The 113,353-nt window shown below is 62.9% G+C and carries 110 protein-coding genes and 2 pseudogenes (1 of these 112 cut by a window edge); 53 read left to right on the top strand and 59 right to left on the bottom strand.

The window, feature by feature from the left end:
* Both M727_RS0108490 and M727_RS0108485 read right to left on the bottom strand, forming a co-directional pair.
* On the bottom strand, positions 1–579 hold the beginning of the coding sequence (locus tag M727_RS0108490) for an FAD-binding oxidoreductase (protein WP_027152325.1). The gene continues 852 nt to the left of window position 1, outside the view; the window shows 579 of its 1,431 coding nt (coding positions 1–579); the start codon lies at positions 577–579; the stop codon falls past the left edge of the window.
* Positions 580–598: 19 nt separating this feature from the next.
* Entirely contained in the window at positions 599–1,561 is a 963-nt protein-coding gene (locus M727_RS0108485; RefSeq protein WP_027152324.1) for an L-threonylcarbamoyladenylate synthase, read from the bottom strand.
* Between the two features lie 159 nt (positions 1,562–1,720).
* Between M727_RS0108485 and M727_RS0108480 the strand changes: the two genes are divergently transcribed.
* Positions 1,721–2,179, top strand: a complete 459-nt coding sequence (locus tag M727_RS0108480) for a hypothetical protein (protein ID WP_027152323.1) — start codon at positions 1,721–1,723, stop codon at positions 2,177–2,179.
* 41 nt (positions 2,180–2,220) lie between these two features.
* On the opposite strand, the gene glyS is transcribed toward M727_RS0108480, so the two are convergent.
* Positions 2,221–4,581: a glycine--tRNA ligase subunit beta gene (glyS, locus tag M727_RS0108475; protein ID WP_027152322.1), complete on the bottom strand. Its 2,361-nt coding sequence runs from the start codon at positions 4,579–4,581 to the stop codon at positions 2,221–2,223.
* Positions 4,582–5,013: 432 nt separating this feature from the next.
* A complete protein-coding gene (locus tag M727_RS0108470) occupies positions 5,014–6,066 on the bottom strand; it encodes a glycine--tRNA ligase subunit alpha (protein ID WP_084646678.1) in 1,053 nt (350 codons plus the stop codon).
* 171 nt (positions 6,067–6,237) lie between these two features.
* Here M727_RS0108470 and M727_RS0108465 point away from each other — a divergent pair.
* Positions 6,238–6,393 (top strand): annotated as a pseudogene (locus M727_RS0108465) (transposase family protein); the annotation flags it as partial.
* A gap of 310 nt (positions 6,394–6,703) precedes the next feature.
* Positions 6,704–8,530, top strand: a complete 1,827-nt coding sequence (locus M727_RS0108455; protein ID WP_198032615.1) for a patatin-like phospholipase family protein — start codon at positions 6,704–6,706, stop codon at positions 8,528–8,530.
* A 67-nt stretch (positions 8,531–8,597) separates the two neighbouring features.
* Here M727_RS0108455 and M727_RS0108450 read toward each other — a convergent pair whose 3' ends face one another.
* Complete coding sequence (locus M727_RS0108450; RefSeq protein WP_027152318.1) at positions 8,598–10,373, bottom strand: tetratricopeptide repeat protein; 1,776 nt, start codon at positions 10,371–10,373, stop codon at positions 8,598–8,600.
* 298 nt (positions 10,374–10,671) lie between these two features.
* Here M727_RS0108450 and M727_RS0108445 point away from each other — a divergent pair, with 298 nt between their 5' ends.
* A complete protein-coding gene (locus M727_RS0108445; protein ID WP_245268506.1) occupies positions 10,672–11,805 on the top strand; it encodes a helix-turn-helix transcriptional regulator in 1,134 nt (377 codons plus the stop codon).
* Positions 11,806–11,957: 152 nt separating this feature from the next.
* On the opposite strand, the gene M727_RS0108440 is transcribed toward M727_RS0108445, so the two are convergent.
* Positions 11,958–12,974, bottom strand: coding sequence for a polyprenyl synthetase family protein (locus M727_RS0108440; RefSeq protein ID WP_027152316.1), 1,017 nt, complete (start codon positions 12,972–12,974; stop codon positions 11,958–11,960).
* A gap of 162 nt (positions 12,975–13,136) precedes the next feature.
* Here M727_RS0108440 and M727_RS0108435 point away from each other — a divergent pair, with 162 nt between their 5' ends.
* The 6 genes from M727_RS0108435 to moaB all read left to right on the top strand — a co-directional run bounded on the left by M727_RS0108435 (position 13,137) and on the right by moaB (position 16,851).
* Complete coding sequence (locus M727_RS0108435; RefSeq protein ID WP_027152315.1) at positions 13,137–13,361, top strand: DUF2007 domain-containing protein; 225 nt, start codon at positions 13,137–13,139, stop codon at positions 13,359–13,361.
* Positions 13,361–14,161 (top strand): methyltransferase, encoded by an 801-nt coding sequence (locus M727_RS0108430; RefSeq protein ID WP_027152314.1) that lies wholly within the window; start codon positions 13,361–13,363, stop codon positions 14,159–14,161. The genes M727_RS0108435 and M727_RS0108430 overlap by 1 nt, the downstream gene beginning before the upstream one ends.
* A gap of 84 nt (positions 14,162–14,245) precedes the next feature.
* Positions 14,246–15,112: a S49 family peptidase gene (locus M727_RS0108425; protein ID WP_027152313.1), complete on the top strand. Its 867-nt coding sequence runs from the start codon at positions 14,246–14,248 to the stop codon at positions 15,110–15,112.
* 81 nt (positions 15,113–15,193) lie between these two features.
* Complete coding sequence (locus M727_RS0108420; protein ID WP_027152312.1) at positions 15,194–15,379, top strand: membrane protein; 186 nt, start codon at positions 15,194–15,196, stop codon at positions 15,377–15,379.
* Positions 15,380–15,431: 52 nt separating this feature from the next.
* Entirely contained in the window at positions 15,432–16,307 is an 876-nt protein-coding gene (locus M727_RS0108415) for a 4-(cytidine 5'-diphospho)-2-C-methyl-D-erythritol kinase (RefSeq protein ID WP_245268505.1), read from the top strand.
* Positions 16,294–16,851: a molybdenum cofactor biosynthesis protein B gene (moaB, locus tag M727_RS0108410; protein WP_027152310.1), complete on the top strand. Its 558-nt coding sequence runs from the start codon at positions 16,294–16,296 to the stop codon at positions 16,849–16,851. Before M727_RS0108415 ends, moaB begins: the two co-directional genes overlap by 14 nt.
* Before the next feature lie 40 nt (positions 16,852–16,891).
* On the opposite strand, the gene M727_RS0108405 is transcribed toward moaB, so the two are convergent.
* Together M727_RS0108405 and M727_RS0108400 are read right to left on the bottom strand one after the other, a co-directional pair.
* Positions 16,892–17,719 (bottom strand): MBL fold metallo-hydrolase, encoded by an 828-nt coding sequence (locus M727_RS0108405; protein WP_245268504.1) that lies wholly within the window; start codon positions 17,717–17,719, stop codon positions 16,892–16,894.
* A 192-nt stretch (positions 17,720–17,911) separates the two neighbouring features.
* Positions 17,912–18,847: a cyclase family protein gene (locus tag M727_RS0108400; RefSeq protein ID WP_027152308.1), complete on the bottom strand. Its 936-nt coding sequence runs from the start codon at positions 18,845–18,847 to the stop codon at positions 17,912–17,914.
* A gap of 299 nt (positions 18,848–19,146) precedes the next feature.
* Here M727_RS0108400 and M727_RS0108395 point away from each other — a divergent pair, with 299 nt between their 5' ends.
* Positions 19,147–19,389, top strand: a complete 243-nt coding sequence (locus tag M727_RS0108395) for a type II toxin-antitoxin system prevent-host-death family antitoxin (RefSeq protein ID WP_027152307.1) — start codon at positions 19,147–19,149, stop codon at positions 19,387–19,389.
* Positions 19,390–19,408: 19 nt separating this feature from the next.
* Here the strand turns inward: M727_RS0108395 and M727_RS0108390 are convergent, their stop codons facing one another.
* The 3 genes from M727_RS0108390 to M727_RS0108380 all read right to left on the bottom strand — a co-directional run bounded on the left by M727_RS0108390 (position 19,409) and on the right by M727_RS0108380 (position 20,828).
* A complete protein-coding gene (locus M727_RS0108390) occupies positions 19,409–19,840 on the bottom strand; it encodes an mRNA interferase PemK (protein WP_027152306.1) in 432 nt (143 codons plus the stop codon).
* Positions 19,827–20,120, bottom strand: a complete 294-nt coding sequence (locus tag M727_RS0108385; RefSeq protein ID WP_027152305.1) for a type II toxin-antitoxin system Phd/YefM family antitoxin — start codon at positions 20,118–20,120, stop codon at positions 19,827–19,829. Before M727_RS0108385 ends, M727_RS0108390 begins: the two co-directional genes overlap by 14 nt.
* A 201-nt stretch (positions 20,121–20,321) precedes the next feature.
* Positions 20,322–20,828: a glycosyltransferase gene (locus tag M727_RS0108380; RefSeq protein ID WP_027152304.1), complete on the bottom strand. Its 507-nt coding sequence runs from the start codon at positions 20,826–20,828 to the stop codon at positions 20,322–20,324.
* Positions 20,829–20,979: 151 nt separating this feature from the next.
* Here M727_RS0108380 and M727_RS0108375 point away from each other — a divergent pair, with 151 nt between their 5' ends.
* Positions 20,980–22,134 carry a PA0069 family radical SAM protein gene (locus M727_RS0108375; protein ID WP_027152303.1) on the top strand — a complete coding sequence of 385 codons (1,155 nt, stop codon included), beginning with the start codon at positions 20,980–20,982 and terminating at the stop codon, positions 22,132–22,134.
* Positions 22,135–22,290: 156 nt separating this feature from the next.
* Entirely contained in the window at positions 22,291–22,986 is a 696-nt protein-coding gene (locus M727_RS0108370; protein WP_027152302.1) for a ribonuclease HII, read from the top strand.
* Positions 22,987–23,219: 233 nt separating this feature from the next.
* Here the strand turns inward: M727_RS0108370 and M727_RS0108365 are convergent, their stop codons facing one another.
* The 12 genes from M727_RS0108365 to M727_RS0108315 all read right to left on the bottom strand — a co-directional run bounded on the left by M727_RS0108365 (position 23,220) and on the right by M727_RS0108315 (position 31,723).
* Positions 23,220–23,711: a F0F1 ATP synthase subunit B gene (locus M727_RS0108365; protein WP_027152301.1), complete on the bottom strand. Its 492-nt coding sequence runs from the start codon at positions 23,709–23,711 to the stop codon at positions 23,220–23,222.
* A gap of 10 nt (positions 23,712–23,721) precedes the next feature.
* Positions 23,722–24,321 carry a F0F1 ATP synthase subunit B gene (locus M727_RS0108360; RefSeq protein WP_027152300.1) on the bottom strand — a complete coding sequence of 200 codons (600 nt, stop codon included), beginning with the start codon at positions 24,319–24,321 and terminating at the stop codon, positions 23,722–23,724.
* A 77-nt stretch (positions 24,322–24,398) separates the two neighbouring features.
* Entirely contained in the window at positions 24,399–24,623 is a 225-nt protein-coding gene (locus M727_RS0108355; RefSeq protein WP_023799397.1) for a F0F1 ATP synthase subunit C, read from the bottom strand.
* 82 nt (positions 24,624–24,705) lie between these two features.
* Positions 24,706–25,464: a F0F1 ATP synthase subunit A gene (locus M727_RS0108350; RefSeq protein WP_027152299.1), complete on the bottom strand. Its 759-nt coding sequence runs from the start codon at positions 25,462–25,464 to the stop codon at positions 24,706–24,708.
* Positions 25,465–25,534: 70 nt separating this feature from the next.
* Positions 25,535–25,933 carry an AtpZ/AtpI family protein gene (locus tag M727_RS0108345; protein WP_027152298.1) on the bottom strand — a complete coding sequence of 133 codons (399 nt, stop codon included), beginning with the start codon at positions 25,931–25,933 and terminating at the stop codon, positions 25,535–25,537.
* 242 nt (positions 25,934–26,175) lie between these two features.
* Positions 26,176–27,360, bottom strand: a complete 1,185-nt coding sequence (locus M727_RS0108340) for a cell wall hydrolase (RefSeq protein ID WP_027152297.1) — start codon at positions 27,358–27,360, stop codon at positions 26,176–26,178.
* A gap of 284 nt (positions 27,361–27,644) precedes the next feature.
* Entirely contained in the window at positions 27,645–28,535 is an 891-nt protein-coding gene (locus M727_RS0108335) for an SDR family NAD(P)-dependent oxidoreductase (RefSeq protein ID WP_027152296.1), read from the bottom strand.
* On the bottom strand, positions 28,532–29,311 hold the full coding sequence (locus M727_RS0108330) for a hypothetical protein (RefSeq protein WP_027152295.1): 780 nt from the start codon (positions 29,309–29,311) through the stop codon (positions 28,532–28,534). Before M727_RS0108330 ends, M727_RS0108335 begins: the two co-directional genes overlap by 4 nt.
* Before the next feature lie 10 nt (positions 29,312–29,321).
* Positions 29,322–29,909: a protein-S-isoprenylcysteine O-methyltransferase gene (locus M727_RS0108325; protein WP_027152294.1), complete on the bottom strand. Its 588-nt coding sequence runs from the start codon at positions 29,907–29,909 to the stop codon at positions 29,322–29,324.
* 157 nt (positions 29,910–30,066) lie between these two features.
* Positions 30,067–30,651: a hypothetical protein gene (locus M727_RS0108320; RefSeq protein WP_027152293.1), complete on the bottom strand. Its 585-nt coding sequence runs from the start codon at positions 30,649–30,651 to the stop codon at positions 30,067–30,069.
* Between the two features lie 138 nt (positions 30,652–30,789).
* Positions 30,790–30,927 (bottom strand): ABC transporter, encoded by a 138-nt coding sequence (locus M727_RS42965; protein ID WP_084646669.1) that lies wholly within the window; start codon positions 30,925–30,927, stop codon positions 30,790–30,792.
* Between the two features lie 199 nt (positions 30,928–31,126).
* On the bottom strand, positions 31,127–31,723 hold the full coding sequence (locus tag M727_RS0108315; RefSeq protein ID WP_027152292.1) for a L,D-transpeptidase: 597 nt from the start codon (positions 31,721–31,723) through the stop codon (positions 31,127–31,129).
* 189 nt (positions 31,724–31,912) lie between these two features.
* Here M727_RS0108315 and M727_RS0108310 point away from each other — a divergent pair, with 189 nt between their 5' ends.
* A complete protein-coding gene (locus M727_RS0108310; protein WP_027152291.1) occupies positions 31,913–32,668 on the top strand; it encodes a glucose 1-dehydrogenase in 756 nt (251 codons plus the stop codon).
* Between the two features lie 64 nt (positions 32,669–32,732).
* Here M727_RS0108310 and der read toward each other — a convergent pair whose 3' ends face one another.
* Together der and M727_RS0108300 are read right to left on the bottom strand one after the other, a co-directional pair.
* Complete coding sequence (der, locus tag M727_RS0108305; RefSeq protein WP_027152290.1) at positions 32,733–34,163, bottom strand: ribosome biogenesis GTPase Der; 1,431 nt, start codon at positions 34,161–34,163, stop codon at positions 32,733–32,735.
* 3 nt (positions 34,164–34,166) lie between these two features.
* Positions 34,167–34,832: a tetratricopeptide repeat protein gene (locus M727_RS0108300; RefSeq protein ID WP_027152289.1), complete on the bottom strand. Its 666-nt coding sequence runs from the start codon at positions 34,830–34,832 to the stop codon at positions 34,167–34,169.
* A 298-nt stretch (positions 34,833–35,130) separates the two neighbouring features.
* Between M727_RS0108300 and M727_RS0108295 the strand changes: the two genes are divergently transcribed.
* Positions 35,131–36,126 carry a polysaccharide deacetylase gene (locus M727_RS0108295; protein ID WP_027152288.1) on the top strand — a complete coding sequence of 332 codons (996 nt, stop codon included), beginning with the start codon at positions 35,131–35,133 and terminating at the stop codon, positions 36,124–36,126.
* A gap of 28 nt (positions 36,127–36,154) precedes the next feature.
* Here the strand turns inward: M727_RS0108295 and sbmA are convergent, their stop codons facing one another.
* From sbmA to M727_RS0108280, 3 genes are all read right to left on the bottom strand, one after another.
* Positions 36,155–37,432, bottom strand: a complete 1,278-nt coding sequence (gene sbmA / locus M727_RS0108290; RefSeq protein WP_027152287.1) for a peptide antibiotic transporter SbmA — start codon at positions 37,430–37,432, stop codon at positions 36,155–36,157.
* A 122-nt stretch (positions 37,433–37,554) separates the two neighbouring features.
* Entirely contained in the window at positions 37,555–38,715 is a 1,161-nt protein-coding gene (locus M727_RS0108285) for a YbfB/YjiJ family MFS transporter (RefSeq protein WP_027152286.1), read from the bottom strand.
* A gap of 438 nt (positions 38,716–39,153) precedes the next feature.
* On the bottom strand, positions 39,154–39,366 hold the full coding sequence (locus tag M727_RS0108280; protein WP_027152285.1) for a hypothetical protein: 213 nt from the start codon (positions 39,364–39,366) through the stop codon (positions 39,154–39,156).
* 97 nt (positions 39,367–39,463) lie between these two features.
* Here M727_RS0108280 and M727_RS0108275 point away from each other — a divergent pair, with 97 nt between their 5' ends.
* The 3 genes from M727_RS0108275 to M727_RS0108265 all read left to right on the top strand — a co-directional run bounded on the left by M727_RS0108275 (position 39,464) and on the right by M727_RS0108265 (position 42,173).
* Positions 39,464–40,378 carry a LysR substrate-binding domain-containing protein gene (locus M727_RS0108275; protein ID WP_027152284.1) on the top strand — a complete coding sequence of 305 codons (915 nt, stop codon included), beginning with the start codon at positions 39,464–39,466 and terminating at the stop codon, positions 40,376–40,378.
* 83 nt (positions 40,379–40,461) lie between these two features.
* Positions 40,462–41,718, top strand: coding sequence for an aminopeptidase (locus M727_RS0108270; protein WP_027152283.1), 1,257 nt, complete (start codon positions 40,462–40,464; stop codon positions 41,716–41,718).
* 98 nt (positions 41,719–41,816) lie between these two features.
* The gene (locus M727_RS0108265) at positions 41,817–42,173 is read left to right on the top strand and encodes a DUF488 domain-containing protein (RefSeq protein WP_027152282.1); all 357 of its coding nucleotides are present in this window, start codon (positions 41,817–41,819) and stop codon (positions 42,171–42,173) included.
* A gap of 32 nt (positions 42,174–42,205) precedes the next feature.
* Here the strand turns inward: M727_RS0108265 and ugpC are convergent, their stop codons facing one another.
* From ugpC to M727_RS0108240, 5 genes are all read right to left on the bottom strand, one after another.
* Positions 42,206–43,273 carry a sn-glycerol-3-phosphate ABC transporter ATP-binding protein UgpC gene (ugpC, locus tag M727_RS0108260; RefSeq protein WP_027152281.1) on the bottom strand — a complete coding sequence of 356 codons (1,068 nt, stop codon included), beginning with the start codon at positions 43,271–43,273 and terminating at the stop codon, positions 42,206–42,208.
* Positions 43,274–43,304: 31 nt separating this feature from the next.
* On the bottom strand, positions 43,305–44,030 hold the full coding sequence (locus tag M727_RS0108255; protein ID WP_036261818.1) for an SDR family oxidoreductase: 726 nt from the start codon (positions 44,028–44,030) through the stop codon (positions 43,305–43,307).
* A gap of 70 nt (positions 44,031–44,100) precedes the next feature.
* The gene (locus M727_RS0108250) at positions 44,101–45,606 is read right to left on the bottom strand and encodes an extracellular solute-binding protein (RefSeq protein WP_027152279.1); all 1,506 of its coding nucleotides are present in this window, start codon (positions 45,604–45,606) and stop codon (positions 44,101–44,103) included.
* Between the two features lie 59 nt (positions 45,607–45,665).
* Complete coding sequence (locus tag M727_RS0108245) at positions 45,666–46,538, bottom strand: carbohydrate ABC transporter permease (protein WP_023799420.1); 873 nt, start codon at positions 46,536–46,538, stop codon at positions 45,666–45,668.
* A gap of 1 nt (position 46,539) precedes the next feature.
* On the bottom strand, positions 46,540–47,427 hold the full coding sequence (locus M727_RS0108240) for a sugar ABC transporter permease (protein WP_027152278.1): 888 nt from the start codon (positions 47,425–47,427) through the stop codon (positions 46,540–46,542).
* Positions 47,428–47,582: 155 nt separating this feature from the next.
* Between M727_RS0108240 and M727_RS0108235 the strand changes: the two genes are divergently transcribed.
* Positions 47,583–48,503: a sugar-binding transcriptional regulator gene (locus tag M727_RS0108235; protein ID WP_023799422.1), complete on the top strand. Its 921-nt coding sequence runs from the start codon at positions 47,583–47,585 to the stop codon at positions 48,501–48,503.
* A 151-nt stretch (positions 48,504–48,654) separates the two neighbouring features.
* On the opposite strand, the gene M727_RS0108230 is transcribed toward M727_RS0108235, so the two are convergent.
* Both M727_RS0108230 and M727_RS0108225 read right to left on the bottom strand, forming a co-directional pair.
* Positions 48,655–49,464: an HAD-IIB family hydrolase gene (locus tag M727_RS0108230; RefSeq protein WP_027152277.1), complete on the bottom strand. Its 810-nt coding sequence runs from the start codon at positions 49,462–49,464 to the stop codon at positions 48,655–48,657.
* Between the two features lie 4 nt (positions 49,465–49,468).
* Positions 49,469–50,797 (bottom strand): sn-glycerol-1-phosphate dehydrogenase, encoded by a 1,329-nt coding sequence (locus tag M727_RS0108225; protein WP_027152276.1) that lies wholly within the window; start codon positions 50,795–50,797, stop codon positions 49,469–49,471.
* A 138-nt stretch (positions 50,798–50,935) separates the two neighbouring features.
* Between M727_RS0108225 and M727_RS0108220 the strand changes: the two genes are divergently transcribed.
* Both M727_RS0108220 and M727_RS0108215 read left to right on the top strand, forming a co-directional pair.
* The gene (locus M727_RS0108220; RefSeq protein WP_051505561.1) at positions 50,936–51,919 is read left to right on the top strand and encodes a sugar-binding transcriptional regulator; all 984 of its coding nucleotides are present in this window, start codon (positions 50,936–50,938) and stop codon (positions 51,917–51,919) included.
* 45 nt (positions 51,920–51,964) lie between these two features.
* Positions 51,965–53,467, top strand: a complete 1,503-nt coding sequence (locus tag M727_RS0108215; protein ID WP_027152274.1) for an FGGY-family carbohydrate kinase — start codon at positions 51,965–51,967, stop codon at positions 53,465–53,467.
* Positions 53,468–53,482: 15 nt separating this feature from the next.
* Here M727_RS0108215 and M727_RS0108210 read toward each other — a convergent pair whose 3' ends face one another.
* Positions 53,483–53,839: an ArsC family reductase gene (locus tag M727_RS0108210; protein ID WP_027152273.1), complete on the bottom strand. Its 357-nt coding sequence runs from the start codon at positions 53,837–53,839 to the stop codon at positions 53,483–53,485.
* A 188-nt stretch (positions 53,840–54,027) separates the two neighbouring features.
* Positions 54,028–54,381, bottom strand: a complete 354-nt coding sequence (locus tag M727_RS0108205) for a nuclear transport factor 2 family protein (protein ID WP_027152272.1) — start codon at positions 54,379–54,381, stop codon at positions 54,028–54,030.
* Positions 54,382–54,637: 256 nt separating this feature from the next.
* Between M727_RS0108205 and M727_RS0108200 the strand changes: the two genes are divergently transcribed.
* Complete coding sequence (locus M727_RS0108200) at positions 54,638–54,910, top strand: AbrB/MazE/SpoVT family DNA-binding domain-containing protein (RefSeq protein WP_027152271.1); 273 nt, start codon at positions 54,638–54,640, stop codon at positions 54,908–54,910.
* Positions 54,901–55,308: pseudogene (locus M727_RS39785) on the top strand (type II toxin-antitoxin system VapC family toxin). Before M727_RS0108200 ends, M727_RS39785 begins: the two are co-directional and overlap by 10 nt.
* 9 nt (positions 55,309–55,317) lie before the next feature.
* Here the strand turns inward: M727_RS39785 and M727_RS0108195 are convergent.
* The 7 genes from M727_RS0108195 to M727_RS0108165 are packed head-to-tail and all read right to left on the bottom strand — an operon-like array spanning position 55,318 to position 61,932.
* Positions 55,318–56,301, bottom strand: coding sequence for a 2-dehydropantoate 2-reductase (locus M727_RS0108195; protein ID WP_027152270.1), 984 nt, complete (start codon positions 56,299–56,301; stop codon positions 55,318–55,320).
* The gene (locus M727_RS0108190; RefSeq protein WP_027152269.1) at positions 56,301–57,836 is read right to left on the bottom strand and encodes an acyl--CoA ligase; all 1,536 of its coding nucleotides are present in this window, start codon (positions 57,834–57,836) and stop codon (positions 56,301–56,303) included. The genes M727_RS0108195 and M727_RS0108190 overlap by 1 nt, the downstream gene beginning before the upstream one ends.
* Positions 57,829–58,527 carry a fumarylacetoacetate hydrolase family protein gene (locus tag M727_RS0108185; protein ID WP_027152268.1) on the bottom strand — a complete coding sequence of 233 codons (699 nt, stop codon included), beginning with the start codon at positions 58,525–58,527 and terminating at the stop codon, positions 57,829–57,831. Before M727_RS0108185 ends, M727_RS0108190 begins: the two co-directional genes overlap by 8 nt.
* 2 nt (positions 58,528–58,529) lie before the next feature.
* A complete protein-coding gene (locus tag M727_RS0108180) occupies positions 58,530–59,285 on the bottom strand; it encodes an ABC transporter permease subunit (RefSeq protein WP_027152267.1) in 756 nt (251 codons plus the stop codon).
* A 6-nt stretch (positions 59,286–59,291) separates the two neighbouring features.
* Positions 59,292–60,095 (bottom strand): ABC transporter ATP-binding protein, encoded by an 804-nt coding sequence (locus tag M727_RS0108175; protein ID WP_027152266.1) that lies wholly within the window; start codon positions 60,093–60,095, stop codon positions 59,292–59,294.
* A gap of 1 nt (position 60,096) precedes the next feature.
* Positions 60,097–60,924, bottom strand: coding sequence for an ABC transporter permease (locus tag M727_RS0108170; RefSeq protein ID WP_023799435.1), 828 nt, complete (start codon positions 60,922–60,924; stop codon positions 60,097–60,099).
* 12 nt (positions 60,925–60,936) lie between these two features.
* Positions 60,937–61,932, bottom strand: a complete 996-nt coding sequence (locus M727_RS0108165) for an ABC transporter substrate-binding protein (RefSeq protein ID WP_027152265.1) — start codon at positions 61,930–61,932, stop codon at positions 60,937–60,939.
* 178 nt (positions 61,933–62,110) lie between these two features.
* Between M727_RS0108165 and M727_RS0108160 the strand changes: the two genes are divergently transcribed.
* Positions 62,111–62,803: an FCD domain-containing protein gene (locus M727_RS0108160; RefSeq protein WP_027152264.1), complete on the top strand. Its 693-nt coding sequence runs from the start codon at positions 62,111–62,113 to the stop codon at positions 62,801–62,803.
* 57 nt (positions 62,804–62,860) lie between these two features.
* On the opposite strand, the gene M727_RS0108155 is transcribed toward M727_RS0108160, so the two are convergent.
* The 8 genes from M727_RS0108155 to M727_RS36040 all read right to left on the bottom strand — a co-directional run bounded on the left by M727_RS0108155 (position 62,861) and on the right by M727_RS36040 (position 70,250).
* Positions 62,861–64,288 carry an aldehyde dehydrogenase family protein gene (locus tag M727_RS0108155; protein ID WP_027152263.1) on the bottom strand — a complete coding sequence of 476 codons (1,428 nt, stop codon included), beginning with the start codon at positions 64,286–64,288 and terminating at the stop codon, positions 62,861–62,863.
* Positions 64,289–64,320: 32 nt separating this feature from the next.
* Entirely contained in the window at positions 64,321–65,406 is a 1,086-nt protein-coding gene (locus M727_RS0108150; RefSeq protein ID WP_027152262.1) for an ABC transporter ATP-binding protein, read from the bottom strand.
* Complete coding sequence (locus M727_RS0108145; RefSeq protein WP_027152261.1) at positions 65,396–66,004, bottom strand: cupin domain-containing protein; 609 nt, start codon at positions 66,002–66,004, stop codon at positions 65,396–65,398. Before M727_RS0108145 ends, M727_RS0108150 begins: the two co-directional genes overlap by 11 nt.
* Positions 66,005–66,065: 61 nt before the next feature.
* Positions 66,066–67,136, bottom strand: coding sequence for an ABC transporter substrate-binding protein (locus M727_RS0108140; protein ID WP_027152260.1), 1,071 nt, complete (start codon positions 67,134–67,136; stop codon positions 66,066–66,068).
* A complete protein-coding gene (locus tag M727_RS0108135; RefSeq protein WP_027152259.1) occupies positions 67,121–67,999 on the bottom strand; it encodes an ABC transporter permease in 879 nt (292 codons plus the stop codon). The genes M727_RS0108140 and M727_RS0108135 overlap by 16 nt, the downstream gene beginning before the upstream one ends.
* Positions 67,996–68,883, bottom strand: a complete 888-nt coding sequence (locus M727_RS0108130; protein ID WP_027152258.1) for an ABC transporter permease — start codon at positions 68,881–68,883, stop codon at positions 67,996–67,998. Before M727_RS0108130 ends, M727_RS0108135 begins: the two co-directional genes overlap by 4 nt.
* Before the next feature lie 85 nt (positions 68,884–68,968).
* On the bottom strand, positions 68,969–69,136 hold the full coding sequence (locus M727_RS42960) for a hypothetical protein (RefSeq protein WP_245268503.1): 168 nt from the start codon (positions 69,134–69,136) through the stop codon (positions 68,969–68,971).
* Between the two features lie 82 nt (positions 69,137–69,218).
* The gene (locus tag M727_RS36040; protein WP_245268502.1) at positions 69,219–70,250 is read right to left on the bottom strand and encodes an FAD-dependent oxidoreductase; all 1,032 of its coding nucleotides are present in this window, start codon (positions 70,248–70,250) and stop codon (positions 69,219–69,221) included.
* Positions 70,251–70,508: 258 nt separating this feature from the next.
* Here M727_RS36040 and M727_RS0108120 point away from each other — a divergent pair, with 258 nt between their 5' ends.
* From M727_RS0108120 to M727_RS0108100, 5 genes are all read left to right on the top strand, one after another.
* Positions 70,509–71,666 (top strand): fumarylacetoacetate hydrolase family protein, encoded by a 1,158-nt coding sequence (locus M727_RS0108120; RefSeq protein ID WP_027152257.1) that lies wholly within the window; start codon positions 70,509–70,511, stop codon positions 71,664–71,666.
* A 257-nt stretch (positions 71,667–71,923) separates the two neighbouring features.
* Positions 71,924–72,856, top strand: a complete 933-nt coding sequence (locus M727_RS0108115) for a substrate-binding domain-containing protein (RefSeq protein ID WP_027152256.1) — start codon at positions 71,924–71,926, stop codon at positions 72,854–72,856.
* Between the two features lie 119 nt (positions 72,857–72,975).
* Entirely contained in the window at positions 72,976–73,962 is a 987-nt protein-coding gene (locus tag M727_RS0108110; RefSeq protein WP_027152255.1) for an ABC transporter permease, read from the top strand.
* 3 nt (positions 73,963–73,965) lie between these two features.
* Positions 73,966–74,760 (top strand): ATP-binding cassette domain-containing protein, encoded by a 795-nt coding sequence (locus tag M727_RS0108105; RefSeq protein WP_027152254.1) that lies wholly within the window; start codon positions 73,966–73,968, stop codon positions 74,758–74,760.
* Positions 74,761–74,829: 69 nt separating this feature from the next.
* Entirely contained in the window at positions 74,830–75,852 is a 1,023-nt protein-coding gene (locus M727_RS0108100; protein ID WP_027152253.1) for a LacI family DNA-binding transcriptional regulator, read from the top strand.
* A gap of 507 nt (positions 75,853–76,359) precedes the next feature.
* On the opposite strand, the gene M727_RS0108095 is transcribed toward M727_RS0108100, so the two are convergent.
* A complete protein-coding gene (locus tag M727_RS0108095; RefSeq protein WP_023799451.1) occupies positions 76,360–76,941 on the bottom strand; it encodes a TetR/AcrR family transcriptional regulator in 582 nt (193 codons plus the stop codon).
* A gap of 262 nt (positions 76,942–77,203) precedes the next feature.
* Here M727_RS0108095 and M727_RS0108090 point away from each other — a divergent pair, with 262 nt between their 5' ends.
* The 6 genes from M727_RS0108090 to M727_RS0108060 all read left to right on the top strand — a co-directional run bounded on the left by M727_RS0108090 (position 77,204) and on the right by M727_RS0108060 (position 86,417).
* Positions 77,204–77,461 (top strand): hypothetical protein, encoded by a 258-nt coding sequence (locus M727_RS0108090; RefSeq protein ID WP_027152252.1) that lies wholly within the window; start codon positions 77,204–77,206, stop codon positions 77,459–77,461.
* Complete coding sequence (locus M727_RS0108085; protein WP_027152251.1) at positions 77,455–80,631, top strand: multidrug efflux RND transporter permease subunit; 3,177 nt, start codon at positions 77,455–77,457, stop codon at positions 80,629–80,631. Before M727_RS0108090 ends, M727_RS0108085 begins: the two co-directional genes overlap by 7 nt.
* A gap of 15 nt (positions 80,632–80,646) precedes the next feature.
* Positions 80,647–81,816, top strand: coding sequence for an efflux RND transporter periplasmic adaptor subunit (locus M727_RS0108080; RefSeq protein ID WP_027152250.1), 1,170 nt, complete (start codon positions 80,647–80,649; stop codon positions 81,814–81,816).
* A gap of 260 nt (positions 81,817–82,076) precedes the next feature.
* Positions 82,077–83,183 (top strand): mandelate racemase/muconate lactonizing enzyme family protein, encoded by a 1,107-nt coding sequence (locus M727_RS0108070; RefSeq protein WP_027152249.1) that lies wholly within the window; start codon positions 82,077–82,079, stop codon positions 83,181–83,183.
* 350 nt (positions 83,184–83,533) lie between these two features.
* Positions 83,534–84,856: a homoserine dehydrogenase gene (locus tag M727_RS0108065; protein ID WP_027152248.1), complete on the top strand. Its 1,323-nt coding sequence runs from the start codon at positions 83,534–83,536 to the stop codon at positions 84,854–84,856.
* Between the two features lie 19 nt (positions 84,857–84,875).
* Positions 84,876–86,417 carry an FGGY family carbohydrate kinase gene (locus tag M727_RS0108060; RefSeq protein ID WP_027152247.1) on the top strand — a complete coding sequence of 514 codons (1,542 nt, stop codon included), beginning with the start codon at positions 84,876–84,878 and terminating at the stop codon, positions 86,415–86,417.
* Here M727_RS0108060 and M727_RS0108055 read toward each other — a convergent pair.
* On the bottom strand, positions 86,414–87,376 hold the full coding sequence (locus M727_RS0108055) for a sugar-binding transcriptional regulator (RefSeq protein ID WP_027152246.1): 963 nt from the start codon (positions 87,374–87,376) through the stop codon (positions 86,414–86,416). The two genes, M727_RS0108060 and M727_RS0108055, sit on opposite strands and share 4 nt — an antisense overlap.
* Before the next feature lie 433 nt (positions 87,377–87,809).
* Between M727_RS0108055 and M727_RS0108045 the strand changes: the two genes are divergently transcribed.
* The 9 genes from M727_RS0108045 to M727_RS0108005 all read left to right on the top strand — a co-directional run bounded on the left by M727_RS0108045 (position 87,810) and on the right by M727_RS0108005 (position 98,837).
* Positions 87,810–88,820, top strand: a complete 1,011-nt coding sequence (locus tag M727_RS0108045) for an ABC transporter permease (RefSeq protein WP_027152245.1) — start codon at positions 87,810–87,812, stop codon at positions 88,818–88,820.
* A 180-nt stretch (positions 88,821–89,000) separates the two neighbouring features.
* Positions 89,001–89,939 carry a sugar ABC transporter substrate-binding protein gene (locus tag M727_RS0108040; protein ID WP_027152244.1) on the top strand — a complete coding sequence of 313 codons (939 nt, stop codon included), beginning with the start codon at positions 89,001–89,003 and terminating at the stop codon, positions 89,937–89,939.
* Positions 89,940–89,989: 50 nt separating this feature from the next.
* Positions 89,990–91,498, top strand: a complete 1,509-nt coding sequence (locus tag M727_RS0108035; protein ID WP_027152243.1) for a sugar ABC transporter ATP-binding protein — start codon at positions 89,990–89,992, stop codon at positions 91,496–91,498.
* Positions 91,499–91,637: 139 nt separating this feature from the next.
* On the top strand, positions 91,638–92,402 hold the full coding sequence (locus tag M727_RS0108030; protein WP_027152242.1) for an SDR family oxidoreductase: 765 nt from the start codon (positions 91,638–91,640) through the stop codon (positions 92,400–92,402).
* Between the two features lie 8 nt (positions 92,403–92,410).
* Positions 92,411–93,196 carry an SDR family oxidoreductase gene (locus M727_RS0108025; protein ID WP_027152241.1) on the top strand — a complete coding sequence of 262 codons (786 nt, stop codon included), beginning with the start codon at positions 92,411–92,413 and terminating at the stop codon, positions 93,194–93,196.
* Positions 93,197–93,634: 438 nt separating this feature from the next.
* Positions 93,635–94,609, top strand: a complete 975-nt coding sequence (locus tag M727_RS0108020) for an ABC transporter substrate-binding protein (RefSeq protein ID WP_027152240.1) — start codon at positions 93,635–93,637, stop codon at positions 94,607–94,609.
* Positions 94,610–94,684: 75 nt separating this feature from the next.
* Positions 94,685–95,770 carry a glycine betaine/L-proline ABC transporter ATP-binding protein gene (locus M727_RS0108015; protein ID WP_027152239.1) on the top strand — a complete coding sequence of 362 codons (1,086 nt, stop codon included), beginning with the start codon at positions 94,685–94,687 and terminating at the stop codon, positions 95,768–95,770.
* On the top strand, positions 95,767–97,749 hold the full coding sequence (locus M727_RS0108010) for an ABC transporter permease subunit (protein ID WP_027152238.1): 1,983 nt from the start codon (positions 95,767–95,769) through the stop codon (positions 97,747–97,749). Before M727_RS0108015 ends, M727_RS0108010 begins: the two co-directional genes overlap by 4 nt.
* A gap of 62 nt (positions 97,750–97,811) precedes the next feature.
* Positions 97,812–98,837, top strand: a complete 1,026-nt coding sequence (locus M727_RS0108005; protein WP_156941499.1) for a serine hydrolase — start codon at positions 97,812–97,814, stop codon at positions 98,835–98,837.
* A gap of 35 nt (positions 98,838–98,872) precedes the next feature.
* On the opposite strand, the gene M727_RS0108000 is transcribed toward M727_RS0108005, so the two are convergent.
* Positions 98,873–100,231: an NAD(P)/FAD-dependent oxidoreductase gene (locus tag M727_RS0108000; RefSeq protein WP_027152236.1), complete on the bottom strand. Its 1,359-nt coding sequence runs from the start codon at positions 100,229–100,231 to the stop codon at positions 98,873–98,875.
* 251 nt (positions 100,232–100,482) lie between these two features.
* Between M727_RS0108000 and M727_RS0107995 the strand changes: the two genes are divergently transcribed.
* Positions 100,483–101,190, top strand: coding sequence for an XRE family transcriptional regulator (locus tag M727_RS0107995; protein ID WP_027152235.1), 708 nt, complete (start codon positions 100,483–100,485; stop codon positions 101,188–101,190).
* Positions 101,191–101,411: 221 nt separating this feature from the next.
* Here the strand turns inward: M727_RS0107995 and M727_RS0107990 are convergent, their stop codons facing one another.
* From M727_RS0107990 to M727_RS0107975, 4 genes are read right to left on the bottom strand one after another with little or no spacing between them, the layout of a single operon-like run.
* Positions 101,412–102,452, bottom strand: a complete 1,041-nt coding sequence (locus M727_RS0107990; RefSeq protein WP_027152234.1) for a DUF3445 domain-containing protein — start codon at positions 102,450–102,452, stop codon at positions 101,412–101,414.
* 9 nt (positions 102,453–102,461) lie between these two features.
* Positions 102,462–103,427, bottom strand: coding sequence for a PDR/VanB family oxidoreductase (locus M727_RS0107985; RefSeq protein WP_027152233.1), 966 nt, complete (start codon positions 103,425–103,427; stop codon positions 102,462–102,464).
* Positions 103,424–104,020 carry a dimethylamine monooxygenase subunit DmmA family protein gene (locus tag M727_RS0107980; RefSeq protein ID WP_027152232.1) on the bottom strand — a complete coding sequence of 199 codons (597 nt, stop codon included), beginning with the start codon at positions 104,018–104,020 and terminating at the stop codon, positions 103,424–103,426. Before M727_RS0107980 ends, M727_RS0107985 begins: the two co-directional genes overlap by 4 nt.
* Before the next feature lie 14 nt (positions 104,021–104,034).
* A complete protein-coding gene (locus M727_RS0107975) occupies positions 104,035–105,168 on the bottom strand; it encodes an aminomethyltransferase family protein (protein ID WP_027152231.1) in 1,134 nt (377 codons plus the stop codon).
* A 165-nt stretch (positions 105,169–105,333) separates the two neighbouring features.
* Between M727_RS0107975 and M727_RS0107970 the strand changes: the two genes are divergently transcribed.
* From M727_RS0107970 to M727_RS0107935, 8 genes are all read left to right on the top strand, one after another.
* Positions 105,334–106,731 carry an ammonium transporter gene (locus M727_RS0107970; RefSeq protein ID WP_027152230.1) on the top strand — a complete coding sequence of 466 codons (1,398 nt, stop codon included), beginning with the start codon at positions 105,334–105,336 and terminating at the stop codon, positions 106,729–106,731.
* Positions 106,732–106,754: 23 nt separating this feature from the next.
* Complete coding sequence (locus M727_RS0107965; RefSeq protein ID WP_027152229.1) at positions 106,755–106,973, top strand: hypothetical protein; 219 nt, start codon at positions 106,755–106,757, stop codon at positions 106,971–106,973.
* Between the two features lie 132 nt (positions 106,974–107,105).
* Positions 107,106–108,002 carry a glutamine amidotransferase family protein gene (locus M727_RS0107960; protein WP_027152228.1) on the top strand — a complete coding sequence of 299 codons (897 nt, stop codon included), beginning with the start codon at positions 107,106–107,108 and terminating at the stop codon, positions 108,000–108,002.
* Between the two features lie 4 nt (positions 108,003–108,006).
* Positions 108,007–108,753 carry a GXGXG domain-containing protein gene (locus M727_RS0107955; protein ID WP_027152227.1) on the top strand — a complete coding sequence of 249 codons (747 nt, stop codon included), beginning with the start codon at positions 108,007–108,009 and terminating at the stop codon, positions 108,751–108,753.
* Between the two features lie 6 nt (positions 108,754–108,759).
* Positions 108,760–110,088, top strand: a complete 1,329-nt coding sequence (locus tag M727_RS0107950) for an FMN-binding glutamate synthase family protein (RefSeq protein ID WP_027152226.1) — start codon at positions 108,760–108,762, stop codon at positions 110,086–110,088.
* A gap of 37 nt (positions 110,089–110,125) precedes the next feature.
* Positions 110,126–111,433 (top strand): type III glutamate--ammonia ligase, encoded by a 1,308-nt coding sequence (gene glnT / locus M727_RS0107945; RefSeq protein WP_027152225.1) that lies wholly within the window; start codon positions 110,126–110,128, stop codon positions 111,431–111,433.
* Between the two features lie 92 nt (positions 111,434–111,525).
* Positions 111,526–112,779: a sarcosine oxidase subunit beta family protein gene (locus M727_RS0107940; protein WP_027152224.1), complete on the top strand. Its 1,254-nt coding sequence runs from the start codon at positions 111,526–111,528 to the stop codon at positions 112,777–112,779.
* A 16-nt stretch (positions 112,780–112,795) separates the two neighbouring features.
* Positions 112,796–113,071, top strand: coding sequence for a sarcosine oxidase subunit delta (locus M727_RS0107935; protein WP_027152223.1), 276 nt, complete (start codon positions 112,796–112,798; stop codon positions 113,069–113,071).
* Positions 113,072–113,353 lie beyond the last annotated feature (282 nt).

Below are 113,353 nucleotides of genomic sequence, written 5' to 3'. Positions count from 1 at the left end.
CTTCTTCAGCTTGCGCAGATCGTCGAACACCTCGCCGGTCGGCAGCACCACTTCGACGCCGAGGCACAGCTCACGCGCATTGCCATAAGCGAGAACGCCGGTGCCGCCGGCATTGGAAGAGAGATTGCCGCCGATCTGGCAGGAGCCTTGCGCGGCAAGCGACAGCGGAAACAGCCGGTCGGCGGCATCGGCCGCTTCCTGCAGCGTCTGCAGGATGACTCCGGCCTCGACGGTGACCGTGTTGGACAGGACGTCGATCTCGCGGATGCGGTTCAGCCGCGACAGCGACAGCACGATCTGGCAGCCGGACGTGTCCGGCACCTGCGCGCCGACTAGCCCGGTGTTGCCGCTTTGCGGCACGACCGGCGTTCCCGTCTCGGTTGCCAGCTGCATGATGCGGCTGACCTCGTCGACGCTGCCGGGCCTCAGCACCAGCGCCGTCCGGCCATGCCACAGACCGCGTCTCTCCGTGAGGTAAGGCGCGATATCCTGCTGGTCGCGAAGCGCATATTTGTCGCCGACGATTGCCGCAAAGCGGTCGATGAGGGCTGGGTCGATATGCCTTGAGATATCGTTCATGGATGGGAAACTATGGTGCTCAATCGATCTTGTCACGAGGGGCGGCGGCGCGCGAAAGCCGGTCGTTGATCGCCTCGCCCAGCCCATCGGAGGGGATCGGCTCGACGGCGATTGTCTTGGCGCCGCTGCGATCGAGATCCTGCATATGGGCAAAGAGGTTGGCCGCGGCCTCGCGCAGGTCGCCGGTCTCTGACAGGTTGCGCAAGGCGGCTGCGCCTTGCCAGCCTTCGGCGCGGCGCGGGCCGAACGCCAGCAAGGCTTCGCCGTTTGCGACTTTTGCGGCGTTGATCCGCACTGCAGCACCCGGCGCGTAATGCGAGGCGAGCATGCCCGGCGCCTCGATGCCCGCCGCGCCGCGCAGCAGCTTCATGCCGGCGGCCGCTTCGATCTCTTCGGCGGCAATGCCGCCCGGCCGCAGCAGCCGCAGTGTTCCGTCCTCTATCTTCACGATTGTCGATTCGACCCCGACCGACGTCGCGCCGCCATCGATCACCAGCTTGATTTTTGGACCGAGATCGGCGGCCACTGCCTCGGCCGTCGTCGCGCTGATCCTGCCTGAGGAATTGGCGCTGGGCGCTGCAAGCGGGCGTCCGAGCCTGGCGATCAGCTGGCCGCCAAAGCCTTTCGGCATGCGCAGCGCGATCGTATCGAGCCCGGCGCTGACCAGCGGATGAATGCCGTTGCCGGGCCGTTGCGGCAGCACCAGCGTCAGTGGTCCCGGCCAGAATGTCTGCGCCAGCCTTTTCGACACGGGATCGAACAGCGCGATGCGCTCAGCCATCGCCAGATCGGCGACATGGGCGATCAGCGGATTAAAGCGCGGCCGGCCCTTGACCTCGAAGATGCGCGCCACGCCAACGCCATTGGTGGCATCGGCGGCCAGCCCGTAGACGGTTTCGGTCGGAATGGCGACGACATCGCCGCCTTCGAGCAGCGCCAGCGCCCGCTCCATCGCCTCGCCGGCGGCAAGTATCTCAGCCACTCTCATCACCTCACAGATGTGGGTGCGTAATACGGTGACGTTCACGGGGCAAGTCCGGGCGGAAGCGAATTGCCAATCGCTAAAATGCTGGCTTTCCTGGCAAGCCCGCATCAATTCCCGGACGATATGGTGCCAGCTTGTTGGGCAAGGGGAACTATCATGGTCTGGGTGCGTATCCTGGGGGCGCTTGGCCTCACTCTGGCGGCGGGCACAGCACAGGCTTCGTCCTTCGTTGTTCCCGGTGCACCACCCTCGACGCCGTCCATCATCAGGCTCGACGCGCCTGAACCGGTGAAGGGCGCTGGGAGTTCCTCGACGCCATCGATCGTGGCGCTCGGCGAGCCAGTCCCCGATGTCACCTATGAAAAAGTTTCTGCGATCCCGAGCCAGCCCGAGCCCAAGCATGATTTCACGCAAAGCCCGATGATCATTCGCGGCGGCATCGTCGGCGACGCCTTTGCAACACCGGCGCCCAGCGCCGCACCTGCCGCGACAACCGCTGCCGCAGCGCCCGGGGCGGCTACAAAATCCGACAAAAAAACAACGGCAACGAACAGCCCGCCTGAGCCCGCAGCGCCGCAACCAACGCCCATCCCCGAGATCGACCAGGCCAGATAGCCGTTCGCGGCCAGGACGACGCTCGCCTAATTTGCCAAGCCTCAGCCGGCGATTTTCGAGAAATCCGCAACCTGGCCGGTCGCTGCCCGGATGCGCGCCAGCAACGCCAGGCGGTTGGCGCGCACGGCCTGGTCCTCATCATTCACAAGAACGCGTTCGAAGAATGAATCAACCGGTTCACGCAACGCGCTAAGCGCCAGCATGGCGGCGGAAAAGTCTTCGTTGTGAATCCCTTGGCCGGCTTCCTTCTCGGCCTGATTCACCGCGGCAAACAGCGATTTCTCGCCATCTTCGCGGAATAGAGCCGGCTCAACATTTTCGGCGATCGTCGTTTTCTTCTTCTCTTCGGCGGCCAGAATGTTGGCCGCGCGCTTGGTGCCGGCTAGCAGGTTCTTGCCGTCCTCGGTGTCGAGGAAAGAGCCCAGGGCTTTGACACGACGGACGATTTGCAGGAGATCGTCGGACCGCGGCGTGATGACCGCATCGATCAGATCATGCCGCGCGCCCTGGTCGCGCAGATAAACTTTCAGGCGATCGTGGAAGAAAGCGAGGAGGTCGGAGCGGTAGATTTGCTCGGCCTTCCCTTCCAGCGTTGTAACGGTATTCTTGTCGAGATAGTTCGCCCACTCATAGGCGCTGCCGAAGATCGGTGTAAGTGCCAGTCGGATCCTGTTCTCGACCAGAATCCTCACCACCCCCAGCGCCGCGCGGCGGAGAGCATAGGGGTCCTTCGACCCGGTCGGCTTTTCGTCAATCGCCCAAAAGCCGACCAGCATGTCGAGCTTGTCGGCGAGCGCTACGGCCACCGATACCGGATCGGTCGGCACGCGGTCGGACGGGCCCTGCGGCTTATAGTGCTCCTCGATGGCGGCGGCGACCGAGGGATGCTCGCCCTGCAGCAGCGCGTATTTGCGGCCCATGGCGCCCTGCAATTCCGGGAACTCGCCGACCACCTCGGTGGTGAGATCGGCCTTGGCCAGGACGGCGGCGCGGCGTGCAAGCGCGGTAATCTCCCCCCTTGAGGGGGAGATGTCGCCGAAGGCGACAGAGGGGGTCGGCGCGTCCTGGCGCGACGCCCTATTATGGACAGAGGATGCCGGCGCTTCACGCGCAACGACCCCCTCTGGCCTGCCCTCCTTGCCACCACTTGGCATCTCCTCCTCAAGGGGGGAGATTCCGCTCGCCATTATCGGCGCCAATTCTTCAGCCAGTTGGGCAATCCGCTCCACCCGCTCACCCTGCGTGCCGAGCTTGGCGTGGAAGGTGACGCCGAGATGGTCGAGGCGGGCCATGCGCTGGTCGAGCGGCTTTTTGAGATCGAGCCCGAACTTTTCCGCCGATGCCTGCAACTGGTCGAGGTCGGGCAAATCGCCCTGGTCGGTCTTCCAGAAATAGAGCGCGTCGGAAAGGCGGGCGCGTACCACCTTGCCGTTGCCGTGGGCGATCTCCTTGCCGCCGTCACTGGCCTCGATATTGGCGGTCAAGATGAAGCGATTGGAAAGCTCCTCACCGACGGCGTGCGGCCGCGTGACAAAACACTTCTGGTTGGCGCGGATGGTCAGCCGGATCACCTCGGCCGGAATGGCGAGAAAGTCCTGCTCGAATTCGCCCATCAGCACGACCGGCCATTCGACTAGGCCTGACACTTCCTCAAGCAGCCCCTCGTCCTCGACAAGGTTGAGCCCGTTGGCGAAAGCGAGATTCCTGGCGTCGGAAAGGATGATCTGCTTGCGCCGGTCGGCGTCGAGCACGACCTTGGCCGCCTCCAGCTTGGCGACATAGTCGTCGAAGCGGCGCACGCTGATGGCGCCCGGCGCATGAAAACGATGGCCGTAGGTGATGTTGCCCGAGCGGATGCCGTCGATCTCGAAATCGACGACCACCGGCTCCTCGGTCTCCGGGCCGAAGGTGCAGAGGATGGACTGCAGCGGCCGCACCCAGCGCAACGATCCCGGTTTCGCCGAGGCCGGCCCCCAGCGCATCGATTTCGGCCATGGAAAGTCGCGGATGATGCCCGGCACCAGTTCAGCGATTATCGTCTCGGCCGCCCGGCCCGGCTTGGAGATATGGGCGACATAGAAGTCACCCTTCTTCGGATCGGCGTGGACATGCGCCTCGGCGATCGAGGAAAGACCGGCCTTGCGCAGAAAACCCTGGACCGCCTGTTCGGGGGCTTTGGTCGAGGGTCCCTTGATCTCCTCGCTTATGTCCTTCGAGCGCGCGGTCACGCCGCGAATGTCGAGCGCCAGCCGGCGCGGCGTCCAATATTCGCGCGCCGCCTCATAGGTCAGCCCGGCCTCGACCAAACCGTCCGTCATCATCTTCTTCAGGTCGCCCGCCGCCTTGCGCTGCATGCGCGCGGGAATCTCTTCCGAACGAAGTTCTAAAAGCAGGTCGGGCATAAATTGTGCTCACGCGGCGAAATGGTCCAGGCGGCATAGCAACTCGGCTGGTCCCATGCAATCGGCGCATCCACGGACGATTGCCAAAAATATGCCGCTGCCTGTCGGACCAGAGCGGGACCATCCGTCCTTGGGTCAAAGATCTCCATGAACCGAACTCAGCGCTGAAGCGACCAACGCTCAGGCAGAGAACTATTGGCTGAACGACTATGAAGACGGCATCGACATTCCTGCAGATCCTCGCGCTCAGCGCCTGTTTTGCGGCGCAGGCTCATGGCACGTTCACGATGCCTGGCGTTAGACAAGCGCTGCGGACAATGGCTGGTTCCAGCGGTCAAGGCGTATTGCCAATCAGCGCTTCAGTCGAAATCGCAAACAGCCTCTGGAGCTAGAGCATCGGACCCGGCGGCACGTTCGACTTGAAAGTCGCCGCTAAGCCGCCAGTCCACCTGCCTGCGTCAGCAAAAACGCCTCGCCGCAGGCTTTCGCCAGATTGCGCACCCGCAAGATGTAGCTCTGCCGCTCGGTGACCGAAATCACGCCGCGCGCGTCGAGCAGGTTGAAGACGTGGCTGGCCTTGATGCACTGGTCGTAGGCGGGAAATACCAGACGGTGGTTCCCCTCCCCCTTGAGAAGGTGGCCGGACGAAGTCTGGCCGGGAGGAGTCGCTGGGGCCTTACTTGCGGTGCCTTCTGTGGCAACCCCCTCTGCCCGCTTCGCGGGCATCTCCCCCTCGAGGGGGGAGAAGGGCGCGCCGGCATCGAGCAGCGCCTTGCACTCGGCTTCGGCGTCCTCGAAGTGCCGAAGCAGCATCGCGGTGTTGGCGAATTCGAAATTGTGCCGCGAATACTCCTGTTCGGCCTGCAGGAAGACCTCGCCATAGGTCACCTTATCGGCGCCGTCGCGGCCGTTGAAGTTGAGGTCGTAGACATTGTCGACGCCCTGCACATACATGGCCAGCCGCTCCAGCCCGTAGGTGAGCTCGCCCGCCACCGGCGCGCATTCGATGCCACAGACCTGCTGGAAATAGGTGAACTGCGACACTTCCATGCCGTCGCACCAGCACTCCCAGCCCAGCCCCCAGGCGCCGAGCGTCGGGCTTTCCCAGTCGTCCTCGACGAAGCGGATGTCATGCAGAAGCGGATCGACGCCGATGGCCGCCAGCGAGCCAAGATACAGTTCCTGTAGATTAGGCGGGTTCGGCTTCAGGATCACCTGGTACTGGTAATAGTGCTGCAGCCGGTTCGGGTTCTCGCCGTAGCGCCCGTCCTTGGGCCGGCGCGAAGGCTGCACATAGGCCGCGTTCCAGCGCTTTGGCCCCAGCGCGCGCAGCGTCGTCGCCGGGTGGAACGTGCCGGCGCCGACTTCCATGTCATAGGGCTGGAGAACGACGCAGCCATAGTCCGCCCAGTAGTTATGCAAAGTCAGGATCAGCCCCTGGAACGAGCGGCTGGGATGCATATGGGCTGGGATATCAACTGTCACGGCGGCCTCGACGGGAAAGGCGGGGATGCGGCCCTCCCTAGAGCGCCCGCCGGCAAGCGTCAAGGCAAGGGGCCGGCCGCAGCCAGGGCAATCGGGTGAGTTAACGCATGACATACGGCGCAAGTGCTGAATCTGTGGGTCCCCAATTGATTCGGTTGGGAGATTCGGGGAATGGCTGCGGCGGACGAGGCGATACTAGAGGGCGTTGTTTTTCTGGATCGTTTTGCTGATTTGCCGGATCCACGGCAATGTCGCAAGGTCATTTATCCGCTGGACGAAATCCTGCTGCTCTCCTTGCTTGCGGTTGTGGCCGGGGCCGAAACCTTCACGGCAAACCTGGGCTGGGCTCTTCATTGATCTGGACGCACGACGCATTCGGACCCCCGGATGAGGCTGGAAACGGCGAGCATCTGCCTTTGGTCAGTGATTTCATGAGCTTCAATGAAATCGTCGACACGCCGAAACGGCAGGGACGTGGCGGCCTGATCGTGGCCCTTCCTGAGAGCCAGAGATGAGAGCGCCCAGCGGTCAGTCCCGCGCCTCAGCCGTTCGGCGGCTCTCATGTGTGGTATCATTCGGCAGGGCGTCCAGCACCCTCGAGGAGACATAAGTCATGGAATCCCAAGGGATGGCTCAGATGTCCTCCGTCGATTCTCTTGCAGCGAGTTTATTGTCGGCGACATTGATGTTCGATCGGGCGTCATTGCTGGCGCTCGAGGCTTTAGCTGCCGAATCCGACCGTCGGGTGCTGAGACGCGGTGAGGTTCTGGTTCGCGAAGGCGATGCGTCGGACAGGTTTTTCATCGTGCTGTCTGGACGCTTTACGGTATACAAAGGAGATTCGACTGGCTCGGTCGCCGAGATCGCACAGGGTGAACTCATCGGTGAAATCGGTTTCTTCGCGGGACTACCCCGCACGGCCACTGTCCTTGCAGCGCGCGATTCGATCGTCCTAGAAATCGGTCGCAATCATTTCGAGAAGGCGGCCGAGACTTTGCCGAGCCTGAGAGAGGCGGTCACGGTATTTCTGGCGCGCCGGTTTGCCACCCAATCTCCCAGTTCGTCGCGTCTCAAGGAACCTGCCAAGATCCGAACGCTTGCGATCATTGCAGCCGGCGGAAGTCGCATCTCACCGGTGTTCATCCAGCACCTGCGGCAAGCGTTCGGCGCGGCCACGCGCGCTCGGTTCGTTTCCCGGCTTGACATCCAAGCGAAGTTCCCAGGTCATCCGATCGACGACCAGCCGATCCTTAACTGGTTGAACGAACTGGAGGCGGAAGCCCAATTCATCGTCTATGTTGCCGATGAGGAACCTAATGAATGGACCCAAGTCTGCATTCGCCAGGCCGATACCGTCCTGTTGCTGGCCAACGCGTCCTGCTCGCCTCGCCTGAACCCGTCTGAGGAGCTGACGCTATCGGTCCATCCGCCATCGACCAGTCGGCTTGTCCTAATTCACGACACTCGCTCGGCTGCGGTCTCCGGCACCTCTGCATGGCTCGATGAGCGACCCTATGTTGACCAGCATCATCATGTAGCGCTGGACGACGGGTCCGATTTCCAGCGCCTGGTCCGATTTATTTCGGGCAAGGCACTGGGCTTCGTGGCGGCAGGGGGTGGGTCCCTCGGCAGCGCTCATTTAGGCGTCTACAAGGCTTTCGTTGAGGCGGGCGCTTGCTTCGACTATCTCGGCGGGACAAGTTCCGGCGCGGCGATGATGGCCGGCTTCGCTAGAGGCTTGGATGCCGACCAGATCGACCGAGGCACCCACAGCATATTTATCAAGAGCCGGGCGTTTCGCCGTCCCACCTTGCCGCATTTCGCGCTTCTGGATCACAAAGCGTTTGATCGGGCCCTTCGGCTGGAATACGGCGACGTTCTGATCGAGGATCTTTGGCTTCCGTTCTTTGCGCTTTCGACCAATCTGAGCAGCCGTCAGCCCCATGTCCACCGTCGTGGAAAGCTCTGGCACGCCGTTCGGGCGTCCGGCTCCATCCCGGGCGTCCTGCCGCCGTTCTTTACGGATGACGGCGATATGCTGGTGGACGGCGCTATCATGAACAATTTGCCGCTGGAGCAGATGAAGGAGCTCAAGACCGGACCCAATGTCATCGTTACCTTCGGGTCGAGTGCACCGCAGAAATACGACATAGACTATGACCGTATCCCCGGAGCTTCCGAACTGGCATTGGCCTTGCTGAACCCTTTCGGTCGTGCCCGCTTGCCTCGGGTTCCCAGCATGCTTCAGGTCATTGCCTCGAGCATGCTGGCACACCGGCCGCAGGACATTGCCGTCGGCGAAGAGGATATCCTGATCTGTCCGGAGGTTTCCAACACGATCAGCTTCATGGATTGGAGTCGGCATTCCGAGTTGTTTTCGGATGCCTACGACCGTACGACCCGATGGATCGAGGAACAGAACGACTCAGGGCTCCGAGCGGTGCTCGGCACCGCGCACGATTAGCATGGCTTATAGTCCAGACCCTAAGCGACAGCGGCGACGAGCCCCGCATAATCGAATTCAGAAGTATTCAGCCCTTTGGCGCAGTCATCGGTTCGGGCTTGACCTTCGGGGTTTCCTGCGCCGTGTTGGATTCGATCGGCGGCAGGCCCTTCAGCAGTTTCTGCTGCAAGGCGGCGAGCACGCCGGGATCCGGCTTGAGGTCGCGAGCCTGGTTCCACTGGAAGGTGGCTTCCAATTTGCGGCCGACGCGCCAATAGGCATCGCCAAGGTGATCGTTGAGCACCGGATCTTCCGGCTTCAACGAAACGGCACGTTCCAATTCGCGCACCGCATCGTCGAACCGGCCAAGGCGGAAATAGGCCCAGCCCAGCGAATCGACGATGTAGCCGTCGCTCGGCCTGAGCTCGACGGCCTTCTGGATCATCTGAAGGCCTTCCTCGAGGTTGGTGTTCATGTCCACCCAGGAATAGCCAAGATAGTTCAGAACCTGCGGCTGGTCGGGGAACAATTCCAGCGCCTTGCGGAAATTCGGCTCGGCCTTCGGCCACTCCTTCAGTCGCTCATAGGCGATGCCGCGCTGGTAGAAAATGTTCCAGTCGGCGCGGGTCGGGGCCTTCAGCATCGCCACCGCCTTGTCATAGAGACCGGCCGCGGAGCGGAAATCCTCCTTCGAGGCATAGACGCCACCGAGCGCCTGATAGGCGCGCATGTCGTCGGGGCGCGCTTCGACGAGGGCCTTGAGATGGGCGATGGCCTCGTCATAGCGGTCGAGATCTGCAAGGTTGAGGCCGAGCTGCAGTTCCGACAGCGTCTTCAGCGGCGAACTGGCCGGGATGCGGCGATAGAAGGCGATGGCGCCCTCGCCGTCCTTCAACTGCTCGGAGACGGCGGCGAGCTGGACGAGGGCCGCGTCGCTGTCGGGCCTCAGTGCCAGGGCATATTGCAGATAGAGGCGGACGAACGGCTCACCGCCGCCGCGATTGAGCGCGGTGGCGAGATCGAGCAGGATTTCCGAGGCGCCGTCGGACGGGCCGGCAACGAAGGGTTCGATCTTCTCGCCCTTGGTGATCCTGCCGCGAAGCGCCGATATCTCGACCTTGCCGGGTGCAAATGCCTCGGCCTGATCGAGCACGGACAGGGCCTTGTCCTTGTCGCCCTTGCGGGCAAGGAAGGAGGCATAGGCCTGCGCGTTGCGCATCCAGGTTTCGGGCGCAGCGGCGCCGGTCGCGGTGTCCTGCAAGGTGGCGGCGTAGATCGCATCCGCCTTTTCGGGCAGGCCCGAGGCATCGGCGACAAGCGCGCGATGGAAGGATTTGAACAGGCCGAACCAGTCCGGGCCCTGCAGCTTTTCGATGGAGGCCATGGCCTCGCCGGGGTCGCCGGCGCCCTGCTTGGCCCAGCCGGTCATGACGCCGGAGATCAGCCGGTCGAGATCGGATTCGAGCGAAAGCTTGAGCCAATATTCGGCTTTGGAAAAGTCCTTCTTGTGAAAGGAACCGACGGCCAGCGCTAGGCGCGAGAACCGCTCGACGTCGGGAACCGTTTTGAGCTTGTCGGCATAGACCAGGGATTCTTCGAAGCGCCCCTCCGCGATCAGCGACAGCATCAGGCTTTGCTGCAACGAGGTGTCACCGGGAGCGAAGGCGAGCGCCTGCTTGTAGTAGGCGATGGCGCTGTCGAGATCATTGTCGCCTTCGGCGACCCGTGCGGCAAGATAGGCCCCCGAGAACGACGTGATATTGACCGGCTCGGTGGTCTCTTTGGCCAGGGCGGGCAGACCGGAGACCGCCATGCCCGTCACAATTGCCAGCCCTGTCAGCCAGCGCGCACATCCTTGCCGCATCGTATCCCTTTCAGTCGAAGCCATGCCCGCCTCAGCGGGATCGCCGTTGACTCGATCTTTTCCAAGCAAAGCATGGCCTTTTTGGGGTGAGGCTTCAACCCGGCCCGAATTCACAATCGGGTAATGCTATCAAAAACAACGCGGAAAGGCGCCAAATTGCGACCGTCGACCGCGCTTTGCCGGCCTGACGCGCTGCCGGCCTGTCCTGCTGCAGCATCGGCGCCGCGATGCCGTAAGCGATCCGTAAGCGGCGGGCATCGATAGTTTCCGCAACGGAATGACGCGTGGAACCGTGCAGATGGATGCCGTTGCTTCGCCCAGGAAGATGCCGATGCTGGAAATGCCGCAGGGCCAGCAGGCCTTCGCCATTGTCGATCGAATCTACGAAGCGTCGTTCGCGGCCGAGCTGTGGCCGGAGGTATTGGCGGCGGCAAGCGCGATCTCCCGCTCGGCAAACGGCGCGATCTTTGTAGTCAGCGATCATTCGCCGGTCCGCGCCATCACCGAAACGCATCTCCAGCCCTTGCTCGACGAATTCACGAAGGGGGATACTTGGCGGTTTTCCGAGAGCGTGAAGCGCATGTGCGCCGCGCAGCCGGCAAGCTTTGTGCGGGTCGATAATTTCATCACCTGCGAGGAGATCGAGCGCGATCCCGTTCGCAAAAGTACCACCGCGTTTGGCATCGGGCCGCATCTATGCACAGCCATCCCCATGCCTGGCGGCGAGCTTGTCCTTTTTGTCTTCCAGCGCTGGCTGAAGGACGGGAGTTATGACCAGGCCGCAATCGATCTGTTGAACGGACTGCGTCCGCACCTCGCACGGGCCGGCCTCGTCGCCGGGCGCCTGGGTCTGGAACGGGCCAGGACCGCCGTATCCATTCTCCGGGAAATCGGGCTGCCGGCCGCAATCATGAGTGGATCGGGCCGTGTGCTGACGGCCAATCCGCTTTTCGAAGGCATGGCGGACGTCTTCCTTTCCACAGCCTATGGCGGCATGGCGATTGCCGATCAAACTGCAAACGCGCTTTTCCAGCAGGCCATCGCGCAGAACCGGGATAACCGCGTCGTGCGGTCCATCCCGGTTGCGGCCATCAAGGGGCGGCCCGCGCTGGTCGTTCAGCTGTTGCCGCTGCGCCGCGCCGCGCACGATATTTTTTCGGGTGCGGATATTCTGGTTGTCGCAACCACGGTCGGTACCGGCGCCACTGTTCCGTCGCCCAATGTCCTTTCAGGCCTGTTCGACCTGACGCCGGCGGAAGCCCGGCTCGCCGTCGAGCTGGCCTCCGGCCATTCGGTGCAGGAGGCGGCCATGGAAATCGGCATCGCCGTCAAATCGGCCCGCACCTATCTCGAGCGAATCTTCCGGAAAACCGAAACCAGCCGTCAGAGCGAGCTCGTGGCGCTGCTGAAGAGCGCGTGGTCATTTTCATGACCTCGACAGTTTGCCGGGCGCGCTGACCGTCACAGAGCCCTGCCCTGCTGCTAACCATGCTGCTGCGGAACGTGCATGATTTCACCGCCGCAATTCCGGCAAGACCAAAATCACGGGCCGGCGCCGTGCCGGCCAAATGGCGGCGATGTCTCTCAGTTCACCCGGCTGATGCAGAAATCGATGACGTCGAGCAGTGCCGATTTCTGCGGCGTCGCTTCGAGCGGCGCCAGCGCGTCGCGGGCGATCTCGCCGAAATGGCCGGCGCGCCCGATGGTGTCGGCGATAGCGCCGTGGCGGGTCATCAATCCGATTGCCTTTTCCAGCCCGGCGTCATCGGTGACATTGTCCTCGATGGCGCGCTTCCAGAAGCTGCGTTCGGCCTTGGTGCCGCGCCGGTAGGCGAGGATCACCGGCAGCGTCACCTTGCCTTCGCGAAAGTCGTCGCCGACATTCTTGCCCAGATCCGTGCTGGTGCCGCCATAATCCAGCGCATCGTCGATCAGCTGGAAGGCAAGGCCGAGATTCATGCCATAGGAGCGCAGCGCCGCGCGATCGTTTCGCGTCGCCTGGGCGATGACCGGGCCGACCTCGGCGGCGGCCGAGAACAGGGCAGCGGTCTTGGCCTTGATCACCGCGAAATGCTCATCCTCCGTGGTTTCGAGGTTCTTGGCGGCGGCGAGCTGCATCACCTCGCCCTCGGCGATGATCGAGGCGGCGCTGGACAGGATGTCGAGCGCTTCCAGCGAACCGACATCGACCATCATGCGAAACGCCTGGCCAAGCAGGAAATCGCCGACCAGCACGCTCGCCTGGTTGCCCCAGATCATGCGGGCGGTCTTCTTGCCGCGCCGCATGCCGCTCTCGTCGACGACATCGTCGTGGAGGAGCGTGGCGGTGTGCATGAACTCGACTGATGTGGCGAGCTTGACATGGCCCTCGCCGGAATAGCCGAACATCTGGGCTGAGGCGAGCGTCAGCATCGGCCTCAGCCGCTTGCCACCCGAAGAGATCAGGTGGTTGGCAATCTCCGGGATCATCTCGACGTCGGAACCGGCCTTCGACAGGATCAATTTGTTGACGCGCCCCATATCGGCCGAAGTCAGGTCGATGAGATCCTTAATGGAGGCGGCTTCCCGCTTCCCGTTTTCGATGTTGAGAACGACACCCACGACAAACTCCCGTCTTATGTCACGCGCACGACGGCACCCCGATACCGCCGCAGACTCTAGGGCGCTACCCACAGGCACGGCAAGAGGCGATTTGGCGCGGTCGAGGTGGCGACGGAAGCCAGCCACGTTTACATAGACGCTGCAACCTGCGAGTTTCGTCCTATGATAGAGCTTATCCGCACCAACGACGCCGTGATCATCTCCTTTGTCGAATCGCTGATGCGCGATGCCGGCATCGGCTGTTTCGTCGCCGACCAGAACATGAGCGTGCTCGACGGTTCGATCGGCATCTTGCCCAGGCGCATCATGGTCGACGCCGACCAGGCCGATGCGGCGCGGCGCATCCTGACGGATGCCGGCATCGCCAACGAGATGCGCCAGAAGTAATGCCCGCGGTGCGCGTCACCCTTGTCCAGGATACGCCGGCCCATACGGTCGATGCTTTCCATCGCGGGCGGTTCTGGCTGGTGCAGCCGAAACAGGCAGGCCATCGCGCCGGCATGGACGCCATGATGTTGGCGGCTGCGGTGCCGTCCTCCTTCGCCGGGCGCCTTGCCGATTTCGGCGCGGGTGCTGGCGCCGCAGGCCTGGCCGTGCTGTCGCGCTGTCCTGATGCCGAGGCCGTGCTCATCGAACGGTCTCCGGAAATGGCGGCCTTCGCCGCAACGACGCTTGCCCACCCCGGCAATGCGCATCTCAACGACCGCGCCTCGGTGCTCGCCGCCGACGTCGCGCTGTCGGGCCAGGCGCGAACCGCCACTGGGCTTGCCGACAACTCCTTCGATTTCGTCATCATGAACCCGCCCTTCAACGCCGCCGAGGATCGCGCCACGCCCGACCCGCTCAGGAAGGCGGCGCATGTGATGGAGGACGGGCTGTTCGACAGCTGGATCCGAAGCGCGGCTGCTGTGGTCAGGCCGCGCGGCGGTCTTGCCGCGATTGCCAGGCCCGATCAGCTCGGCGCCATCCTCGATGCGATATCAGGCCGCTTCGGCGACGCCGAGATGCTGGCCGTCCACCCCCGCCCCGAGGCAGCGGCGATCCGCATCGTCGTCAGGGCAATCCTCGGCGCACGCGGAAAACTGTCGATCCGCCCGCCGCTGATGCTGCACGCACAATCCGGTGACGGCCCCACGGAGCGGACCGAGATGATCAACAACGGGATGGCTTCGCTGTTCGGCGACTGATCCTTTTGGCCGGCCGGCGTCGCGGCATTGCCGTTGGCCGGCGAATCCCTACATGCCTTCAAGCCAATTTTGACCGGAGACCCCGTGAAACGCTTCCTGAACCGCCTGCTGCCGAAATCCTGGCGCTCCGACATCGTCACCATTCCCGTCATCCGGCTGCACGGCACCATCATGCCCGGCGGCGGCCCGTTCCGGCCGAGCCTGTCGCTGGCATCCACCGCCGGCCCCATCGAGAAGGCGTTTTCCTTCGACGCGCCCGCCGTCGCCATTTCGATCAATTCGCCGGGCGGCTCGCCGGTGCAGTCGCGGCTGATCTTCAGACGCATCCGTGACCTGGCGAGCGAGAAGAACAAAAAGGTCCTGGTCTTCGTCGAGGACGTGGCGGCGTCGGGCGGGTACATGATCGCGGTCGCCGGCGACGAGATCTTTGCCGATCCGTCGTCCATCGTCGGTTCGATCGGCGTTGTGTCGGCCTCGTTCGGCTTTCCCGAGCTGTTGAAGAAGATCGGCGTCGAGCGCCGCGTCCACACGGCCGGCCAGAACAAGGCGGTGCTCGATCCGTTCAAGCCAGAGAAGAAGGAAGATATCGAGCGGCTGAAGGCGCTGCAGCTCGAGGTCCACGAGACCTTCATCGACCTCGTCAAGGACCGGCGCGGGGCCAAGCTCAAGGACGACCCGGACCTGTTCACCGGCCTGTTCTGGACCGGCAAGAAGGGACTGGAACTCGGCCTTGTCGATGCGCTCGGCGATATGCGCAGCGTGCTGAGGGCCCGTTTCGGGCCAAAAACCCAGCTCAAGCTGATCACGGCGCCGCGCGGCCTGTTCGGCCGCTTCGGCTGGTTCGGCTCAAGCAGAGGCGGCTTTTCGGCGCCCGAGATCGCCGCTGCTGCCGCAAGCGGCGTGATCGATGCGGCGGAAGAGCGCGCGCTGTGGGCGCGCTTCGGGCTTTGAAAAACCGGCGAAAGCGTTTAACTTGAAAGCTTGACCGGCCCGACCGGCGCCGCAGTCGGCCTTGCGAGGGAGGAGTTTGACATGCCACAAATCATTTTCTTTATCGCAGTCGGCCTGCTCGCCTATTTCGGCTATCGCTCCTTCGTCAGGGAAGCCGAGCGCGTGACGGCCAAGATACGGCGCACCGAAAAGCAGGCTAGCAACGGCACAATGGGCACGCTGGTCAGGGACCCGAAGACCGGCGAATACCGCCTGGCCAAGGACTGACATCATCCCCCTCGTGACTGAGACAGTGGCTTCCGGCAATAGGGTCCGGGCATTGCATGCGCATGCCAAGTTAAATCTCGCGCTGCACGTCACCGGCAGGCGCGCTGACGGCTATCACACGATCGAGAGCCTGGCGGTGTTCACACGTTTCGGCGACCGGGTTGACATCGAGCTCGCCGACAGCGACGGGTTTTTCGTGTCGGGCCGATATGCCTCCGCAGTCCCGCTCGAAGGCAGCAATCTGGTCGTTAAAGCGCGCGATGCGCTGCGAAAGCAGGCTGGTCCGCGGCATACGCCGCCGGTCGCAATCAAGCTCGAAAAGAACCTGCCGATCGCATCCGGGGTCGGCGGCGGGTCGAGCGACGCCGCAACGGCGCTGCGCGGGCTGGTTGAGATATGGAGGCTGGACCTCGACGATGCCGACCTGGCGCGGCTCGGCCTCTCGCTGGGCGCCGACCTTCCCATGTGCCTTATGGCAAAACCGCTGATCGCGCGCGGCGTCGGTGACGAACTGTCGGCCGTGCCGGGCTTTCCCGCACTTGGGCTGGTTCTCGTCAATCCCGGCACTGCCATCTCCACGGCCGAGGTGTTCAATGCGCTTCCCCATCGCGACAATGAGGGACTGCCGCCGCTGCCGCGCAGCCTCGACTTCCACAGCATCCGCAATTGGCTGGAGATCACGCGCAACGATCTCGAGCCTGCGGCACGGGCGATCCAACCGGTTATCGGCAAGGCGCTTTCGGTGCTCAACAAGGCCGGAGCGGGGTTCGCGCGAATGTCGGGTTCCGGTGCAACCTGCTTCGGGCTGTTCGAGACCGGCAATGTTGCCAAGCGCGCCGCCGTCGATATCCGCAGCCGCCATCCCGACTGGTTCGTCGCCGCGACGCGAAGCATGACATCGGAGCCTGACGCATATGGCCAGGATTGACGAAAGCCGTTCCTTCATTCCCGTGCGCATCGCGGTGCTGACCGTTTCCGATACGCGCAGCCCTGCCGACGACAAATCCGGCCAGGTGCTGGCCGACCGCATCGTCGAGGCCGGCCATATTCTCGCCGGCCGCGACATCGTCACCGACGACCGCGAGAAAATCCGCGACAAGGTTCAGAACTGGTCGAAGGACGAAGCGATCGATGTCGTCATCACCACCGGCGGCACCGGCTTTACCGGCCGCGACGTAACGCCGGAGGCGCTGGAGCCGATCTTCGAAAAGCGCATGGACGGCTTTTCCGAAGTGTTCCACCGCATTTCCTACGACAAGATCGGCACTTCGACGATCCAGAGCCGGGCGACCGGCGGCGTCGTCAACGCGACCTTCGTCTTCGTGCTGCCGGGTTCGCCCGGCGCCTGCAAGGACGCCTGGGACGGCATTTTGAAGCCGCAGCTCGACTACCGGCACATGCCCTGCAACTTCGTCGAGATCATGCCGCGCCTGGACGAGCATCTGCGGCGCGGCGGCACCAAGACAAGTTAGCAAGAGGCCACGCATGGCGGATTGGATCGAGCCGAAGCGATCAGACCCCTTCGAGGATGATGATCGTGGGCCGGTCGGGCAGCGTCTTCAGTGAGACCGTCAACGATCGGCCGGAGAGGAATTCCACCGCGAAATCATCGCCCATCCTGCCTGTGAATTCACTGATCGGGGTCGAATGGCGATGCATCGGCAGGATCATCGAGGAATAGAGCCGCGCGGTGATTTCAGTCATCCGGTCGAGCGACAGCGTCATGCCGCCGTCGATAGGCACCATGAGGATATCGAGCCGGCCGATGGCGCCGTAATGCGTGTCCTCCAGCCGGTGATGCAGATGGCCGAGATGGCCGATGCAGAGTCCAGCCACTTCGAAAATGAAGATGGAATTGCCGTCCTTGCCGAGATCGCCGCCATTGCGGATATCCGTCGGCACGTTGCGGATATAGACATCGTCTACGACAACGGCGTGACGCGCCGGACCGCCGTCCGGATTCCAGCCGCGCAGCACATATTCGATGCCGGGATCGACATGGTCCGAATAGTGGGTGCGGTGGGCCTTGTTCATAGTCACGACGCGCGGCAGCGGGTCGGCGCCATAGACGCCAGAAAAGTCAGTGGCGATCCTGACGCCGGCGGGTGTCTCGATGACATAGGTCGAATGGCCGGCATAGGTGATCGTAACGTCGCCGTCGACGAAAGCCTGGGCCAGCCGAGACGTCTGCGCGTTTGGCGCTGTGAAGCTGGCAAAGGTGGCCGACGGCAGCGCTTCAGCGATCGCAACGCATCTCGACGGCGGCGGCTCTTCCTGGGCCGAAGCGGCGAACGGCCAGAAAGCCACAGTCAGCAGAACAACGGCGGACAGGCGGAGCAAGGCTGTCTCCCGTGGCAGGATTGGCGCACGTGCCACGATAGCGCCAGCAATTGTGATGGCTATCATCGGGACAGTCACGTTTTCGCGAGCGCCGGAGGGGCTGGTCGTCTGAACCTTTTGTCCCGACTTGCGCCACAAATCGCGTGGATGGGACGCGCCACGGCCCTGCCGCCCCGATGATATCGTCTACTATCAGGGCGTCGGACGGAAGACGCCGTTCTCGTCGCGCTTGAGCGGCGCGGTTTGCCGGGAAAGCGGCGCACCAGGCGCTTCGGTGACCGAGACGCCCTCCGTCCAGTCGGCGGGTGCAATAGCGATGTAACGCGCGTATCCGCCTGACCCGCCGAGCGGCTTGGCGAAGCCGATTGTGACCAACGCACCGGCCTCTGGCACCTTGTCGAGATTTGCAACGCCTTCTGCCTGGGTGAAATCGTTGTGAAGCAGCCAGTGTTCGCCTTCGAGATTGGGCGTGGTGTCGGTGTCGAGCGGCTCATGACCATGAAACAAGATCTTCCGCTCCAGATGCAGGAATTTCAGTGCGTCCAAACTGACGCCTGGAAACGGTTTTTGGTTGAAGCGGGCGGCATCGGACCATTTCTTGTACCAATCCGAACGCACGAAGACGACTGAACCTTCCGGAATGCGGCCGTGCTGCTTTTCCCACTCCTCTACGTCGGCGACCTGAAGGTGATAGCCTTCGTCAGTCCGCACCTTGCCGCTGATGTCGATGACGACGAGCGGCCGCACGGCATAGGTGGCCGGCAGGTCGCTGATCGTTGCGCCGAGCGGGTTCCAGTGGGAGGGCGGATCGAGCTGCGTGCCATATTGGTCCGTCGCCAACTCGTAGGCAGTCGCGACAAACCCGTGCTTGCCGTAAGTGAACTCTTCGCCGGCCTTGACGTAGCCCTCGATGTCCTTCCCGGCGACAGCCGGCTTGAACCTGGCATTGGCGAAGCCCGGCCATACCGGCTGCACCGGCTCGAAGGCGTGGGTCAGATCGATGTACTTGGCCGATTTGAGTGTGTTCTCATAAACCGACCAAAGCGACGATTCCTGCGCCACCGCGATCGCCGGCACTGACCAGGCGGCTGCCAGCAAGGCGATACGAACGAATTTGGATATATTCATCGGCAATCTCCCCGAAATCTCGCCGAGTATCGCGAGTTTCCCGCAGGACGACAAGCATATGCATTCCTCCGACGAATCGCGCCAATGCGGATTCCATCATGTCCGGCCATCACCGCATGCAGGAGTTCGTCGGCTGATCCAATTTGCTTCAATCGCTCCGGATAATTGTCGTAAGATCAAGCCTTGACCAACACGGACCAACACGGAAAATCGCGCTACCGTCGTCTAAAATTCCCGATTGCCGTTCTGCCCACACGCCGCTCGACGACGGCTCTGACGCGCGACCTCAGGAGAGAACCATGACCATCACTGTCAAGGTCGGAGAGGCCAAGACACACCTGTCAAATCTGCTGGCCAAGGTCGAAGCCGGCGAAGAAGTCATCATTTCGCGCGGCAACGAACCGATCGCGAAACTGAGCCGAATTCCCAAAATCAACGACCTGGGCGCCCTGATCGAAGAAGTCCGCGCCGCGCGGTCCAGGGCCAAGCCCGTCACCGCCGAGGAGGTTCTGGCCTGGAAGCATGACAGCCCTCGCTACTGATAGCCTCGTCCTTGATGCGTCACGCAGTGCGCGGCGTGCTCTTGTGCGCCTGGCCTGTCGCGATGACGATGAACCGGCGCTTGACGGCGGCAAACAACGCCGGCGGCAGCGGTCCATAATAGCCGCTCTCCGTCTGCAGCGGCCGGATGTCGGGGCCGGGCCAAGCGAACCGGTTGCTTTCCGTCAAAACGACCCACGACCGCTCGCCGTCAAGCCGCAAGCGCAGCTTGACGGGGGCCGGGATCTCAATGGCATCATCAGGATCGGACGGCGGTGTGTGGGTGATCGGCAGGACCCGGACGACCGGTGAGCCGTCCTCCTGCATGGCAACCAGCGCCAGCACGAGGCAGGGCCGATCCTTGTCGCCTTCCTCGCGCCCCTCGCGGTGTTGCCAATGCCAGAGATAAGAATAACGAAAGACGTGGCCGACTTTGATTTCAGCCGGCAGCATTTTTTGCTGTCAGGCTTTTTGTCCCGTTGAGTTCCTCATTGAGATGGTCGAGACCCGGATCCATTTCGGAGGCTTCGACCGCGGCGATTTCGTCCGCGCTGAGTTCTGCTGTCAACTCGACCCGCCGATCGCGCTTCGACAGCCGGACAAAATCTTCGTAAGCCAGCAACACGGTGCGCGGGCGGCCGTTCTTGGTGATGATGACCGGATCGCGGACCGCGGCATCTTGGTAGGCGCCGAAGTTTTTCGAGACGGCGGCGGCGGTGACGGTGGTGGTCATCGGCGAGGCTCCTTTGTTCCGGAATATACGGGCTTTACGGGCTTTACGCAATACACAGAGGTCGGCAACCCGATACAAGCGTCACATCACCCCGCCTAACCCCGGATAAACTGCGGTCTCGTAGAAGACGACCTCGGCGGAGAATTACCGCAGCAAACGACGCGACCGTCCCTCGCCCGCTTGCCGGCAAAGAGACGACCATCACTTCACCGGCGCCACCCAGATTTCGGCGTCGAGCCTCTTGGTCGCAAGGCCGCGGGCGATGGCCTCGGCGCTGCGGGCGTTTTTCGATAAGGCCGCGGCCTGACGCTTGCTGATCACCAGCCCTTCGGCCAGTGCCCGGCTTCCCGAAAACACCCGCGACAGGAACGGGACGCGGCTACCGCGGGCCCGCGAGAATCGCGCCGGCATGGTTTGCCTGGCGGTGTGGGCGACGACCTCGTCGATCCAGCCCTCGCCCAACCGCGCGCCCGGCTCCAGCAGCAGCAGCCAGTCGCCCTTGGCCTGCCTGATGCCGGCAGCGATGCCGCCGCTCGCCACATAAAGGCAGCCAGCATGTTCGGCAACGCGGTGCGTCTGGTCGGTCGAGCCGGTGTCGCAGATGATGACGTCGCGCACCACGCCCTCGACCGCGCCGCCGATCAGCGAAGCGAGCGTGCGGGCAAGTCTTTCCTCGTCATTCAGGGTCTGGATGAGAACGCTGAGCATCGTTAGCCGAATAGCGGAAAGCCGGGCGCAGCGCCAGTTTTTGCGTCGCCCCATAAAAATGTTCTTGCTTTGTTCCGACGGATAAAATAGGATTATTTTCATGAACAGAGCGATTCGACAGCCAGCCGACAGTCCCTGGGAGAGGGCGAAAATGGAACAGATCGTGCGTGCCGACATTGCTGCCTTCGGGGCTGGAAGAGCCGAGATGGCCAATGCAATGATCGAGCAGAGTGGCGTCCGTATCCGTCCGGAGCGCAATCGCGGCCGGTCCGCCGGCATCAACCCATCCGGCCGGTTCGAACCGGTCAGCAGGCATGTGTTCGACGATGGCTGGAATTCGCTTGAGGAGCTGCCGCCGTTCAAGACCGAGGTGCAGGTCGAGAAGCCGCGCACCATCGTCACCCGCAACGAATCGCCCGACATTTCCTTCGACCGCTCGATCAACCCGTATCGCGGCTGTGAACATGGCTGCGTCTATTGCTTCGCGCGGCCGACGCACAGCTTCATGGGCCTGTCGCCGGGACTGGATTTCGAATCGAAGCTGTTCGCCAAGCCGGATGCGGCGCGGCTGCTCGACAAGGAATTGTCGAAGGACGGCTACCAGCCGCGCACCATCGCCATCGGCACCAACACCGATCCCTATCAGCCGATCGAGAAGCAGTACCGGATCATGCGCGAGATCCTCGAAGTGCTGGAGGCGCGCGGCCACCCGGTCGGCATCGTCACCAAATCCGCGCTGGTGACGCGCGACATCGACATTCTGTCGCGCATGGCCGAACGCGGGCTGGCCAAGGTGGCGCTGTCGGTGACGACGCTCGACCGCATGCTGGCCAGAACGATGGAGCCGCGCGCGTCGACGCCGACCAAGCGACTGGAGGCGATCAGGCAGCTTTCGGATGCCGGCATTCCGGCCTCGGTCATGGTCGCTCCGATCATCCCCGGCCTGACCGATCAGGAGATGGAACGGATCCTCGATTCGGCACGCGCGGCAGGAGCGCGCGAGGCCGGCTACGTCCTGCTGCGCCTGCCACTGGAGGTCGCGCCGATCTTCAAGGATTGGCTGCTGCGTCATTATCCGGACCGCTACCGTCACGTCATGTCGCTGATCCGCTCGATGCGCGACGGCAAGGATTACGATTCGGAATGGGGCAAGCGCATGAAAGGCTCCGGCCCCTATGCCTGGCAGATCGGCCGGCGCTTCGAGATCGCCGCCAAACGGCTTGGCCTCAACGCCGAGCGGCGGTCGCTCAGGACCGACCAGTTCGTCGCCGCAGCCAAGGCAACCGAGCAACTGATGCTGCTGTGAAGACATCGTCTGCCGCCGACGCCGACGGCAGACGAAAAAAATCCCGTCCGGCCTGTCCTGTCCCCGGGCTTGCAGACGGTGCCCTCCGGGTCCGGTGCCTCACCCGACCCGGAGGGGGTTGCGGAGAATCGGAGCCGATGCGAACCTCGCCGCAACATGGCTCGCGCGCGTTCTGATTCTCCGCTTCTCTTCGAAATCGTTGAGAGACCCGATTTCTCCTTCGAGACGAAGGCGATGGCCGAGGGCCTGTGGCCGGTGGCGGGAATGGACGAGGCCGGGCGCGGGCCGCTCGCCGGGCCGGTCGTCGCGGCCGCGGTAGTGCTCGATCCCGCCAACATTCCAGACGGCCTCGACGATTCCAAGCGCCTCAGCCACCTGCAGCGCGAGGCGCTGTTCCTGAAAATCCTCGGCTCCGCTCTTGCCGTGTCGATGGCCTCGGTCAGCGCGGAAGGCATCGATGGCAGCAACATTCTCAAGGCCAGCCTCGAGGCGATGCGCCGCGCCTTGGTCGGGCTTTCGGTGCAGCCAAAGCTGGCCCTGGCCGACGGCCGCGACGTGCCGCCCGGACTGCCATGCGAAGGCAGAGCGCTGATCAAGGGCGACCAGCGCTCGCAGTCGATCGCCGCCGCCTCGATCGTCGCCAAGGTGATGCGCGACCGCATGATGTGCGGTTGCGGCAGCCATCACGCGCTTTACGGTTTCGAGCTCCATATGGGCTACGCCACGGTCCGCCATCGCACGGCGATCGAGGTGCATGGACCGGTGGCGCGGCTGCACCGCGCGTCCTTCGCACCGTTCCGGCTTGGCGGCACCGAGGTGCCGGACGAAGAGAGTTTTTCCGGTCTGGATTGAGCACTTTCTCCCCCCTTGAGGGGGAGATGTCGCCGAAGGCGACAGAGGGGGTCGTCTCGGCAGGCGCGACGCCATGTGGGACAAAAGAGAAGGTTGGCGCTTCACGCGCGGCTACCCCCTCTGGCCTGCCGGCCATCTCCCCCTCAAGGGGGAGATTACGCTCAGCCGCTTTCGCCTAACAAAAAAGCCGCCAGGTTGCCCAGGCGGCTTCGATTACACGACCGTTATTGCCTTCAATTCAGCCTGGACTTGACGTCCTGAAGCGAGGCCTGGAACAGGTCGGCGCCCGCCTTGGCGTCAATCTTGGCGGCGAGCAGCGTGCGGGCGGCTTCGACGGCGATATCGACGGCACTGGCGCGCACTTCGCCGATCGCCTCGCGCTCCGCCTGACCGATCTTCTGTTCGGCAAGCGCGGTGCGCCGGGTGACATAGTCCTCGGTCTTCTTGTGCGCCTCGGCAGCCAGCATGTCGGCCTCGCGCTTGGCGGCGGCGACGATGTCGGCGGCCTCCTGCTCGGCTTCCTTGCGCTTGCGCTGGTATTGGGCGAGCAGTTGCTGGGCCTCCTCGCGCAGCCGACGCGCTTCTTCAAGCTCGTTGCTGATCTTGTCGGCGCGGGCGTCGAGCGCCTTGGCGATCAGCTTAGGCACCTTGACGTAGACGGCAATGCCCAGAAAAATGACGAGGGCAACGGTGGCCCAAAGCGTCGCGAGTGATGTGGCGTCCATGATGCGCTCCTCACCGGGCCACGGATTTGACGGCTGCCGCGATCTCGGCCTTGCTGGCCTTGCCGCCGACAAGCGCCTCGACGATTGCCGAAGCCGTGTCCTCGGCGATCGTGCCGACTTCCTTCATGGCATTGGCCTTGATGGTCGAAATGCGAGCCTCGGCTTCGCCAAGCTTCTGGTCAAGCGCTGCCTCGACCTTCTTGCGGGCGGCTTCGGCTTCCGCCTTGGCGGCATCGTTGGCCTGCTGGCCGATCGCATTGGCCTTGGTCTTGGCCTCCGCCAGTTCCTGCTCATAGGCGGCAACGGCGGCATCGGCCTCGCCCTTCAGCCTGGCGGCATGGCCGAGGTCCTGGGTGATGCGGTCGTTGCGGACATCGATGATGCCGCCAACACGCGGCATCACCACCTTCTTCAGGAACAGGTAGAACAGCCCGAAGGTGATCGCCAGCCACAGAAGCTGCGACGGGAATGTCGCCGGATCGAATGGCGGGAACACGCCGTGCGCCTCGGCAGGCACACCGGTGCCGGAATGCGTATCGCCTTCCGTGCCGGTATGGCCGCCTTCGACGGCAGGCGCGGACTCTTGCGCAAAGGCAGATGTCACGAACATGGACTATCCCCTGATGTCAGGCCTGCCGCCGATTTGCGGCCGGCCGTTCCAATTCCCAATGTTAGCCGAACAGGGGCTCAGCCGAACAGGGCCAAAAGCGCGATGAGCAGGGAGAAGATGCCCAGCGCTTCAGTCACGGCGAAGCCGAAGATCAGGCGGCCGAACTGGCCATCCGCGGCCGACGGGTTGCGCAATGCGCCCGCCAGATAGCTGCCGAAGATGTTGCCAAGGCCAATACCGGCGCCACCCATGCCGAGGCATGCGATGCCGGCGCCGATGAACTTTGCTGCTTCTGCTTCCATGTGTTCAACTCCTTTGGATCTAAAAATTCCGTTGCGATTTCTATCCCGGCAGCAGGGCCGGAAACTCTTGGGTCAACCTGGGTCAGTGCCCGGGATGCAGGGCGTCGTTCAGATACATGCAGGTCAGCACGGCAAAGACGTAGGCCTGCAGGAAGGCGACCAGCAGTTCCAGCGCCGTCAGCGCCACGGCCATCGCCAGCGGCAGGACCGATCCGGCAATGCCGAGCGTGCCAAGCGCGCTCAAGCTCACCACGAAGCCCGAGAACACCTTCAGCGTGATGTGGCCGGCCAGCATGTTGGCGAACAGACGAACCGAGAGGCTGACCGGGCGCGAAACGAAGGAAATCACCTCGATCAGCACCACCAGCGGCAGCAGGTAAACCGGCACGCCATGCGGCACGAACAGTTTCAGGAAACCAAGGCCATGCTTCATGAATCCGTAGACGACGACGGTTCCGATCACCAGCGCGGCAAGGCCGAAGGTGACGATGATATGGCTTGTGACGGTGAAGAAATATGGAAAAAGACCGAGCAGATTGGCAACGAGCACGAACATGAACAGCGAAAATACCAAGGAAAAGAACTTCATGCCTTGGGTTCCGGCTGCGTCCCTCAGCATGTTGCCGACGAATTCGTAGGCCATTTCCGAGACCGACTGAAGACGGCTGGGAACGAGGCTGCGGCTCGAGGTGCTGAGATAGAGAAACGCCGAGGCGACGGCGACGGTCGCGACCATGAAGAGCGCCGAATTGGTGAACGACAGGTCGTAGCCGCCGATCTCGATCGGAATCAGCTTGTTGATATGGAACTGGTGGATCGGATCGACCTTGTCAGCAGCCACTTTAAATCCCCATCAAAGCCGCGCGCGGCTTTAGTGTCCTGTTCACTGCGCCGGCAAGCGGCGCCTCAAGTCATTCTTTCGGATCGCGGGCTTTGTCGCCCTGTCCGAATTCCGCCATAAGTCCCGCGGAGCGCAGGACATTGAGCACGCCGGCGCCAAAACCGAGCAGCAAAAAAATAATCAGACCCCATGGCGATGTCCCCGCCACACGGTCGATGATCCAGCCAAGACCGGCACCAACCACTATCCCGGCGATGAATTCGCTGGATAGCTTGAGCGCCTGGCCATATCCGGCCGCACTGCCCGCTTTCGCGTCGTCTTTCCCCTCGAGCCGGTCCGGCCGCCTTGTCGCAAGCGATGCTTCAAGGTCGCGCCGGCGGCGCTCAAGATCGTCGTCGCGGATATCGGCTTGACGCTGTTTGCCGCGGCCGGTTTCTCCGGTTCCGTCTGGCCCATTCTTGTCGGCCATCGCAACCCCCTTGCCCGGTCAGATCGTCACCGTCCGTCCGCTCTTAAGTCGCCGGCAACATAGTTAGAGGGTCCCCGCCCGTCAAGCCACGGGCAGGACTTCAGCGTCAAGTATTTTTCCCATGAAAATCAAGAGCTTGCCAGGGTGCGACATCGTGCCCGCTACCGCCGCTGGCGTGCCGCGGCCGAATCCCTGCGGCGACAGGTCTTCGATCGGCCGTGCCCGGGGCCTTGCCGGAGCGCTCAGCTCCAGCCGCCGCCATAAGTGCGATAGAAGATGTGCAGGCCGATCCTGGTCATTTTTTTCATCGTCCGCGCCCAACCCGGGTTGACGTAGTTGGCGTAGTAATGAGTCGACGATCCGACTTCCGCGATGAAGATCTTGCCGGCAGTGACCGCCATGGCGATGTCCTGCGCGGTCTTGTAGTGGGCGGGACTCTGGATGCGCTTCTTCCTGCCGTCGCAAGCGAAGGAAAACTGGCAACGGTTGAACCATTTGTCGTTCTGATAGACGACGCCGCAGATCGAGTTCGGATAGGCCGGATTGCGAACGCGATTGAGGATGACCTGGGCGACGGCGGCCTGGCCGCGCACCGATTCCCCGCGCGCCTCGAAATAGATGCCGTTGGCGAGGCAAGTCTGTTCCGCTTTGGAAAAGACGCTCGCCGGCAGCGGAGTTTGCATCCACGAATGATCGCCCTTGGCCACCGGCGGAATGAAGCGGCCATCGTTCGGCTGCTCGTCCTGAAGCAAGGCCTCGAAGGGCGAAGCCTGGGCATAGTCAGGCGCGGCCGCTGCGTATGCGGTCGCCAGGACGTCGGGGCGGTCGTTGTTGACCAGCGAGGCCAGCATGGCCGGCACGCCGGGATCCGGCTTCTTGTCGACGCGCCTATGGAACGCGGCGGCAATCTGGATCTCCTTGCCTTTGATCTCGGGCTTGGCGAACGCCATCTTCAGCCCGCTGTCCATGCTCCGGCGAAGCAGCGAGGAGGTGCGCTCAAACACCGAGCCGGCATTGAAGTTCTTCGGCGGCGCGACCGGCGAGACGATGATGATGCGGCCCTTCTTGTCGGCGCGCATGATGCGGTCCTCGTCGGGCGTCGTGCTGGCCACGCTGCCCTTGCCGCGAAACGACACGGCGCCGATGCCGGGCAACCGGACGCCGGAACCCGAGATCGAGCCGGTGGTGTCGGAATCGAGGAAAGGCATTTCGGCGGCATGGACCGAGCCGGCGACGGATTTCTCGACATAGGCGTTCCAGCGGGCGTTCGGCGCCTTGAGGCCCGAAACCAGGCTCGTCATGTCCTGGTAGGCGATGACATTGGGAAAGCCGACCCAAATGCCAAGTCCAATGACCAGAGGAGACAGAAAGGAACGTCTTTTCTCACCGGCGAAAGCGACAAGCCGCTTCAAAACACGTCGATGCACGGAACTCTCCAGAAACGCAACGGACCCCACTGGAGAGGCACGATGATGCATTAACCTTGATGGGGCGTTAACGGAGGTCGACAGCGCCAATCATTTCAAAGGCTTTTGTTGGAAACGGCTCCAACGGTCCCGTTAACCACTCCGCAGAGCGCTGTTCGGAGATGGAGGAGCCTCCTCTAAGCCACGAACATGCTTAACGACGATGCCACGAACATACTTAACGGCCCGCCATCGGCGAGCGGTCTCTTGCTTCAATGAGGTTTTTCGGTGGCGTGCTGGTCCGGTCAGGGGACAATTCCCCGAGGGCCCCGGCGCAGCTGGATCTGGCGGGCACCGCAGCATTTCTTGAACTTCATACCTGAACCGCAAGGACATTGGTCATTGCCGCCGCGTTGCAGCCGGCCGACCAGGGGCAGCAGCGCTGCGGAAGGCAGGAGCGATGCCGCAAGGGCAGCCAACTTGGCCGAGATTCCCGGCACGACGAGGCGACGACCGGATCTGAACCCTCGCCACGCACGTTCGGCCACATATTCCGCATCCACTTTGGGCAAGACGTTGAAGAGCACCGTCTGATTGGCGCCTGACCTTGCGAGAAACTCCGTCGACACCGGGCCTGGTGCCACGCATGTGACCGTCACACCGGTTCGGCGCAATTCCTGGTGAAGCGCCTCTGAGAAGAAGCGCACGAAACCTTTGCTGGCGAAGTACAGAGCCATATAAGGTCCGGGAAGGAACCCGGCCACGGAACTGAGATTGAGCACCCCGCCCTGTCGGCGCGCCACCATTCCGGGCAAAAAATGGAGGGTCAGTTCTGTGAGGGAATGTATGTTGAGATCGATGATGCCGAGTTGACCATCAACAGGCAGCGCCGTCGCCGCGCCCCGCAGGCCATAGCCGGCGCTGTTGACCAGGACATCACAGACCAGGCCGTGTGCGGACAGAAAGCCCTCCAGGCGCGTTGGCGCATCGCCTGCCACGAGATCCAGCTCGAGCGTGAATGCCTCGCCACCCGCCTCCCGAACCTCGGACGCCGCGGCGGCCAAACCCTCGGGCGAGCGGGCAATCAGCACAACCGCGCCGTGCTCCCGTGCAGCGACGCCCGCAATTGCCCGGCCAATTCCACCCGAGCCGCCAATCACGACGACGGCCGGCCGCAATCCACTGTGCGAAATCACGTCGCGTTCCTCCGTCTTGCAGGAGCGGAAACACCCTGACCGAGCAGCATCACTTCATTGGCGACAGTGCCGTTCAGGATCTTTTCGAATCGCTCCAGTGCTCGCGCGACATTCGCTCCATCCATGACCCGGTGATCGTAGTGGATGCGGACATTCACCGATCCGTCGTTGCCGATCGGACCGTAGTTTAGAAGCGTGGTCAATGGTGTCAGCGGGTTGAGTGATTCCGCACCGAGACCAGAATAGACGGACAGTTGGAAGGTACCGAAGTAATTTGCCCTTTGCCGGGCGATGTTCAACCCTAGCCACATAAGCAGCCACCTGACTGGCGCGGGCGCAGCTGCCATCCGCAACGCACGCCGGAACTCCGGGACCTCGAGGATCGGCCGTGATCGAGCCGCGTGGATGGACCCCTCAAGTTCCGTGATGGAGTAGCGCTCCGGGCACTTGATGCAGCTCAGCAGAACGGCCGGCTCGCCATCATATTCGCGCTCGTGGGCAATCGAGGCCACGCTTGCCGGATACTCGTAAAGCTGCGGCCAGGGCAATTTGACATAGGCGCGCCGCAGCTCCGGCATCTCCAGGGCGAGAAGCGCATATCCTTTCAGGAAGATCGCGGTCCACGAGGGCCTGGTCTGCTGCGCCCTTCTAGCCCTTACCAATGGGCCGAGGTTCATCTGACGCTGCACCGCGACGCGTGGCACGCCGATCGAAAACCTCATCAGATCGCCAACAAGGCGCCGGGGCGCCGAAAGCTTGATGGCTCGGCCTCGCATCAAACGACCTCTAATAAAGATAAGGGACTATTCGCTTGGTCCTTTCCATATAGGCACGGTATTGCGAGCCTAAAGTTTCCAGCATCATACGCTCTTCCTTGTCCACTCTCAGCAGGAAAAGGACGGCGAAACCAATCAAACCGGATATGCCCGCAACCCAGTTCGGCAGCAGAAAGAGCTGGCCGAGCCCCATAAGCAGGAACGAGGTGTACATCGGGTGACGGACCAGGGCGTATGGCCCGGCGCTGACCAGTTCGTGCCGTTCGCGAATCTCGAGCGTGATCGACCAGTTACGGCCAAGTTCCTTGTGGGACATGCGAAAAATCCACAGCGCGGAGCAGAAGATGATGGTTCCGAGCGCCACCGACCACACGCTGGCCGGATGCTCAGCCGCTGCGGGGATGCCGGTGGCGACATAGAAGCCAGGCAGGATCGCCAAGCCAAGGAGAGCCGATGCAAGCCCGACGGTGTCGGAAGTTGAGCGGCCGCCAGCTACAATTCGCACGCGCCTTGCCCGGCGCTCGAAGGGATACCGGATCACATACCAGGCAACGAGGCCGATCACCCAAATGATCTCGCCAAGTGAAGCTACAGAAATGGTCACTTCAGGTCACCGGAGCCTTTTCTCGATCTGGGACCACGATAAACCGTCGCAACGATGCCAGCGTCCGAATTGTCGACCGAAGACATTCAGAGCGCGCTGCTTTCGGAGTTGACCGGGCGAATGAGGCGAAAGCGGGTTTGCAAATCGCATTTCAACCCCCGTTCATCTCCCGAAGCTTGGTTATGAATTGTTGCGGCCGCAGCCAGGTACCGGGGGTCTTATACCCCATCGATCTGGCGATGTCCGCTACGAATGCGTTGCAGTTGTAGAGCGAGGCGTGCCAAAGCGGAGAGCTGGCCTGCAGCTTTCGTATGCTCGCGACGACTTTCCTATATTCGGCTTCCGTAAGTAAAACGCGCCAGCTTGCCGACCGGTAGGCATCTTCCAGGTCGCCGTCCGTCCACCCGGTCGTGGCTGGCACGGGCGCCACATGGCCGAGAACATAGACATTGGGATCATCGGACTTCGGAGCGAGCCCCGCGACTTCGGGGTTGACCATCCGTCCCGCCTGGTTCAATCGTCCAAAAATCACGTAGGAATGGCCGTAGGTAAGGGCGTACCGGGAGCGGAACTCGATGAAATGCCGTTGGGCCGCGCGCGCCGGCATCGCCGCGGTACTCAGTGCCCGTTCATTGGACACAAAACTCGGCTGGGGTTTGTTGTCCTGCGACTGACATGACGCCGCGACAAGCGCGAGCAGGGCCACAATTGTTGAACGGCCACTTACAAGCGTCATCTCATCCAGAACTCCGAGGCAGACCTGGTGCCAGCCTTTGCCCGCCAACCGCATGTAGGCTGCGAATCCGGCCTTGGCCCCTGCATATCGATGGGGAAGGGCCTGGCGGCCCTTCCCCAAATCTCCGAAAGCCGGTGCTTATTTAATCACGGGCTCTTCTACGGCAACGGGTTCCGGCGGAGGAGCCTTCCCCTTTCCTTTACCGATCCCGTTCGCGCAGCCACTCAGGCTGGTAACGGCGAGGGTAGCAACCATTACAATCAACATTCTGCTCATCAAGCAATCCTTTCCCCAGGGGCGGAACAGCCTATAGAATCGCCACAAATAAAAAGATATGCAGCCCCACCAAGTTAGCTGCGATCTACACCAAAGCCTAGTGCAGAAATGACACACTCGGCACCCGGTTGCAGGCGACACCTCTGCGGTGACGTGCCGGCAGGGCGCACCATCCAACGAAGATCAGGCCTGCCCACCATCAAACAACCACCACCGTCGTGCCCAAAGGAGTACGGTCGTAGAGGTCAATGATGTCATCATTTGTCAAACGGATGCACCCGTTCGATACCGCTGTGCCTATCGTCCATGGCTCGTTTGTACCATGTATCCGGAAGTGGGTGTCGCGCCCGTTGCGATAGAGATAAAGGGCGCGCGCACCAAGCGGGTTGTTTGGTCCGCCAGGGACCCCCCCTGCATACTTCACCAGGCGCGGCTTGCGCCTCATCATGCTGGCGGTGGGTGTCCACGACGGCCAGTCCGCCTTGCGGGCGATGGTCGCTGTACCCTTGAACGAAAGTCCCTGCTCGCCAACGCCGACGCCGTAGCGCGTCGCCCACCCGTCGGTCTCGACGGAATAGAGAAAACGTTGCGAAGTATCGACGACGATCGTTCCAGGCGGCTCGTTTCCGTCGTACCGCACATGCTGCCGTCGGTAACGAGGACTGAGGCCACTTCTTGGTCCAAACGCGGATGAAATCGGCTCCGTCACCTGTCGTAACGTCGACGTACATCCGGAGACCATCAGAGCCAGAGTACCCAGCACGAGCCCCCGGCGCGCAATGTGGTGTTCTTTCATTTCTACCTGCTAGGAAACTGGTCGATCTACCGCCACCGTCGTCTCTACCATTCCACGGCCTGCGGGCCAAGTCTCGCTGTGTGGCGGCAAAATGAATTCACAGGATTGACAAGCGAATTGGAGCGAAACTTCTTGCGATAACCGTCTGCCTCTGTTCGGTTATGTCACAATGGGCATAGGACAGAAACGATGAAGCCTGACTTCCATGGTAAAGTCGCGATTGTGACCGGCGCGGGCTCCGGAATAGGAGCTGCTGTTTCACGGCAACTTGCGCAAGAAGGAGCCGAGGTTGTTGTCGCCGACCTTGATGCCGAGGCCGCGCGCTGCAGAGCCGCCGAAATAAGCGCGCAAGGAGGCAGGGCCCACGACTTTGCGGTCGATGTCACGGATGCGGCAGCCGTCGAAAAGCTGATCGAGTTCACTGTCCAGAAATGCGGCGGACTGGATATGGCGGTAAACAATGCAGGTATCGACGGCGTTCGAAAAGCGACGGCAGACTATCCGCTCGACAACTGGCACCAGCTGATAAACGTCAATCTGAATGGCGTTTTCTACAGCATGAAGTACGAAATCGCCGCCATGCTGGATCGAGGCGGAGGCGCCATCGTGAACATGTCCTCGATTCTCGGTTCCGTCGGCTTGCCGACTGCGTCCGCATACACGGCAGCGAAACACGGGGTCGTTGGACTCACCAAGGTTGCGGCGATTGAATATGCGAGGATGGGCATCCGCATCAATGTCGTCGGCCCCGGCTGGATCGAAACGCCTCTTCTATCGGAGCAAATGGAGACTTTAACCACCCGGCGCATGGCAGCCCTTCAGCCGATGGGCAGGCGCGGCAAACCGGAAGAGGTAGCGGCTCTTGTGTGCTTCCTGTTGTCCGATCAGGCCAGCTTTATCACCGGGAGCTACCATCTGGTGGACGGAGCTTACACCGCCCATTAAAGCGCCGCTGCCGGCGAGCCGGCTGCGGAGCGTAGCTGATGCTGGCACCAGGAAGACGTGGCGCTCAGCGGCGCTTCTTCGCCTTGCCGGCGAACGGATTTTCCGAGGTGCGCAAGGCGATGCGGATCGGCACGCCGGGCATGTCGAAGGCTTCGCGCAGACTGTTGGAGAGGTAACGAACATAGGATTGCGGCATCGCGTCCGGCCGTGAGCAGGACACGACGAAGCCCGGCGGCCGCGTCTTGGCCTGGGTGACATATTTGATCTTCAGCCGGCGACCGGCGACGGCAGGCGGCGGATGATGCGCCAGGATGCCTTCCAGCCAGCGGTTGAGCTTGCCGGTCGAGACGCGGCTGTTCCACACTCTGTGCGTCTTGATGACGGCATCCATCAGCTTGTCGAGGCCGCGCCCGGTCTCGGCCGAGACCGGCACCGCCTGCATGCCGCGCGCCTGCGGCAACAGCCGCTCGGTCTTCTCGCGCAGTTCCGCCAGGAGTTCCTGCGGGTGGTCGATCATATCCCATTTGTTGAAGGCGATCACCGGCGCGCGGCCCTCGCGGATGATCAGGTCGGCGATCTGCAGATCCTGCTTCTCGAAGGGAATGGTGGCGTCGAGCACGATGATGACGATCTCGGCAAAGCGGATGGCGCGCAAGCCGTCCTGCACCGACATGACTTCCAGCTTTTCGTGAATCCGGGCCTTGCGGCGCATGCCGGCGGTGTCGAATAGTTTGAGACGGCGGCCATGCCACTCCCAGTCGACGGAGATGGAATCGCGGGTGATGCCGGCTTCCGGCCCGGTCAGGAGCCGCTCCTCGCCGATCAGCGCGTTGATCAGCGTCGATTTGCCGGCGTTCGGACGGCCGACGACGGCGATGCGCATCGGTTTGGTATCGTCATAGCTCGGCTCGGCATCCGGATCGGTGATGTCCTCGCCGATCAGCACCTCGCTGGCGGCGGCCTCCTCGTCGGCATCCTCTTCTTCGTCGAAGGCGCGTGCCTCGCCCAGTGCTGATATCACCGCATCGCGCAAATCGGGCAGGCCCTGGCCGTGTTCGGCCGAGACCGGGATCGGCTCGCCAAGGCCGAGTTCCCAAGCCTCCAGCATGCCGCCCTGGGCGCCGCGCGCTTCGGCCTTGTTGGCGATCACGACAACCGGCTTGCCGGACTTGCGCACGATCTCGGCGAAGGTCTTGTCGTCAGGCATCAGCCCGGACTTGGCGTCGATGGTGAAAAAGATCAGGTCGGCTTCGCGGATCGCGATCTCGGTCTGGGCGCGCATGCGGCCCGGCAGCGTCGAAGCAGCAGCATCCTCGAAGCCGGCGGTATCGATGACGTCGAAATGCAGATCGTAGAGCTTGGCGGCATGGACGCGACGGTCGCGGGTGACGCCCGGCGTGTCGTCGACAAGCGCCAGCTTCCTTCCCACCAGACGATTGAAAAGAGTCGATTTGCCGACGTTAGGCCGGCCGATGATGGCGACTTTGAACGTCATCCGTCACGACACATTGCCCGACCCACGGATCAACTCGGACATCAACGTCGCCCGCTCGCGCGCGTTGCGCGGGGCGCTGTCATCCGAGGCGATCTGGTCGAACAGTTTCAGTGCGTCCGTTGCCTTACCTTCCTTCCAGGCGGCAAGGCCGAGCGCCTCGCGCGCGGTATGGCGCAGCGGATTGGTGTCGGCGGTGAGCGTCTCGACGCGGCTCGAGACATCGGCGAACGAACCGTGGTCGACGAGCAGCAGCGCTGCCCTGAGGCGCGCCATATCGCGAAGGCCTGATGGAATGTCCGTATCGGCGGCGACCTCGTCGAAGTCCTTGACGGCGGCGGCGACGTCGCCCTTATCCGCCTTGACGGTTGCCGCCCGCATGCGGGCGAGCAGCGGATAAGCGCCGTAGCCATCTTTTTCCAGCGCATCGAGGGCCGCCAGCGCTTCGTCGCTCTTGCCCTCATTGGCAAGCTTCAGCGCCTGCGAGAAGGCATCGCCCGAGCGATTGGCGCGGGTCTCGTCCCAATAGCGATAGCCGACGAAGGCGGCGGTGCCGACCACCACCAGTATCGCGAGCGCAAGCAAGGCAGGACCAAAACGGTCCCACAGCGCATGCGCCTGATCGCGACGCATCTCTTCGTTGACTTCGCGGATAAAACTGTCGTCCGACATCTCAAAACCATCCTGCCCGCCTCAGGGCGGTTTAGAGCGACGTGCGTCCATTGAAAGTACGCTCTAACACTTGAATTTGCGCATCGTGTTTCCTGAACAAAATCAATTCTGCACTTCAGGCCGATGCGGTAGCCCGCGTTTTAGCGAAATTTTGCCGGCATGGAAGGGGTTCGACCGGAAAATCGGCTAATCGCCGACGGCGATTTAAAAGGATGGCTGAAAAGGGCGACCGCACGCACGCCACATTTCGCCGATAGCCGGTGCGCGAACCCTCCTCAAAATCCAGATCCGGACACTGATGCCTCGTTTGTCCCGCGCTGTTGCGTTTTCGATCGCGTCGCTTGCTGCGGGGGGCGCTGCTGTCGCCGACCCGCCAGCGCCGGTAAAGCCGAAGCAGGCCGTCCTCATCTCGTTCGACAGCGCCCGCGATATTTCGCAATGGAAGCGCAGCCGGGCGCTGGCCCAGCGCACCGGCGCCCATTTCACCTACTTCGTGTCCTGCGTCTTCCTGCTCTCGCCGGAGACGCGCAAGCAATACACGGCGCCCGGCAAGACACCAGGCAAATCCAATATCGGCTTCGCCGCCTCGAAACAGGAAATCGCTGACCGGCTCGAGCAGATAAACCTTGCCGCCACGGAAGGCCATGACATCGGCAGTCACGCTTGCGGCCATTTCGACGGCAAGGACTGGAACAAGGCCGATTGGCTGAGCGAGTTCGGTTCGTTCAAGCGCATTCTCGAAAATGCCTATTCGATCAACGCTATTACCTCCGAACCCGCAGGCTGGCGCGAAATTGCACGTAAGGCGGTTGGCTTTCGCGCACCCTATCTGTCGGCAAACAAGGCGCTCTACGAGTCGCTGCCAAAGGCGGGCTATTGGTTCGACGCGAGCGGTGTGTCGCGCGGCCCTGCCCGGCCACCGACCAGCGACGGCATCACGCGCTTCTCACTGCCGCAGATTCCGGAAGGTCCTGACACAAGGCGGGTGATCGCGATGGACTACAATCTCTATGTCAGGCATTCCGGCGGCTTCGAGCGGCCGAGCCAGGCGGACGAATTCGCCAACCGGACCCATGACGCCTTTCGCGCCGCCTTCGACGCGCAATATCAGGGCAAACGCATTCCGCTGGAACTCGGCTTCCATTTCACACTGATGAATGACGGCGCCTACTGGAAGGCGCTGGAGCGCTTTGCCGGCGAGGTCTGCACCAGGCCCGACGTCGAGTGCATCAGCTATCGCGACTATGTTTCGCGCCAACGCGCCGGGGAAAAGCAGGCGTCGGTGGGCGGCTGAGCCGAAAGCGCTCGCCGCCCCGTCACTCTCAACTTACCGGCTGATCCTCAGGGCGCAAGCCGGCTCGCTCTCGCTCCAGATAGGCCTGGTCGATTTCCGGCAGCGGCGCCCCTTCAAGTGTCGCCTCGAAGGCGCGCAGGCGCTTGTAGATGGATATCAGCTCGACGATGGTCGGCCAGGAATTCACGAGATATTGGAACGAAGTGGCGACTTGTGAAAAGGCGGTGACAATTTGCTGGAAAACGCCAAATGTTATCTTGCCTATTGCCAAGGTCGGAACAAGAATAAGCGTGGCGAATACGTTGTCGACTTGAAGGTATAGATAGCGGACCATGTCGAAATAGACATAGTGTGCATAGAGAGTGAAATAGTTCTTGCGAACATTTCTGAAAAGCTCGGCCAGAGTTGGTGGCTGCGCTCGTGCCGTGTCGTCCTCGCCGAGGACAAGTTCCTTGCGCAGCGCGGCTTCAACCCGCTGATTGCGAAATTCCAACCCGGGCAGCCTGACGCCGACGACTGCCAACAAGCCGGTGCCAAACAGCGACCAGGCGATCGCCGCAATGACCAGCGGATAAGGGATTGCTCCGACGATTGGGAGCGTTGAGACATGGAGAGAAAGGGAGGCCAGCAAGGGCAGGAATGCAATCAGGGTCATGATGGAGTCGATAAAGTTCACTCCGAGCCCCTGCATTGTGCCGGAGAAGCGCATCGTGTCGTCCTGAACGCGCTGCGACGCCCCTTCGATATGGCGCAGCCGCGGCCAGTAAGCGGTAAAATAATCGTTCATCGCGGTGCGCCAGCGAAACACATAGTGCCTTACGAAAAAGACGTTCAGGACGGCAATGCTCATATAGACCAGCGCCAAGGACAGAAACTGCCATACTCCGTAGTACAGCTCGGCAGGGGTAACGGAGCCCGGCGTGGTCAGCGCCTTCTGCACCATGTCGTAAAACATGCCGCGCCAGTCATTGAGCGCCACGCTGATCTGCACGATGAAATTGGTTACGAAAATAATCAAACCAGAGCCAAGGATCGACCAGTTTTGCCAGCGATGCGGGGAATACAGCGCCCAGAAAAGGTAGAATACGCCCATACCGGCGAAGAAATATCCGTAAAACCAGAGGAATGCCGGCGTCAGGAATCTTATCGGGCTGATGACTGGTGCTGCCTGCGGGTCGACCGGCGGCATGCCGAGCATCGTGCCAAGGTGCTCGCCGCCGAAAAACCACAGGAGGACGAGCAGAAGGCTCCAGGCGACGGCCGAAGTGAAAAACAACTTCGGCTGCGGGAAGAAGGATACGAACACTGTTAGGAAATCCTCGGTCGATGCGCAAATCAGCGGCGTTGCTGTTCAGCGGGCATAAGGTCACACATCGATCGGAATGAAAATGGCCGGTGCGTGATGCCCGGCACCGAGCAAGACCACAATCATGGCGATTTTGGCGCAGCCGACCAGATGACCGCGCCGGAGACAAGCAGCACGGCGGCGGCCACGATCGATGCGAGGAAGAAGTCGCCCGAGGCTTCGGCAAGCAGGCCGGCGACGATCGGACCGATGATCTGACCGAGGCCGAAGGACGCCGTCATCAACGCCAGGATCCGGCGTGGCGCTTGCGGGGCAAGCTGCCTTCCGCTCTGCAAGCCGAGCGCGGTGATGGCGATGAAGGTGCCGCCAAGCAGAAACCCGCCAAGCAGCGGCCCAACGTGTCCGCCCATAGTGACGCTCGCGCTGACCCCAACCACCTCGACGAGGCACCCCCAGGCATAAGCCCGGTAGAGCCCGATCTTTGCCGCGATCTTCTGCCAAAGCCAGACCGATGGAATCCCGGCAAGGCCGGTGACCATCCACACCACGGCCTCGAAGACGCGGCCGCCGCCGCCCTGCCGGACGATGGCGACCAGGAACGTCGCCGTCACGATATAGCCGAAGCCGAACAGCCCGTAGGCGACGATGATCTTCACCAGCGCGCGGTCCTTTGGCAGCGCCGGTTCGCGACCATCGGCGCCGTTGGCGGTCGCAGTGCTGCCGAGCAGCAGCATCACGACGGCAATGGCGCAGGCCGAGATCGCGGCGGACCAGAACCAGCCCGCCGGCCAGCCGGCCTGTTCGGTGACGAGTATTGCCATCAGCGCCGAGGACGCCGCTATGCCAAGGCCGACGCCGCCGAAATGCAGCGCCTGCAGGTCGTTTCGGCCGACCGCGGCGAGATGGCCGAAAACGATGCTGGACATGAACACCAGGACGAAGGCGCTGGCCACACCGGCAAGAAAGCGGATGACGAGAAAGGCCGCCATCGTGTCGGCCAGGCCCATCAGCCCGGTGAGGACCGCGGTGGCGGCAAGACCGGCCAGCATCAGCAGGCACTCGCGACCGTGCGCCCAGCCGCCGACGGCTGCGAGCGCGCCAACGAGATAGCCGAGATAGTTGGCGGACGCGATCCAGCCGGCATCGGCCGGCGTCAGGCCAAGTTCCTCCATCATGCCGGGCAGGATCGGCGTGTAGACGAAGCGGCCGATGCCCATGGCGACGGCCAGGGCAATCATGCCGGCGAAGGCGAGGCGCAAAGGGGACGGCGAAGCGGCTTTCATTGCGGCGCACAATAAGTGCACGAGCCGGTGAAACAATCCGCTTGTTGTTGGGCCAGAACGGGTTGCAGCGGCGGACGAGCAGCTTCCAGCCGACCGATATCCGACGTTTGCGATTGCCGCAGACCACCATGGCTTCGTCATCCCTGGGCGAAGCAAGGAGCGAAGCGACGCGGCGCAGACCGTGGGATCCATGCCGTGACATCCGGCGTAAAATGCGGCGGTTCGGAATGGCGCTCGTGTCCGCTGCGAAGAAGCACCAGTTTCTGATCCGTCGGAGCACTGCCGCCAGGCAACGGCATGGATCCCAGGGTCTCCGCGACGTCGCTTCGCTCCTGCTGCGCCCTGGGATGACGAAGAGAGGGATGGTTCAGCCAATCTCCAAGGTTTGCGATTTGTCCCTGAAAGGAACTGAGCCCGCTCCCACCTTTGCTCGCATCTTCAGCCGCAGCCGACCTGCCCGGTGCCGGTCTCATAGGCAGTGCGCCGGGCCGTCAGCCGGAACGGCACGTCGCCGAGTTCGCGCTCCGACATGGTGTCCAGCACAGGATGCGACAGCGGATCGGTGGCCCATCGGGTGGCTTCGCTTTCTTGCGGCCGGCTTTGCCGCGCGCCGGCAGCGGAAAAGACCCCGAGCAGTGACAAAATCTTCATCGTATTCTTCCTCCACAGGTCTGCTTGTTCCTTAAAAGTTGCCGTTCCTCCCCGCATTTCAATTGAGATTTCAACCGTTCTGGTTTAGAAAAACTGTATGGCCATGCTCAACCGCGTCCACCTCAACGGCCTGCGCGCCGTGGAAACCGTCGCCCGCCTGGGATCGCTTTCGGCTGCGGCGAGCGAACTCAACGTGTCCGCCAGCGCCGTCAGCCAGCAGGTCAAGCGGACGGAAGCGCAACTTGGCCAGGCGCTGTTCGAACGAACGGCAAGCGGTCTGGTGCCAACCGAATTCGGCACCGTCTTCACCGCCCGGCTCGGGGCAGGTTTCCGCGAGCTCGCCCAAGCCGTGGCGCTCGCCGACGAGGCCTCCGAATGCACGCTGGTGGTTTCGGTTGCGCCGGCCTTTGCCTCGAAGTGGCTGCTGCCTCGACTATCACGTCACTTCGCCCGGCATCCGAATGTGCTTTTGCGCATCGACGCCTCGGTGCGGATTGCCGATCTCGATCGCTCGGACATCGACATCGCCATCCGGCTTGGCGACGGCAAATGGCCGGGCGTGCGCGCGCAACTGCTACTGGCGCAGGAAGTCTTCCCGGTCTGCGCCCCGGTGATCGCCGACAAACTGAAATCGATCGATGATCTCGCCCTGACCTGCGCGATCACCGACGAAAAAGCGATGATCAGCTGGGAAAGCTGGTTCGAGGCGGCCGGGGTGAAGCCGGTCAGCTTCCTCAAGGGCGCGCGCTTCACCGACCCGATGCTGTGCCTGGAATCGGCGATCGCCGGCCACGGCGTCATGCTCGGCTGGCAATTGCTGACGACTGATGCTCTCGCCGACGGCCGGCTGGTCGCGCCGTTCGGCGTCCGCGCCGAGAGCGGGCTGGGCTACTGGCTGGTGACCTCGGCCAGCAAGAGCGAGAGCCGCAAGGTGCGCGATTTCAAGATCTGGATCCGCGAGGAGATCGAGGCGACGATGGCGCAGTTCGGCGCGCTCGCCGGCGCGGCCTGAGCAGGCCCGGTCGATCACGGTGGAAAGACCGATGGCACCGGTCTATGTAAGAACCAGGCTCCCACATCGCGACAGGCAGGATCATGACCACACATTCGCGCGGCGTTTCCGCAACGATCGACCCGGTGAAGCTCGACAGGCTGGCAGAAGTCGCCATCAAGGTCGGGCTGCAATTGCAACCGGGGCAGGACCTGGTGCTGACATCGTCGATCGCAGCGCTGCCTTTGACGCGGCGGATCGTCGAGCACGCCTACAAGGCCGGCGCCGGCCTGGTGACGCCGATCTTCAACGACGACGAGATGACGCTGGCACGCTTCCGCTACGGCGCCGATGCCGGCTTCGACCACGCCGCCGGCTGGCTTTACGAGGGCATGGCCAAGGCCTTCGCCAACAATGTGGCGCGGCTGGCCGTGCGCGGCGAGGATCCGTCGCTGCTGTCGGCGCAGGATCCGGCGAAAGTGGCGCGCGCCAACAAGGCGAACTCGATCGCCTACCAGCCGGCACTGGAAAAGATCACCGGCTTCGACATCAACTGGAACATCGTCGCCTACCCCGACCTGGCCTGGGCCAGGCAGGTGTTTCCGGGCGACAGCGACGACGTCGCGGTGGCGAGGCTCGCCGACGCGATCTTTGCCGCCTCACGGGTCGATGTCGACGACCCGATCGGCAACTGGAAGGCGCACAATGCGGCTCTTCGCAGCCGCACCGAATGGCTGAACGGCCATAATTTCCATGCGCTGCATTTCACCGGACCCGGCACCGACCTGACCGTCGGCCTGGCCGACGGCCATGAATGGATGGGCGGCGCCTCGACCGCCAGGAACGGCATCACCTGCAACCCGAACATCCCGACCGAGGAGGTTTTCACCACGCCGCATGCAAGGCGCGTCGAAGGCCATGTTACGAGCACCAAGCCGCTGTCGTACCAAGGCACGCTGATCGACGGCATTGCGGTGCGTTTCGAGGCGGGCCGCATCGTCGAGGCCAAGGCCAGCCGCGGCGAGGATGTGCTGAAAAAAGTGCTCGACACCGATGAAGGCTCGCGCCGGCTCGGCGAGGTCGCCCTGGTGCCGCATTCCTCGCCGATCGCGGCGAGCGGCCTGCTGTTCTTCAACACGCTGTTCGACGAGAATGCCGCCTGCCATATCGCGCTCGGCCAGTGCTATTCGAAGTGCTTTGTCGACGGCGCCTCGCTCACTCCCGACGAGATCGCGGCGCGCGGCGGCAACAAGAGCTTCATCCATATCGACTGGATGATCGGTTCGGACAAGGTCGACATCGACGGCGTCGGCAAAGACGGCAGCCGCGTGCCGGTGATGCGCAAGGGTGAGTGGGCGTAGGGGCGAATGGGCATAACATAAGGGCGAGTGGGCGTAAGCAGCCGCCTGCAAGACGACATGGCCAGCAAGACGACATGGCGGCAACCCCGGAGTTGGCAATGAAACTCGATATCAGGGTCAAACGCGTCTACGAGCCGCCCTCGCCTGGCGATGGGCAGCGGGTGCTCATAGACCGCCTATGGCCGCGCGGCGTCCGCAAGGAAGACGCCGCGCTGACGCTATGGCTGAAGACCATCGCGCCAAGCGATGAATTGCGCAAATGGTACGGCCACGAGCCGACGCGCTGGATGGAATTCCAGCAGCGCTATCGCGGCGAGCTCGACCGGAACAGCGAGGCGGTCGGCCAGTTGCGTGCCCTGCTCGACAACGGCCGGGTGACGTTGCTCTACGGCGCCCAGGACGAGTTGCACAACAACGCGGTGGCTTTGGCTGATTATCTCAGCCTGAAGGGCTGAGGCAGCGCTCTGCCGACGCCGTCATCGCTAGCTCAGGCGACACGCAGTTCCGTCGCCGCATCGAAGAGGTGCACCTTGCCCGGCAGCACCGAAAGATTGATCGCGGCGCCGGCGCTGCGGCGCTCGTCACGCGGCACCACGGCGACGGCATCGTATCCGGCCACGCGCAAATGAATCTGGACATCGGCGCCGGTCGTTTCGGACAGCACGACCTCGCCCTTGATCTCACCCGTATCCGAAATGCCGAGATCGTGTGGCCGGACGCCCATGATGACCTTTTGGCCTGGTGTTGCCTTGATCTGCGGCGACAGGCCGATCGACACGCCTTCGGCGACGAAGCGAGGACTGCCGCCTGCGGTCTCGACAGCGCCGGCGATGAAGTTCATCGACGGCGAGCCGATGAAATCAGCGACATATTTCGAGTTCGGGCGCTCGTAGACCTCGTCGGGCGTGCCGATCTGCATGATCCTGCCGGCGTGCATCAGCACGATCTTGTCGGCCATCGTCATCGCCTCGATCTGGTCGTGGGTGACGTAGATCGTGGTTGTGCCGAGACGATTGTGGAGTTGACGGATTTCCACGCGCATATGCGTGCGCAGCTTGGCGTCGAGATTGGAGAGCGGCTCGTCGAAAAGGAAGACGGCGGCATTGCGCACCATGGCGCGGCCCATGGCGACGCGCTGGCGCTGGCCACCCGACAGTTCCTTGGGATAGCGCCCGAGATAGGGCGTGAGATTCAGGATTTCCGCCGCCCATTCGACCTTCTTCCTGATCTCCGCCTTTGGCACTTTCGCCACTTCCAGGCTGAAGCCGATATTGTCGAACACCTTCATTGCCGGATAGAGCGCGTAATTCTGGAACACCATCGCGATGTCGCGATCGCGCGGGTGAACGTCATTGACCCGCCTGTCGCCGATCAAAAGATCGCCGCTGGTCACCCGCTCGAGCCCGGCCGTCATGCGCAGGAGCGTGGTCTTGCCGCAGCCCGACGGCCCAAGAAGCACGACGAATTCGCGGTCGGCAATGCCGAAGGAGATGTCTTTCATCACCTCGACATTGCCGAAATTCTTGGCGATGTTCTTATATTCTACGGTGGCCATTCTTTGTCTCCAGACGCCCGGGTCAGGGTCGTCAGTATTTCTGCCTGGTCGGTGTGATGACGATTTCCTGCACGAGAGCGTTCTGTGGCATCTGGTAGGCGTGCAGCATGAGGTCTGCGACGTGCTCCGGGCCGATGCCGCCGCCGATCTTGAGCTTGTTGGCCTTGTAGTTGGCGAGCGTCTGCGGATCGAGGACGCCGCTCAGAACTTCGGTTTCGATCACCCCGGGCGAAAGCACGACGACGCGGACGCCATAGTCGGAAAGATAGTCGCGCAGCGATTCCGACACGGCGTGAACGAAGAATTTCGTCCCGCAGTAGACCGTATGATCCGGATAGATTTTTCGGCCGGCGATCGAACTCATCATGAACAGCGTTCCATGACGGCGCTCCATCATGCCCGACATCACGGCGTGGACCGAATTCAGCACGCCTTTGGTGTTGATGTCGATCATCTCGTCCCATTCCTCGGGCGGCTGGCGCCCTATGTCGGCGAGACGCGCTATGCCGGCATTGGCAAACAGCATGTCGACCGGTCCGTACTCGGCTTCCGCCTCCTTCACGGCGGCTGCGATCGCGGCGCGGTCGCGGACATCGACCTGCCGGGCCATGCTGTCGGGCAGGTTGAGCGCCTCCATGCGCTCCAGACGGCGGGCCATCATCAGAACAGGGTGGCCGGCGCGCGAAAACGCCTTGGCGACCGCCTCGCCGATACCAGAACTGGCTCCTGTCACTGCTACGAGCTGTTTTCCAGCCATGACTTTCCTCAATCGAAAATTGTCGATACGCCGGGCTGGCGGCCCTAGGGCAGCCAGCCCGGGGGAAGACTCAGCCCTTGGCGACGAGATCGTCGACCTGGGTTTTCAGGGCGTCGAGTGACTCCTTGGCCGAGCCCGACTGGCCGGCGAAGTATTTGCCCAGCGCAACCGGGATCATGTCGCTCGAGAGTTCTGCCCACGCCGGCAGGTCGGGCTCGGATCCCATGTAGTTGGCGATGGTGTCGCGCACGACCGGCAAGTGGCGGGTCGTGCCGGCGCCGACACGCGCATTGTCCAGCACGCGCGGATCGTCATAGACGCTGGTGCGCGTTGGCCCGGTACCGCCGCCCAGAACGGTTATCAGCGCCTGGGTATCGGCTGAGGTCGCCCACTGCATAAAAATCCAGGCGGCGTCCGGGCTCTTCGAGTATTTCGATACCGCGAGCGAAGAGCCGCCCTGGTGACCAACGCCCGGAATTTCGCCGAACCCGGTCTGCTCGACGGTGCGCAGCGTCGCGGCAGGTTTCGGCGGAACCATCGCTTCCATCAGGCCCGAGACCTTGGAGGCCTTGGGATCGTCGAAGAACGGGAAGAATTCGCCCCAGGACAGCATCGAGGCGGCGACGCCCTGGCCGACCGACTGGCCCTCACCATCCCATGTCCAGCCGTCGACGCCGGGCGGCATCGTCGCCTTGAGCTTGTCCCAGTAGGCCATGGCGGCCAAGCCGGCGTCGTCATTGCCGGTGAACTTGCCGTCGGGGCCAAAAATCGAACCGCCATGGCCCCAAAGCCACGCCGTCCAATCGCATTCGAGGCTGTAATGGCCCGATTTCATCTGGCCGCTGGTGCCGTACATGTTCGGGCCCTTGGCGTCGGTGATCGCCGCAGATGCCTTCAGCAAATCGTCCAGCGTCGCCGGAGGCGGCAGCTTGAGCTCGTCCCAGACGTCCTTGCGGTACTGCATGATGAAGATTGGGATGTCGTAGGGCACGCCGACCATGCGGTCCTCGTACATGGCGATACCGTCGACGAGCGGCTTCAGGAAGTCGTCGATGTTGTAGTTCGGCATTGCCAGGTCGGCGTTCTTGAGCTGCTCGCGCGGATCGAAGACGTCCTGGCTGAAGCTCGCCGCCCAGCTCTGGTCGATATAGTAGAGGTCGTAAGTGCCGAGGCTCGAGGCCACGTCGAGCGTCAGCTTCTGCAGCACCTGCTCGAGCGGCAGCACTTCGATCTCGACCTTGATGCCGGTGGCCTCCTCGAAATACTGCTTGAGCTGCGTGGCGATGGCATTCGACGGCGGCGTCGATTCGGTGGCGAGACGAAGCGTCGTTCCGGCAAAGGGCTTGCCGACATCCGAGAGCCATTTGGTGATTTCGGCGCTGGGCTTCAGTTCCTGTTCCTGAGCCGATGCCTGGCTGATGCCGTAGAACGGACGTCGTGCCAGGCCCATGCCGAGCGCGCCGGCGCCGAGGCCGAGAATGCCTGCTGCGCGAAGAAACGAGCGGCGGTCCATCTGTCCGCGAACGAAGCGGTCGGTGACAGAGGCAAGATGCGTCTTTCTGATGCTGTCTTTCATTGTCTACTCCTCCGGTTTAATTCGCGATTTTCTCAAGGCTGCGAATTCGAGCCTCCCATCTATTGTTTCAACGATCCCATTGTGAGACCCCGCACGAGGTGCTTCTGAACCAACAGAATGAAGATGAAAGCGGGAATGATGGATGCGGCGCCAAGCGCGGCCATGTTGCCCCAGGCGGTGCCGATCGAGGTGACGAAGGTCGACGAGACGACAGGCACGGTCTTGAGCGAGGTGGTGGTCAGGGTCAGCGCAAAGAGGAATTCGGTCCAGCTGAAGATGAAGCAGAGCACCGCCGTGGCGGCGATGCCGCCCTTGGCCATCGGCAGCACGATCCTGCGAAAAATCATGAAGCGGCTGGCGCCATCGACGATCGCGCTCTCGTCGATCTCGGAGGGAATGTCGTCGAAGAAGCTCTTCATCAGGAGGACGGCGAGCGGCAGGTTCATCAGTGCGTGGATCAGCACCATGCCGGTATAGGTGTCGATGAGACCGAAATTCTTGTAGATGAAGAACATCGGCACCGCGACCGCGACGGGCGGCATCATGCGCGTCGACAACACCCAGCCCACGAAACTGTGCCGGCCGCGGAAGTTCATGCGCGACAGGGCATAGGCGGCAAGCGTGGCGATGGCGACAGCGAGCACGGTCGACAGCGTCGCGATGACAATCGAATCCCAGACGCGGGGGGCCATGTAGAAATTGCCGCCGCCCGGCGTCACGGTGATGCCGCCGCTGCCCAGCGAAATCCCGAACACCTTCTGGAAATTGTCGAAGGTCGGCGTGAAGGCGAAAAGTTTCGGCGGCCGGTTGAAGATGTCGTTGCCGTGTTTGAACGCCACCGACGTCCAGTAGTAGATCGGAAAGAAGAAGATTGCGACCACAACCCAGGCGGCGATGGTGCGAAGCATGCGGGTCGAGAAGGAGCCGTTCATTCTACCACCTCACCTTGGCGATACGGATGAAGAGGTTGGCAATGACGAGGATGATCACAAGGGTGACGAGGCTGAGCGTGGCTCCATAGCCCCACTTTACGAAGCTGAACGTCTGCTGCCATGCATAGATGGACAGCGAATAGGTCGACGCTCCCGGCCCGCCGGAGGTCATGACGAAGACGTAGTCGAAGACGCGGAACAGATCGATGCCGCGGACCAGCACGGCGATGGCGATCACCTTCGACATCATCGGCAGGGTGATGCGCCGGAAAATCTGGAACGACGAGGCGCCGTCGATCATCGCGGCCTCGTAAGGCTCCGGCGGCAGCGCCCTGAGACCGGCAAGGAAGATGAGCACCATGAACGGCGTCCACTGCCAGATTTCCGCGACGAGAACGCCGGCAAGCGCGGTCGAAGCCGTGGCAAGGATAGGGTTGTTCGGATTGAGCAGCCCGATCGACTGCAGGAGATAGCTGATCACGCCGAACTGCGGATCCTCCATCAGCAGATACATCATGCCGACAATGGCCGGCGGGATGACGAGCGTCATCGTCAGCACGCCGCGCAGGAATCCGAAACCGAAGCCGTCGCTGTCCAGGAGCAGCGCGATCGCCATGCCGAGCACCAGCTCGAAGATCAGCGCGATGGCGAAATAGGTGAAGGTGATGACGAGCGACTGCCAGAACCGCGTGTCGTTCCACAGCTGCACCCAGTTTTCCGTTCCGACGAATTCGAGCGCCCGCCGGCGCGGGACGAACTCATGGAAGCTCAGCCAGATGTTGTAGATGAGAGGATAGACGGTGAAGACAAGCAGGATCGCCACCAGCGGCAGCAGCCAGGGCAGCGGGTGATCCGAAATGACGAAACGTCTGGCTTGGGCAACCCGCACGCGTTCCTCCCGAACCGCTTCGTTTTGCGATGCACAAATGTTCATATCTTGTGCATTTGTTCAAATGCTATATCGTCGCACTGTCTGTGGCAAGCACTTGTTGGCCGGCTACAGCGGCATTCGGATGGGTGCGCCACAAGCATCGGAGGACCCTCATGACGTCGATCGGTCTGCTGGCACGGGTTGCCCATCAGTATTTCGTGCTGGGCGAAACGCAGCAGGCCATCGCCGAGCGGCTGCAGATCAACCGCACCAAGATCCACAGGCTGCTGGCCGAGGCGAAGGAGCGCGGCATCGTCTCGATCCGCATCAACGCCGGGACGTCCCAAGCGCTCGAAATGGAAGAACAGCTCAGGCGGAAGTACCGGCTCGACATATGCAGCGTCACACCTGATGACACCGGGTCGGAACTCGGGCTCTCCGAAGTGATCGGCATCTATGCCGCGCAGACTGTCGAGACGCTGCTCAGGGACGACATGACGGTCGCCATGGCGTGGGGCCGAACCATGAGATGGCTCGCTTCCAACATCGAGCCGGTGGCGCTCAGAAACGTTACCGTCGTACCGCTTCTCGGCTCGCTGTCGCGCCGGTCGTCGATCGACAAATACGACGCGGCCGCCGTCTTTGCCCAGCGCACCCAGGCCGAATCCTATTATCTCCCCGGACCCATCATCTGCGACAGCCGTGAAAGCCGTGAGACGATCCTGCAGCAACCGAGCGCGCGCGAGGTTATCCAGAAGGCGCTGAACGCCGACCTTGCGCTGATGAGCGTCGGCGGCACAACCAGTTCGACGCTGCGGAGCGTCGGTTACATGACCGACGAGGAATTCGACGATATCCTGAGACTGAAGCCGATCGGGAACTTTCTCGGCTATTTCTTCGACCGGGACGCCGAACTCATCGACCATCCCGTCAACGAGCGCATTGTCGGGGTCTATCCTCGCGACACGCTGAACATTCCCAAGCGCATCCTCGTTTCCGGCGGAAAGAACAAGGTCGGCATCATGACCAAGCTCCTGGAAAAGGGGTTCTTCACCGGCCTCATCACCGACCAGGGGACGGGCAGTTCGCTGTGACCGGCCGGGATTGCGGCGGCAGCCGAACCTGCCGTGCGATGTTGCCTGGCGCATCGCGCCCGCTTGCCTAAGCCGTCCCTGGTTCGGTTCCATCGCCTGCAGAACATCCTTTTTTGCGTCTTTTGCAGTCCGCATTTTTCGCGCCCGCCGATCAGCCCAATCCCGACCTCCGGTTCGCCAGGATCATATCGGCAATCTCGACGAAGCCGCGGCCACCCCGCGACCTGGCGACGAAAGCGGGTTCGGCGTCGATCTGTCCCTGGAAATCCACCACATTCGCGACCCCGAACGAGTTCGGAAAGAACCCGAACATCGGGGCGTCGTTCGGGCTGTCTCCAACGAAAGCATAGGCCTGCCTTTCAGCATCGAGATCGGTTCCCAGCCTCTCGCTTGCAAAGCGGCGCGTCATCGCCAGCTTGTCGTAACGGCCAAACCAGCCGTTCACATGGATCGACGAAATCTTGGCGACAGCGCCGGCCTCCTCGAAAATCTGCTTGATGCGCCTGGCATCGGACAGCGGCAGCGCCGGAACATCCTCGCAAAAGTCGATGGCCAGGTCGGCTTCGCGATATTGCTGGTCGGCGGATACTGCCGAACCCGGCACCTCCTGGACAATGTGCTTTTCCAGTTCGGTGAGCCTGCGCCTGTTTTCCCGGCGTTCGTCAGCGCTTGCCGCGAAAACCCGGATCATCTTTCGCGTTGCCTGATCATAAGCGAAGTAAAAAGCGCCATTTTCGCCGACCACGCCGGTGACCGGCCAGAACCGGGCAATCATGTCGCACCAGCCTGCCGGTCTCCCGGTAATGGGAGCAACGACAAGGCCCGCCTCGTGCAGGCGTTCGAGCGCACGGTAGGCATCCGCCGGAAGACGACCCTCGGTGGTCAGCGTGTCGTCGATATCGCAGAAGACGCCACGAATGCGCGATGCAGTTTCGGGTCCGAATTCGGCGAGGTCGCGCATCCGGTCAGGCTTCCCCGCGCGCAAAATCCTCCAGCATTCCTGCATCCGCAGCAATGTCGAGGAACGAGAAGCGATTGCGCATCTCCCGGCAATGAACGACGGCTTCGCGATAAAAATCGGCCGGGGTGCCCAATTCGGCCGCTGAAATCGGCCCGCCGGTCGATTTCAGCAGGCGCTGCATCTCGTCGACAGGCACCATGAATTGCTTGAGTTCCTGCCTGAGTGTCGGCCACAGCTCCTGCAGCCGCTCGTTGAATGCGGCGGCGGCAGTCTCGTCGAAGGCCTTCTTCTTCAATTCGTCGAGACATTGTGCGGCGACAGCCGGACCCATGCGGCGGACCATGTCGTCAGGATCGATCTTCGTCGCCTTCACCACCGGCGGCTTGTCGCTTGCAAGCATGGCTTGCTGCAATCGCGCCATAGTGAGCGAAGCGACGCCGACCTGGGTGCCGTGCAGCGTGCCGGGGTGACGCTCGCCGGCGAAACAGTCGATGTAGTGCGATATCTGATGCTCGCCCATGGAACCGTGATTGGAGACGCCGGTGAAGGAAATTCCGAGACCGCAGAGCGTCAGCACGCGATAGAGGTAGCCATTGGCCTCGATGTCGTGTTCGGCAAGCTTTGCCGCACGCTGGTTGAGCGCCGCCTCATCCTTTTCCTGGATGAGAAACGGGACCTGATGGTAGGCCGTGCCAAGCAGGCGGTGCGACATCCACCAGTCGATCTGGGCGACCGAGCGGCAAAGGCAGTCACCGAACCCCGCCGCCGACAGGTAGGTCGGGGCGGCAGCGGAGACGCCAAGGTCGACGAAAAAGCCTGAAGGGGCGTGGGAAGGGAGCGATACTTTCAGGCCGCTTTCCAGTGTGATGGACGCAGTCGTCGATGTGTAGCCGTTCATCGAACCGGCCGTCCCGAATACACAGTAGCGCCGCTTACTCCTTCCGGTGACGAACTTGCAGAGATCGTTGATGGTGCCGGAACCGACCGCGACCACGGCATCCGCATCGGCGAGTTTGACGGCGAGGCTTTCGACATTGGCCATGTCGGCATGCGGATGATCCAGGATCACCACATCGACGGGGCCGAGCGTCTTCAGTTCGCGCGCAACGCGTTCGCCAAGCGCCTCATAGGTGGCGGCATCCGCAACGACCGTGAACCGCTCACCCAGATCGAGTTCCCAAACCAGATCGGCCGCCCGCCCGTCGAGGCTTTCTTCGATGACAATCCGGTCATACGGCACCACGGCCTTTTTACCGGTCTCCGGGTTGGTCCAGCGCCCGTCCAGAATGTCGTCGATCAATGCCGTCCATGATCCGGCTTCCGGATTGGTCATGACGTCCTCATGCTGGCGACCCCGTAATCGAGGCGCAGGAGCGTTGGCGTTGTAAACAATAGTCACCTATCACTGTCTTTTGTCAAGCATTTGCCCGCGACGCTTGACTTCGTTCTGCAAACCTGCGGAAAAAGGGACATGAATGCCAATGCCGACATCGACGTGGTCCGACCATCTGGGCTCTCGGCACTGCCGCCCGAATTCGACAGCGCGGTGGCGTGGGCTGCCTGGCTGTACTATGTCGACCAGCTCAACCAGAGCGACGTGGCCAAGGTCATGAACGTCTCCAGGGCGAGCGTGGTGCACTATCTGCAGGAGGCGCGCGAAAGCGGACTTGTCGCCGTGCAGGTCGACCACGACGCTTTTGCCCGCACCTTGACCTCGCGGCGTCTCATGGAAAAATACGGGCTTCGCGGCGCGGCGGTCATCCCCGACCTCGATCTCAACGACGCCGACCGCCGCATCGGCGAAGCGGCAGGACGGTTGCTGGCGTCGATGGTCGATCCGGGTGACACGATCGGCGTTGCCTGGGGAAAAACGGTGCTCGCTGCCGCCCGCTCGATCCCACGACTACGGCATGATCGGAACCTCACCGTCGTCCAGCTCTCGGGAAGCTCGATCGGGACCAGCGATTTCTCGCCGGAATTCTGCACCTCGCTGATGGCCAATCGGCTCGGCGCCCGCTGCATCAACCTGCTTGCCCCGGCGATCGTCTCCACCGACGAACTGCACGATGAACTCATGCAGGAGCCGATGCTCGTCAACCAGTTCCGCATGATCCGTGCCGCCGGCAAGGTCATCTTCGGGATCGGCGATATCGGGCCGGAGAGCACCTATGCCCGAGCCGGGATATCGGATGCCGACGCACTTGCCGGCATGATCGAGCAGGGCGCGCTCGGGGTCATCATCGGGCGGTTCATCGACGCTCAGGGAACTGCTTTCGCAACGCCGCTCGACGGACGCACCGTCGGCATCACACTCGACGAACTGAAAGCGGTGCCAGTCCGCATCTGCGCCGCCGGTGGCGCCCGCAAGATGGCGGCGATCAGGGCCGGGCTCGGCGGCGGATATGCGACACATTTTGTCACCGACATGGCCACCGCGAACAGTCTCTTGGAATAACCGGTAACCAGCACCGGTGGAAGTCATCGTCTCGGGAGGACAATCATGGGCAGCAGCGACGGACCGCTTGTCGTCGGCCTCGACAGTTCCACGCAATCCTGCAAGGCGATTGCCTGGAGCAGCGACGGACGAGCCGTGGCGGAAGGCCGGGTGCCGCTCGAGCTGATGAAGCCGAGGCCGGACTATGTCGAGCAGGAGGTCACCGACTGGTGGCGGGCCGCAACAGTGGCGCTGCGACAGCTTGTCGGCACGGTCGACGCGACACGCATCGCCGGGATCGCGATCTCAAACCAGCGCGAGACCGTAGCCCTCATCGACGGTGCCGGCGCGCCGATCGGACCCGCGAGCCTGTGGCTCGACGAACGTGCCGCCGGGCTGGTCGACCGTTTCGCGGCGGAGATCGGCCGTGAGCGGCTGCACCAGATCACCGGTAAGCCGATCGACGTGACGCCAGTCGTCTATCGCCTGAAATGGCTGCGCGAGAACGAGCCGGAACGGTTGGACCAGGCGAACAAAATCCTCGACGTGCATGGCTATCTGACGCTGAGACTGACGGGAACGCCAAGCGCGAGCTGGACGAGCGCCGATCCGTTCGGTCTCTTCGACATCTCGCGCAAGGCATGGTCGCAGCCGATCCTCGATCATCTCGGCATCAAGCCGTCGCAACTTCCCAATGCGGTGCGGTCCGGCACGCGAGTCGGGACCGTTCATGCCGCAGCCGCCGCCGCAACCGGCCTTTCGGAAGGAACGCCGGTGATTGCCGCCGGCGGCGATGGGCAATGCGCCGGGCTCGGCGTCAATGCCATGCGCGACGGCGTCGTCTATCTCAATCTCGGAACCGCGATCATCGCGGGAATCTGGTCGCCAGAACCGGTGGTCGGCGCCTTCTGGCGCACCATGACCTCGCCAACCGGCGATGGCTATTTCCTCGAGGCCGTGCAGCGGGCGGGTGTCTATTTCGTCAACTGGTTCGTCGACATGTTTGCCGGCGGGCGCTCCGATCCGGCGATCTTCGACCGCCTGGAAAGGGAAGCGGCGGCCGTGCCGATCGGCTCGGACGGACTTCTCGCCGGCACCACCCTCGTCGGTTGCATGGACCCGCACTGGGATCCGAGCGCACGCGCCAGCTTCATCGGCATGCACCCCTCGCACACGCTCGGTCATTTTTATCGTGCAGGGCTCGAGGCAATGACGCTGCAAACCGCCCGGGCTCTCGAAGAGATGCGCAGCCATGGTCTTTCGCCGGCGCAAATGGTGGCGATCGGCGGCGGCGCCAACAGCAGGCTTTGGACAAAGATGATCGCGGACGCAACCGGGATCGCGATCCATAAGGGTCACAATGCCGAAGCCTCCTCGCTCGGCGCCGCGATCAGCGCTGCGGTCGGCATCGGATGGTTCGAGGGTTTTGCCGAGGCTGCGGATGCGATGACAAGCATCGCCGAGACAATCGAGCCGGACCCCAGCTGCCGCGCAGCGTGGGACGCGCTCTCGGCCAGGCAGGCCAAGGTCTTTTCCGCGACCCAATTCGCCTGGCGAACTGGAGCGTGAAAAGCGTCCGTCCGACTACTTCAACCCTCCCAACGCCTGCTGATAGACATCAGGCTTGAAGCCGACGAGGATACGATCGCCAAGATCGAGGACCGGCCGCTTGATCATCGTCGGTTTGGCCAGCATCAGCGCCTTGGCCTTCCTCTCGTCGAGGCTCAGCCTGTCCGTGTCCGACAGTTCGCGAAACGTCGTGCTCGCCTTGTTGAGCAGGATTTCCCAGCCGACCTTGCCGGACCAGCCGTCCAGCCGGTCCGCCTCCAGCCCCTCGACCCGGTAGTCGTGAAAACGATAGGCGACGTCATGGCTTTCCAGCCAGGCACGCGCCTTCTTGATCGTGTCGCAATTGGTGATGCCGTACATGGTGATCGTCAATATTTTTGACCTCGGACTGATCGCTCATCGAATCTGGCGCACCGTAAAACACCGTTCAAACATTGCCAGCGACCATATGTGAAGGGGATTTGAGCTTGCTCACATGGCGGCCAGGGCAGCGCCCTGGCCGCCATGCCTGATACCAACGATGCAGCGAGCGACAGAGCTTACGAAATCCGGTTTCAGCCTCAATAATAGAAGCGCTCTTCGGCAATTTTGCCGTTCTTGACCGTGTACAGACCAACCTCATCCATGCTGACACGCTCGCCTGTAGCCTTGGGCGTTATGTCAAACTTGAAGCGCACTGCGAACTGGTCGCCGTTGACATATGGGCCCTCGACCGAGCCGCCATGAACTTCGTTGTTCTCCTCCCACCACTGGCCCTTCTGCTTCACGGCCTCCTTGCCATTGCAGACCGCCATCGGCCCTTCCATCGCTTCGTAACTGACGATGTCATCGGCATTGTACTTCTCCGCAGCAGCTTCGTTCTGACCTTGCTTGAGCAGCTCTGTGAATTCCTTGGCCATTTCCGCGGTAGTCATGCGTGTTCCTCCTGTTCAGACGCGTTCCAAGTAGGGAACCGTTTGCTAATCTGCCACTGGCGGTCCGCTCGATAGCTGACAACCTATGTCAGGATGAATATCGCGTGCCCTTAAAGCACTTTTGATGCGACGAAGGCGTGAAACAAAACAGGAACAAACTGGAGAGTCAAGTGGAGATCGAGTCGGCCGGGGAAGGCCGGTGCTCGTATGTAATGCGCTTTTGCATTACGTTTCCTGCCAATCAGGAGATTCTGCCATGACGACACTGACCGTAACGGCGCGGGGGCAGGTCACTTTTCGGAAAGAAGTGCTGCAACACCTCGGCATCAAGCCGGGAGATAAAATCGAACTGGCTTTGCTGCCGGATGGCCGGGCAGAGCTAAGGGCATCGCAGCCGAAGGGATCGTTTCGGGACCTCCATGGCTTCTTGAAAGGGAAGACGAATGGCCAAGTCCTCACTATTGAGGAGATCGATGAGGCAATCGCCGAGGCTGGTGCGGCCGCCGGGGCCGGCAAGGAATTAAGATGACGGCTGATACGAAATCCTGCTCCGCGCCTATGTGGCTGACGATGCAAAACAGGCGAGTGCTGCTGTCGAGCTGCTGGCAAGTGCGGATATCGTGGCTGTAAGCTTACAGTCCCTTTGTGAATTCACGTAGGTCCTGGCGCGCCAATATAAGATTGCCCGTGAAGACATTTCCCGCCGCGATCCGTGCCCTGCTGAACACGGAAAATGTCGTGGTCAATCGGCCCGCAGTTGAAGCCGGCCTATCGGTCCTTGATGCTGGTGGTGATTTTGCTGATGGTGTGATTGCCTATGATGGTAGCTGGTTAAGCGGGGAAGTCCTCGTTTCCTTTGACAAAATGGCTGTGAAGCTTTTTTCTTCACAAGGGCGTTCCGTCCATCTCCTTAAGGCAAGCGCCTGATAAAATGTCTCATACCAGATAGCAGCCGCGCTCGATGGCGAGGCGGCGCACCAGCGCCAGCACGCTGTCGATGGTCGGCGTCGGCCGGCCGGTCAGCCGGCCGAGTTCCTGGACCGCCGTCACCAGCGCATCGATCTCCATCGGCCGGCCACGCTCCAGATCCTGCAGCATCGAGGTCTTGTGCTCACCGACGTCGCCGGCGCCCTTGATGCGGCGGTCGACCGAGATCGGCAAACGAACGCCGAGGCTTTCGCCGATCGCCTGCGCCTCCAGCATCATGGTGCGGGCAAGCGTGCGGGTGGCCTCGTCGGCAGCGATTGCCGCAAGCGTGCTGCCGGTCAGCGCGGAAATCGGGTTGAAGGAGAGATTGCCCCACAGCTTCACCCAGATCTCGCTGCGGATGTCGTCGCGAACCGGCGCCTGCAGCCCGGCTGCGACCATCTCCTCGGCAAGCCGGGTGACACGCTCGCTCTTCTCGCCCGAGGGCTCGCCAAGCGAGAACCGCTTTCCCTCGATATGGTGGACCAGGCCGGGCGCATCCACCTCGGCCGCGGGATAGACGACCGAGCCGATGACGCGATCCGGCCCAAGCCGGTCCCAGATCACCCCGCCGGGATCCACCGCTTGCAACCGTGTGCCTTCGAGCGGCCCGCCGATCCTGTGGAAATACCACCACGGCACGCCATTCTGCATGGTAACGACGGCCGTCCCCTCGCCCAGCAGCGGCGCGATCTGGTCGAGCGCTGGCGCGACGGAATGGGCCTTGAGCGCCAGCACGACATAATCCTGGACGCCTAGCTCCTGCGCCTGCGCGGCGGCCCTGACCGAGGCGACGGATTCATGACCGTCTTCGATCAGGCGAAGACCGGCCGTCCTGATCGCGTCGAGATGCGCGCCGCGCGCCACGATCGACAGATCGACGCGGCCGGCCATAGCAAGTTTGGCCGCGAGATAGCCGCCGATCGCGCCGGCGCCAAAAATGCTGATCCGCATTATCCCAGCCCAGGTTTGGCAAGACCGAGTTTGGCCGCGAGGCCGATGCGCTGCAGCTTGCCGGTCGCGCCCTTCGGGATTTCGTCCAGGATCAGGACAATGCGCGGCACCTTGAAATCGGCGAGCCGTGTCGCGGCAAAGCTGCGGATTTCGCCTTCTGTCGCGGGCATGCCCTCGCGCAGCACGATCGCAGCCGCGACCTCCTCACCGAGCTTGTCGTGCGGCGTGGCGAAGGTGACGACCTGCGCCACCGCCGGATGATCCATCAGCACGTCGTCGACCTCGAGCGGCGAGATCTTCTCGCCGCCGCGGTTGATGATCTCCTTGAGCCGGCCGGTGACGCGCAGATAGAAGTCTTCGTCGAGCACGCCCTGGTCGCCGGTATGAAACCAGCCATGCGCAAAAGCCGTGGCATTGGCGTCCGGATTGTTCTCGTAGCCCGCGGTGACATTAGGCCCGCGAATGACGATCTCGCCGGTGTCACCGGGCTGCAGCAATCGCCCGTCCGGCGCCATCACCGCCACCTCCGGTCCGGCCGCGGCGCCGACGCTGCCCGGCTTGCGCAGGCCCGGCGGCAGCCGGTTCGAAGCCATCTGGTGCGCGGCCTCGGTCATGCCGTAGGATTCGATCACCGGGCAGCCGAAGGTCGATTCAAGCTCGGCCATCACCTGCGGTGGCAGCGATGCCGAGGACGAGCGGATGAAGCGTAAGGGCGCCGCCGCCAATGCATCGGCATTGCGCGTTGCGCGCGGCAGTATCGCCTGATGCATGGTCGGCACCGCCGTGTACCAGCTCGGCCGCGCCTCACCCAGCCAATGGAAGAAGCGCAGCGCGTTGAAGCCCGGCGTGCAGAAGACGCTGCCGCCGGCGGCGAGCGAGGACAGCACCGCCGCGATCAGCCCATGAATGTGGAACAGCGGCATGATGTTGAGGCAGCGATCACCGGCCGTCAGGCCGAGCGTCGCGCCGATATGGGCGGCCGAGGCGGCGAGATTGGCGTGGCTGAGCGGCACCAGCTTGGGTCGTGACGTGGTGCCGGATGTGTGCAGCAACAGCGCGATGTCGCCGTCCTCAGCCAGGCCGGGCGAAACAGACGGACCAACCGGTTTGCCCTTGATCTCAAAACTGCCGGCTGGCGCGTCACGCAGTGCTGTGAGCCTGAGCACCGCTATGCCGAGGCGCTCGGCCACGGTCACCGCCGGGCCGCTTTCGTCTTCGGCAACGAGGATCGCCCTGGCGCCGATGTCGGAGAGATAAAAATCGAGCTCGTCGGCCCGGTAGGCCGGATTGAGCGGCGCCGTCGACGCCGCCGCCGCCACCGCGACAAAGGCCGTCGCCATCTCCGGCCCGTTCGGCAGCACGATGGCCACCCGATCGCCACGGCCGAGGCCCAGTGCATGCAATTGCGCTGCCGTCTCGGAGATCAGCTGGCGCAGTCCGCCATGCGTGAGCGTGATCCGGTCGGGTGCCGAAATCGCCGGCGCATCGTCGGCTCCGGCGGCAAGCCGTTCAATGATCGAGGCCGCTTCAGACAACGCGAACCTCTAGGTCGCCGACGCCATCGATATGACCGCGAAGAACGTCACCGCGAACGACCGCGCCGACGCCCGCCGGCGTGCCGGAAAGAATGATGTCCCCCGGCATCAGCGTGAACAGACCTGAGAGATAGCTGATCATTTCCGGAACCTTCCAAATCATCTGGTTGAGGTCGCCGGTCTGCTTTCGCTGGCCATTGACGTCCAGCCAGATCGCGCCCTGGCTGGGATGGCCGGTCGAGCTTGCCGGAACCAGTGGCGTGCATGGCGCCGATGCCTCGAAAGCCTTGCCGACCTCCCATGGACGGCCCATGTCCTTCGCCTTCCCTTGCAGGTCGCGCCGCGTCATATCGAGACCTACGCCATAACCGAACACGCAGTCCAGAGCCTTTTCGACCGGGATGTCGGTACCGCCGACCTTCAGCGCCACGACCATTTCGATCTCGTGATGGACATCGTTGGAGGCCGGAGGGTACGGAAATTCTCCTGTCGTATCGAGGTTGTCGGGGTTCTTCTGGAAGAAGAATGGCGGCTCCTTGTTGGGGTCGTGTCCCATCTCGACGGCATGCGCGGCATAGTTCCGCCCGACGCAATAGACCCGGTGCACCGGAAACAGCTTGTCGGTTCCCGCCACCGGGATGCTCGGGATTACGGTTGGTTCGATGACGTAGCTTGAAGTCGTGCCGTGCATGTTCACTGTCTTGCTCCTGCGTAATATTCGACTTTGGCTTCGGCCCGTTCGATCAGTTCGGCGATCAGCAGGGCGAAGGCAAAAAGGATGATGGTCAAGGCCCAGAATTCGGCCATGCGGAAATTTCGCGAGAAGGTTTCGAACAGCGCACCGTAGCCGACGATGGCGACGAGCAACTGGCCGATGACGACGCCCTTGACGCCGCGGATGAGGCCGAGGCGAATGCCGGCAAGGATTTCCGGAAGGGCCGCCCACAGGATGATCTTGCTATAGAGCGCCGGGCGCGAGGCGCCGTAGGAACGCGCCATCTCGATCAGCGACGGCGAGATATGACGGACCCCGGCGCGGGTGTCGAGAACGATGATCCAGATCGCAAACAGGAACACCGCCGCAACGATCGTCTTCTCGCCGAAGCCGAACAGGATCATCAGCACCGGGACGATCGCCGAGAGCGGCGCGCTTGAAAAGATGTTGACCCACATGCCGAGCAGGTCGTCGGCGATCTTGACGCGTCCCATCAGGATACCCAATGGCACGCCGACAACGATCGACAGGGCCATGCCCGTCGCGAAGGCGCGAAGGGTCGTGACTGTCGCGCTCTGCCAGGACGGCGTCTGCACCAGGCTGATCGCTGCAACCAGCACGTCGCTAAACGGCGGCAGCAGAAAGACAAGGTCGAGCCGGCCGACGATTTCCCATACGACGCACCAAACCAGCAGGGACGCCATCATGGGCACACGGTAGCCAAACAAAGTCACGGCCGGTCACTCCACATACTGCTTCAGCCCCTGCCAGATCTCCTCGACTGTATCGAGATAGTGCCTGTCGCGATGGATGCGCTCGGGGTCGCCGGAGCGATCGATTTCAGGTTCGATGATCTGCGAAACCCGGCCAGGTCTCGGCGACAGCAAGACGATGCGGTCGGAGATGTAGACCGCTTCCTCGATCGAGTGCGTCACGAAGATGAAGGTCTTGTTCTGGTTGGTGCGCAGCCGGATCAGGTCTTCCTGGAATTTCCGCCGGTTCTGCTCGTCGACCGCCGAAAACGGCTCATCGAGCAGCAGGACGTCGGCATCGACCGACAAGGCGCGCGCCAGGCCGACGCGCTGGCGCATGCCGCCCGACAGTTCGTGCGGGTATTTGTCCTCGAAGCCGGCGAGACCCACCTCGGCGATGTAGCGTCGGGCGATCTCCTCGCGCTCGGCCTTGTTGGTGCCGCGCAACTCCAGTCCGAAGGCCACGTTGCGTGTCACCGTCGCCCACGGCATCAGCGCAAAGTCCTGGAATACGAAAGCGCGTTCGGGGCCGGGTGCTGTGACGTGCTTGCCGTTGATCGCGACGGTGCCGCCATCGGCCCGTATCAGCCCCGCTATGATCTTCAGCAGCGTCGTCTTTCCGCAACCGCTGGGTCCGAGAAGGCTGGTCAGCTTGCCCCTGGGAAAGTCGAGGTCGATGCCGCGCAGCGCCTCGACATTGCCGTAGGTCTTGGAGATTCCCCTCACTTCCACGATTGAATCGATCGGTGCGGGAACCGGCGACGGTCCATTTCGCAATGCGGTCGCGCCCATCTTAAGCACCTCTGCTCTCGGGCCTGAAAACGCGGACTTCCACCCACTGCAGAAAGACGAGCGTCAGGGTGGAAAGCGCAATGATCGAGGCGATTGTTGCGTACATCTCGGCGTAGTCTGCGCGCGAGCGGTGGAAGGTGATGAGGTCGCCGATGCCGGTCGGGGTGATCAACAGTTCGGCGAGCACCACGCCGACGAAGCCGGCAGCGACGCCGAGGCGCAAGCCGGCAAAAATCACCGGGCTGGCGTCCGGAAGGATGATCTTGGCGACGGTCTGCCAGCGTGTGCCGAGGAAGGATCGGCACATGACCAGCAACGACTCGTTGACGTTGCGCACGGCCTTGTAGGTGTTGAGCACGATAACCGGCAGCGCCAGGATCATGACGGCGAGCGTCTTGGCGGTCATGCCTATTCCGTAGACAAAGGTGACCATCGGAATGAAGGCGGCGACCGGTGCTGCCTGAAGCACGATGAACACGGGGATCACCAGCCATTCGCCGGTGCGCCACAGGCCACAGATCGTGCCGAGGCCGACACCCAGGAACGCCGACAGAACAACGCCAAGCACCAGCGGCTGCAGCGTCGAAAGATAGGCGGTTGCCAGGCTGCCGTCGGCGAGCAGTCCGAAGAACGCGACGACCGTATCGGAAAAAGTCGGGAAGGCGAAGCTGACCGGAATGCGCCCAGCCACCTCCCAGATTCCCGCGAACAGGGCGATCGACACCAGCCTAAGCAGGACCGGCTGGTCCCACGATGCGCCCGTTGCGCTGCGATTGGAAAGAGGAGCGAGGCCGGCAGCCTCCCCGTCGGTTCTGATGCTTACGGCCATCCGGCAGGCCGCCTATTTCTTGCCGAGCTTGGCGACGGCGCGGTCGATTGCGGAGACATCCCAGAAGTCCTCGACCTTGAGGCTGGCGGGATCGCCTTCGATCTGGCCGGCAAGGCTGAAGAAGGCAAAGTCGTCCTTGGCCGCATCGGCTCCGCCGCCGTTCAGCGCAAGACTGCCGGCTTCCGCGGTTTCCTTGTAGTATTCGGTGATTTCGCTGTCGGCTTCAGCGCCGAGATCCGGCAGCAGTTTATATTTGTTGCGAAGCTCGACGGCGACCGCCGGGCTCGCGGTGATCTCGCGCGCGGTCTTCATCAGTTCCTCGACCAGGATGTCTACGTCGGCGGCGTTGTTCTTCAGATAGTCCGCGGTCGCGAAAAGCGCTTCGTCCGAGGCGCCGAGATCCTCGACCGGCAGAACGATGAACTTGCCGGGGGCTTCGGCCTCGAGCGCGCGCCTGTTGGCGGCATCGACGATCGACGCCTTGATGGTCCCTTGGAGCAGCGCATTGCGGCGAACCTCGGAACCCGGGACATAGCTGATGTTGCCGAGCTTGATGCCGTGGTTTTTCGCCATCAGCAGCATGACCGCCTCGGTGCCGGAGCCGCGCGCCTGGACGGCGACCTCCTGCCCGTCGAGATCCTTCCATTCCTTGTAGAATTCGCTGTTGACGACGGGAAAGAAGCGCAGCGTCGATATCTGCGCGAAAATGCGGATCGGCACGCCCACCTTCTGGATCAAGGTATAGGGCGCGCCGATGCCGACATCGGCCTGGCCGCCGACAATGGCTTGGGCAGCCAGATCCTCGTCATTGAGAACAATGAGCTCGACATTCACGCCGCGTTCCTTGGCGCGCTCTATCGCGGCGAGCGTCTGGATGGATTCGATGCCCGGAAGGTCGCCGAATGCGATGCGCATGTCGCCCGCATTTGCGGCCGACAAGGGCGCTGCACATGCCAGGACCGCGGCGAAAGCGGTGGCAAGGATGGTACGTCTGGACACGCCGGCCATTGTCATTCCTCCCGTTTTTTGTAACCATTTCCTTGATTGGTTAAGACTATGGGACGGATTGGTCAAGGAGAAACTGCACCGTATCGAACGGGTGTGCCCAGAAAACTCGGCAGTTGACGGTTTGAGCTAATCGTTTTAACACCGACAAAGGGAAATCATATGCGGATTGGTTAAATTGATGGACGGTCCCGGTAATGGCGGCCACGCCGCCCTGGTTCAGCTGCAGGCCTATCTTGCCCAGATGGATCATGCCGGTGAGACGCGGCTGCCTGCCGAGCGGGAACTGTCGGAGAGCCTCGGCGTATCGCGCGGCGATCTGCGCAAGGCGCTGGCGGTGCTCGAGAAGGACGGCCGCATCTGGCGTCACGTCGGCAGGGGCACCTTCGTCGGCAGCGGGCCGGTCGAGGAGACGATCGGCATTTCGGAAATCGCCGGGCGCACCAATCCGGCCGACGTGATGCGCGCGCGCCTCATCCTTGAGCCCGAAATTGCGCGCGAAGCGGCGCTGCACGCCACGCTTTCGGATATCGCCGCGATGCGGCAATCGCTGGTGCAGACGCGGGAGGCCGTCACGTGGCGGCAATATGAGAATGTCGACAATCTGCTCCACCGGCAGATTGCGCAGGCGAGCCGCAACAATGTGCTGCTCGGCCTGTTCGACGTGCTGAACGCCGTGCGCCGCACCGTGGTCTGGGGACGTCTCCGTTCAGAAGGCGCCCGCCCTCCGGCAGACCATCACAGCTTCGCCGACCATGAACGGATCGTCGAGGCGATCGCAGAGCGTGACCTCGGCGGCGCGGCGGCAGCGATGCGCCTGCATCTCCAGCAGGTCGAGCGGCGCCTGATCCCTGTCCGCGAAGCCGCCGAATAGCTCAGATGACCCGCTACAGCGACCTTCTTGGATGCGCGGCGTTGTTCGGGTTAAGCCCTACGCGCCGTAGCCGATGATGCCCTTGATCTCGAGGAAATCGTGGATCGCCCAATCGGCATATTCGCGGCCGTTGCCGGATTGCTTGTAGCCGCCGAACGGCGCGAAGGTGTCCCACTCCGGATAGTTGATCGAGACCTGCCCGGCGCGCAGCCGGCCGGCGACTTTTCGCGCGTGGTCGATATCCCCTGATTGCACGTAGGCGGCGAGGCCATAGACGGTGTCGTTGGCGATTTTCACCGCGTCATCGTCGTCATCATAGGAGATGACCGAAAGCACCGGCCCAAAAATTTCTTCCCGCTCGATGGTCATGCCCGGCGTGACGTGGCCGAAGACGGTCGGCCGCACGTAATAACCGCGATTAAGATGCTCCGGCCGGCCGGGACCGCCGGCGACCAGCGTTGCACCCTCGGCGATGCCGGCCTCGATCAGCCGCTGGATCTTGTCGAACTGGATGTTGCTGACCACCGGCCCGAGCTTGGTCTCTTCCGAGCGCGGATCGCCGACCTTGTGCGCCTCGGCCGCCTTCTTGGCGATCGCCAGCGCCTCATCGTGGCGGGCGGCCGGCACCAGCATGCGCGTCGGCGCGTCGCAGGACTGGCCGCTGTTGCCGAAACACGCGTTGACGCCCTTGCGCACGGCTCTCTCGAAGTCGGCATCGGCAAGCACGATGTTGGGCGATTTGCCGCCGAGTTCCTGCGCCACGCGCTTGACCGTCTCGGCCGCCGTCTTGGCGACGATGATGCCGGCCCGGGTCGAGCCGGTGAAGGAAACCATGTCGACATCGGGATGTCCGGCCATGACCTGTCCGACATCCGGACCGGTGCCGTTGACCATGTTGTAGACCCCCTTCGGCGTGCCGGCCGCTTCCATCACTTCCGAAAAGACGATGCCGCTGATCGGCGCGATCTCGGAAGGCTTCAGCACGACCGTGCAGCCGGCGGCGATCGCCGGCGCCACCTTGCAGACGATCTGGTTAAGCGGCCAGTTCCACGGCGTGATCAGCGCGCAGACGCCGATCGGCTCTTTGACCACCATGGTGGCGCCGCGCTTCTCGCTGAATTCGTAATCCTCCAGCGCCTTGATGGTGGACTCCATATGAGCCCTGCCCGCCCATGCCTGCGCCTCGCGCGCCCAGGTGATCGGCGCGCCCATCTCCTGGCTGACAGCCTGGGCGATGTCCTCGTAGCGCTCGTTGTAGACTTCGAGGATGCGCTTCAGCAGCTTCAGGCGCTCGGCCTTGCTGGTTTGCGAAAAGGCCGGAAAGGCCGCCTTCGCCGCCGCCACGGCGCGATCCACATCGGCCTTCGAGCCGACGGAGATTTTGGTGTAGGCCTCTTCGGTGGACGGATCGATCACATCCAGCGTCGCCGGCACCACCGGCGCGACCCATTTGCCGTCGATGAAGAAGTTCAAGTGATTGCTCATGGGTGGTGCTCCGGTTTTCTGGAAGGATAGGGTCAGATGGGCAGCATAGGGCAGTTAGCGCCGCGGCGCAGGCTGATATGCGCCACATCGCCGACGCTGAATTGAAAACCTTCCGCCCGGCGTGGCGCATCGATCACCACTGGTATCCCCTGCCCCAATTCGGCGTGCAGGCGCAAGGTGCGGCCGTGAAAGACGATGCTGCTCACCCGCACCGGCGCGGTGCCGGTCGCTGCTTCGGTCGCCGCCAAAAGATCCTCCGGACGCACTCCGATGGTTCGCACCGCGCCTTCTCCCGGCGCTTCGCCGGTTTCCGACGTGGCTTCGAGCGGCAGGGCGCCGGCGGCGAAACGCAACCGATCGCCGTCACGGCCGACAAAGCGCGACTGCAGCAGGTTCATCGTGCCGATGAAACTGGCGACGAATTTGGTGGCGGGCCGGTCGTAGAGCGTGGCCGGCGGCGCAATCTGCTCGATGCGGCCCTTGTTCATGACGACGATACGGTCGGAGATCGACAGCGCCTCGGTCTGGTCGTGGGTGACCATGACGAAAGTGGTGCCGAGCCGCGACTGCAGCCGCTTCAATTCGACCTGCATCTGTTCGCGCAGATGCGCATCGAGCGCCGACAGCGGCTCGTCGAGCAGCAGCACATGTGGTTCGCAGACAATCGCACGGGCAAGCGCGACGCGCTGACGCTGGCCGCCAGACAATTCGGACACGCGGGCGCCGAGCTTCTCGGCAAGGCCGACCATGTCGAGCGCTTCGCCGACGCGCTTTGCCTGTTCGGTCCCGGAAAGCTTGCGCAGCGACAGGCCGAAGCCGACATTTTCGGCGACGTCCATGTGCGGAAACAGCGCATAGTCCTGGAACACGGTGTTGACGGGACGGTCGAACGGCCGCAGCGAAGTAATGTCACTGCCGTCGAGCAGCACTCGTCCGCTCGACGGGCTTTCGAACCCTGCGATCACCCGCAGGCTAGTGGTCTTGCCGCAGCCGGATGGGCCGAGCAAGGTCAGGAACTCGCCGCGGGCAATGTCGAGATCGACGGCGTCGAGTCCGACAATGCCGCCGGGGAAAATCTTCGACACCGCCTCCAGCCGGACGAGAGGATCAGGCGCCATCGCGAACCTCGGACGGCTTGGTCGTGTTGACCCAGAGGATCTGGCAGCGCTCGGCGCCCGGATTGCGGAAGGCATGCAGCAAGGTGCTTTTGAAGGCGAAGCTGTCGCCGGTCTTCAGCCCGTAGGTGGTTGAATCGATCACGAGTTCGACCTCGCCCGACAGGACGAAACCGAATTCGTGGCCGGGATGGGCGTAGGCTTCGACGGTGCCGCCGCCGGCTTCCACCGTCACCAGCATGCCGTTGAGCGTAGCGGCCGGCGGCGATAGCAGCGCCTTGGCGATGCCTTCCGACTTCACCGGGACCTGGCGCCGGCTGTTGGCGCGCACGCAATAGAGATCGCTGACTGCATCGTTGCCGTCAGCAATCAGCGCCGACGGCTCGATGTCGAGAGCGGCGGCGAGCGGCCAGATCACCTTGACGCGAAGCGAGGACAGGCCGCGCTCGATCTGGCTGAGCGCACCAATCGAAACACCGGCCTTGGCGGCAAGCTCGGCCAGCGAAAGACTGCGTTCCAGCCTGAGCGCCCGCACGCGCCGACCGACCCGCACATCGGCGTCGTCTTTCGGCTTTTCAGCCGCTTGGTCCAGTATATCCATGCATACTTCCTCGTTCGCCAGCACTTTCCCTTCTCCCCCTGTGGGAGAAGGAAGAGCGAACTCAGCCGCCTGCCTTGACCTTCTCGAACATCTTGGCGAGTTCGTCATTCTGTTTCATCGGCCCGGTGAAGACGGTGGTCTTCAGCATCACTTCCGGATCGGACGGCAGTTGCAGCTTTTCCAGTTCCTCCTTCGGCACCGCGGCGAATGCCGAGCTGTTTGAGCTGCCGTAACCATAGGTCTGAATCAGGTATTTTCCCGAATCCGTCTCCAGCCGGCTGTTGATGAAATCATAGGCGAGGTCGACATTCTTGGCGTCCTTGAGCATGACGAAGCCGCACGACCAGGTCAGCATGCCTTCCCTAGGCTTCATGAACTCGACCGGCACGCCCTGCTTCTTCAGCGAGGTGGCCGACGCGTTCCAGGTCATGGCGGCGACCAACTGGCCACTCGCCAGCGCCTGTTCGACCGAGGTCATGTCGGTGGTGTAGTTGGAGAGCAGCGGGCGCTGCTCGCGCAGTTTTTCAGCCACCTTTTCCATCTGTTCCGGCGTCATGTCGAACGGATTGACACCGGCGAGAAGCGCCGCCACCACCGGCGTGTCGTGGACGGCATCGATCGTCGCCATGCGCCCGGCATATTGCTTGTCCCACAAAAGGTTCCAGCTCGGCTCCGGGTTCTTCACCAGATCGGTGCGGTAAAGGATCGAGGTGTTGCCCCAATCCCACGGCACCATCCAGACTTTGCCGTCGCCGGCCTGCAGGTCGGGCAGGTTCTTGAAAACCGGAAAGATCGAATCCCAGTTCTTGATGCGCTTGGTGTCGATTGGCTGCAGCAGGCCTTCCTTGTTCCAGCGCGCCACCTTGTCGTAGCAGGGATGCGCGACGTCAGGACGGAAACCGGCCTTGACCTTGGTGAAGGCGTCATCGTCGTCGCCGAACATCGAGGCCTCGACGCCATCGGGGTGTGCGGCGAGGAAGCTCTTGTTGAAGTCGGGAAGTTCGTAGCCCGACCAGGTGAAATATTGCAGCTTGTCGGCCGCAAGCGCGACGGTCGACGAAAGCGCCAGCGCGAAGGCTGCCAATCCGGCTTGGACTGTCTTGCGATTTATCGATTTCAGGTCGAATGCCATTGCAGTTCTCCTCTTTCGGTTTCTTCTGGTTTGGGCAGGTTGGCGGGCACTGGCCGCTGAGCGGCGGCGAGCCCGCGATGGCGCAGGATTTCGGCAATTGCCGCGATGACGAAGGACAGGGCTAGGATGGCCGTGCCCAGTGCCATGACGGTCGGCAGCGATTTCGGGAAACGCAGCTGGCTCCAGATATAAAGCGGCAAGGTCGGTTCGGTGCCGGCGAGGAAGAAGGCGACGATGAACTCGTCGAAGGAGATCAGGAAGGCCAGCATGAACGCTGATACAATGGCGGGCAGGCTGAGCGGCAGCATGACCCGCCTGAATGTCGTCCAGTCGGAGGCGCCGAGATCGAGTGCCGCCTCGTGGATGGTCTTGGGTATAGCGGCGAAGCGGCTTTTCATGATCACCACCGTCGTCGGCAGCGCCACCAATATGTGGCCGAGCACGATGGCCGTGCGTGACGGTCCGAAGCCAATGAGGTTGACCAGGATCAGCAGCGAGATGCCGACGATGACGCCGGGAATCAGGATCGGCAGCCGCGCGATAGCGCTGATCGTGAAGGCAAGCGGCGAACGGCCGAAGAGATCCATGTAGGACACGGTGATGCCGCAGAGCGTGGCACCGGTGGCGGCAATTGCACCGATGACGAGGCTGTTGGCAAGCGCGCCGGACAGCGCCGAATTGCCGGACAGAGTCGTGTACCATTCAAACGTGAAGCCTTGCAGCGGAAACGCCGCCTGGATCGAATCGTTGAAGGAGAACAGCGGGATCAGCGAGATCGGCAAATAGAGGAACACCAGGTAGACAAGGACGTAGGCGCCGAGCCAACTCCCACCTTTCTTAGCGTCTTTCCGCGCGGCGCTCATGTCCGGCTGCCAAATCTGCGGTCGGCGGAACGCACGACCAGTACCACGGCAAGGATGACCAGCATGACGGCAACGGCGAGTGCTGCGCCAAACGGCCAGTCATTTGCCTTGCCGAACTGGGCCTGGATCAGCGAGCCGATCATGGTGCTGGCAGGGCCGCCGACCAGCGCGGGGGTGACATAATCGCCGACCGTCGGCACGAAGACGACGAGAGCCGCCGCCAGCACGCCCGGCATCGAATTCGGCAGCACGACGCGGCGAAAGCTGGTGAACGGTCTGGCGCCGAGATCGGAAGCAGCTTCGAGCAGCGATTTCGGGATCGTGTCCAGCGCCACATAGATAGGCAGGATGGCGAACGGCGCATAGGCGTGAGCCAGCGAGACGACGACGGCGGCCGGCGTGTTGAGAAACGCCAATGTCGGTTCGGACCAGATGCCGCTTTCGACGAGCGCCGAGTTCAGCACGCCATTGTAGGCAAGCACGATCTTCCAGGCGAAAACGCGCAAGAGATAGCTGGTCCAGAACGGCAGCGTCACCAGAAACAGCAGCAGCCCGCGCCGCCGTCCGGCATGGAAGGCAAGGTAGTAGGCGACGGGATAGGCGGTGACGACCGTCGCCAGCGTCACCAGGCCGGCAATGGCCAGCGAGCGCAGCGTTACCGTCCAGTAGAGCGGGTCGGATGCCACGGTGATGAAATTCGCAAAAGTGAAACCGGCGCCCAGCAGCGAACCGTCATTGCCGCGAAGGGCGAGGAAAACCACGAGGCCGAGGGCAAACAGGATCAGGAAGAAGGTGACCAGCCCGCCCGGCAGCAGCATGGCCAACCGGAAACCCGTCGAGGATCGGGACTCCGGCAGCGGCTGCCTTGCAACGATGGTCGACATCGGGGTTGCCCATCGAAATTTGAAATCACTCAAGAATTTTTCAGAATCATGAAACTGTCAAGCTGATTCCTGCATCGGCATAAAATCAGCGCTCGAATGCATCCAGCATACGATACCAGGCGATCGTCGCGGCGACGCCGACCTGCCGAAGGACGTGGAATGGGATCGGCCGGATCTGCGAAACCGGGAACGGCAATTGCCTGGCGTCGCCGCTCGCCAGATAGCCAGCAATGCGCTCGCCAAGCGCGGTCATCAGGCCGACGCCACGGCCCTGGCAGCCGACACTGCCATCAGGCCCTGCTCGGGCTCGTGGATATGCGGGAGGTGATCCGACGTCATCGCCACCCGGCCAAACCAGCGCTTTTCGATGGCGACTCCGGATAGCGCCGGATAGAGCCGGAGCAGCGCGCGCTCGAGATGCGCCCAATCACTTTCGCTGGTCGGCAGCGCCATTCGGCCGCGCCCGCCGAGCACCAGCGCCCGCCGGCACTCTTGCGGTAATAAACGAGGATGCGACGTGAGTCCGATACTGCTTGCCCTTCCGGTAAAATCCCGGCCGCCAGATCGGACGGCAGCGGTGCTGTCGCGATCTGGAAGGAGTGCAGCGGAACGATCGTTTCGGCGAGACCAGGGAGCAGGTCGCCGGTATAGGCGTTCGTCGCTAGAATGACCGCTTTGGCCTGCAATTCGGCGCCGCCCTCCGTCGAGATGCGCCAAATGCCGGCGTTGTTGTCGAGGCGTATCACCTTCTGGTGTTCGGCGATCTTCACGCCCGCGGCCGAGGCGATCCGTGCCAGTTCCGACGTGTAGGCAAGCGGATCAATCACGCCGGCGCGGCGGTCGAGCCAGCCACCGAGATAGCCCTGCGCGCCAGTCAACGCGGCGATCTCGGTCTGGCTCAGAAGCCGGACATCGGCGCCACGGTTCCGCCACTGCCGGTCCCTGTTCGCCGCCGCCTTCAGCGCCGTCTCGGTGTGCGCTGCCTGAATCCAGCCATCGCGGACGAACGGCACCGCCAGTTTCTCGTCGCGGATCAATTCGAAGACGGCGTCCGCCGTCGAGGCGGCAAAATTGACGAGGATCTCGCCGCGTTCGGAGCCAAAATGCTCCAGCAGCCATTCCGGATCATATTTCAGGCCGGGGATGACCTGACCGCCATTCAGGCCCGATGCGCCTTGGCCGATTTCGCCGGCTTCCAGCACCTGCACGGCAAGGCCGAACCGGGCTGCATGCAAGGCTGTCGACAGATCGAGAATCCCGCCACCCACAATGACGACATCGGCACGCTGGCCGCCGGGAATAAGCGACCGGAACGCAAAGGCCGCCGGCGGCTTCTGCCAGATCGGATCGGAAAACGGTAAGGGCAAGAGTCACCTGAATGTACTTCATCAAATGAAAATCCTAGTGACGATTTCATGATTTTGAAAGAGCCTTTGATCTCGGCATCAGGGGGATTGAAGAGGATGGCGTCGGCCGATGCGAAATGCAGCGCAGGGCTCGACCGCGAGGAACGGGATAGACCTTTGGCGGGAATTTGTTGAAAGTGCCGCCGCCGCGGCCAGGCTTTTGTTGAACCATTGGTCCGCAGCGACGACGCAGAACAAGACAGCAGAGGACCGCAAGCCATGACGAACGCCACCCTCCTGCCCGACGAGGGCCTCTTCATCGGCCGCGCCCGGACGAGCGAAGCATCGCATCCGCTGGTGGTCACGGTACACGGCGGCACGGTCTTCGACATCACCTCCAGCATGGCACCAACCGTGCGCGACGTCTGCGAGATGCCGGACCCGGCAGGCTACGTCCACGCCGCCGCGGGCGAACCGATCGGGTCGCTCGATGCAATCGCCGCCAACAGTTTCCAGGCCGCGCGCGATCCGCAAAAACCGTTCCTGCTTTCCCCGGTCGACCTGCAGGCCGTCAAGGCGTCCGGCGTCACCTTCGTCGTCAGCCTGCTCGAACGGGTCATCGAGGAGCAGGCGCGCGGCTCGGCCGAGAAAGCGGACGCCATTCGCGCCGACATTGCCGGGCTGATCGGCCACGATCTGTCGAAGCTCAAGCCAGGCTCGCCGGAGGCGATGGAGATCAAGGCCAAGCTGATCCAGCGCGGCGCCTGGTCGCAATATCTGGAAGTGGGAATCGGCCCCGACGCCGAAATCTTCACCAAATGCCAGCCGATGGCGTCGGTCGGCTTCGGCGCCGATGTCGGCCTGCATCCGGTCTCCACCTGGAACAATCCGGAGCCGGAGATCGCCATGATCGCCGCCGGCAACGGCAAGATCGTCGGCGCCACGCTCGGCAACGACGTCAATCTGCGCGACGTCGAAGGGCGCTCGGCGCTGTTGCTCGGCAAGGCCAAGGACAACAACGCTTCGGCCGCGCTCGGCCCGTTCATCCGGCTGTTCGACGATACCTTTTCCATTGGTGACGTGAAGCAGGCCACCGTGCGGCTGAAGGTCGAGGGCGAGGACGGTTTCTCGCTGGAGGGCGCCAGTTCGATGGCCGAGATCAGCCGCTCGCCCGAAGAACTGGTCGCCGCCGCCATGGGCCCGCATCACCAGTACCCCGACGGGCTGGCGCTCTATCTCGGCACCATGTTCGTGCCGTCGAAGGATCGCGGCGAAAAGGGCAAGGGCTTCACGCACAAGGTCGGCGACATCGTCACCATCTCATCGGAGAAATTCGGCGCCCTGATCAACCGGGTGCGGCTGTCGCCCGACTGTCCCCACTGGACCTACGGCGCCAGCCATCTCATGCGCGACCTTGCCAGGGCCGATCTCATCTAGCTTCCGTCCCGCCTGCGCCTCGTCTTCGGCGCCGAGTACCGCTTGCCGCACAAGATATCAGCCAAACTGATGCGATCTGATGGGATGGCTGATGGCGCGTGGTCGTGCGCCAACTACCACTGGCAAATGGAGGCTTGCCATTGATCGAAAAAGCGGATGCTCTGATGCATCCAGATCGCCGCTGGCAAGAATTCGGTCAGGGCTTGCCGTGATCGTCGCCGGAGCTGGAGGACGTTTTCAAAATGGGAGGAAATCAAATGCTGACGAGGCTACGACTATTTGTATTCGGCTTGATCGTGGCGCTGGCGATTCCGGCGGCGGCACAGGCCAAGACCTTCTACTGGATTTCGCATGGCGGCCCGGCCGATCCGGTCTGGACCTACTTCCTCGCCGGTGCCAAGCAATGGGCGACGGACACCGGCAACACCGTCAACACCTCGTTCCACAATGGCGACGTGTCGTCCCAGCAGGAGGCTGTTCGCGCCGCCATCGCGGCGAAGGCCGACGGTATCACCACCACCAGCCCCGACCCGGGCAGCCTTATCGAGCTCGTCAAGGAGGCACGAGCGGCAAACATCCCGATCATCAACTTCAACACGCCCGATCCGAAGGCGGACTTCAACGCCTATGTCGGCGGCGACAACGTCACCTTCGGCAAGAACTGGGCTCAGTATCTGGTCGACAAGGGCCTGGTGAAGAAGGGCGATTTTGTCTGGATGCCGGTTGAAATCCCCGGCGCCACCTACGGCGTCCAGGAAGAAGAGGGCATCAAGAGCGTCTTCGAGCCGCTCGGCATCACCTATGAAATCACCGAAGCCACGCTCGACCAGGCCGAAGCAATCAACCGCATGGTCGATTATCTCACCGCCAACAGGGCCAAGGTCAAGGCGATCATCGGTCTCGGCGACCTGGTGACCGGCTCGATCAAGCGGGTGTTCGACCAGGCCGGTATCAAGCCGGGTGAAATCCCGGTCGTCGGCTGGGGCAACTCGCTCGACACCACCCAGGAGGTGCTGACCGGCTACGTCAATGCCGCACAATGGCAGGATCCGCAGGCGACCAGCTATGTGGCGCTTTCGATCGCCAACATGGCCGCCAGCGGCATTCCGCCCGGCTTCGATGTGATCACCGGCGCACTCTACGAAAAGGACACCGCACAGGTCTACGACGACATCCTGTCCGGAAAATAAAACCGCGATCGGGATGGTCGCGGCACGCCTGCCACGATCATCCCCATCATCCCGCTGAGCCTCGAACCGCCTTATGCGGCGCCGGGCTTGGCCAGTTCCAACCATGTCGCGGGTCCAACGTGGAAAACAGTTCCATCATCCAACGCTCGATCGCCAGGCCGGAATTCGGGCCCTTCGTGCTGCTTGTCGTCGAGCTCGCGGTGTTCTGGGGGTTCAACCACGACTTCCTGTCGCCGCAGAACATCAGCAACATACTGGCCTTCACGGTCGAGCTCGGCCTGATCGCGCTGGCGATGACGCTGTTGATGACTTCAGGCGAATTCGACCTCTCGGTCGGATCGCTGTTCGGTTTCTCGCCCGTCTTGATGTGGACGCTCTTCAACAGCGGCCTCACCTCGCTGGAGGCCGGCTTCGTCGTGGCCTTGCTGGTTGCCGCCTTCATCGGGCTGGTCAATGGCTGGTTCGTGACGCAACTCAAGATACCGTCCTTCCTGGTGACGCTCGGCATGCTGCTGGTGGTGCGCGGCACCGCTCTGTTCGTCACCAGCGGATTTCCGCAACGCACCTGGAGCGCCGAAGGCAGCTGGCTCGCCGAGGCGCTGGTCGGCGATTTCTTCATCGGACCGTTCCGCATCTACATGTCGCTGTTCTGGTTCATCGCAGCCGCGATCGCACTTGGCTACGTGCTGACGCAGAGCCGGACCGGCAACTGGATCCAGGCGGCCGGCGGCAACCCCAATGCGGCAAGGGCGCGCGGCGTCAATGTCAGCGGCGTCAAGATCGGCCTGTTCATCCTGTCGTCGATCATGGCTTCGCTTGCCGGCGTCATCAGCTCGCTGCGCACTTCCGCGGCCAACCCGAACAGCGGCACTGGCTACGAGCTGGAAGTCATCGCCATGGTGGTGATCGGCGGCACGGCGCTGACCGGCGGACGTGGCACCATCATCGGTACCGTGCTCGGCATCCTGATCCTACGCGTGATGCGCAACGGCATCGTGCTGATCGGCGTGCCTGGGCTTGCCTACAACATCTTCATCGGCGCGATCATCCTCGGCATGATGGCGCTCCACTCATGGCTGGAACGCCGGCATCAGGCGGGGACTTGAACCATGGCTGAACCGCTTGTCCGCATGGAAAACATCCGCAAGTCCTACGGGCGCGTGCAAGCGCTCGTGGACGCCAATTTCCATGTCAACGAAAGGGAGATCGTCGGCCTGCTCGGCGACAATGGCGCCGGCAAGTCGACGCTGATCAAGGTCTTGTCGGGTGCGGTCCCGCTGACCAGCGGCGACATCTTCATCCGCGGCAAGAAGGTGGACTTGCGCAGCACCAGCGACGCCATCGCGCACGGCATCGAGACGATCTACCAGGACTCCGCACTGGTCACGCAATTGTCGATCGCGCGCAACCTGTTCCTCGGGCGCGAGCCGATCAAGCCGCCGCGTTTCCTCAACCGTATGGACCAGGAGGCGATGAACGTGGTTGCCCGCGATCTGCTCAAGCAGGTCGGCATCTCGAAGGACATCCCGCCGACCACACCAATCGGCTCACTCTCAGGCGGCGAGCGGCAGGCCGTGGCGATCGCGCGCGCCATGCATTTCGACAGCGACCTCATCATCCTCGACGAGCCGACCAACAATCTCGGCGTCGCCGAGACGCAAGGTGTGCTGAGCTTCGTGCGCAGCGCCCGCGATTCGGGCCATTCCTGCATCTTCATCGCCCACAACATCCACCACGTCTTCCAGGTGGTCGACCGCATCGTCGTCATGCGCCGCGGCAAGGTGGTTGCCGACGATATCGATCCGAAGAACACCAACGTCGCGGAAGTCGAACGGATCATCACCGGCATGTCCGACAAGGAGATCCGTGACGCCATCGTGCAGGGGAAGCAACCACAAGGCTGAGTGGCCAGTTGGAAGCCGGGTTGGCCGTATCTCTGGTACAGGATCACATCGGCTCCTATGACTGCGACAATGAAAGCCACCGTTGCGGACATCGCCAGAACCTGCGGGCTGTCGACCGCGACGGTCGACCGGGTGCTGAACAACCGGCCGGGTGCCAGCGCCGCCAACCGGCAGCGGGTGATGGAGGCGGCCAAGCAGCTTGGCTATTTGCCGGTCGTGGATCAGGTCACGCTGCCCTCGCGGCCGGCGCATCTCGAGTTCTTCCTGCCGATCGGCTCCAACGCCTTCATGATGGATCTTGCAAATCATATCGAGGACTATGCCGCACGCTTGCCACTTGTCGCCTCCTGTCGGATCCACAAGCTCGCCGGCATCTCGCCGAACGCGTTGCAGGCGGCCGTCGAAAACCTCTCGCTCAAGGCAAACGGCGTCGGCGTCATCGCCATCGATCACCCGAGAACGCGCAACATCCTGCGCGAGATCGTCGAGGCCGGCATCCGCCTGGTCACGCTGGTGTCGGACGTTCCGGGCGCGCCGCGATCGGCCTATGTCGGCATCGACAACCGTGTCGCCGGGCGCACCGCAGCCCTTTTGATGGGACGTTTCCTGGGCGGTCGCACGGGCCACCTGGCGATGATCGTCGGCTCACGCTCCTATCGCGGGCATGAAGAACGCGAAATGGGCTTTCGCTCGGTGCTCAGCGAGGAGTTCCGCAATTTGACGGTGACCAGCGCCGTCGAGATCAACGACGAGCCTGATATCAGCTATACTGCGACGATGAAGGCGCTGCACAACGAGCCGGAACTGCTCGGCATCTATTGCGTCGGCGCCGGACGCTCGGGCGTGGCGAAAGCGCTGCTGGAAGCCAAGCCGCAAAGGAAGCCGGTGTTCATCTGTCACGACCTGACGAGGGCGACACGCGGCTATCTCGTCGACGATCTGCTCGATGTCGTCATCGACCAGAATGCACGACTGATCGCCGAGCAATCGGTCATTCGCCTGCTCGGCTCGATCGCTTCCTCGGCGCTTTATCTGACGCGGAAATTCATCGAACCGCGCCTTATCTTCAAGGAAAACGTCCCGGTGCAGTGATGCCGCGCAAGCGCCACGGTCGGTCTCGGCGATGGTTAAAATTCGGTTGATACCGCGAATCTGCACATCTGCTATGCATCTTTTGCTATTGCCGAATCATTGGGCAACCGCTAATTTTGCAGGTGTCGGCCATCTACTCCTCCCAGATGCGATGCCGACGCTGAGTGCGGCGCACCTCCTCCCGTGCCGTATTCGAAATCGAGCCCGCTGCCACCTCCTCCCGGCAGCGGGCTTTTTTTGTTCTGGGGTCTCGGGCAAGGCGGCGGCAATCGCCAACGGCTGGTTCGGGCAGCGCCGCAGTCCCATCGGAATCCCGCCACACTTGTCACTCTCACCAATTCGCCATCGGACCTAGCCTGCTCACAACCAGCAGCGACCGCCGCGCGCAAGAGCGCGGCGACAGACCGGCAACGGAGACGTGAGATGACAGCACATCCCAAGAAAAAAGAGCAGCAAGCGGCGCGGCTTGCAATGAACACGCCACCGATCGTTTCGCCGCTTGCGAGACTATCTGGCCCTGAACGAGGTGATCAGGCCTTCCGCCATGCGGACAAACTGCGCGCTGGGGCCTTCGGCTCCGACGCTTTGCAGGCTGACACGGGCGCCTTCAAGCAGCAGCGACAATGTATCGGCGAGAAGCTCTGCCTGGCCGATGCCGGCATCCCGACACAGGCCGACCAGACGGTCGCGCTGAGCCTGCTTGAGTTCCTTGATTACCCGACGGGCCGGATGGTCGGTCTCGCTCAACTCGATGGCGGCGTTGGCCATGTCGCAACCGCGGCCGTCCATCATCAGGCAATCGGCTGCCATCCGGACCCAGGCATGCAGTTGCGCAAGCTTGTCGCCCGGATGCTCCGCCTCGAACTTTTGCCACATCGCGTTGGCGCTACATGCGGTCGCCCGCAGGCACTCGATGACCAGATCGTCCTTGGACTCGAAATGACGGTAGAGCGTCATCTTGTTGGTACCGGCGGCCTCAGTGATCGCGTCGACGCCGACGCCCTTGATGCCATGCTTGTGGAACATATCCCGTGCCGTCTCCAGGATGCGATCCCGAGGGCGGATGCGTTCCGCAGTGCCGTCTTCCATCAAAACCTCCTTGGTTTCCGGGATTTCCGAAAAATCCCTCGGCACACCTCTTGACTAGGGTGTTACCGGTCTGTAACTTCTAGATGTTACTTACTGGTAACACCCCCATTGCCTCGTGTCAATCTCGCAGGCGCCTGTGAACAGCCTCCGCCAAATCGGCCCAGGCATGAAACTGCGCCCCAGGCGACTTTGGCCGCGAACAGGAAGACCACCCGGTCTGCGGCGGCGTACGCCGCAGATCGCCAAGCCAGGAGCCGCTACGATGTCGCAGCGCAAAGATTTGACGATCGACGATGTTGTGAAGGATCCGATGATCCGGATGCTGATGAAAGCCGACCGTGTCGACCCGCACGCTTTCGAGACGATGCTGCGTACCCTTGCGGATGCGCAGCTCCGCGGCCGCAAGGCGCCGCCTCGTTTCCTGGAAGATTCCGGGCAAAGCCGCAGCCGGCGGCTGTCAAGGGTGGCCAAGGCCTTTGGCCAGGCAAGAGCATCGGGCGAGGCGTGCGTGTCATGGTAAATTTCTTCATCCACCGTCCGATCTTCGCATCGTCGATCGCCATCATCATGGTGCTCGCCGGGACGATCTGCTATTTCCTGCTGCCTGTCTCGCAGTTTCCCGACATCACGCCACCTCAGGTGGTGGTCAGCGCCAACTATCCGGGCGCCAGTGCGCAAGTTGTGGCCGACACCGTCACGACGCCGCTCGAACAGCAGATCAACGGCGTTCAAGGCATGACCTACATGTCGTCGTCGAGCTCCAATGACGGCTCCTCGACGATCACCGTCACCTTCGAGGTCGGCTATCCCCTGAGCACCGCCGCCGTCGACGTCCAGAACCGCGTGTCACAGGCGGCGTCCTCGCTGCCTGCCATCGTCAACCAGGGCGGCGTGACGATCAAGAAGCAGAACCCGAACTTCGTCCTGATCGTCAACCTCACCTCGCCCGACGGCTCTGTCGATCCGGTCGCGCTCAGCAACCTCGCCTACCTGCAAGTGGTCGACCCGCTGAAGCGCCTGCCCGGCGTCGGCGACGTGCAGATCTTCGGCGAGCGGCGCTATTCGATGCGCGTATGGCTCGATCCCGACAAGCTCGCCAATCTCGGCATCACCGCCGTCGATGTCCAAAACGCCATTGCCGAGCAGAATGTCCAGGTCGCGGCCGGCAAGATCGGGCAGTCGCCGGCGCCGGCCGGCACCGCTTTCGAAATGCAGGTCAATGCCGTCGGCCGACTGAGCGATCCCAAGGAATTCGGCGATATCATCGTGCGCGCCGATGCCGCGAACGGTTCGCTGGTGCGGTTGCGCGACGTCGCGCGCATCGAACTCGGCGCCCTGCAATACTCGTCGTCGGCGTTCTTCGGCGAGGACCCGACCGTGGTGCTCGCGGTCTACCAGATGCCAGGCTCGAACGCCCTCGATCTGCAGCAGCGCGTCAAGGACAAGATGCAGGAACTGTCGGCCCGCTTCCCGAAGGGCGTCAGCTACGCCATGCATTACGATACGACACGTTTCGTTTCGGCGTCGATGCACGACGTGCTGGTCACGCTCGGCGAGGCGCTGGTCCTGGTTGTCGCGGTGGTGTTCATCTTCCTGCAGAGCTGGCGCACCACGATCATCCCGACGATCGCGATTCCCGTGTCGCTGGTGGCCACGCTCGTCGTCATGTACATGTTCGGCTTCTCGCTGAACATGCTCAGCCTGCTCGGCATGGTGCTGGCGATCGGCCTGGTCGTCGATGACGCGATCGTCGTCGTCGAGAATGTCGAACGCCAGCTGGAGGCCGGCCTCAAACCGCTGGCTGCCACGCGCGCGGCGATGGCCGAGGTCACCGGCCCGATCATCGCCACGACCGCCGTGCTGATGGCCGTGTTCGTGCCAGTCGCCTTCATACCCGGCGTTTCCGGCCGGCTCTACAACCAGTTTGCCCTGACGGTGGCGATCTCCTTCGGCATCTCCGCCTTCGTCTCGTTGACGCTCACCCCGGCGCTCAGCGCCGCTTTCCTGCGCCACCGCCCGGCAACGCAATTCGTGCTGTTCCGCTGGTTCAACACGGGCTTCGATCGGCTGTCGCATGCCTATGCCAATGGTGTGCGCTTCCTCATCCGCCTGCGCTGGATCATGCTCGGCATATTCGCGGCTGGGCTTGTCGCCACCTATTTCGTCTGGCAGCGCCTGCCCTCGACCTTCCTTCCGGTCGAGGACCAGGGCTATTTCTTCGTGGTCATCCAATTGCCGGATGGGGCGTCGCTGGAACGCACCGACGCGGTGGCGCGGAAGGCACGCGACATCCTGCAGAACACGCCTGGTGTCGATATCGTCGGCTCGATCAGCGGCTTGAACTTCCTCACCAGTGCCGCCCAGTCGAACTCGGCGGTGGAATTCGCCATCCTCAAGCCATGGGACCAACGCGGCCCTGACCAGAGCGCCTCGAAGCTCGTCGCCGACGTGCGCTCGAAGCTCATGGAACTTCCGGAAGCGTTCGCGCTAAGCTTCGATCCGCCTTCGATCCCGGGCATCGGCACGACCGGCGGCTTTGAATTCCAGGTGGAGGACCTGACCGGTCGCGGCAGCGCTGCGCTCAACGACGCGACGCAAGCCGTGCTGGCCGAAGCGCGCAAACAGCCCGAGCTCAACCCGCAGCAATTGTTCTCGTCGTTCTCGACCTCGACGCCGCAGTTCAACTACGACCTCGATCGCAACAAGGCGAAGCTGCTCGGCCTCAGCCTGCCCGACGTGTTCAACACGCTGCAGATCTATCTCGGCTCGCTCTATGTGAACGACTTCAACCTGTTCGGCCGCACCTTCCGGGTGACGATCCAGGCCGACAAGGATGCGCGTGCGGGTGCGGCCGACATTTCGCGGCTCTATGTGCGCAATGCCTCCGGCGGCATGGTGCCGTTGAGCACGCTCGGCAAGTTGGTGCCTATCGTCGGCCCGGAAACCGTCCCGCATTACAACAACAATGCGTCGGCCCTGATCAATGGCGGTGCCGCACCCGGCTTCTCCTCGGGCCAGGCGGTCGCTGCGATGGAACGTGCCGCCGCCACGGCGCTGCCGAAGGATTTCGGCTACGAATGGACGGGCATCACCTATCAGGAGCTCAAGGCCGGATCGATCGCCTCGATCGTCTTCGGTCTCGCCATGGTCTTCGTCTTCCTGATCCTCGCCGCCCAATATGAGAGCTGGGCCATGCCGTTCATGGTCCTGCTCGCGGTGCCGCTTGCCCTGTTCGGTGCGTTTGTCGCCCTGTTGATGCGCGGCATGCAGATCGACGTCTATTCGCAGATAGGCTTCGTCATGCTGATCGGGCTGGCGGCGAAGAACGCTATTCTGATCGTGGAGTTTGCCCGGCGCCGGCGCGAGGAAGGTCTCAGCATCGTCGACGCCGCAATGGAAGCGGCGCGCCTGCGGCTGCGGCCCATCCTGATGACCGCCTTCGCGTTCATCCTCGGTGTGCTGCCGCTGATGTTCTCGACAGGCGCCGGTGCAGCCAGCCGCCAGTCGATCGGTACCACCGTCTTTGGCGGCATGGTCGCAGCGACGATCCTGTCGCTGGTGTTCGTGCCGGTCTTCTACGCGGTGATCGAGCAGCTGCGCGAGCGCGGCAGCAAGAGCGAGCCTGTCGCCGAACCGACTGAACCAACTGCCGAACCCGCTTTCGAGCGATTGGCCGAAGCGGCCGAATAGAATTGGAGAATGATCATGCGTAAATGGAAAATTGCGTTGGGAGCGGCTGTTGCCGTGGGGGCGGTCTCGATAGCCAGCGTCCACTTGCTCGACATGGGTAATTTCGGCCTCAACGCCGGCACGGCAGGGGCGGCAACGCCTGAGCCCGCGGCGCCCGAGCCCGCGGCTTTTGTCATGCCGGTGCCAGTGGTGAGCGTCGTCAAGAAGACGATCCCGATCTATCTCGACTATGCCGCTCGCACCGAGCCGATCCGCAGCATCACGCTGCAGGCGCGCGTGCCGGGGTATCTGCAGGAGCAGGTCGCGCCCGACGGCGGCGATGTCAAGAAGGGCGACCTTCTCTACAAGATCGCTCCAGAGGATTTCCAGGCTGCCCTTGAACAGGCGAAGGCTCAGGTCCAGCGCGACGAAGCAACGCTCGACTATGCACAATCCAACCTTGGTCGCGGCACCGAACTGGCCAAGAGCGGATACATCGCCAAGGATGCGTTCGACCAGCGCACCAGCAGCTTGCGCGAGGCCCAAGCATCGCTCGCCGTCAACCAGGCGGCTGTGCGGACCGCCGAGCTCAATCTGAGCTATTCGGAAATCAAGGCGCCGTTCGCCGGGCGCGTCGGCCGCAACCAGGCCTCGGTCGGAACGCTGGTCAGCGTCGCCGGCACAGTGCTCAACACGCTGGTGCAGCTCGACCCGATCTATGTCACCTTCAATCCGAGCGAAACGGATCTGGCGCAGATCGAGGAAGCTCGCGCGACGGGACCCATCGATGTCGACGTCCTGCTTCCCGGCGATACGGAACCGCGCCAGAGAGGTCAGCTCACCTTCATCGACAACACGGTCGATCGCTCGACCGGCACCATCACCGCACGCGCGACGATCGGCAATGCCAAGTTCACGCTTCTGCCGGGCCAATATGTTCGTGTCAGGCTGCATATCAAGCAGCAGCCAGATGCACTGATGGTGCCGCAGACGGCATTGGGATCGAGCCAGCTCGGCAAGTATCTCTACGTCGTCGGCAAGGACAATACTGTCGACCAGCGCATTGTTTCGCTGGGGCCGACCAACGGCGACCTGGTGGCGATCTCGAGCGGCGTAGCGGAAGGCGACCAGGTGATAACAGGCAATCTGCAGAAGATCGGCCCGGGAATGCCTGTCTCGCCGCTGCCACAGAAACCTGCCACCTGATACCCCCCATCAGGCCCGGTCCAGCGGCGCCCCCGGCTATGCCGAGGGCGCCGTTTTGCTGAGCAGTTCGACAAGGCCGGCGACATCGGCACAGCTTCGAAGAATTGCTTGCCTATGCGCGCGGCCTCGAACAGTGTGTTTCCAGAGGCGTCAAGGCCGATCGCGCCGGCCTGACGCGCAACCGGCCTGACGGCAGTTGAGCCCAGCGGACGATGCCGGTTGGCGGCTTCGTCAGGGCGCTACAGCGACGGACAGAAAAATTGCGGATCAAAACCATCAAGGCCTACCATGTCGTGCAGCCCTTTGTGGACGGGCCCTACCGCATGTCCAAGGGGCGTGTCGCCGCCGCGTTCGACGCGGTGATCGTCGCCATCACCTCCGACAGCGGGCTGACCGGCTGGGGCGAGATGGCGCCGCTCGGCAATTTCTACTCGCCGGCATTCTCGGCCGGCACTCGCGCCGGCGTCATCGAAATTGCGCCGCATCTGCTCGGCCACGATCCTCGCGCCTTAGTCAGTATCGGCAGGCTGATGGACACGGTGTTCAAGGGCCACCCCTACATCAAGTCGGCGCTCGACATGGCCTGCTCGGATCTCGCGGCACGCGCCGCCGAGGTGCCGCTGGTGACGCTGCTCGGCGGGCGCGAGAGCGAGACGGCGGAACTCTACAAGGTCGTCACCCATGGCACCGTCGAGGCGATGGCCGCACTGGCCAAGCGCATCGTCAAGGACGGGTTTCACCGGCTGCAGGTCAAGGTCGGCGGCAACGTCCATGACGACATCGAGCGCGTCACCGCGGTCGCCGCTTCAGTGCCGAGGGGCACCGTCATCTTCTGCGACGCCAATGCCGGCTGGACGCCCTATCAGGCGCGCCAGTTCGCTGACGCGACGCGCGCCATCGACTACACGTTCGAGCAGCCCTGCACCACGATCGACGAATGCATGTCGGTGCGCCGCTCGCTCGACAAGCCGATGGTGCTCGATGAATCCGTCACCTCGCTGGACGACATGCTCGACATCCACCGCAAGGGGGCGGCTGACGGGCTGACGCTGAAAATCTCGCGGCTCGGCGGCGTGACCAGGACGCGGCAGATCCGCGACCTTGCCGTCGACCTGGGCTTCATGATCACCGTCGAGGACACCGGCGGCGCCGAGATCGACACATCAGCCATGGCGCATCTGTCGCTGTCGACGCCGGAGGAGCGCCGGCTGCACGCCATTGCCTTCCACGAATGGGTGACGGTGCGCACCGCATCGAACAAGCCGCCGGTTTCGGGAAGCCGCATGGGCATTCCGGACGGGCCGGGCCTCGGCATCGACGTTGTTCCCGACCTGCTTGGCGCGCCCTTCTTCGAGGTCGGCAGCTGATAGACTGGCATGCGCCAGCATTCCGGCTGGCGCTCTCTGTTGCGCGGCTTCGTCGTTGGCGATTGGCGCGGCGGCAGCTGAGCGGCCATGAATCAGTTTTTTCGTCGCACTCGCTTGCTTGCGAGAAGGGCTGTGACGGTCGTCGCTGCCTGCATCCCAAGAGATCACCGCCTTCTGCGCCCTAGCTGACTGCGCTGCCAAGCCGCAAGCCAGGCTTGCACAAATTAAATCGCAGAATGTTTGTGGGAATGGCTGCCGAATTGCCGGTTGAAATATTTTTCATTTGGAAATAGGAATGTTCAAAATGATGGCTTCGACGCTGCGGCGCGTCAGGAACTGGAGGAAGCGACATGGCCCATCCGCAATTTGCAGCGGAACTTTTGCAGCGCGCTGAACAGCAGGGACCGATCACCATCGGGCTTGCCGGCGCCGGGCAGATGGGCACCGACATCGTCGTCCAGGTCGCGCTGATGCCGGGCATGCGGATCGGCGCCATTTCCGAGGTCAGGCCGCAGGCGGCGATCGATGCGGCGCTGCTCGCCGGCCACGACCGCTCGGATATCGTGCAGGCCGGCAATGCGGCGGCGATCGACCGCGCCATCGAGGCCGGCAAGATCGCGGTGACCGAAGATTTGCATGCGCTGGCGTCCGCCGGCCGCATCGACGTCATCATCGACGCGACAGGCAATCCCAACATCGGCACGCTGTTCGCACTCGAAGTGATGAAGAGCGGCAAGCACATCGTCATGCTCAACGTCGAGGCCGACATCACCATCGGCCGCTTCCTCAAGGAAGAGGCGCGCAAGGCCGGCGTCGTCTATACCGGTGCGGCCGGCGACGAGCCGGCCTGCACGCTGGAGATCATCGGCTTTGCCAAGAGCCTCGGCTTCAACATCATCGCCGCCGGCAAGGGCAAGAACAATCCGCTGAGGATCGACGCCATGCCGGCCGACTACGAGAAGGAGGCGGCCGAGCGCAACATGAATGCGCGCATGCTGGTCGAGTTCGTCGACGGCTCGAAGACGGCGATCGAGATGGTGGCGATCGCCAACGCCACCGGCCTGGTGCCCGACGTGCCGGGCATGCACGGCCCGACCGCGACGCTGGAGGAACTCGCCGGCGTGCTTTGCCCGCGCGAGGATGGCGGCGTGCTGCACCGCAAGGGCGTGGTCGACTATTCGATCGGCAAGGGCGTGGCGCCCGGCGTGTTCTGCATCATCGAGACCAGGCATCCGCGCGTGCTGGAGCGCATGATCGACCTCAAGGTCGGCAAGGGCCCGTATTTCACGATCTTCCGCCCCTATCATTTGACCAGCCTGGAAGTGCCGCTGTCGGCGGCGCGCGCCGTCGTCTACAAGCGCGCCGACATGGAGCCGCTCGACCATCCGGTCGCCGAAGCCGTGGCCGTTGCCAAGAGCGAGCTTGCCCCTGGCCAGTCGCTCGGCATGATCGGCGAGAACGACTATCGCGGCTTCGCCATGACCTGGGAGGACGCGCGCGCCCGCGGCGCCCTGCCGCTCGGCCTCGCCGAACGCGCCAAGGTGGTCAAGCCGGTCAAGACAGGCGATTTCCTTACCTATGAAAATTGTGTACCCGACGATTCGATGGTGATAACCCAGATCCGCCGTCGTCTCGACCAGTCGGACGGACGGTTCGTTACGAACGCCGCCTGATCCGCTGGATTCCCGCCTGATGGACGATGTCGTAATCGGGATCGACGCTTCGACTACGGCCGTGAAAGCGATTGCCTTCACGCGCGACGGCAAGGAGCTGTTCCAGGCGCGCGAAGCCTATCCGCTTTCAAATCCCAGGCCCGGCCATTTCGAGCAGGATGCCGAACATTGGTGGACCGCGCTGCTCGGCGCCTTGAAGCAGGTCACCGAGGCGGTTGGCGCTGCGCGGGTGGCGGCGATCGCCATCGCTCACCAGCGCGAGACCTTCACGCTGATCGACCACGCCGGCAAGCCGCTTATTCCGGCGATCCTGTGGCTGGACGAGCGGGCGCGCCCGCAAGTTGCCAGGCTTTCGGCGGAGCTCGGTCGCGAGACGATCCGCGACTGGAGCGGCAAGCCGCCGGACCCGACGCCCGCGCTCTATGCGATCGCCTGGCTTGCCGAGCACCAGCCGCAAACGCTTGATGACGCAGCCGCACTCGTCGACGTGCATGGCTTCTTCGTCCACCGGCTGACCGGACGTCTGGTCACCAGCACGGCAAGTGCGGATCCGCTCGGGCTGCTCGACGTCAAGAATGGCACTTGGCACCCTCAGCTCGTCGAGGCCGCGGGGCTGCGCCCGGACCAGTTGCCGCGACTGGTCGCGCCCGGCGCGATCTGCGGCGGGCTTGGCGAAAGCGTGGCCCGGCTGATCGGGTTGAAGGCCGGCACGCCTGTTGTCGCTGGCGCCGGCGACGGCCAGGCGATGGGCCTTGGCATGGGCGTCTATGGCGACGGCAAAAACTATCTTTCGCTCGGCTCGGGCATCGTCAGCGGCTGTTACTCCCATGGGATCACGACTTCGGACGCGTTTCGAACGCTGGTCTCGCCGACCGGCTCGGGCTTCATGCTGGAGACCGTGCTGCGCTCGGGCATGCAACTGGTCGACTGGATCGTTCGCACCACCGGCTCGCCGTCGGCTGCAGCCCTGGAGAAAGCAGCGGTCGACGTTGCCGCCGGCAGCGAGGGCCTGCTTGTCATGCCGTATTGGGCCGGTGTGATGAGCCCCTATTGGGACGGCGCGGCGCGCGGCGCCATTGTCGGCCTGTCGCTCGACCATGAGCCGAAGCACCTTTTTCGAGCGGTTCTGGAAGGCATCGCCTTCGAGCAGGCGATCGCCAGCGAGGCAATGGAAACTCAAGCGGCGGAAACCCAAGCGGCGCAAACGCAGGCGGCGGAAACTCTGGCCGGCGGCAAACCGGCGGCGATGATCGCCGCCGGCGGCGGCACCAACTGCGCCCTGCTGATGCGGATCATGGCAAGCGTGCTCGAGCGGCCGCTCTCCGTCTCGCCGGTCAACGAAGCCGCAGCGCTCGGCGCCGCCATGCTGGCGGCTTCCGCTATCGGATGGTTTGCCTCGCCTGAAACGGCGGCTGAGGCGATGGCCGCGCCGCCGACCAGGCATGTCGACCCCGTCGACGGGCTGGTCGCCGGTTACCGCGCGCGCAAGGCAATCTACCGCGACCTCTATCAGGCGACGCGCGAGACCCATGTGCGGCTCGGTGAAGTCGGGCAGGTTTAGCGGTTGAGCAGGCCCTTGGCCGCGTCTTCGTCGGTGATCAGAACCGATATCCTGGTGTTGGCGAGCGCCGCCCGCATGATGGCGATTTTTTCCTGCCCTCCCGAGACCAGGATGATGGCCGGGATGTCCGACAGGTCCTGCAGCGGATAGGCGCAGACCCGCCGGTTGACCTCATGGTCGACGAGCCGGCCGTCGGCGTCGATGAAATGGCATAAAATATCGCCAACTGCGCCAGCCGTCTGCAGCTCCTCGAGTTCGCTGGGCTTGATGAAGCCGTAATTGGCGATCGGACTGTCATTGGAAAATGATCCAACGCTGAGCACGGCGATGTTTGCCCGGCGCGCGCGGAAGACGACGTCCTGAACGCTGCGCTGGCTCATGAAGGCTTCGCGCTGCTCCGGCCTGTCGGCATAGACCGGTACCGGCAGCAGGAAGCACTCGGCGCCGATCTTTTCGGCGAATTCCCAGGCGCTCTCGGTCGGGTTGAGCGGCTGGGCATGGGTGAGGCCGCCCAGCATGGAGACCACCGTGGTCCTGGCGATCGGCCGCCGCGGCAATTCATTGATGGCGAATTTCAGCGTCCGCCCCCAGCCAAGTGCGATGACATCGCCGGCATTCACATTGTCGGCCAGATAGGCGCCCGCGGCATGGCCGATCATCAGCGGCGCATTGCTTCGGTCAGCGGCCGACGGCACCACAATGGCCTGGCTGAGCCCGAAACGCTGCTTCAAGGCCTCTTCCAGCACCAAGCATTCGACGACGCTGTCGCGGATGCGGAACTGGACGACGCCCTCCTCACGCGCGGCGGAGAGGATGCGATGCACCTTGATGCGGCCGATGCCGAGGATCTCCGAAATCCTCTCCTGCGTCAGCCCCTCGACATAATAGTGCCATGCGGCACGGGCCTTCAGCTCGGCATCTGGGAAGCGCGAGGCCTTGTCATTCTCTATCATCGCCATCTTTTTGCCCTCCCGCGGTCGTCCGAATCCTTAAATGCCATTCAAATGGCGTATCCGACCAAGCGCCACGAAATCGATCTGCGTGCCCAGGATTCGAGGTTTAAGACATCGACAGGATATCGTCCACAATGCGAGATGAAAGCCAAAATGGTCAACATTTACTTTGTCTTGGCCGTCTCGGCCTGCTCAAGCAGCCGAAACGAAGTCGCAGGATGAGAGCGGACCTGAAACGCGGCATTTCATGCCCTTTCGTAAGGCAAACCGGCTGGCGGCGCAAACCGGCGTGGAATGATGCGGCGGGCCTTGACAATTTTCCGACGAACAGTTTAGCTGAACAAAATTGCATATCAAAGATAAATTGTTCACAGGGAGGTGCCTGGTGAGCAAGAGTGAGCCGACGACGCATCGCCGGATCGCTGATGGAGGAGACAAGATGGCTCTGAGCAACGGTGCAAGCGAGTTGAAGGCCGGCCCAGGTGCGCAGGCCGCGGCGGGCGCGAAGCTTTCGGCCCTGTTCGCCGGAACCTTGGGACCGCTGATCGGGCTGGTGCTGCTGTGCCTTGCGCTGTCGCTGACCACCGACACGTTCCTGACCGTCCGCAACATCCTCAACGTGCTCGACCAGGTCACCGTGCTCGGCATCATGGCGATTGGCATGACGCTGGTCATCCTGATCGGCGGCATCGATCTTTCCGTCGGCTCCGTGCTGGCGCTCGCCGCCATGGTGATGGGGTTCGTCGCCCATCCTGACCATCTCAATCTCGGCATGCCCGCCGGCATCGTCACAGCGCTTGTCGTTGCTGGACTTTGCGGGCTGGTTTCAGGCCTGCTCGTGACCGTCACCAAACTGCCGCCCTTCATCGCAACGCTGGCCATGATGTCGGTGGCGCGCGGTCTCGCCAACATGATCACCGACGGCTCGCAGATCATCGGCTTTCCCGACTGGTTCACCAGCCTGTCGATTATCCGCCATTTCGGCTTCCTGTCGGTCACCGTCGGCTTGATGATCGTGCTGGCCATCATCTTCGCAATCTTCCTGAACTATCGCGCGACCGGCCGCAGCCTCTACGCGATCGGCGGCAGCGCTGAGGTCGCGCGGCTGTCCGGCATACCGGTCAAGTCGCTGACCAACTGGGTCTATGCAATCTGCGGCGTGCTGGCCGGGCTCGCCGGCATCGTGCTTGCGGCACGGCTCGATTCCGTCCAGCCGAGCTCCGGCTTCGGCTACGAACTGGACACGATCGCCGCGGTGGTGATCGGCGGCGCCAGCCTGTCGGGCGGCATCGGCTCGATCGGCGGCACCGCCATCGGCGTGCTCATCATCGGCGTGCTGCGCAACGGGCTGAACCTGCTCGGCGTGTCGCCCTTCGTCCAGCAGGTGGTGATCGGTGTGGTGATCGCGCTGGCGGTGGCCACGGATACATGGCGGCGCAGAGCACAATGAAGACTGGGCGCAATGAAGATTGGGCGCAATGAAGATTGGGCGCAATGAAGAGCGGGGCGCAATGAGATTCACCCGGATGTCCGGGCGAAAACGGATCGGTGATCCGAAACTGGGAGTTGTTCGGCCAAGGGGCGCCGTGATGCGCCGGCGGGACAGATTGAACATCAACGGAGGAAACACATGCTGACCAAACGTTCATTGCTGCTTGCTGCCGCGGCCGTCATTCCGCTGCTCGGACTGTCCGAGATCGCGTCGGCCAAGGAGGCCAAGAAGCTTGGCCTTGCCGTCGCCAACCTGCAGGCCGACTTCTTCAACCAGATCAAGCAGTCCGTCGAAGCCTACGGCAAGGAAAAGGGCATCGAAATTGTCACCGTCGACGCCAAGGGCGATTCGGCGACCCAAGTCAGTCAGGTGCAGGATCTGATCACACAGAACATCGATGCGCTGATCTACATCCCGGCCGGCGCCACCGCCGCCACCGTGCCGACCAAGACGGCCAAGGCGGCCGGCATCCCGGTCATCAATGTCGACCGCAACGCCGAAGGCGCACCCGGCGACACCTTCATCGCCACCAACAGCGTGGCGTCGGCCAAGGCGGTGTGCGACTACATCGCCAAGCAGGCCGGCGGCAAGGGCGAGTTGATCATCATCCACGGCCAGAAAGGCACGACGCCTGAGGTCGACCGGTCGAAGGGCTGTGGCGAAGCGCTGAGCGCCTATCCCGACATCAAGGTGGTCGGCGAGCTATGGAGCGAAGGCTGGCATCAGGACGAAGGTTTCAAGCTGACGCAGGACCTGCTGCAGTCCCATCCCGACGTATCGATCGTCATCGGCCAGGCCGACGCGCTGGCGCTCGGTGCTGCGCAGGCGGTCAAGGTCGCCAATCCCGGCCACAAGGTCTGGGTTGCCGGCTTCGACGGCGACGTGGCGGCGCTCAAGGCTCTGAAGGGCGGCGTTTTCGACGTAACCGCGACGCAGCAGACACAAGGCATGGGCCGGCTTTCCGTCGATGCGGCGATCAAGCTGGTGGCCGGCGAAACCGTTCCCGCAGAACAGCTGCAGGACGCGACGCTGACCACCAAGGACAATGTCGATCAGTTCATCGCCAAGCATCCATAATATCAGGCATCCCTGATCCCAAGCATTTCTGACGGTTAACGAGCGGAACGATGTCCCTGGATCCCAGCCACACGCAGACCCCGCATCTGGGGCTCTTCGTCAGCGGCCTCTGCAAGAGCTACGGACCGGTCCAGGTGCTGGCTGATGCGAGCTTCGAGGTGCGGCCGGGCGAGGTCGTGGCGCTGCTTGGCGAAAATGGCGCAGGCAAGTCCACCGTTTCGAACATCATCGCCGGGTCGACCAAATCCGATGCCGGCACCATCACATGGCGGGGGAAGCCCTATTCCCCCGCCTCTCCCGCCGCCGCCATCGACGCCGGCGTCGGAATGATCCACCAGGAACTGAAGCTGCTGCCGGATCTGTCGGTCGCCGAGAACGTCTATGTCGGTCGCCTGCTGATGCGCGGCGGCCGCATCGATCGCGCGGCAATGAATGCACGGGCATCGGCGCAGTTGAAGCGGCTCGGCCTCGATGTCTCGCCGGAACGCAAGGTGCGCACGCTGCGCATCGCCGCCCAGCAGCAGGTCGAGATCGCCAAGGCGTTGACGCTCAATGCCGAGCTTCTGATCTTCGACGAACCGACAGCAGCACTTGGCAGCGAGGAAACGGAGCTGTTGTTCAAGCAGATCCGCAAGCTCAAGGCGGAAGGCATGTCCTTCATCTATATCAGCCACCGGCTGGACGAGATCGCTGAGATCGCCGACCGAGTGGTGGTGATGCGCGACGGGCGCATCGTCGCCCGCCACGAGCGCGCCGACATTCCGGTGCGCGCGATAGTCGAGCAGATGGTCGGCCGCAGCGTCGAGCGGATGTTCCCGCCGCTCTCGGAGCCGGGCAGCGAGACGTTGCTCGAGGTCGAGAACCTGTCCTCGCCGGAACGTAGCTTTCAGAATGTCAGCTTCTCGGTGCGAACCGGCGAAATCCTTGGCATCGCCGGCCTGATCGGCGCCGGCCGCACCGAGCTGGTGCGGGCGATCGCCGGCGCCGATCCGATCTCCTCGGGGTCGGTGCGTGTCGCCGGCAAACCGGTGCACCTCAATGGCCCGGCGGCGGCGATCAAGGCCGGCGTCGTGCTGGTTCCGGAAGACCGCAAGGCGCAAGGCGTGGTGCTCGACCAGACCATCGGCGAGAATCTGACGATCGGCAATTTCGACCATGTCGCGCCGAATGGCTGGGTATTTCCCAAGGCGGTACAGAAATTCGCCGAGGCCGGCATTGGCCGGCTCGGCGTCAAGGGCCGGCCCAACCAGGCGATCAGCAAGCTTTCCGGCGGCAACCAGCAGAAGGTGATTATCGCCAAATGGATTTCACGGCCGCCCAAGGTGTTCATCCTGGACGAGCCGACACGCGGCATCGATGTCGGCGCTCGCGCCGCGATCTACGATGTCATCGCCGACCTCGCCCGCTCCGGAATGGCGGTGGTGGTGGTGAGCTCCGATCTCGAGGAAGTGCTCGGCCTGTCGCATCGCGTGCTGGTGCTGAGCCGTGGCCGCCAGCGCGGCATTCTCGACCGCAGCGAAGCGAGCAACGTCGCCGTCATGGAGCTCGCCACAAGCTAGGACGTGACCCGCGATTGGGGAATCGGAATAAAGCGCAGCAGGTGATACCCTCCCAAGCACCGGACCGCGCGGGGCGCCAGCTAGGACTGGCGCCCCTTCCTTCCTAGGCAGCACCGGCGGCTCAACAGGAAACATTTCGATGAAACTATTCGATCTTCAAGGGGACGTTGCCCTCGTTACCGGCGCCGGCAGCGGCATCGGGCAAGCAATCGCCATCGGCCTGGCCGAGGCCGGCGCCGACATCGCCTGTTTCGGCCATGCCTCGAAGGGCGGGCTGGACGAAACCGCGCACAGGATTTCGGCGCTCGGCCGCAAGGCGCTGGTGCTGACCGGCACGGTGACTTCAGAGGCTGATCTCGCGGCGGCGATCGAACGCACGGAGAAGGAACTGGGCGCGCTGACCGTCGCCGTCAACAATGCCGGCGTTGCCGCGGCCGAGCCAGCCGAGACGCTTTCGCTGGAGAAATGGCAGAAGCTTTACGACGTCAATGTCAACGGCGTGTTCCTGTCCTGCCAGGCCGAAGCGCGCGCAATGCTGACGCGGCGCAAGGGCTCGATCATCAACATCGCCTCGATGTCGGGCTCGATCGTCAATCGCGGCCTGACCCAGGCGCATTACAATTCGTCGAAGGCCGCCGTCATCCATATGTCTAAGAGTCTCGCCATGGAATGGGCCGATCGCGGCCTGCGCGTCAACGTCGTCAGTCCCGGCTACACGCTGACGCCGATGAACAAGCGGCCGGAGGTCGCCGACCAGGTCAGGATCTTCGAGCGCGACACGCCGATGGGGCGCATGGCGGCGCCGGAGGAGATGGTCGGCCCGACCGTGTTCCTGGCCAGCCGCGCTTCGAGTTTCGTCACCGGCATCGACCTGATCGTCGATGGCGGCTTCGTCTGCTGGTAGGAGAAAAAATGCAGAAGCGATTTGAGGGTAAGACGGCTGTCATCACCGGCGCCAGCGGCGGCATCGGCGCGGCGATGGCCAGGCGCTTCGCGGCTGAGGGCGCGGCTGTCGTCGTCAGCGCCATCGACGCGCGCGTCGACGAGATCGCCGCCGGACTGAAGGCTGAAGGCGCCAAGGTCGCATCGCTGCGCATGGACGTGACCAAGAAGGACGAGGTCGCCGCCCTCTACGATCTGGCCGAACAGCAGTTCGGCCGCGTCGACATCTCCGTACAGAATGCCGGCGTCATCACCATCGCCAGGATCGAGGCGATGACCGAGGCCGAATGGGACAAGGTAATGGCGGTCAACACCAAGGGTGTGTTCCTGTGCTGCCAGGAGGCGATCGCGCGCATCCGCAAACATGGCGACGGCGGCAGGCTGATCAACACCGCATCCGGCCAGGCGCGACAGGGCTTCATCTACACGCCGCACTATGCCGCCTCGAAATTCGGCGTCGTCGGCATCACTCAGAGCCTCGCCAAGGAGGTTGCTAAGGAGAAGATCACCGTCAACGCGATCTGCCCCGGCATCATCGACACCGATATGTGGGCCTACAACGACGCGGCATGGGGCAGACTGATGGGCCATTACAAGCCCGGCGAGTTGATGGCCGAATGGGTGAAGAACATCCCGATGGGCCGCGCCGGCAGCGGCGAGGACATTTCCGGCCTGGTCAGCTTTCTGGCCAGCAGCGACGCCGCCTACATCACCGGTCAGACCATCAATGTCGATGGCGGGCTGATCATGTCGTGAGCAACGGGGCAGGTTCACGCGTCAATCTGCTGATATAATCGGCAGGCGGCGAAACTGCAGCCGAATTGCGCGATCCGCGCCGCGTTAGTCGTTGCGCGACATGAACGTTGGTATATATAATTTCATCCCATGAAAATGGCTTCGGCGACTGCCGGCAGCCGACATCATGGGAACTTGATGGCTCGCAAGCTTGAGGGCGCCGCAAGACCGGCGATCGATCCGCAGATCACTGCTTCGGCAGCACGGCAGCCATGACGCGGTCCCGTCCCGCACGACATCTTCATCGAATTGGGCATCATTGCGTCTGCGCCTACTTCAGCGCCGACAGCAATTTGGTGCCAATGGACTTGCGCAACGACCGGCTTTTCCAACACAATCAAAAGGACGCAAGAAGGGAACGAACGATAACTTCCACCAGAGCTTGACAGGAGAACAGGCATGTCACTTCGGAGTTTGATTTCGAGATTATCAATGGGAGCCTTAACACTTGCCGCTGCAAGTGCATTGACGCCTTCGGCCCATGCGGCGGCGCCAGAATCCAACGACCCGATCAAGATCGCGCTGTTCGACTGGACCAGCGTCAATTTGAACGCAAAGATCCTCGGCGGCATTCTGGAAAAGCTCGGATACACGGTCGAGTACCCGACCGCCGATTATCTCTCCAGCCTGACCACCGGCCTTACAAATGGCGATCTCACAGTCGCGTTGGAATTCTGGGACACGACTGCCGGCGAAGCCATGAAGGCCTCGGATGCGACCGGCCAGACCGAACGCCTCGGCGCGCTCGGGCCCAAGGCCAAGGAGGAATGGTGGTATCCCGAATACATGAAGGAGAAATGCCCGGGCCTGCCGAACTGGGAAGCGCTGAAGGACCCGAAATGCGCCGAGGCCTTCTCGACGGCGGAAACAGCGCCGAACGGCCGCTATCTCGGCGGCCCCGTGACATGGGAAGGTTTTGACGATGAGCGTGCCGCGGCGCTGAAGCTGCCCTTCACCGTCATCCATGCCGGCACCGATGCGGCGATGTTCGCCGAACTGGATTCGGCCTATCAGCGCAAGGCGCCGATCATGTTGTGGGTCTATTCGCCACATTGGGCGCCGGCCAAATACAAGGGCGAATGGGTCGAATTCCCCGCCTATACGCCGGAGTGCTACAACGATCCGAAATGGGGCGTGAACCCTGAAGCGAAATATGACTGCGGCAAGCCGCATGGCGAGATCTGGAAATATTCCTGGGCCGGCATGAAGGACAAATGGCCGGTCGCCTACAAGGTCGCGAAAAACTACACGGTCGACACCAACGAGCTCAACAAGATGAGCGGCGAGATCGATCTCGAAGGCAAGACGCCGGAAGACGTCGCCGCTGCCTGGATCGCCGCCCACGAAGCCGACTGGAAAGCCTGGGCCGAGTGATCGTTCCAACTGGAAACTGCGAGACCCGGTCATTCATGGCCGGGCCTCTATCCCATATTCCAGAAGGACGACTGCATGGCCGATACGACTGAACAGGTGCCGCAAGCGGCGGGCACGCCAAAGGATGCCCGCCCGATAAAACTTGCCTGCCGCAACGTCTGGAAGCTGTTCGGCGCGAATGCGGCAGGTTTCATCCGCCAGCGCGACGGCAAGGCCAGCATGGCGGAAGTGGCGGCGGCCGGGCTGGTCGGGGCGGTACGCGCCGTCGACCTCGAAATCCGCCAGGGCGAGATCTTCATCATCATGGGCCTGTCCGGCTCCGGCAAATCGACGCTGGTGCGCTGCATGTCACGGCTGGTCGAGCCGACGCATGGCAAGGTCGAGTTCGAGGGCAAGGATCTCCTCAAGATCTCCGATGCCGCGCTGATCGAGCTGCGGCGCCACCGCATGGGCATGGTGTTCCAGAATTTCGCCCTGCTGCCGCATCTGAATGTGCTTGAGAACATCGCCTTTCCACTGGGCATACAAGGGCAGGACCGGCCGACGCGCGAGAATCGCGCGCGGGAAGTGATCGAGCTTGTCGGCCTGCGTGGCCGCGAGCATTTCTATCCGCGTGAGCTTTCCGGCGGCCAGCAGCAGCGTGTCGGCATTGCCCGCAGCCTCGCCACCAAGCCGGAGATCTGGTTTCTCGACGAGCCGTTCTCGGCGCTCGATCCGCTGATCCGCCGCGAGATGCAGGACGAGCTGATGCGGCTGCAGACCATGCTGCACAAGACCATCGTCTTCATCACCCATGATTTCGACGAGGCCATCCGGCTGGCCGACCGCATCGCCATCATGAAGGACGGCGAGATCATCCAGATCGGCACGCCGGAAGAGCTTGTGGTCAACCCGGCGACCGACTATGTCGCCGAATTCACCCGCGACGTCGACCGCGCCAAGGTGATCTCGGCGCGAAGCCTGATGCGCGCCTGCGACGGCGCCGAGCATGGCGGCGTGGTTGCGCCGGATGCCAAGATATCAAGTTTTTCGGCAAGCATTGTCTCGGCCGGCAAGCCGTTCGCCGTCGTCAACAGCAGCGGCAAGCCGATCGGCGAAGTCACGCCGCAAGCGGTGATCGATCTTCTGGCAGGCATCGAACGTCCCGGGGCAAGCGTATGACGGTGACGGCAAGCACCAGCGAGGCGAGATCGCGGCCGGTTCAGATATGGCTGGTGGTCTGGGCCTGCGCCCTTGCCGCGGTGCTTACCGTATTCCTGCTGCAGGACAGGCTGCCCTGGGCGGTCAACTATCCGGCCGGCGCAATCGTTCCGGTCGCCGACTGGGTCAGCGCGCTGATGAACCTGATAAAGTCGAACTTCTCCTGGCTGACGCGGTCGATCACCGCGGCGCTTGGCGTGCCGCTCGATTTCGCGCTCAATCTGCTTGCCAAGAGTTTCAAGATCGGCCGTGGCGCGGATATGATCATCTTGCCGCGCCTATCCTGGGTCGGTGTGTGCATCGCTGCATTCCTGGCCGGCCGCGCTGCCGGTGGCTGGAAGCTCGGCGCGCTGGTCGGCGGCTGTTTTCTCTACATCGCGCTGTTCGGCCAATGGACCAGCGCGATGCTGACGCTGGGGCTGATCTCCATCGCCGTGCCGTTCTGCATCGTCACCGGATTGTTCGTCGGCATCTGGGCGTGGCGCAAGCCATGGGCTGAGAGGCTGTTGATCTCCCCTGCCCTCGACCTGATGCAGACCATCCCGACCTTCGCCTATCTGATCCCGATGCTTCTGCTGTTCGGCAACAGTCCGGTTTCGGCGATGATCGCGACGGCCATTTTCGCGACGCCGCCGATGGTGCGCGCGACGATGCTGGGGCTGTCGCGGGTGCCATCCGAAATCGACGATTTCAGCGAGATGGCCGGCTGCACGGCGCGCCAGAAACTGTGGCGGGTACTTCTGCCGTCGGCGCGTCCCACATTGATGGTCGGCGTCAACCAGGTCATCATGCTGGCGCTCAACATGGTGATCATCGCCTCGATGATCGGCGCCGGCGGCCTCGGCTACGACGTGCTTTTGGCGCTGCGCGCGCTGAAGGTCGGCGAGGCGATGGAAGCCGGCCTTGCCATCGTCGCGCTGGCAATCGCGCTCGACCGGCTGAGCCAGGCGATCGCGCGCAATCACGCGAAGGGCCATGTCTATCAGGAGGTTAGTCCGAGCTTCTGGCGCCGCTACCCCAATCTGACGCTGGCCGTCGCCATCCTTGCAGCCACGACGCTGCTCGGCCTGTTCGTGCCGGCCTTCGCCGCGGTGCCGAAGGCGATCACCTTCACCACCGCGCCGATGTGGAAGACAGCGGTGAGCTGGATCACGATCAACTTCTTCGACACGATCGAAGCGTTCCGCGTGGCGCTGATCCTCAATGTGCTGAACCCGGTGCGCGCCTTCTGCGAGGGCTTCCCGTGGCTGGGCGCGGTGTTTCTGCTCGGCCTTGCCGGCTACCAGCTCGGCGGCCTGCGCCTCGCCGCCCTGGTCGCGGCGCTGACCGTCTTCTGCGCGGTAACCGGTCTCTGGGAAAAGACCATGGCGACGGTCTATCTCTGCGGCATCTCGGCCTTCATCGCTTGCCTGATCGGCATTCCGATCGGGCTGATGGCATCGCGCAGCGACCGTGTCGAGAAGGTCGTCATGCCGGTCATCGACACGCTGCAGGTGCTGCCGTCGTTCTGCTTCATCATCCCGGTGGTGATGCTGTTCCGCGTCGGCGACGTAACGGCGATGATCGCCACGGTCGCCTTCGCCGTGGTGCCGGCCATCCGCTACACCAATCACGGCCTCAGGCAGGTGCCGCCGGCACTGATCGAGGCGGCGAAGGTATCGGGCTGCACCAAGCGCCAGACGTTTTTGCGCGTGCAACTGCCGCTGGCGTTGCCCGAGATCATGCTCGGCGTCAACCAGACAATCCTGATGGCGCTGGCGATGATCATCATCTGCGCTATGGTCGGCACGCGGGATCTCGGCCAGGAGGTGTTCATCGCGCTCTCCAAGGCCGATTCCGGCCGCGGCATCGTCGCCGGACTGGCCATCGCCTTCATCGGCATCGTCGCCGACCGGCTGTTCAACGCCTGGACGGCCAAGGCGCGGGCAAGGCTGGGGTAGCCGCAAAACAGCGGATCGCGTCCCACCTTCGTCTTGCCCAAAATGCATCCCAAGCTGGCTTCATGCTGAAGCGCCCCACCGTGATTCTCGCCTTTCTGCTCATCCTTTCCGTCGCTGCTCACGCTGCGGATGGCCTGGAGCAGCGGCTTGGAAAGCTCCTCGACGAGGCCGAGCGCCTGACGCCGCTGCGCACGGTTGCCATCGCGCATGAGGGCGCGGTGGTGGCGGAGCGCGGCTATCGCGGCCACTCTCCGACACGTCCCGCCAACATAAAATCGGCCTCCAAGTCGATCATCTCGGCGCTCGTCGGCATCGCCATCGACAAGGGCGTGCTGCAAGGCACTGACCAGAAGATCGCTCCGCTTCTTCAGGCCAACCTGCCAGCCGACGCGGATCCGCGTCTCCAGCAGGTTACGATCGGTCATCTGCTTTCCATGCAGGCCGGGCTGGGTCGGACCTCAGGCCCAAACTACGGGCGCTGGGTGGCAAGCGACAACTGGGTGCGGGCAGCGCTCGCCATGCCCTTCGACGATGAACCGGGCGGCACCATGCTCTATTCCACCGGCTCGACCCATCTCCTTTCGGCGATCCTGACGCGGCGGACCGGCCGCTCGACCCTGGAACTGGCGCGTGAATGGCTCGGGCCGCAGGAGGGCTTTTCCATCACCACCTGGGACCGCGACCCACAGGGCATCTATCTCGGCGGCAACCAGATGGCCATGAGCCCGCGCTCGCTGCTGGCCTTTGGCGAGCTCTACCGCAGCGGCGGGATGAGCCGCGGCGGACGGCAGCTCGTGCCGGCCGATTGGATCAAGCTCTCCTGGCAGCCACGCACCGCCTCGCGTTTCACCGGTGACGGTTACGGCTATGGTTGGTTCATCCGTCAGATCGCGGGCGACGCGGTCTTCTACGGGTGGGGATATGGCGGGCAGATGGTCTATGTTGTGCCCGGGCGCGCGTTGAACGTGGTCATGACTTCAGATGAAAACGGCCCCGCCGGCCGCAGCGGCCACCGCGACGATCTCCATGCCCTGCTCCGCCGGATCATTGAAGCGACGAAAGAGGTGGGCGAGGCGCGCAGCAACTGACGCATGTCGCGCAAAGCTGTGTGGTGAAGAAGCCGCTACTCCGCCGCGACGCCTTTCACCTCGAGATAGGATTCCATCGAATCGTCCATCGCCTGCAGCCAGGGCGTATGGTGCAGCGGCGCCATCGTGCCGGTCATCAGCGAGCGGTAGGCGTGGTCGCGGAAACTCATGATGTCTTGCGCCTTGTGGTGCTCCCATTCCATGAAGGTCTGATTTGTCGCCTCGACGTCGAATCCCGGATAATCGGTCTGCTCCATCAACTCCCTGGTGTAGTCGCCCTGGAACCAGATCATCTGCTCGGCGTCTTCCAGCGTTTCCTCGCGCGCCCGCCATCTCCTGCCATGTTCCGCCATCGCTTCTGCCGAAGGCAGTTCGATGCGGCCCATGATGACGTCGCGCGCGAACCAGGCCTGCGCGTCGAACATGTTGAAGGTGTAGAACTGGTCCTGCATGCCGATATAGAACAGCTGCGGGTTCTTCTCCCAGACGACGCCCTCATAGAGCCCGTCCGGCCACATCCGATTGGCGGTCTTGAGCTTCAGATCCTCGGTGAGGAACGGGAAGGAGTGGAGGTAGCCGGTGCACAGGATGATGGCGTCGACATCCCTGGTGCTGCCGTCCTTGAAATGCGCGGTCTTGCCGACGACCTTCTGCAGCAGCGGCACTTCCTGCCAGTTGTCAGGCCATTTGAAACCCATCGGCTTCGAGCGGTAGCTGGAGGTGATCGACCTGGCGCCGTATTTGTAGCATTGCGAGCCGATGTCCTCGGCCGAATAGGAGCGGCCGATGATCAGGATGTCCTTGTCCTTGAATTCCATGGCGTCGCGGAAATCATGGCTGTGCAGGATGCGGCCGTTGAAGGTCGAAAAACCCTCGAAATAGGGGACGTGGGGCACGGAGAAATGCCCCGAGGCGACAACGACGTTGTCGAACTCCTCGGAATAGGTGACGTCGTTGCTGCGATCATGCGCGGTGACGGTGAACTTTTTCGTCGCGTCGGAGAAGGTCACCATGCGCACCGGGCTGTTGAAGCGCACCCATTGGCGCACCTCGGATTTTTCGACGCGGCCCTTGATGTAGTCCCACAGCACGGCGCGCGGCGGGTAGGAGCCGATCGGCCGGCCAAAGTGCTCCTCGAACGTGTAGTCGGCGAATTCGAGGCATTCCTTCGGCCCGTTCGACCAGAGGTAGCGGTACATCGAGCCGTGCACCGGGTCGCCATGCTCGTCGAGGCCGGTGCGCCAGGTGTAGTTCCACAGGCCGCCCCAGTCGGACTGCTTTTCGAAGCAGACGATTTCCGGGATGTCCGCGCCCTTGTCGGCTGCCGACTTGAAGGCTCGAAGCTGGGCCATGCCGGACGGTCCGGCTCCGATGACGGCAACACGACTTTTCATTGCGAGCCTCCGGGTCTCATTTCCCTAACGAAACAAATTTCACTGACAGGACAGTAATTGCCCCTTCGATGCTGTCAACAGGCCTTCTGCTGAAACCACGTTTCACCAATGGGATTTTCAGCAGAACCGCATGGCGGAAACCCGGAGAGCAAGCGTTCGACATAAAGTGGCTTGCCGTCGCAGTTGCGCTCTGTATCAGCAGCGAATATGTTCACCCTGAGTGAAATTAATCTGCAGGACCGGGTGGCGACATGGCGAAGAAAGCTTCCAGTTTGAGGAATGGGGCCGCCGCCAGGGCCAAGCCACAGCCGAAGGGCGTGGCAACGATCCGGACGCCACTGACCCAGGACCCGCACGCCGTCCGCGACACCCGCGAAAAGGTCCTCGAGGTCGCGATCGGCCGCGAGGTGCGGGCGTTTCGCAAAAAACTCGGCATCACCGTTGCCGATCTTGCCGCTGCCACCGACATTTCGCTTGGCATGCTGTCGAAAATCGAAAACGGCATCACCTCGCCGTCGCTGACCACCTTGCAGGCGCTATCGCGGGCGCTCGGCGTTCCGGTCACCGCCTTCTTCCGCCGCTTCGAGGAAGAGCGCAGCGCCGTCCTCGTCAGGGCTGGCGAAGGCCTCGACGTCGAGCGCCGCGGCACGCGCGCCGGCCACCAGTACAATCTGCTCGGCCATATCGGCTCCAACACCAGCGGCGTCGTCGTCGAACCCTATCTGATCACGCTGACCGAGGATTCCGATGTGTTTCCGACCTTCCAGCACGAAGGCATGGAGTTCCTCTACATGCTCGAAGGCGAGGTCACCTACCGGCACGGCAGCAATCTCTATCCGATGAAGCCCGGCGACAGCCTGTTCTTCGACGCCGATGCGCCGCACGGGCCGGAGGTGCTTACCGTCCTGCCGATGCGCTATCTTTCGATCATCTGCTATCCGCAGGGCAGCGCGGGTTGAGAGGGTTGGTCTGCGAAGGACTGCGCCTCATTCCAGCTTGGCTTCCTCGCCCCCACGAAAGCGGGGGAGAGGTGGCTCGGCGAAGCCGAGACGGAGAGGGGGAACCGCGCATTACGAAAGCCCCCTCTCCGGCCGCTTCGCGGCCACCTCTCCCCCGCTTCGCGGTGGGGCGAGGAACCCAGGTCTTGAGAGGGCAGCGCAACGGGATCCTAGGCAAAAACTCAGTCCGGCCCGAAGCCGGCTGACGTCGGGCTGCCGTCGTCGAGCTTCGACAGCCACTCAACCAGCGTCGCGCGATAGCGCGTCAAGCCTTTGTAATTGGCGAGTTCTTCGGGCAGGTCGCGAATGACGCGATGCAGGCGCCGCGCCCATTTCGGCTGCGTCACCAGCTCGTCCATCTTGATCAGATAGCAGCGGATCGGGAAGACGATACCGTTCGAGCGCGGCAGTCGCCAGAAGCTTTGCAGCTCAACGCGCAGATGGACCTTGTCGCCGACGTTTTCGGGCGTCACCGTCGCCCGGTCCGGACCCCATTTGTGATAATTTTCCGGACTGGTGTCGAGGCGCGGATTGATGGTCATCGTCCAGTTCAGCCGCCGCGCCGGCTTGCCCTGCTGGATGTTGGTGAGGAATTTGAGCGCGCGAGTGAAAATCCCCTTCTCATGCGCCAGCGGCACCGGCGCATGCCACTCGAAGAAGTTCATGCCGATGTCGAAATCGAGCGACCAGTCGGCCTGGGTGGTGACCATGCCGGCATCCATCCACAGATTGCCGTCGCGCTGGTCGAGGATGCAGAAATCGCCCTGGCTCTGCCGTGTGATGTATTCCATCGGCCCGTAAGGCAGCGTCGAGACATCGCCGAAGGTGAAGCTGTCGTCGATGCCGAGCGGCCGGTTGATCCAGCGCCATTTGTCGCCGTCGCGCGTCAGCGTGAAATGCTCGGGATAGCCCAGCGCCTGCTGTTCCATCAGAAGTTCGAGCAGGTCCCAGCCGGCCAGCGTCATGTGCGGCAGCGACTGGCAGCGCAGCGGATCCTCCGCCAGCACCAAAGCGCGGTCCTGCATCTCGGCGACATAGTGCTCGTCGATGTCGATCAGGTTTTCGAGCACGCTGCCCTTCGGCCCGACGACGTGCGGCTCGATGTTGACCGCATACATGTAGCTGTCTTCGTGGAACGGGAACGGAAACCGCCTGATGTGCTCCGGGCTGTTCCTGAAGGTGAAGTCGTTACGGAACGTTTCGTTACGAAAGGTGATGCCCAGGCTCGCCTCCTATCTTTCCAGAACCAGCGACCTGCCCTCGAAGCGCGAGACGCAGGGCATGATCTTCTTGCCGCAACGGTGCTCTTCCTCGCTCAGCCAGTGGTCGTAGTGGACGAATTCGCCGTCATGCGCGATGACATTGGTTTCGCACTGGCCGCAGACGCCGCCGCGGCAGAGATAGGGCGGATCGACGCCGGCCGCCTCGATGGCCTCGAGCAGGCTCTGCTGCTCGCCGACGCGGATGGTCTTGCCGCTGACCGCCAGCGTCACCTCGAACGGGGCGCCGGGTTGCGGGGCGGCAAAATGCTCGAAATGCACGGTTTCCGCCGGCCAGCCCAGCGCAGCGGCGCGATCGCGCACCCAACCGATCATGCCCGACGGGCCGCAGACATAGAGATGCGTGCCGAGCGGCTGCGACGACAGCAGCCGGTCGAGCTCGATGCGCTCGTCGCGATCGTCGTGATAGAGCCTGACCCGGCGCTCGTAGCGCTCCCTGAGCACATCGGCATAGGTGCCGAGCGAGGCGGTGCGGCAGGTGTAATGCAACTCGAAATTGCCGCCATCCGCCGCCAGCTGCGCGGTCTGCGCCATGAACGGCGTGATGCCGATGCCGCCGGCCAGCATCAAATGCTTCCTGGCGCGCAGGTCGAGCGAGAACAGATTGACCGGATAGCTGATCACCATCTCATGGCCCGGCCTGACATGCCGGTGCATGTACAGCGAGCCGCCGCGGCCGACATCGTCGCGGCGCACCGAGATCGTGTATTCGCGTGTGTCGAGCGGCGAGCCCATCAACGAATAGGGGTTGAGCCTCGTCCGCTCGCCGTCGCGCATCTCCACCACAACATGAGCGCCGCCAGAAAATGTCGGCAAAAGCAGCCCGTCGCGCCGGCGGAAATGGAAGCGCGTGACCAATTCGTTGACCGGGACGACATCGCTCACCACGACATCAAGCTTGGTGGTGCCGGTGCTCATCGAAAGATCTCCTCCGTCGGAGGAATTTCGCTGCGGTCTTCCGCATTGATGCAGACGCCCTGGAAAGCCGCGAGGCGCCTGGAATAGTGATCGCGTACCAGAAGAAGCAGGCCACAATGCGAACACGTTGCCGGCTGCGTCGTCACGTTTTCAGTGATGCCCTTGCAGTGGACGCATTGGATGCGGCGCGCCAGCGAGCCGCGGTGCTCGGTCTGGATCGCGGTGTGGTCGATTCCGGCTTCGAGCGCCGCCTGCATCGCCTGGCCGATCAGTCCCTCGGTGCCGGCGAGATAGAGACGCAGGCCCATATGGGCGTTGGCCAGCGTCTGCTTCAGCCGCGGCAAGGCACTGGCGAAGGAAGGCCCCTGGTAGAACTGCGCCGGCCCCAGCGCTTCGAGCGCGGCGACATGTCTGCCATCCTGGCCGGGGATGAAGATGATGTGGGCATCGGCAAAGAAACCATCGGGCGCCTTGGCGGCCAGCTCTGTTATGGCCAGCGCTCCTTCTGCATCCGCCACGAAAAGATGGTGCTTGCCGGGCTGCGGGGACAGGGTTCCGTAGACGGGCCGGCTGATGATGCTTTTCGCTGCCATTCTCTCAGTATGCCTCAGCCTTTCGCCGTGCGCTTAGTCTTCTTCGGATCATCGAATGGAAGCGGCTCAGCCGTCGCGCTGATGGCGCCGCTCTGGTTGCGGATCTCGAGCCTGGTGCCCTGAACGGCGCAGTCGACGTCGAGCCGGGCGATGCCCATCGATTTCTTAACCAGCGGCGAATACATGGCGCAGGTCACTACGCCGACCTTTTTGCCGTCGCGATAGACCGGCGCGCCCTCGTCGGCCGGCTCCTTGCCTTCGAGCAGCACGCCGAAGATCTTGAAGCGCTCCTTGCCCTTGAGGCGGTAGTGCTCCTCGGCACCGCGAAACCCTGTCTTGCCGGGGCTGACTGTGAAGTCGAGGCCGAGTTCCCACAGCGTATCGCCGGGGCCCTCGTTTTCAAACGGATATTTCTGCGAATTGTCGTAGGGATAGAACAAGAGGTAGCTCTCGACGCGCAGCATGTCGAGCGTGGTGAACCGGCACGCGATGATGCCGGCGCTCTTGCCTTCGTCGAGGATGGTGTCCCAGATCGTGCCGGCATCCTGGCCGCGGCAGAAGATCTCGTAGCCGCGCTCGCCGGTGTAACCGGTGCGCGAGATCATCACCGGAAAACCGAACAGCCGGGTCTGCATGTGGTGGAAATAGTTGAGGTCGCGAATGCCCGGCACATGCTTTGCCAGATAGTCGACGGCTATCGGCCCCTGCAGCGAGAGGTCGTGCAGATTGTCATCGAAACGCAGCGATACATCGCGGCCCATGGCGGCCCGCTGCAACTCCTCGTGGCCGGTGCCAGAACCGTGCACGACCATCCAGGCATTCGGGCCGGTGCGGTAGAGGATGCAGTCGTCGGTGAACTTCCCGGCCTCGTTGAGCATGCAGGCATAAGCCGACTTGCCGGGATATATTTTCTCGACGTCGCGCGTCGTGGCGAGGTCGATCAGGTGCGAGGCATGCGGCCCGGTGATGTGGACCTTCTTCAGGCCCGACACGTCCATCAGCCCGGCCTTGGTGCGGATGGCGATGTACTCCTCGTCGGCGTCCTTGTCGTAGGTCCAGGCGGTGCCCATCCCGCTCCAGTCTTCGAGCTTCGAACCGAGCGCACGATGGCGATCCGCCAAGTTCGAAAATCTCCAGGATGCGGTCATGGACTTGCTTCTCCTCACAAGATTGCCGGCGTTCGCCGCTCAAGGGCACGGAGGCCATGCGACGGTCAGCGCCATATTGACTCAAAACTCCAAAAGCGCGCAATACTAAGATGCAAAAAGTTTTACTGAGAGGCAAAGAACGCAACTGAACGGAGGGGACATGCGATGGAAGGGAATCTCAACGCTCTAACGACCATTTTCACGGAGTTCTACTACTGGGTGACCATCGTCATGATGTTCCTGATCCATGTCGGGTTCTGCATGTACGAGGTCGGCGTGTCGCGTCGGCGCAATCATCTGAAAACGCTGATGAAGAACGCGATGGCGATTCCGCTCGTCACGATCACCTTCTATTTTTTCGGCTGGTGGATCTATTTCGGCTTCCCCAACGGGCCGGGCATCGCTGGCGGACTTGTCACCGCACCGTTTGCCGAACCATGGAATCCGCTGATGGGCACCCACCTCTCCGGTGTCAATCCGGGCGAGACGGGGGTCACGCCGACCGACGCCGCGCTGTGGCATCGCCTCAACGGCGTGTTCTGGGGCGCCTTTCTGCTGTTTTCCATCACGACGGCGTCGATCATCTCGGGCTCGATCATAGAGCGCGCGCGCTCTGGCGCGTTCTGGATCGTCGCGGTGCTGATCGGCTCGGTCCTGTGGATCCTCGACGCGTCCTGGGGCTGGCATCCGCAAGGCTGGATGGTGAAACTCTGGGGCTATCATGATGCCTATGCGTCGGGCGTGGTGCACGCAATCGCGGGCGGAGCGGCGCTCGCCTTTCTCATCGTGCTTGGTCCGCGCATCGGCAAGTTCAGGCCCGACGGCACGGCGCGCGATATCCCGCCCCACAATGTTTGGCTGGTCACGATCGGCCTGTTCCTGATCTTCACCGGCTTCTGGGGCTTCTATGCCGCGTGCAACATTCCGCTGATCAGCCCGGCCACGATTGCCGGCCAGATCACCGGCGAAACCTGGACGGCGACCAACATCTATCTCGCGCCGACCACGCTTTCGGCGATCACCTTCAACTTCCTGATGTCGCTGTCGGGCGGTATGCTGGCCGGCTACATCGTCTCGAAAGGCGACCCTTTCTGGACGTTCTCGATGGGGCTTTGCGGCATTATCTCGGCCTCGGCCGGCAATGACCTCTATCACCCGATCCAGGCACTGCTGATCGGCGCGATCGTCCCGACCATCTGCTACAAGCTGCACTATTTCGTCGAACGCCGCTTCAAGATCGATGATGCGGTGGGCGCCGTTGCCGTGCACGGTTACGGCGGCTTCCTCGGGGTCGTGGTGGCAGGCTTCATGCTGTGGGGACAGCCGTCCTCGCCCTATGAAGGCTTCGCGCACATCAACCCGCTCGGCAATTTCGCGGGTGCGGTGCTGATGTTCGTGCTCGGTTTCGTCCCCACCTTCGTGGTCTGCACGATCCTCAACAGCATGAACCTCCTGCGCGTACCGGCGAAGGTGGAACTCGAGGGCGTCGACTTTGCCCTCAACCATGCGTTTGAGGCGTCCGTCCGCGAAGTGGGAGCCGCCGAAAAGGCCATGATCAAATAAGTCAACGGGCAAGGAGAACCGCAATGTCTACCAATGGAATGGAAAGCTGGGCCGTCGACCTCAAGGACGTCGGCGCGATCTACCCGTTTCAGGGTTCCGAAGTCGTGATGGTGATCATCGGCCTCGTCTTCTGGATCGGATGGCACGTCCTCCAGACGCGCCACGAGAACGCTGAAATTGAAGCCGACATGGCTGCGGATCGCACTGGAGAGGAAACCAGAAAGGCGATTGACCGCCATTAAGTCGCCGCCGGATCGTCTGGCGCGCCATTTGCGCCAGACGACTTGTCCAATATGAAAAAAACTTTCATACGAGTTGAACTCAACCTATGATGCTGGTAGCACCGGAATCATACCTCACCTCGGGAGCCTGACATGTGCGGAATCGTCGGACTGTTTTTGAAGGACAAGTCGCTCGAGCCCCAGCTTGGCTCGATGCTGTCGGAGATGCTGATCTCGCTCAGCGATCGCGGTCCCGACAGCGCCGGCATCGCCATTTATGGAGCGCCATCCGGCAATGAGGCCAAGATCACCATCCAGTCGGCAAAGCCGGAGCACGATTTCCGCAACCTCGACGCCGAACTCGCCAGGGCGATCGGAACGCCGGTGAACATCGCGGTGAAATCGACGCATGCGGTCGTCAGGACGACGCCCGACAAGATCGATGAAGTGCGCGAGGCGATCCAGGCGCTGCGCCCGGACATCCGCATCATGGGCGCCGGCGACGTCGTCGAAATCTACAAGGAGGTCGGCTTGCCCGAAGCGGTCGTCGATCGCTTCGACGTGCGCAGCATGACCGGTACGCACGGCATCGGCCACACGCGCATGGCGACGGAATCGGCGGTGACGACGATGGGCGCGCATCCGTTCTCGACCGGCGCCGACCAGTGTCTGGTGCATAATGGCTCGCTGTCCAATCACAACAATGTCCGCCGCGAGCTGATTCGCGAAGGCATGAAATTCGAGACCGAGAACGACACCGAAGTCGCGGCCGCCTATCTCTCCTCAAAGATGGCGCATGGCAAGAATCTCGGCGAGGCGCTGGAAGGCACGCTGAGCGACCTCGACGGCTTCTTCACCTTTGTCGTCGGCACCAAGAACGGCTTCGGCGTGGTGCGCGATCCGATCGCCTGCAAGCCTGCCGTCATGGCTGAGACCGACCAGTATGTCGCCTTCGGCTCGGAATATCGCGCGCTCACCAAGCTGCCCGGCATCGACAATGCGAGGGTCTGGGAGCCCGAGCCCGCAACCGTCTATTTCTGGGAGCATTGAGCTCATGCCGGCAATCAACGTCTCCAAGGCGACCCGCGAGCAAGACCATGAGCAGAGTCGGGCGTCGAGGGTCTTCGACCTGGCCGAAATGCCGTTGCGCGAGCTCAATCAGGCGCTACACAATCTGACCCTCGGTTCGAACGAGACCGCCTGGGAAGTGCTCAATCCGAAAGGCAGCCATTCGGTCGCCGTCGGAGTCGACCAGCCGGTCACGATCGATGTCCGCGGCAGCGTCGGCTACTATTGCGGCGGCATGAACGACGGCAGCGCCATCACAGTGCATGGCTCGGCCGGACCCGGCGTCGGCGAAAACATGATGTCGGGCTCGATAACGGTCAAAGGCGACGCCAGCCAATATGCCGGCGCCACCGGCCGGGGCGGGCTGCTGGTCATCGAAGGCAATGCGTCGTCGCGCTGCGGCATCTCGATGAAGGGCATCGACATCGTCGTCCACGGCAATATCGGCCACATGTCGGCCTTCATGGCGCAGTCGGGCAATCTGGTGGTGCTGGGCGATGCCGGCGATGCGCTCGGCGATTCCATCTACGAGGCGCGGCTGTTCGTGCACGGCAAGGTCGGCAGCCTCGGCGCCGACTGTATCGCCAAGGAGATGCGGCCCGAGCATCTGGCATTGCTGCAAGACCTGCTCGACCGCACCGGGGTGACCGGCGTCAAGGCGGCGGAGTTCACGCGTTACGGCTCGGCGCGCACACTCTACAATTTCAACATCGACAACGCCGACGCGTATTGAGGCTCAATGACCTATCGCAACCCGCCGACGACGCCGCGCAAATCCGCGACCTTCGACGACTACACGCTTTCCGAGATCCGCCGCGCCGCTGCGACCGGCATCTATGATATCCGCGGCGCCGGCGCCAAGCGCAAGCTGCCGCATTTCGACGACCTGCTTGTCCTCGGCGCCTCGATCTCGCGCTATCCGCTGGAAGGCTACCGCGAGCGCTGCGACACCAGCGTCGTGCTGGGCTCGCGCCATGCGAAAAAGCCGATCGAGCTGAAAATCCCGATCACCATCGCCGGCATGAGTTTTGGCTCGCTGTCCGGCCCGGCCAAGGAAGCGCTCGGCCGCGGCGCGACGCTGTCCGGCACCTCGACGACGACCGGCGACGGCGGCATGACCGAGGAAGAGCGCGGCCATTCCAAGACGCTGGTCTACCAATACCTGCCGTCGCGCTACGGCATGAACCCGCGCGACTTGCGCCGGGCGGATGCGATCGAGATCGTCGTCGGCCAGGGCGCCAAGCCTGGCGGCGGCGGCATGCTGCTTGGCCAGAAGATCTCCGACCGTGTCGCCGACATGCGCACGCTGCCCAAGGGTATCGACCAGCGCTCAGCCTCGCGCCATCCCGACTGGACCGGGCCTGACGATCTCGAAATCAAGATCCTGGAACTGCGTGAAATCACCGACTGGGAAAAGCCGATCTACGTCAAGGTCGGCGGCGCGCGGCCCTATTACGACACAGCCCTTGCGGTGAAATCAGGCGCCGATGTCGTCGTCATCGACGGCATGCAGGGCGGCACCGCCGCAACCCAGGAAGTGTTCATCGAGAATGTCGGCCAGCCGACGCTTGCCTGCATCCGGCCGGCGGTGCAGGCACTGCAGGATCTCGGCATGCACCGCAAGGTGCAGCTGATCATTTCGGGCGGTATCCGCAACGGCGCCGATGTCGCCAAGGCGCTGGCGCTCGGCGTCGACGCGGTGTCGATCGGCACCGCCGCACTTGTCGCGCTCGGCGACAACGATCCGCGCTGGGAAGCGGATTACAACGAGCTCGGCACCACCGCCGGCGCCTATGACGATTGGCACGAGGGCCGCGATCCGGCCGGCATCACCACGCAGGACCCCGAGCTGATGAAACGGCTCGATCCGATAGCGGCAGGAAGACGGCTGGCGAATTACCTCAAGGTGATGACGCTGGAGGCGCAGACGATCGCCCGCGCCTGCGGCAAGAACAGCCTGCACAATCTCGAGCCCGAGGATCTCGTCGCGCTGACGATCGAAGCCGCCGCCATGGCCGGCGTGCCGCTGGCCGGCACCAACTGGATACCGGGGAAGAACGGCTTCTGATACCAAACTACCAAATACCAATAAGCGAGGAACTATAATGGGGAACGATCTCGCCGCCTTCGCCAAAGGGAACGGCGTCAAATATTTCATGATTTCCTACACCGACCTGTTCGGTGGGCAGCGCGCCAAGCTGGTGCCGGCGCAAGCCATCGCCGACATGCAGAAGGACGGCGCCGGCTTTGCCGGCTTTGCCACCTGGCTCGACCTGACGCCGGCGCATCCAGACATGCTGGCGGTGCCGGATCCGGATTCGGTCATCCAGCTGCCGTGGAAGCCGGAAGTCGCCTGGATTGCCGCCAATTGCATGATGGACGAAAAATCGGTCGAGCAGGCGCCGCGCAACACGCTGAAGCGGCTGATTGACGAGGCGGCGGGCGACGGCATGCATGTCAAGACCGGCGTCGAGGCCGAGTTCTTCCTGATCTCGCCGGACGGCAAGACGATTTCCGACGAATACGACACCGCGTCAAAGCCCTGCTACGACCAGCAGGCGGTGATGCGCCGCTACGATGTCATCGCCGAGATCTGCGACCACATGCTGGCGCTCGGCTGGGGCGCCTACCAGAACGACCATGAGGACGCCAACGGCCAGTTCGAGATGAACTGGGCCTTCGACGATGCGCTGGCGACCGCCGATAAGCATTCCTTCTTCAAGTTCATGGTGAGGTCCGTTGCCGAAAAGCACGGCCTGCGCGCCACCTTCATGCCAAAACCATTCCCCGGCCTGACCGGCAATGGCTGTCACGCCCATATCTCGGTGTGGGACAAGGACGGCAAGACCAATGTCTTTGCCGACAACGCCATGGAGCTCGGCCTGTCGGCGAAGGGCAGGAATTTTCTCGGCGGCATCATGAAGCATGCCTCGGCACTTGCCGCGATCACCAACCCGACGGTCAATTCCTACAAGCGCATCAATGCGCCGCGCACCATTTCGGGCGCCACCTGGGCGCCGAACTCGGTGACCTGGACCGGCAACAACCGCACCCATATGGTGCGCGTGCCCGGCCCCGGACGCTTCGAGCTGCGCCTGCCCGACGGCGCGGCAAACCCTTATCTGCTGCAGGCGGTCATCATCGCCGCAGGCCTCGACGGCATCCGCTCGAAGGCCGATCCCGGCAAGCGCTACGACATCGACATGTACCAGTTCGGGCATACGGTGGAGGGCGCGCCGAAGCTGCCGCTCAACCTGCTCGACGCGTTGCGCGAGTTCGACAACGACAAATCGCTCAAGGCGGCGCTGGGTGAGGAATTCTCGTCGGCTTATCTAAAGCTGAAGCACCAGGAATGGAATTCCTATGCTTCTCACTTCACCCAGTGGGAGCGCGACCACACGCTGGATATCTAGAGCATCGGATCGAAAAGTGTGAAGCGGTTTTCGGATGATTCCGATGCGTCAAGAAAGGTCCTGCGCGGCGCGAGCGACCTCGGAATAGAGTCATGAAATACTCGATCTTCTCCCTCGCCCGCGCAGCATTTTCCGGCCACAAGAATTGGCAGCGCACCTGGCGCGACGCCAGCCCGAAGGACCGCTACGACGTGGTGATCATCGGCGGCGGCGGCCACGGCCTGGCGACGGCATGGTTCCTCGCCAGCGAATACGGCATCAGGAATGTCGCCGTGCTCGAAAAGGGCTGGATCGGCTCCGGCAATGCCGGCCGCAACACCACCATCATCCGCTCCAATTACGGGCTGCCCGGCAATACCGGCTTCTACGAGCTGTCGATGAAGCTGTGGGAGCGGATGGAGCAGGACCTCAACTACAACACGATGGTCAGCCAGCGCGGCGTCATCAACCTCTATCATTCCGACGCGCAGCGCGACGCCTATGCGCGGCGCGGCAACACGATGCGCATCAACGGCATCGATGCCGAACTGCTCGACCTGGCGGCGGTCAAGAAGATGATGCCGTTCCTGAACTTCGACAATGCCCGCTTCCCCGTGCAAGGCGGCCTGCTGCAGCGGCGCGGCGGCACGGCGCGCCACGACGCCGTGGTCTGGGGCTATGCCCATGCGGCGAGCGCGCTCGGTGTCGACATCATCCAGAACTGCGAGGTCACGGGTTTTTCGCGCGACGCCAACGGCAAGGTGACCGGCGTCGAGACGACGCGCGGTACAATCGGCGCCGGCAAGGTCGGCATGGCCGTTGCCGGCAGTTCGTCGCGCGTCGCGGCGATGGCTGGCCTGCGGCTGCCGATCGAGAGCCATGTGCTGCAGGCCTTCGTTTCCGAGGCGATCAAGCCGCTGATCCCCAATGTCATGACCTTCGGCGCCGGCCATTTCTATGTCAGCCAGTCGGACAAGGGCGGGCTGGTCTTCGGCGGCGATATAGACGGCTACAATTCCTATGCCCAGCGCGGCAACATGCCTGTGATGGAAGACGTCTGCGAGGGCGGCATGGCGCTGATGCCGATGATCGGTCGCGTGCGCCTCTTGCGCCAATGGGGCGGCATCATGGACATGTCGATGGACGGCTCGCCGATCATCGACAAGACGCCGGTGGACGGGCTCTATCTCAATGCCGGCTGGTGCTATGGCGGCTTCAAGGCGACGCCCGGCTCCGGCCTTGTCTTTGCTCATCTTCTGGCCCGCGACGAACTGCACAAGGAGGCGGCGCGCTTCCGCCTCGACCGGTTCCGGCGGGGCGCGATGATCGATGAGAAGGGCGTCGGCGCCCAACCGAACCTGCACTGAGGACGGCCCGAAAATCATGCGTATTGTCTGTCCCTTCTGCGGCGAACGCGAACTCGGCGAGTTCACCTGTCTCGGCGACGCCAAGCCGCTGCGGCCGGCAGCCGGCGCCTCGGAAGACGACGTCTTCGACTACGTCTATCTGCGCGACAATGTCGCCGGTGCGATGAGCGAGCATTGGTACCATGGCGGCGGCTGCCGGACCTGGCTGAAGATTACCCGCAACACGCTGACGCACGAGATCTCCTCGGTCGAGCCGGCGGCGGGTGTGGGTGCAAGGCAGGTGGCAAAATGAGTATTCTTAGCCAGTTCAGCGCTGCCGCGAAGAGCGCAAGGCCCCTACCTCCCCCTTGTGGGGAGGTAGGACCGCAGGTCCGGGTGGGGGTCGGCGCCGCNCCCCCNCCCCGCTGCTTCGCAGCGACCCTCCCCACAAGGGGGAGGGTTAGGGGCAGCGCGGCGTTCCTGCATGAAGGCCGGCAATCGTGATCACCAGCCAGTCCCATCGTCTTGCATCAGGCGGTCTCATCGACCGCTCACGGCCGCTGAACTTTCGCTTCGACGGCAAAACCTTTGCCGG

The organism is Mesorhizobium sp. WSM2561, assembly GCF_000513915.1.
Classification (GTDB): domain Bacteria; phylum Pseudomonadota; class Alphaproteobacteria; order Rhizobiales; family Rhizobiaceae; genus Mesorhizobium; species Mesorhizobium muleiense.
Note: the sequence above shows the minus strand (reverse complement) of the source record. Positions and strands in the feature narration are given on the sequence as shown.

What these genes read in the sequence shown, in the direction of transcription:
- M727_RS0108480 (WP_027152323.1), top strand. Translation starts at nt 1,721, where the DNA reads ATGGTCTGGGTGCGTATCCTGGGGGCGCTTGGCCTCACTCTGGCGGCG.
- glyS (WP_027152322.1), bottom strand. Translation starts at nt 4,581, where the DNA reads ATGCCCGACCTGCTTTTAGAACTTCGTTCGGAAGAGATTCCCGCGCGC.
- M727_RS0108455 (WP_198032615.1), top strand. Translation starts at nt 6,704, where the DNA reads ATGTCCTCCGTCGATTCTCTTGCAGCGAGTTTATTGTCGGCGACATTG.
- M727_RS0108450 (WP_027152318.1), bottom strand. Translation starts at nt 10,373, where the DNA reads ATGCGGCAAGGATGTGCGCGCTGGCTGACAGGGCTGGCAATTGTGACG.
- M727_RS0108445 (WP_245268506.1), top strand. Translation starts at nt 10,672, where the DNA reads ATGGATGCCGTTGCTTCGCCCAGGAAGATGCCGATGCTGGAAATGCCG.
- M727_RS0108435 (WP_027152315.1), top strand. Translation starts at nt 13,137, where the DNA reads ATGATAGAGCTTATCCGCACCAACGACGCCGTGATCATCTCCTTTGTC.
- M727_RS0108430 (WP_027152314.1), top strand. Translation starts at nt 13,361, where the DNA reads ATGCCCGCGGTGCGCGTCACCCTTGTCCAGGATACGCCGGCCCATACG.
- M727_RS0108420 (WP_027152312.1), top strand. Translation starts at nt 15,194, where the DNA reads ATGCCACAAATCATTTTCTTTATCGCAGTCGGCCTGCTCGCCTATTTC.
- moaB (WP_027152310.1), top strand. Translation starts at nt 16,294, where the DNA reads ATGGCCAGGATTGACGAAAGCCGTTCCTTCATTCCCGTGCGCATCGCG.
- M727_RS0108400 (WP_027152308.1), bottom strand. Translation starts at nt 18,847, where the DNA reads ATGAATATATCCAAATTCGTTCGTATCGCCTTGCTGGCAGCCGCCTGG.
- M727_RS0108395 (WP_027152307.1), top strand. Translation starts at nt 19,147, where the DNA reads ATGACCATCACTGTCAAGGTCGGAGAGGCCAAGACACACCTGTCAAAT.
- M727_RS0108390 (WP_027152306.1), bottom strand. Translation starts at nt 19,840, where the DNA reads ATGCTGCCGGCTGAAATCAAAGTCGGCCACGTCTTTCGTTATTCTTAT.
- M727_RS0108385 (WP_027152305.1), bottom strand. Translation starts at nt 20,120, where the DNA reads ATGACCACCACCGTCACCGCCGCCGCCGTCTCGAAAAACTTCGGCGCC.
- M727_RS0108380 (WP_027152304.1), bottom strand. Translation starts at nt 20,828, where the DNA reads ATGCTCAGCGTTCTCATCCAGACCCTGAATGACGAGGAAAGACTTGCC.
- M727_RS0108375 (WP_027152303.1), top strand. Translation starts at nt 20,980, where the DNA reads ATGGAACAGATCGTGCGTGCCGACATTGCTGCCTTCGGGGCTGGAAGA.
- M727_RS0108370 (WP_027152302.1), top strand. Translation starts at nt 22,291, where the DNA reads ATGGCTCGCGCGCGTTCTGATTCTCCGCTTCTCTTCGAAATCGTTGAG.
- M727_RS0108365 (WP_027152301.1), bottom strand. Translation starts at nt 23,711, where the DNA reads ATGGACGCCACATCACTCGCGACGCTTTGGGCCACCGTTGCCCTCGTC.
- M727_RS0108360 (WP_027152300.1), bottom strand. Translation starts at nt 24,321, where the DNA reads ATGTTCGTGACATCTGCCTTTGCGCAAGAGTCCGCGCCTGCCGTCGAA.
- M727_RS0108355 (WP_023799397.1), bottom strand. Translation starts at nt 24,623, where the DNA reads ATGGAAGCAGAAGCAGCAAAGTTCATCGGCGCCGGCATCGCATGCCTC.
- M727_RS0108345 (WP_027152298.1), bottom strand. Translation starts at nt 25,933, where the DNA reads ATGGCCGACAAGAATGGGCCAGACGGAACCGGAGAAACCGGCCGCGGC.
- M727_RS0108330 (WP_027152295.1), bottom strand. Translation starts at nt 29,311, where the DNA reads ATGCGAGGCCGAGCCATCAAGCTTTCGGCGCCCCGGCGCCTTGTTGGC.
- M727_RS0108320 (WP_027152293.1), bottom strand. Translation starts at nt 30,651, where the DNA reads ATGACGCTTGTAAGTGGCCGTTCAACAATTGTGGCCCTGCTCGCGCTT.
- M727_RS42965 (WP_084646669.1), bottom strand. Translation starts at nt 30,927, where the DNA reads ATGAGCAGAATGTTGATTGTAATGGTTGCTACCCTCGCCGTTACCAGC.
- M727_RS0108315 (WP_027152292.1), bottom strand. Translation starts at nt 31,723, where the DNA reads ATGAAAGAACACCACATTGCGCGCCGGGGGCTCGTGCTGGGTACTCTG.
- M727_RS0108310 (WP_027152291.1), top strand. Translation starts at nt 31,913, where the DNA reads ATGAAGCCTGACTTCCATGGTAAAGTCGCGATTGTGACCGGCGCGGGC.
- der (WP_027152290.1), bottom strand. Translation starts at nt 34,163, where the DNA reads ATGACGTTCAAAGTCGCCATCATCGGCCGGCCTAACGTCGGCAAATCG.
- M727_RS0108300 (WP_027152289.1), bottom strand. Translation starts at nt 34,832, where the DNA reads ATGTCGGACGACAGTTTTATCCGCGAAGTCAACGAAGAGATGCGTCGC.
- M727_RS0108295 (WP_027152288.1), top strand. Translation starts at nt 35,131, where the DNA reads ATGCCTCGTTTGTCCCGCGCTGTTGCGTTTTCGATCGCGTCGCTTGCT.
- M727_RS0108285 (WP_027152286.1), bottom strand. Translation starts at nt 38,715, where the DNA reads ATGAAAGCCGCTTCGCCGTCCCCTTTGCGCCTCGCCTTCGCCGGCATG.
- M727_RS0108280 (WP_027152285.1), bottom strand. Translation starts at nt 39,366, where the DNA reads ATGAAGATTTTGTCACTGCTCGGGGTCTTTTCCGCTGCCGGCGCGCGG.
- M727_RS0108275 (WP_027152284.1), top strand. Translation starts at nt 39,464, where the DNA reads ATGGCCATGCTCAACCGCGTCCACCTCAACGGCCTGCGCGCCGTGGAA.
- M727_RS0108270 (WP_027152283.1), top strand. Translation starts at nt 40,462, where the DNA reads ATGACCACACATTCGCGCGGCGTTTCCGCAACGATCGACCCGGTGAAG.
- M727_RS0108265 (WP_027152282.1), top strand. Translation starts at nt 41,817, where the DNA reads ATGAAACTCGATATCAGGGTCAAACGCGTCTACGAGCCGCCCTCGCCT.
- ugpC (WP_027152281.1), bottom strand. Translation starts at nt 43,273, where the DNA reads ATGGCCACCGTAGAATATAAGAACATCGCCAAGAATTTCGGCAATGTC.
- M727_RS0108255 (WP_036261818.1), bottom strand. Translation starts at nt 44,030, where the DNA reads ATGGCTGGAAAACAGCTCGTAGCAGTGACAGGAGCCAGTTCTGGTATC.
- M727_RS0108250 (WP_027152279.1), bottom strand. Translation starts at nt 45,606, where the DNA reads ATGAAAGACAGCATCAGAAAGACGCATCTTGCCTCTGTCACCGACCGC.
- M727_RS0108245 (WP_023799420.1), bottom strand. Translation starts at nt 46,538, where the DNA reads ATGAACGGCTCCTTCTCGACCCGCATGCTTCGCACCATCGCCGCCTGG.
- M727_RS0108235 (WP_023799422.1), top strand. Translation starts at nt 47,583, where the DNA reads ATGACGTCGATCGGTCTGCTGGCACGGGTTGCCCATCAGTATTTCGTG.
- M727_RS0108230 (WP_027152277.1), bottom strand. Translation starts at nt 49,464, where the DNA reads ATGCGCGACCTCGCCGAATTCGGACCCGAAACTGCATCGCGCATTCGT.
- M727_RS0108225 (WP_027152276.1), bottom strand. Translation starts at nt 50,797, where the DNA reads ATGACCAATCCGGAAGCCGGATCATGGACGGCATTGATCGACGACATT.
- M727_RS0108220 (WP_051505561.1), top strand. Translation starts at nt 50,936, where the DNA reads ATGAATGCCAATGCCGACATCGACGTGGTCCGACCATCTGGGCTCTCG.
- M727_RS0108215 (WP_027152274.1), top strand. Translation starts at nt 51,965, where the DNA reads ATGGGCAGCAGCGACGGACCGCTTGTCGTCGGCCTCGACAGTTCCACG.
- M727_RS0108205 (WP_027152272.1), bottom strand. Translation starts at nt 54,381, where the DNA reads ATGACTACCGCGGAAATGGCCAAGGAATTCACAGAGCTGCTCAAGCAA.
- M727_RS0108200 (WP_027152271.1), top strand. Translation starts at nt 54,638, where the DNA reads ATGACGACACTGACCGTAACGGCGCGGGGGCAGGTCACTTTTCGGAAA.
- M727_RS0108195 (WP_027152270.1), bottom strand. Translation starts at nt 56,301, where the DNA reads ATGCGGATCAGCATTTTTGGCGCCGGCGCGATCGGCGGCTATCTCGCG.
- M727_RS0108185 (WP_027152268.1), bottom strand. Translation starts at nt 58,527, where the DNA reads ATGCACGGCACGACTTCAAGCTACGTCATCGAACCAACCGTAATCCCG.
- M727_RS0108175 (WP_027152266.1), bottom strand. Translation starts at nt 60,095, where the DNA reads ATGGGCGCGACCGCATTGCGAAATGGACCGTCGCCGGTTCCCGCACCG.
- M727_RS0108170 (WP_023799435.1), bottom strand. Translation starts at nt 60,924, where the DNA reads ATGGCCGTAAGCATCAGAACCGACGGGGAGGCTGCCGGCCTCGCTCCT.
- M727_RS0108165 (WP_027152265.1), bottom strand. Translation starts at nt 61,932, where the DNA reads ATGGCCGGCGTGTCCAGACGTACCATCCTTGCCACCGCTTTCGCCGCG.
- M727_RS0108160 (WP_027152264.1), top strand. Translation starts at nt 62,111, where the DNA reads ATGGACGGTCCCGGTAATGGCGGCCACGCCGCCCTGGTTCAGCTGCAG.
- M727_RS0108155 (WP_027152263.1), bottom strand. Translation starts at nt 64,288, where the DNA reads ATGAGCAATCACTTGAACTTCTTCATCGACGGCAAATGGGTCGCGCCG.
- M727_RS0108150 (WP_027152262.1), bottom strand. Translation starts at nt 65,406, where the DNA reads ATGGCGCCTGATCCTCTCGTCCGGCTGGAGGCGGTGTCGAAGATTTTC.
- M727_RS0108145 (WP_027152261.1), bottom strand. Translation starts at nt 66,004, where the DNA reads ATGGATATACTGGACCAAGCGGCTGAAAAGCCGAAAGACGACGCCGAT.
- M727_RS0108140 (WP_027152260.1), bottom strand. Translation starts at nt 67,136, where the DNA reads ATGGCATTCGACCTGAAATCGATAAATCGCAAGACAGTCCAAGCCGGA.
- M727_RS0108135 (WP_027152259.1), bottom strand. Translation starts at nt 67,999, where the DNA reads ATGAGCGCCGCGCGGAAAGACGCTAAGAAAGGTGGGAGTTGGCTCGGC.
- M727_RS0108130 (WP_027152258.1), bottom strand. Translation starts at nt 68,883, where the DNA reads ATGTCGACCATCGTTGCAAGGCAGCCGCTGCCGGAGTCCCGATCCTCG.
- M727_RS42960 (WP_245268503.1), bottom strand. Translation starts at nt 69,136, where the DNA reads ATGACCGCGCTTGGCGAGCGCATTGCTGGCTATCTGGCGAGCGGCGAC.
- M727_RS0108120 (WP_027152257.1), top strand. Translation starts at nt 70,509, where the DNA reads ATGACGAACGCCACCCTCCTGCCCGACGAGGGCCTCTTCATCGGCCGC.
- M727_RS0108115 (WP_027152256.1), top strand. Translation starts at nt 71,924, where the DNA reads ATGCTGACGAGGCTACGACTATTTGTATTCGGCTTGATCGTGGCGCTG.
- M727_RS0108105 (WP_027152254.1), top strand. Translation starts at nt 73,966, where the DNA reads ATGGCTGAACCGCTTGTCCGCATGGAAAACATCCGCAAGTCCTACGGG.
- M727_RS0108100 (WP_027152253.1), top strand. Translation starts at nt 74,830, where the DNA reads ATGAAAGCCACCGTTGCGGACATCGCCAGAACCTGCGGGCTGTCGACC.
- M727_RS0108095 (WP_023799451.1), bottom strand. Translation starts at nt 76,941, where the DNA reads ATGGAAGACGGCACTGCGGAACGCATCCGCCCTCGGGATCGCATCCTG.
- M727_RS0108090 (WP_027152252.1), top strand. Translation starts at nt 77,204, where the DNA reads ATGTCGCAGCGCAAAGATTTGACGATCGACGATGTTGTGAAGGATCCG.
- M727_RS0108085 (WP_027152251.1), top strand. Translation starts at nt 77,455, where the DNA reads ATGGTAAATTTCTTCATCCACCGTCCGATCTTCGCATCGTCGATCGCC.
- M727_RS0108080 (WP_027152250.1), top strand. Translation starts at nt 80,647, where the DNA reads ATGCGTAAATGGAAAATTGCGTTGGGAGCGGCTGTTGCCGTGGGGGCG.
- M727_RS0108065 (WP_027152248.1), top strand. Translation starts at nt 83,534, where the DNA reads ATGGCCCATCCGCAATTTGCAGCGGAACTTTTGCAGCGCGCTGAACAG.
- M727_RS0108060 (WP_027152247.1), top strand. Translation starts at nt 84,876, where the DNA reads ATGGACGATGTCGTAATCGGGATCGACGCTTCGACTACGGCCGTGAAA.
- M727_RS0108055 (WP_027152246.1), bottom strand. Translation starts at nt 87,376, where the DNA reads ATGGCGATGATAGAGAATGACAAGGCCTCGCGCTTCCCAGATGCCGAG.
- M727_RS0108045 (WP_027152245.1), top strand. Translation starts at nt 87,810, where the DNA reads ATGGCTCTGAGCAACGGTGCAAGCGAGTTGAAGGCCGGCCCAGGTGCG.
- M727_RS0108040 (WP_027152244.1), top strand. Translation starts at nt 89,001, where the DNA reads ATGCTGACCAAACGTTCATTGCTGCTTGCTGCCGCGGCCGTCATTCCG.
- M727_RS0108035 (WP_027152243.1), top strand. Translation starts at nt 89,990, where the DNA reads ATGTCCCTGGATCCCAGCCACACGCAGACCCCGCATCTGGGGCTCTTC.
- M727_RS0108030 (WP_027152242.1), top strand. Translation starts at nt 91,638, where the DNA reads ATGAAACTATTCGATCTTCAAGGGGACGTTGCCCTCGTTACCGGCGCC.
- M727_RS0108025 (WP_027152241.1), top strand. Translation starts at nt 92,411, where the DNA reads ATGCAGAAGCGATTTGAGGGTAAGACGGCTGTCATCACCGGCGCCAGC.
- M727_RS0108020 (WP_027152240.1), top strand. Translation starts at nt 93,635, where the DNA reads ATGTCACTTCGGAGTTTGATTTCGAGATTATCAATGGGAGCCTTAACA.
- M727_RS0108015 (WP_027152239.1), top strand. Translation starts at nt 94,685, where the DNA reads ATGGCCGATACGACTGAACAGGTGCCGCAAGCGGCGGGCACGCCAAAG.
- M727_RS0108010 (WP_027152238.1), top strand. Translation starts at nt 95,767, where the DNA reads ATGACGGTGACGGCAAGCACCAGCGAGGCGAGATCGCGGCCGGTTCAG.
- M727_RS0108005 (WP_156941499.1), top strand. Translation starts at nt 97,812, where the DNA reads ATGCTGAAGCGCCCCACCGTGATTCTCGCCTTTCTGCTCATCCTTTCC.
- M727_RS0108000 (WP_027152236.1), bottom strand. Translation starts at nt 100,231, where the DNA reads ATGAAAAGTCGTGTTGCCGTCATCGGAGCCGGACCGTCCGGCATGGCC.
- M727_RS0107995 (WP_027152235.1), top strand. Translation starts at nt 100,483, where the DNA reads ATGGCGAAGAAAGCTTCCAGTTTGAGGAATGGGGCCGCCGCCAGGGCC.
- M727_RS0107985 (WP_027152233.1), bottom strand. Translation starts at nt 103,427, where the DNA reads ATGAGCACCGGCACCACCAAGCTTGATGTCGTGGTGAGCGATGTCGTC.
- M727_RS0107980 (WP_027152232.1), bottom strand. Translation starts at nt 104,020, where the DNA reads ATGGCAGCGAAAAGCATCATCAGCCGGCCCGTCTACGGAACCCTGTCC.
- M727_RS0107975 (WP_027152231.1), bottom strand. Translation starts at nt 105,168, where the DNA reads ATGACCGCATCCTGGAGATTTTCGAACTTGGCGGATCGCCATCGTGCG.
- M727_RS0107970 (WP_027152230.1), top strand. Translation starts at nt 105,334, where the DNA reads ATGGAAGGGAATCTCAACGCTCTAACGACCATTTTCACGGAGTTCTAC.
- M727_RS0107965 (WP_027152229.1), top strand. Translation starts at nt 106,755, where the DNA reads ATGTCTACCAATGGAATGGAAAGCTGGGCCGTCGACCTCAAGGACGTC.
- M727_RS0107960 (WP_027152228.1), top strand. Translation starts at nt 107,106, where the DNA reads ATGTGCGGAATCGTCGGACTGTTTTTGAAGGACAAGTCGCTCGAGCCC.
- M727_RS0107955 (WP_027152227.1), top strand. Translation starts at nt 108,007, where the DNA reads ATGCCGGCAATCAACGTCTCCAAGGCGACCCGCGAGCAAGACCATGAG.
- M727_RS0107950 (WP_027152226.1), top strand. Translation starts at nt 108,760, where the DNA reads ATGACCTATCGCAACCCGCCGACGACGCCGCGCAAATCCGCGACCTTC.
- glnT (WP_027152225.1), top strand. Translation starts at nt 110,126, where the DNA reads ATGGGGAACGATCTCGCCGCCTTCGCCAAAGGGAACGGCGTCAAATAT.
- M727_RS0107940 (WP_027152224.1), top strand. Translation starts at nt 111,526, where the DNA reads ATGAAATACTCGATCTTCTCCCTCGCCCGCGCAGCATTTTCCGGCCAC.
- M727_RS0107935 (WP_027152223.1), top strand. Translation starts at nt 112,796, where the DNA reads ATGCGTATTGTCTGTCCCTTCTGCGGCGAACGCGAACTCGGCGAGTTC.